Source organism: Sphingomonas sp. P2_B6 (assembly GCF_056404755.1).
Genome location: NZ_JBFUDK010000007.1, coordinates 1 through 112488, shown reverse-complemented (window position 1 = coordinate 112488; position 112488 = coordinate 1). Strand labels below are relative to the sequence as shown.

General features: G+C 63.8%; 113 protein-coding genes, 2 tRNA genes and 1 other RNA gene (1 of these 116 only partly in view). 45 read left to right on the top strand and 71 right to left on the bottom strand.

The genetic code is table 11. From position 1 onward, the window contains the following. Positions 1 to 1084: the beginning of a TonB-dependent receptor gene (locus AC1DX5_RS12130; RefSeq protein ID WP_478015649.1), read on the bottom strand. It extends 1865 nt beyond the left edge of the window; the window shows 1084 of its 2949 coding nt (coding positions 1-1084); it begins with the start codon at positions 1082 to 1084; the stop codon falls past the left edge of the window. A 516-nt stretch (positions 1085 to 1600) separates the two neighbouring features. On the opposite strand from AC1DX5_RS12130, the gene AC1DX5_RS12125 reads away from it, so the two are divergent. Together AC1DX5_RS12125 and AC1DX5_RS12120 are read left to right on the top strand one after the other, a co-directional pair. After that, positions 1601 to 2314, top strand: a complete 714-nt coding sequence (locus tag AC1DX5_RS12125; RefSeq protein ID WP_478015647.1) for a SapC family protein — start codon at positions 1601 to 1603, stop codon at positions 2312 to 2314. 7 nt (positions 2315 to 2321) lie between these two features. Further along, on the top strand, positions 2322 to 3326 hold the full coding sequence (locus AC1DX5_RS12120; RefSeq protein ID WP_478015645.1) for a cupin-like domain-containing protein: 1005 nt from the start codon (positions 2322 to 2324) through the stop codon (positions 3324 to 3326). Between the two features lie 8 nt (positions 3327 to 3334). On the opposite strand, the gene AC1DX5_RS12115 is transcribed toward AC1DX5_RS12120, so the two are convergent. The 4 genes from AC1DX5_RS12115 to pal are packed head-to-tail and all read right to left on the bottom strand — an operon-like array spanning position 3335 to position 5075. After that, positions 3335 to 3811, bottom strand: coding sequence for an SRPBCC domain-containing protein (locus AC1DX5_RS12115; protein ID WP_478015643.1), 477 nt, complete (start codon positions 3809 to 3811; stop codon positions 3335 to 3337). 3 nt (positions 3812 to 3814) lie between these two features. Further along, on the bottom strand, positions 3815 to 4159 hold the full coding sequence (locus tag AC1DX5_RS12110) for an ArsR/SmtB family transcription factor (protein ID WP_478015641.1): 345 nt from the start codon (positions 4157 to 4159) through the stop codon (positions 3815 to 3817). A 60-nt stretch (positions 4160 to 4219) separates the two neighbouring features. Next, positions 4220 to 4576, bottom strand: a complete 357-nt coding sequence (locus AC1DX5_RS12105) for a hypothetical protein (RefSeq protein ID WP_478015639.1) — start codon at positions 4574 to 4576, stop codon at positions 4220 to 4222. Next, complete coding sequence (pal, locus tag AC1DX5_RS12100; RefSeq protein ID WP_478015637.1) at positions 4566 to 5075, bottom strand: peptidoglycan-associated lipoprotein Pal; 510 nt, start codon at positions 5073 to 5075, stop codon at positions 4566 to 4568. The genes AC1DX5_RS12105 and pal overlap by 11 nt, the downstream gene beginning before the upstream one ends. Positions 5076 to 5336: 261 nt before the next feature. Between pal and AC1DX5_RS12095 the strand changes: the two genes are divergently transcribed. Genes AC1DX5_RS12095 through AC1DX5_RS12085 form a run of 3 tightly spaced genes read left to right on the top strand, consistent with a single transcriptional unit; the run spans position 5337 to position 8224 of the window. Then, entirely contained in the window at positions 5337 to 6845 is a 1509-nt protein-coding gene (locus tag AC1DX5_RS12095) for a sensor histidine kinase (protein ID WP_465172442.1), read from the top strand. Then, on the top strand, positions 6842 to 7522 hold the full coding sequence (locus AC1DX5_RS12090; RefSeq protein WP_465172443.1) for a response regulator transcription factor: 681 nt from the start codon (positions 6842 to 6844) through the stop codon (positions 7520 to 7522). The genes AC1DX5_RS12095 and AC1DX5_RS12090 overlap by 4 nt, the downstream gene beginning before the upstream one ends. Before the next feature lie 3 nt (positions 7523 to 7525). Continuing rightward, a complete protein-coding gene (locus AC1DX5_RS12085) occupies positions 7526 to 8224 on the top strand; it encodes a pirin family protein (RefSeq protein WP_465172444.1) in 699 nt (232 codons plus the stop codon). Between the two features lie 20 nt (positions 8225 to 8244). On the opposite strand, the gene AC1DX5_RS12080 is transcribed toward AC1DX5_RS12085, so the two are convergent. From AC1DX5_RS12080 to AC1DX5_RS12070, 3 genes are all read right to left on the bottom strand, one after another. After that, a complete protein-coding gene (locus AC1DX5_RS12080) occupies positions 8245 to 8544 on the bottom strand; it encodes a type II toxin-antitoxin system RelE/ParE family toxin (RefSeq protein ID WP_465172445.1) in 300 nt (99 codons plus the stop codon). Next, positions 8541 to 8807, bottom strand: coding sequence for a type II toxin-antitoxin system ParD family antitoxin (locus AC1DX5_RS12075; RefSeq protein WP_465176101.1), 267 nt, complete (start codon positions 8805 to 8807; stop codon positions 8541 to 8543). The genes AC1DX5_RS12080 and AC1DX5_RS12075 overlap by 4 nt, the downstream gene beginning before the upstream one ends. 328 nt (positions 8808 to 9135) lie before the next feature. Next, positions 9136 to 9813, bottom strand: coding sequence for an arylesterase (locus tag AC1DX5_RS12070; protein WP_465176102.1), 678 nt, complete (start codon positions 9811 to 9813; stop codon positions 9136 to 9138). A gap of 62 nt (positions 9814 to 9875) precedes the next feature. Here AC1DX5_RS12070 and AC1DX5_RS12065 point away from each other — a divergent pair, with 62 nt between their 5' ends. After that, positions 9876 to 10550 (top strand): ABC transporter ATP-binding protein, encoded by a 675-nt coding sequence (locus tag AC1DX5_RS12065; protein WP_465172449.1) that lies wholly within the window; start codon positions 9876 to 9878, stop codon positions 10548 to 10550. Then, positions 10547 to 13042, top strand: coding sequence for an ABC transporter permease (locus tag AC1DX5_RS12060; RefSeq protein ID WP_478015635.1), 2496 nt, complete (start codon positions 10547 to 10549; stop codon positions 13040 to 13042). The genes AC1DX5_RS12065 and AC1DX5_RS12060 overlap by 4 nt, the downstream gene beginning before the upstream one ends. A 28-nt stretch (positions 13043 to 13070) precedes the next feature. On the opposite strand, the gene AC1DX5_RS12055 is transcribed toward AC1DX5_RS12060, so the two are convergent. Next, entirely contained in the window at positions 13071 to 13328 is a 258-nt protein-coding gene (locus tag AC1DX5_RS12055) for a hypothetical protein (protein WP_465176104.1), read from the bottom strand. Positions 13329 to 13681: 353 nt separating this feature from the next. Here AC1DX5_RS12055 and AC1DX5_RS12050 point away from each other — a divergent pair, with 353 nt between their 5' ends. Beyond that, positions 13682 to 15079 (top strand): sugar transferase, encoded by a 1398-nt coding sequence (locus AC1DX5_RS12050; RefSeq protein WP_465172452.1) that lies wholly within the window; start codon positions 13682 to 13684, stop codon positions 15077 to 15079. A 112-nt stretch (positions 15080 to 15191) separates the two neighbouring features. Here the strand turns inward: AC1DX5_RS12050 and rffA are convergent, their stop codons facing one another. From rffA to AC1DX5_RS12015, 7 genes are read right to left on the bottom strand one after another with little or no spacing between them, the layout of a single operon-like run. Then, positions 15192 to 16334 (bottom strand): dTDP-4-amino-4,6-dideoxygalactose transaminase, encoded by a 1143-nt coding sequence (gene rffA, locus AC1DX5_RS12045; RefSeq protein WP_465172453.1) that lies wholly within the window; start codon positions 16332 to 16334, stop codon positions 15192 to 15194. Positions 16335 to 16348: 14 nt separating this feature from the next. Further along, complete coding sequence (locus AC1DX5_RS12040; RefSeq protein ID WP_465176106.1) at positions 16349 to 16726, bottom strand: EamA family transporter; 378 nt, start codon at positions 16724 to 16726, stop codon at positions 16349 to 16351. After that, on the bottom strand, positions 16723 to 17574 hold the full coding sequence (locus AC1DX5_RS12035; RefSeq protein WP_478015633.1) for a hypothetical protein: 852 nt from the start codon (positions 17572 to 17574) through the stop codon (positions 16723 to 16725). Before AC1DX5_RS12035 ends, AC1DX5_RS12040 begins: the two co-directional genes overlap by 4 nt. Before the next feature lie 47 nt (positions 17575 to 17621). Next, positions 17622 to 18281, bottom strand: a complete 660-nt coding sequence (locus AC1DX5_RS12030) for an acetyltransferase (protein ID WP_465172456.1) — start codon at positions 18279 to 18281, stop codon at positions 17622 to 17624. Further along, complete coding sequence (locus AC1DX5_RS12025) at positions 18278 to 18904, bottom strand: class I SAM-dependent methyltransferase (RefSeq protein ID WP_465172457.1); 627 nt, start codon at positions 18902 to 18904, stop codon at positions 18278 to 18280. Before AC1DX5_RS12025 ends, AC1DX5_RS12030 begins: the two co-directional genes overlap by 4 nt. Continuing rightward, positions 18901 to 19836: a glycosyltransferase family 2 protein gene (locus tag AC1DX5_RS12020; RefSeq protein ID WP_465176109.1), complete on the bottom strand. Its 936-nt coding sequence runs from the start codon at positions 19834 to 19836 to the stop codon at positions 18901 to 18903. The genes AC1DX5_RS12025 and AC1DX5_RS12020 overlap by 4 nt, the downstream gene beginning before the upstream one ends. Before the next feature lie 29 nt (positions 19837 to 19865). Next, positions 19866 to 20579 (bottom strand): WbqC family protein, encoded by a 714-nt coding sequence (locus tag AC1DX5_RS12015; RefSeq protein ID WP_478015631.1) that lies wholly within the window; start codon positions 20577 to 20579, stop codon positions 19866 to 19868. Positions 20580 to 20832: 253 nt separating this feature from the next. Between AC1DX5_RS12015 and AC1DX5_RS12010 the strand changes: the two genes are divergently transcribed. Next, a complete protein-coding gene (locus tag AC1DX5_RS12010) occupies positions 20833 to 22464 on the top strand; it encodes a hypothetical protein (RefSeq protein WP_478015629.1) in 1632 nt (543 codons plus the stop codon). A 175-nt stretch (positions 22465 to 22639) separates the two neighbouring features. Here the strand turns inward: AC1DX5_RS12010 and AC1DX5_RS12005 are convergent, their stop codons facing one another. The 13 genes from AC1DX5_RS12005 to AC1DX5_RS11945 all read right to left on the bottom strand — a co-directional run bounded on the left by AC1DX5_RS12005 (position 22640) and on the right by AC1DX5_RS11945 (position 35887). Continuing rightward, entirely contained in the window at positions 22640 to 23887 is a 1248-nt protein-coding gene (locus tag AC1DX5_RS12005) for an acyltransferase family protein (RefSeq protein ID WP_478015627.1), read from the bottom strand. Then, complete coding sequence (locus AC1DX5_RS12000; RefSeq protein ID WP_465172462.1) at positions 23821 to 24222, bottom strand: VOC family protein; 402 nt, start codon at positions 24220 to 24222, stop codon at positions 23821 to 23823. Before AC1DX5_RS12000 ends, AC1DX5_RS12005 begins: the two co-directional genes overlap by 67 nt. Next, complete coding sequence (locus AC1DX5_RS11995; protein WP_465181505.1) at positions 24222 to 25301, bottom strand: hypothetical protein; 1080 nt, start codon at positions 25299 to 25301, stop codon at positions 24222 to 24224. Before AC1DX5_RS11995 ends, AC1DX5_RS12000 begins: the two co-directional genes overlap by 1 nt. A 10-nt stretch (positions 25302 to 25311) precedes the next feature. Continuing rightward, positions 25312 to 26856, bottom strand: coding sequence for an MBOAT family O-acyltransferase (locus AC1DX5_RS11990; RefSeq protein WP_478015625.1), 1545 nt, complete (start codon positions 26854 to 26856; stop codon positions 25312 to 25314). 31 nt (positions 26857 to 26887) lie between these two features. Next, positions 26888 to 27835: a class I SAM-dependent methyltransferase gene (locus tag AC1DX5_RS11985; protein ID WP_465172465.1), complete on the bottom strand. Its 948-nt coding sequence runs from the start codon at positions 27833 to 27835 to the stop codon at positions 26888 to 26890. Between the two features lie 20 nt (positions 27836 to 27855). Next, positions 27856 to 29787 (bottom strand): HAD-IIIC family phosphatase, encoded by a 1932-nt coding sequence (locus AC1DX5_RS11980; protein WP_465172466.1) that lies wholly within the window; start codon positions 29785 to 29787, stop codon positions 27856 to 27858. 34 nt (positions 29788 to 29821) lie between these two features. Next, positions 29822 to 30064, bottom strand: coding sequence for an acyl carrier protein (locus tag AC1DX5_RS11975; RefSeq protein WP_465181504.1), 243 nt, complete (start codon positions 30062 to 30064; stop codon positions 29822 to 29824). A gap of 866 nt (positions 30065 to 30930) precedes the next feature. After that, positions 30931 to 31983, bottom strand: coding sequence for a dTDP-glucose 4,6-dehydratase (gene rfbB, locus AC1DX5_RS11970; RefSeq protein ID WP_465172468.1), 1053 nt, complete (start codon positions 31981 to 31983; stop codon positions 30931 to 30933). Then, positions 31976 to 32833: a dTDP-4-dehydrorhamnose reductase gene (gene rfbD / locus AC1DX5_RS11965; protein WP_465172469.1), complete on the bottom strand. Its 858-nt coding sequence runs from the start codon at positions 32831 to 32833 to the stop codon at positions 31976 to 31978. The genes rfbB and rfbD overlap by 8 nt, the downstream gene beginning before the upstream one ends. Continuing rightward, on the bottom strand, positions 32830 to 33375 hold the full coding sequence (rfbC, locus tag AC1DX5_RS11960) for a dTDP-4-dehydrorhamnose 3,5-epimerase (protein ID WP_478015623.1): 546 nt from the start codon (positions 33373 to 33375) through the stop codon (positions 32830 to 32832). Before rfbC ends, rfbD begins: the two co-directional genes overlap by 4 nt. Beyond that, positions 33372 to 34274, bottom strand: coding sequence for a glucose-1-phosphate thymidylyltransferase RfbA (gene rfbA, locus AC1DX5_RS11955; RefSeq protein ID WP_465172471.1), 903 nt, complete (start codon positions 34272 to 34274; stop codon positions 33372 to 33374). The genes rfbC and rfbA overlap by 4 nt, the downstream gene beginning before the upstream one ends. 187 nt (positions 34275 to 34461) lie before the next feature. After that, positions 34462 to 34932: a hypothetical protein gene (locus AC1DX5_RS11950; RefSeq protein ID WP_465172472.1), complete on the bottom strand. Its 471-nt coding sequence runs from the start codon at positions 34930 to 34932 to the stop codon at positions 34462 to 34464. Between the two features lie 52 nt (positions 34933 to 34984). Further along, positions 34985 to 35887, bottom strand: a complete 903-nt coding sequence (locus AC1DX5_RS11945) for a glycosyltransferase family 2 protein (RefSeq protein ID WP_465176113.1) — start codon at positions 35885 to 35887, stop codon at positions 34985 to 34987. A 112-nt stretch (positions 35888 to 35999) separates the two neighbouring features. Between AC1DX5_RS11945 and AC1DX5_RS11940 the strand changes: the two genes are divergently transcribed. Further along, positions 36000 to 37454: an oligosaccharide flippase family protein gene (locus tag AC1DX5_RS11940; protein WP_478015621.1), complete on the top strand. Its 1455-nt coding sequence runs from the start codon at positions 36000 to 36002 to the stop codon at positions 37452 to 37454. Positions 37455 to 37832: 378 nt separating this feature from the next. On the opposite strand, the gene AC1DX5_RS11935 is transcribed toward AC1DX5_RS11940, so the two are convergent. From AC1DX5_RS11935 to AC1DX5_RS11915, 5 genes are all read right to left on the bottom strand, one after another. Next, the gene (locus tag AC1DX5_RS11935) at positions 37833 to 39014 is read right to left on the bottom strand and encodes an acyltransferase family protein (protein ID WP_478015619.1); all 1182 of its coding nucleotides are present in this window, start codon (positions 39012 to 39014) and stop codon (positions 37833 to 37835) included. A 16-nt stretch (positions 39015 to 39030) separates the two neighbouring features. Next, complete coding sequence (locus tag AC1DX5_RS11930; protein WP_478015617.1) at positions 39031 to 39666, bottom strand: class I SAM-dependent methyltransferase; 636 nt, start codon at positions 39664 to 39666, stop codon at positions 39031 to 39033. Positions 39667 to 39850: 184 nt separating this feature from the next. Further along, positions 39851 to 40624, bottom strand: coding sequence for an O-methyltransferase (locus tag AC1DX5_RS11925; protein WP_478015615.1), 774 nt, complete (start codon positions 40622 to 40624; stop codon positions 39851 to 39853). Positions 40625 to 40782: 158 nt separating this feature from the next. Continuing rightward, positions 40783 to 42114 (bottom strand): lipopolysaccharide biosynthesis protein, encoded by a 1332-nt coding sequence (locus AC1DX5_RS11920; protein WP_478015613.1) that lies wholly within the window; start codon positions 42112 to 42114, stop codon positions 40783 to 40785. Further along, a complete protein-coding gene (locus tag AC1DX5_RS11915; protein WP_478015808.1) occupies positions 42111 to 42977 on the bottom strand; it encodes a glycosyltransferase in 867 nt (288 codons plus the stop codon). The genes AC1DX5_RS11920 and AC1DX5_RS11915 overlap by 4 nt, the downstream gene beginning before the upstream one ends. A gap of 52 nt (positions 42978 to 43029) precedes the next feature. Between AC1DX5_RS11915 and AC1DX5_RS11910 the strand changes: the two genes are divergently transcribed. From AC1DX5_RS11910 to AC1DX5_RS11895, 4 genes are all read left to right on the top strand, one after another. Continuing rightward, entirely contained in the window at positions 43030 to 44160 is a 1131-nt protein-coding gene (locus AC1DX5_RS11910; protein ID WP_478015611.1) for an acyltransferase family protein, read from the top strand. A 131-nt stretch (positions 44161 to 44291) separates the two neighbouring features. Continuing rightward, positions 44292 to 45686: a hypothetical protein gene (locus AC1DX5_RS11905; RefSeq protein ID WP_478015609.1), complete on the top strand. Its 1395-nt coding sequence runs from the start codon at positions 44292 to 44294 to the stop codon at positions 45684 to 45686. Positions 45687 to 45787: 101 nt separating this feature from the next. After that, positions 45788 to 47059, top strand: coding sequence for a nucleotide sugar dehydrogenase (locus tag AC1DX5_RS11900; protein WP_478015607.1), 1272 nt, complete (start codon positions 45788 to 45790; stop codon positions 47057 to 47059). Next, positions 47040 to 48314: a glycosyltransferase family 4 protein gene (locus tag AC1DX5_RS11895; RefSeq protein ID WP_478015605.1), complete on the top strand. Its 1275-nt coding sequence runs from the start codon at positions 47040 to 47042 to the stop codon at positions 48312 to 48314. Before AC1DX5_RS11900 ends, AC1DX5_RS11895 begins: the two co-directional genes overlap by 20 nt. Here the strand turns inward: AC1DX5_RS11895 and AC1DX5_RS11890 are convergent. Next, positions 48296 to 49258, bottom strand: coding sequence for a glycosyltransferase family 2 protein (locus tag AC1DX5_RS11890; protein ID WP_478015603.1), 963 nt, complete (start codon positions 49256 to 49258; stop codon positions 48296 to 48298). The two genes, AC1DX5_RS11895 and AC1DX5_RS11890, sit on opposite strands and share 19 nt — an antisense overlap. Positions 49259 to 49510: 252 nt before the next feature. Here AC1DX5_RS11890 and AC1DX5_RS11885 point away from each other — a divergent pair, with 252 nt between their 5' ends. From AC1DX5_RS11885 to AC1DX5_RS11850, 8 genes are all read left to right on the top strand, one after another. Continuing rightward, positions 49511 to 50785 (top strand): O-antigen ligase family protein, encoded by a 1275-nt coding sequence (locus tag AC1DX5_RS11885; protein ID WP_478015601.1) that lies wholly within the window; start codon positions 49511 to 49513, stop codon positions 50783 to 50785. A 64-nt stretch (positions 50786 to 50849) separates the two neighbouring features. Continuing rightward, the gene (locus AC1DX5_RS11880; protein WP_478015599.1) at positions 50850 to 51530 is read left to right on the top strand and encodes a polysaccharide biosynthesis/export family protein; all 681 of its coding nucleotides are present in this window, start codon (positions 50850 to 50852) and stop codon (positions 51528 to 51530) included. 51 nt (positions 51531 to 51581) lie between these two features. Beyond that, positions 51582 to 53819: a GumC family protein gene (locus AC1DX5_RS11875; protein WP_478015597.1), complete on the top strand. Its 2238-nt coding sequence runs from the start codon at positions 51582 to 51584 to the stop codon at positions 53817 to 53819. A gap of 40 nt (positions 53820 to 53859) precedes the next feature. After that, entirely contained in the window at positions 53860 to 54903 is a 1044-nt protein-coding gene (locus tag AC1DX5_RS11870) for a hypothetical protein (RefSeq protein WP_478015595.1), read from the top strand. Between the two features lie 35 nt (positions 54904 to 54938). Continuing rightward, complete coding sequence (locus AC1DX5_RS11865) at positions 54939 to 55691, top strand: WecB/TagA/CpsF family glycosyltransferase (protein WP_465172489.1); 753 nt, start codon at positions 54939 to 54941, stop codon at positions 55689 to 55691. Positions 55692 to 55749: 58 nt separating this feature from the next. Beyond that, entirely contained in the window at positions 55750 to 55983 is a 234-nt protein-coding gene (locus tag AC1DX5_RS11860) for a hypothetical protein (RefSeq protein ID WP_465176119.1), read from the top strand. Between the two features lie 41 nt (positions 55984 to 56024). Beyond that, on the top strand, positions 56025 to 56873 hold the full coding sequence (locus AC1DX5_RS11855; RefSeq protein ID WP_478015593.1) for a M48 family metalloprotease: 849 nt from the start codon (positions 56025 to 56027) through the stop codon (positions 56871 to 56873). A gap of 60 nt (positions 56874 to 56933) precedes the next feature. Further along, positions 56934 to 57947: a glycosyltransferase family 2 protein gene (locus tag AC1DX5_RS11850; protein WP_465176120.1), complete on the top strand. Its 1014-nt coding sequence runs from the start codon at positions 56934 to 56936 to the stop codon at positions 57945 to 57947. Positions 57948 to 57988: 41 nt separating this feature from the next. Here the strand turns inward: AC1DX5_RS11850 and AC1DX5_RS11845 are convergent, their stop codons facing one another. The 9 genes from AC1DX5_RS11845 to AC1DX5_RS11805 form a co-directional block, all read right to left on the bottom strand. Continuing rightward, positions 57989 to 58855, bottom strand: a complete 867-nt coding sequence (locus AC1DX5_RS11845) for a glycosyltransferase (RefSeq protein ID WP_478015591.1) — start codon at positions 58853 to 58855, stop codon at positions 57989 to 57991. Between the two features lie 389 nt (positions 58856 to 59244). Beyond that, positions 59245 to 60030 carry a metallophosphoesterase gene (locus tag AC1DX5_RS11840; protein ID WP_478015589.1) on the bottom strand — a complete coding sequence of 262 codons (786 nt, stop codon included), beginning with the start codon at positions 60028 to 60030 and terminating at the stop codon, positions 59245 to 59247. A gap of 612 nt (positions 60031 to 60642) precedes the next feature. Beyond that, positions 60643 to 60718 (bottom strand) — tRNA-Glu (locus AC1DX5_RS11835). A gap of 51 nt (positions 60719 to 60769) precedes the next feature. Further along, complete coding sequence (locus AC1DX5_RS11830; RefSeq protein ID WP_465172508.1) at positions 60770 to 61165, bottom strand: VOC family protein; 396 nt, start codon at positions 61163 to 61165, stop codon at positions 60770 to 60772. Positions 61166 to 61178: 13 nt separating this feature from the next. Next, positions 61179 to 62942 carry a single-stranded-DNA-specific exonuclease RecJ gene (recJ, locus tag AC1DX5_RS11825; protein ID WP_478015587.1) on the bottom strand — a complete coding sequence of 588 codons (1764 nt, stop codon included), beginning with the start codon at positions 62940 to 62942 and terminating at the stop codon, positions 61179 to 61181. Between the two features lie 57 nt (positions 62943 to 62999). Then, positions 63000 to 64280, bottom strand: a complete 1281-nt coding sequence (locus tag AC1DX5_RS11820) for a glycosyltransferase (protein ID WP_478015585.1) — start codon at positions 64278 to 64280, stop codon at positions 63000 to 63002. Between the two features lie 32 nt (positions 64281 to 64312). Continuing rightward, entirely contained in the window at positions 64313 to 65011 is a 699-nt protein-coding gene (locus AC1DX5_RS11815) for a prolyl hydroxylase family protein (protein WP_465172511.1), read from the bottom strand. Positions 65012 to 65108: 97 nt separating this feature from the next. Then, on the bottom strand, positions 65109 to 66113 hold the full coding sequence (locus AC1DX5_RS11810; RefSeq protein WP_478015584.1) for an RcnB family protein: 1005 nt from the start codon (positions 66111 to 66113) through the stop codon (positions 65109 to 65111). A gap of 108 nt (positions 66114 to 66221) precedes the next feature. Beyond that, entirely contained in the window at positions 66222 to 66773 is a 552-nt protein-coding gene (locus tag AC1DX5_RS11805; protein WP_465176124.1) for a (2Fe-2S)-binding protein, read from the bottom strand. Positions 66774 to 66865: 92 nt separating this feature from the next. On the opposite strand from AC1DX5_RS11805, the gene AC1DX5_RS11800 reads away from it, so the two are divergent. After that, positions 66866 to 67666 carry a DODA-type extradiol aromatic ring-opening family dioxygenase gene (locus tag AC1DX5_RS11800; protein ID WP_478015582.1) on the top strand — a complete coding sequence of 267 codons (801 nt, stop codon included), beginning with the start codon at positions 66866 to 66868 and terminating at the stop codon, positions 67664 to 67666. Between the two features lie 146 nt (positions 67667 to 67812). On the opposite strand, the gene AC1DX5_RS11795 is transcribed toward AC1DX5_RS11800, so the two are convergent. From AC1DX5_RS11795 to AC1DX5_RS11775, 5 genes are all read right to left on the bottom strand, one after another. After that, on the bottom strand, positions 67813 to 68574 hold the full coding sequence (locus AC1DX5_RS11795) for a class II aldolase/adducin family protein (RefSeq protein WP_478015580.1): 762 nt from the start codon (positions 68572 to 68574) through the stop codon (positions 67813 to 67815). Positions 68575 to 68818: 244 nt separating this feature from the next. Next, complete coding sequence (locus AC1DX5_RS11790) at positions 68819 to 69958, bottom strand: CaiB/BaiF CoA transferase family protein (protein ID WP_478015578.1); 1140 nt, start codon at positions 69956 to 69958, stop codon at positions 68819 to 68821. Continuing rightward, positions 69955 to 71091: a CaiB/BaiF CoA transferase family protein gene (locus tag AC1DX5_RS11785; RefSeq protein WP_478015576.1), complete on the bottom strand. Its 1137-nt coding sequence runs from the start codon at positions 71089 to 71091 to the stop codon at positions 69955 to 69957. The genes AC1DX5_RS11790 and AC1DX5_RS11785 overlap by 4 nt, the downstream gene beginning before the upstream one ends. A 138-nt stretch (positions 71092 to 71229) precedes the next feature. After that, positions 71230 to 72414 carry an acyl-CoA dehydrogenase gene (locus AC1DX5_RS11780; protein ID WP_478015574.1) on the bottom strand — a complete coding sequence of 395 codons (1185 nt, stop codon included), beginning with the start codon at positions 72412 to 72414 and terminating at the stop codon, positions 71230 to 71232. 226 nt (positions 72415 to 72640) lie between these two features. Further along, positions 72641 to 73885, bottom strand: a complete 1245-nt coding sequence (locus tag AC1DX5_RS11775; RefSeq protein ID WP_465176130.1) for a TetR/AcrR family transcriptional regulator — start codon at positions 73883 to 73885, stop codon at positions 72641 to 72643. 142 nt (positions 73886 to 74027) lie between these two features. Between AC1DX5_RS11775 and AC1DX5_RS11770 the strand changes: the two genes are divergently transcribed. The 6 genes from AC1DX5_RS11770 (at position 74028) to AC1DX5_RS11745 (ending at position 79839) form a co-directional block, all read left to right on the top strand. After that, entirely contained in the window at positions 74028 to 75311 is a 1284-nt protein-coding gene (locus AC1DX5_RS11770; protein ID WP_478015572.1) for an acyl-CoA dehydrogenase family protein, read from the top strand. A gap of 94 nt (positions 75312 to 75405) precedes the next feature. Beyond that, positions 75406 to 76491 carry a Zn-dependent alcohol dehydrogenase gene (locus tag AC1DX5_RS11765; protein ID WP_465172521.1) on the top strand — a complete coding sequence of 362 codons (1086 nt, stop codon included), beginning with the start codon at positions 75406 to 75408 and terminating at the stop codon, positions 76489 to 76491. Then, on the top strand, positions 76491 to 77567 hold the full coding sequence (locus AC1DX5_RS11760) for a phosphotransferase family protein (RefSeq protein ID WP_478015570.1): 1077 nt from the start codon (positions 76491 to 76493) through the stop codon (positions 77565 to 77567). Before AC1DX5_RS11765 ends, AC1DX5_RS11760 begins: the two co-directional genes overlap by 1 nt. A gap of 19 nt (positions 77568 to 77586) precedes the next feature. Beyond that, positions 77587 to 78351 carry an SDR family NAD(P)-dependent oxidoreductase gene (locus tag AC1DX5_RS11755; RefSeq protein WP_478015568.1) on the top strand — a complete coding sequence of 255 codons (765 nt, stop codon included), beginning with the start codon at positions 77587 to 77589 and terminating at the stop codon, positions 78349 to 78351. A 94-nt stretch (positions 78352 to 78445) separates the two neighbouring features. Beyond that, complete coding sequence (locus AC1DX5_RS11750; protein ID WP_478015566.1) at positions 78446 to 79246, top strand: SDR family NAD(P)-dependent oxidoreductase; 801 nt, start codon at positions 78446 to 78448, stop codon at positions 79244 to 79246. 287 nt (positions 79247 to 79533) lie between these two features. After that, complete coding sequence (locus AC1DX5_RS11745; protein ID WP_478015564.1) at positions 79534 to 79839, top strand: hypothetical protein; 306 nt, start codon at positions 79534 to 79536, stop codon at positions 79837 to 79839. 16 nt (positions 79840 to 79855) lie between these two features. Here the strand turns inward: AC1DX5_RS11745 and AC1DX5_RS11740 are convergent, their stop codons facing one another. The 5 genes from AC1DX5_RS11740 to AC1DX5_RS11720 all read right to left on the bottom strand — a co-directional run bounded on the left by AC1DX5_RS11740 (position 79856) and on the right by AC1DX5_RS11720 (position 86625). Beyond that, positions 79856 to 80746: an acyl-CoA thioesterase gene (locus AC1DX5_RS11740; RefSeq protein ID WP_478015562.1), complete on the bottom strand. Its 891-nt coding sequence runs from the start codon at positions 80744 to 80746 to the stop codon at positions 79856 to 79858. Between the two features lie 103 nt (positions 80747 to 80849). Continuing rightward, positions 80850 to 81977 (bottom strand): acyl-CoA dehydrogenase family protein, encoded by a 1128-nt coding sequence (locus AC1DX5_RS11735; RefSeq protein WP_478015560.1) that lies wholly within the window; start codon positions 81975 to 81977, stop codon positions 80850 to 80852. 128 nt (positions 81978 to 82105) lie between these two features. Further along, positions 82106 to 83296: an acyl-CoA dehydrogenase family protein gene (locus AC1DX5_RS11730; RefSeq protein WP_478015558.1), complete on the bottom strand. Its 1191-nt coding sequence runs from the start codon at positions 83294 to 83296 to the stop codon at positions 82106 to 82108. Positions 83297 to 83318: 22 nt separating this feature from the next. Beyond that, positions 83319 to 85349 (bottom strand): 3-hydroxyacyl-CoA dehydrogenase NAD-binding domain-containing protein, encoded by a 2031-nt coding sequence (locus AC1DX5_RS11725; RefSeq protein ID WP_478015556.1) that lies wholly within the window; start codon positions 85347 to 85349, stop codon positions 83319 to 83321. Between the two features lie 55 nt (positions 85350 to 85404). Next, positions 85405 to 86625, bottom strand: a complete 1221-nt coding sequence (locus AC1DX5_RS11720) for a serine hydrolase domain-containing protein (protein ID WP_478015554.1) — start codon at positions 86623 to 86625, stop codon at positions 85405 to 85407. Positions 86626 to 86824: 199 nt separating this feature from the next. On the opposite strand from AC1DX5_RS11720, the gene AC1DX5_RS11715 reads away from it, so the two are divergent. Further along, positions 86825 to 88531, top strand: coding sequence for a class I adenylate-forming enzyme family protein (locus tag AC1DX5_RS11715; RefSeq protein ID WP_478015806.1), 1707 nt, complete (start codon positions 86825 to 86827; stop codon positions 88529 to 88531). Between the two features lie 146 nt (positions 88532 to 88677). On the opposite strand, the gene AC1DX5_RS11710 is transcribed toward AC1DX5_RS11715, so the two are convergent. After that, positions 88678 to 89133, bottom strand: a complete 456-nt coding sequence (locus tag AC1DX5_RS11710; protein WP_478015552.1) for a YcxB family protein — start codon at positions 89131 to 89133, stop codon at positions 88678 to 88680. Between the two features lie 194 nt (positions 89134 to 89327). Between AC1DX5_RS11710 and AC1DX5_RS11705 the strand changes: the two genes are divergently transcribed. After that, positions 89328 to 90149, top strand: coding sequence for a class I SAM-dependent methyltransferase (locus AC1DX5_RS11705; RefSeq protein ID WP_478015550.1), 822 nt, complete (start codon positions 89328 to 89330; stop codon positions 90147 to 90149). A gap of 418 nt (positions 90150 to 90567) precedes the next feature. On the opposite strand, the gene AC1DX5_RS11700 is transcribed toward AC1DX5_RS11705, so the two are convergent. From AC1DX5_RS11700 to glpK, 3 genes are all read right to left on the bottom strand, one after another. Continuing rightward, positions 90568 to 91290 carry an SIMPL domain-containing protein gene (locus tag AC1DX5_RS11700; protein ID WP_478015548.1) on the bottom strand — a complete coding sequence of 241 codons (723 nt, stop codon included), beginning with the start codon at positions 91288 to 91290 and terminating at the stop codon, positions 90568 to 90570. Positions 91291 to 91450: 160 nt separating this feature from the next. Then, positions 91451 to 92257: a hypothetical protein gene (locus AC1DX5_RS11695; protein WP_478015546.1), complete on the bottom strand. Its 807-nt coding sequence runs from the start codon at positions 92255 to 92257 to the stop codon at positions 91451 to 91453. After that, positions 92254 to 93744, bottom strand: coding sequence for a glycerol kinase GlpK (gene glpK, locus AC1DX5_RS11690; RefSeq protein ID WP_465172535.1), 1491 nt, complete (start codon positions 93742 to 93744; stop codon positions 92254 to 92256). The genes AC1DX5_RS11695 and glpK overlap by 4 nt, the downstream gene beginning before the upstream one ends. A gap of 137 nt (positions 93745 to 93881) precedes the next feature. Between glpK and AC1DX5_RS11685 the strand changes: the two genes are divergently transcribed. The 3 genes from AC1DX5_RS11685 (at position 93882) to AC1DX5_RS11675 (ending at position 96073) form a co-directional block, all read left to right on the top strand. Beyond that, a complete protein-coding gene (locus AC1DX5_RS11685; protein WP_465173889.1) occupies positions 93882 to 95042 on the top strand; it encodes an AI-2E family transporter in 1161 nt (386 codons plus the stop codon). A gap of 36 nt (positions 95043 to 95078) precedes the next feature. Next, positions 95079 to 95927, top strand: coding sequence for a prolipoprotein diacylglyceryl transferase (gene lgt, locus AC1DX5_RS11680; RefSeq protein ID WP_478015544.1), 849 nt, complete (start codon positions 95079 to 95081; stop codon positions 95925 to 95927). A 69-nt stretch (positions 95928 to 95996) separates the two neighbouring features. Continuing rightward, a tRNA-Asp gene (locus AC1DX5_RS11675) sits at positions 95997 to 96073 on the top strand. A gap of 33 nt (positions 96074 to 96106) precedes the next feature. Here the strand turns inward: AC1DX5_RS11675 and AC1DX5_RS11670 are convergent. From AC1DX5_RS11670 to AC1DX5_RS11650, 5 genes are all read right to left on the bottom strand, one after another. Beyond that, positions 96107 to 96319 carry a DUF2842 domain-containing protein gene (locus AC1DX5_RS11670; RefSeq protein WP_465172537.1) on the bottom strand — a complete coding sequence of 71 codons (213 nt, stop codon included), beginning with the start codon at positions 96317 to 96319 and terminating at the stop codon, positions 96107 to 96109. Next, entirely contained in the window at positions 96316 to 96864 is a 549-nt protein-coding gene (locus tag AC1DX5_RS11665; RefSeq protein ID WP_478015542.1) for a 5-formyltetrahydrofolate cyclo-ligase, read from the bottom strand. The genes AC1DX5_RS11670 and AC1DX5_RS11665 overlap by 4 nt, the downstream gene beginning before the upstream one ends. Positions 96865 to 97013: 149 nt before the next feature. Further along, positions 97014 to 97170, bottom strand: a non-coding RNA gene (ssrS, locus tag AC1DX5_RS11660) — 6S RNA. Between the two features lie 11 nt (positions 97171 to 97181). Next, positions 97182 to 97484, bottom strand: a complete 303-nt coding sequence (locus AC1DX5_RS11655) for a cell division protein ZapA (RefSeq protein WP_465172539.1) — start codon at positions 97482 to 97484, stop codon at positions 97182 to 97184. Next, positions 97484 to 97681, bottom strand: a complete 198-nt coding sequence (locus AC1DX5_RS11650; protein WP_465172540.1) for a hypothetical protein — start codon at positions 97679 to 97681, stop codon at positions 97484 to 97486. Before AC1DX5_RS11650 ends, AC1DX5_RS11655 begins: the two co-directional genes overlap by 1 nt. A gap of 177 nt (positions 97682 to 97858) precedes the next feature. On the opposite strand from AC1DX5_RS11650, the gene gap reads away from it, so the two are divergent. From gap to AC1DX5_RS11635, 3 genes are all read left to right on the top strand, one after another. Further along, on the top strand, positions 97859 to 98869 hold the full coding sequence (gene gap / locus AC1DX5_RS11645) for a type I glyceraldehyde-3-phosphate dehydrogenase (protein WP_465176147.1): 1011 nt from the start codon (positions 97859 to 97861) through the stop codon (positions 98867 to 98869). A gap of 92 nt (positions 98870 to 98961) precedes the next feature. Further along, complete coding sequence (locus tag AC1DX5_RS11640) at positions 98962 to 99441, top strand: MOSC domain-containing protein (protein ID WP_465172542.1); 480 nt, start codon at positions 98962 to 98964, stop codon at positions 99439 to 99441. A gap of 140 nt (positions 99442 to 99581) precedes the next feature. Further along, a complete protein-coding gene (locus AC1DX5_RS11635) occupies positions 99582 to 100751 on the top strand; it encodes a phosphoglycerate kinase (RefSeq protein WP_465173890.1) in 1170 nt (389 codons plus the stop codon). A 26-nt stretch (positions 100752 to 100777) separates the two neighbouring features. On the opposite strand, the gene AC1DX5_RS11630 is transcribed toward AC1DX5_RS11635, so the two are convergent. The 6 genes from AC1DX5_RS11630 to AC1DX5_RS11605 all read right to left on the bottom strand — a co-directional run bounded on the left by AC1DX5_RS11630 (position 100778) and on the right by AC1DX5_RS11605 (position 104439). Beyond that, positions 100778 to 101098: a nuclear transport factor 2 family protein gene (locus AC1DX5_RS11630; protein WP_478015540.1), complete on the bottom strand. Its 321-nt coding sequence runs from the start codon at positions 101096 to 101098 to the stop codon at positions 100778 to 100780. 117 nt (positions 101099 to 101215) lie between these two features. Next, a complete protein-coding gene (gene pstS / locus AC1DX5_RS11625; RefSeq protein WP_478015539.1) occupies positions 101216 to 102292 on the bottom strand; it encodes a phosphate ABC transporter substrate-binding protein PstS in 1077 nt (358 codons plus the stop codon). A gap of 94 nt (positions 102293 to 102386) precedes the next feature. After that, complete coding sequence (locus AC1DX5_RS11620; RefSeq protein ID WP_478015537.1) at positions 102387 to 102950, bottom strand: hypothetical protein; 564 nt, start codon at positions 102948 to 102950, stop codon at positions 102387 to 102389. Between the two features lie 103 nt (positions 102951 to 103053). After that, positions 103054 to 103449, bottom strand: a complete 396-nt coding sequence (locus AC1DX5_RS11615) for a PRC-barrel domain-containing protein (protein ID WP_465172546.1) — start codon at positions 103447 to 103449, stop codon at positions 103054 to 103056. A gap of 107 nt (positions 103450 to 103556) precedes the next feature. Next, positions 103557 to 103919: a hypothetical protein gene (locus AC1DX5_RS11610; protein ID WP_478015535.1), complete on the bottom strand. Its 363-nt coding sequence runs from the start codon at positions 103917 to 103919 to the stop codon at positions 103557 to 103559. A 4-nt stretch (positions 103920 to 103923) separates the two neighbouring features. Beyond that, entirely contained in the window at positions 103924 to 104439 is a 516-nt protein-coding gene (locus AC1DX5_RS11605) for a TlpA family protein disulfide reductase (protein WP_478015533.1), read from the bottom strand. A 170-nt stretch (positions 104440 to 104609) separates the two neighbouring features. Here AC1DX5_RS11605 and AC1DX5_RS11600 point away from each other — a divergent pair, with 170 nt between their 5' ends. From AC1DX5_RS11600 to thiE, 4 genes are read left to right on the top strand one after another with little or no spacing between them, the layout of a single operon-like run. Next, entirely contained in the window at positions 104610 to 105518 is a 909-nt protein-coding gene (locus AC1DX5_RS11600) for a class I fructose-bisphosphate aldolase (RefSeq protein WP_465172548.1), read from the top strand. Between the two features lie 5 nt (positions 105519 to 105523). Continuing rightward, complete coding sequence (locus tag AC1DX5_RS11595; protein WP_465172549.1) at positions 105524 to 105910, top strand: putative quinol monooxygenase; 387 nt, start codon at positions 105524 to 105526, stop codon at positions 105908 to 105910. Next, positions 105907 to 106581 carry an O-methyltransferase gene (locus AC1DX5_RS11590; RefSeq protein WP_478015531.1) on the top strand — a complete coding sequence of 225 codons (675 nt, stop codon included), beginning with the start codon at positions 105907 to 105909 and terminating at the stop codon, positions 106579 to 106581. The genes AC1DX5_RS11595 and AC1DX5_RS11590 overlap by 4 nt, the downstream gene beginning before the upstream one ends. Further along, positions 106578 to 107258 (top strand): thiamine phosphate synthase, encoded by a 681-nt coding sequence (thiE, locus tag AC1DX5_RS11585; RefSeq protein ID WP_478015529.1) that lies wholly within the window; start codon positions 106578 to 106580, stop codon positions 107256 to 107258. The genes AC1DX5_RS11590 and thiE overlap by 4 nt, the downstream gene beginning before the upstream one ends. Before the next feature lie 15 nt (positions 107259 to 107273). On the opposite strand, the gene AC1DX5_RS11580 is transcribed toward thiE, so the two are convergent. Both AC1DX5_RS11580 and mepK read right to left on the bottom strand, forming a co-directional pair. Next, positions 107274 to 108272: a potassium channel family protein gene (locus tag AC1DX5_RS11580; protein ID WP_478015527.1), complete on the bottom strand. Its 999-nt coding sequence runs from the start codon at positions 108270 to 108272 to the stop codon at positions 107274 to 107276. A 235-nt stretch (positions 108273 to 108507) separates the two neighbouring features. Then, positions 108508 to 109095, bottom strand: coding sequence for a peptidoglycan L,D-endopeptidase MepK (gene mepK / locus AC1DX5_RS11575; RefSeq protein ID WP_465172553.1), 588 nt, complete (start codon positions 109093 to 109095; stop codon positions 108508 to 108510). A gap of 128 nt (positions 109096 to 109223) precedes the next feature. Between mepK and AC1DX5_RS11570 the strand changes: the two genes are divergently transcribed. From AC1DX5_RS11570 to AC1DX5_RS11555, 4 genes are all read left to right on the top strand, one after another. Then, positions 109224 to 110147: a L,D-transpeptidase family protein gene (locus tag AC1DX5_RS11570; protein WP_478015525.1), complete on the top strand. Its 924-nt coding sequence runs from the start codon at positions 109224 to 109226 to the stop codon at positions 110145 to 110147. Positions 110148 to 110151: 4 nt separating this feature from the next. Continuing rightward, complete coding sequence (locus AC1DX5_RS11565; RefSeq protein WP_478015523.1) at positions 110152 to 110784, top strand: M23 family metallopeptidase; 633 nt, start codon at positions 110152 to 110154, stop codon at positions 110782 to 110784. A 38-nt stretch (positions 110785 to 110822) separates the two neighbouring features. Beyond that, on the top strand, positions 110823 to 111386 hold the full coding sequence (gene efp / locus AC1DX5_RS11560; protein WP_332716856.1) for an elongation factor P: 564 nt from the start codon (positions 110823 to 110825) through the stop codon (positions 111384 to 111386). A 207-nt stretch (positions 111387 to 111593) separates the two neighbouring features. Next, a complete protein-coding gene (locus tag AC1DX5_RS11555) occupies positions 111594 to 112406 on the top strand; it encodes an inositol monophosphatase family protein (RefSeq protein ID WP_465172555.1) in 813 nt (270 codons plus the stop codon). Positions 112407 to 112488 lie beyond the last annotated feature (82 nt).

Below are 112488 nucleotides of genomic sequence, written 5' to 3'. Positions count from 1 at the left end.
TGTCGAGCGTGACGTTGCGCAGGCTGCCCTGGTTGAACCAGATGCCGAACCCGAACGAATCCTGGTTGATCGACTGGCGTGAGAAATTGCTGTCGAGCGACACCAGGACCTTGTCGGACGGCTGCCATTGCAGGGCGAGGCGTCCGTCGATGCGCTCGTCCTTGGTGTAGATCTGGCTCAGGCCATATTGTTGTTCGAACGCGCCGCGCACGCTGGTCAGGTTGCTGGCGGGCGTGGGGACGCCCTGGGCATTCGCCGTCGCGGAGGTCGGCGCGCAGTTTTGCGCCGTGCTCCCGGCCAACTGGCAGGGGGCGAAATAGGCGAAGCCGAAGCCGTTGATATAGGCCTGGTTCGTCTGGGTATCGTGGCGGGTATAGACGACGTCGGCGAGAATGCCGAAGGTGTCGTCGGCGAAGGTGTCGCTGATCAGGATCCCACCGGTCGGAACGACCTTCTTGGCATATTCCTGGTACGATCCCGATGCGCTGGCGGCCAGCCGGAAGCCGGGATGGTCGAACGGCTTGGGCAGCAGGATGTTGAGCGTCGCGCCGATCGAACTCGCGCCGACCGAGACGTCCGGGGTCTTCATCACGTTCAGCTGACCGACGAAATCGGCGCCGACGGTGCTGAAGTCGACCGAGCGTCCGCCGTTCGTCGTGGGAACGCGGCGGCCGTCATAGAGCGTCTCGTTGAAGTCGCCGCCAAAGCCGCGCACCGTGATGCCCGTGGGCTCGCCGCGCGCGCCGTCGCGCTGGATCGACACGCCCGGCAGGCGCTGCAACGCCGCCGCGACGTTCGAATCCGGGAATTTGCCGATGTCTTCCGCCGAGATCGCATCGAGAACGCCCACGGCATCGCGCTTGATGTCGAGGTTGCGCTGGAGCGACCCGCGAATGCCGGTGACGATGATGTCCTCGTCAGGCGATGCCGCCGCGCCCGCGGCAGGGCTGTCCTGCTCCGCCGCTGCCTGCGCATAGGCCGGCGCCGCCATCATCGTAATTGTCGAGGCGCCGAGGAGCAAAAGGCTGCGTATCGGCAGCGCGCTCCCCTTGCCGGTTCTCGTGCCCACCCTGTTCATGGTCATTCTTCTCTCCTGCCTAACGTCGTTTCTGGTTCGGCGCCGGCACATTTCCGGTCGGCGCGTCCTCGTCGGCGCGGATCACTGCGAACCACGCCCCATGCCGCGCCGGGTCCTTCGGACCCGACGACACATTTCGTCACGATGATGAGTGGAGCCCCATTCATCCTCTCCGTGATGAGGTCGCGCCGTTACGCGCCTCACCGATTTTGATATCCTATATGCGTTTTCGCATATTCTATATCCTATAGTGGTAGCGCGAACATTTTTGTCGGGCAAGCGCCATATTTGCCACATTTCCGCCGTTGTCAGGCTGGCTGCTGATCGGTTGGAGCACGGGAAAGGGGGCATTTATATCGGGAATGGATCTTGTTTGTGCGCGCTATCATCCGTCATTGGCTTCGCGCATGGCGCCAGCTATCATCGCGCAGGGGAGGCGCATGTCGGCTGCGACGGGCCATCTCCAAAACGGATAGGTCAACCGTCAGAGAGCGGTGCGGCCATGGGAAGGCGTCTGACTTGATGAGCAATATCGTGCCATTGGACACGGTCGCCCACCGCGACCTGCGCATCGATACGATCGCTTCCCCGCGCAACGGCGACGGCACGCATCTCGTTCAGGTCATCCTGCGCGAATTCGCCTTGCTCGCGGTCGATTATCCCATCCTGTTCGGCAAGCAGTCGGACACCGGCGCCTTTTTCTGTGCCGCGATGCTCGGTTTCGACGAAGGGGAGAATCTGTTCCTGAAGCCGGGCGGCGGCATGCACGGTTACCGGCCGCTGAACCTGGAGCGCGAACCCTTTTTCGCGACCGAGACGGGCCTCGCGGTCGATCTCGACAGCCCCCGGGTGAGCGCTTTTGGCGGCGAGCGGGTGTTCGACGATGGGGGAGAGCCGACGCCCTATCTGCAGCGCGTCATCGCCACCTTCCGCGAATTGCGCCCGGGCCTGGACGAGACGCGCGCGTTCATCCGGACGATGCTCGACCTCAAGCTGGTCGAACCGATCGATATCGATGTGAGCTTCGACGACGGCACGAAGAGCAGCGTGGCGGGCGCCTATACCATCAATCGCGATGCACTGGCCGATCTGGAGGATGCGCGGGTGGTCGACCTGTTCCGGCGCGGTTATCTCCATGCCGCGTCGCTGATGCTCGGCTCGCTCAATCAGATTCCGTCGCTGGCGCGTCGCCGGAACGACCGGCTGACCGCGCTCGCCCCGGTCGGAGCGTTCTGAACCAGCCATGCCCGCCGTTGCGGAATATCCGGCAGAACTGCTCACCGATGCCGCGGCGTTCCGGCGGGATGTCGTCGAGCCGTGCCGCCCGGTCCTGTTGCGCGGGCTGGTGCGTGACTGGCCGGCGATCGCTGCGGCGGCCGAAGCGCCGGCTGCTTTCGCGCGCTACCTCGCGTCGTTCGATACGGGCCGCGAGATGGAGGCCTTTTTCGGCGCGCCACGCATCGCCGGCAAATATTATTATGACGAGACCCTGCAGGGCTTCAATTTCGAGCGTTGCCGGATGCGCCTCGCCGAGGCACTCGAGGCGATCCTGGCCGGCCTCGATCGGCCCGACGCCGACAGCATCTATGCCGGCTCGCTCTCGATGGACGATTATCTTCCCGGACTCGCTGACCGTAATCCGCTCCCCATGCTGCCCGGCGTCGGGCCGCGCATCTGGATTGGCCACGCCTCCAATGTCGCGGCGCATTACGACACGATGGACAATGTCGCCTGCGTCGTCGCCGGCCGCCGGCGCTTCACGCTGTACGATCCCAGGCTGATCGACAGCCTCTATGTCGGCCCGATCGACCGGACCATGGCGGGCCAGCCGGTCAGCCTCGCCGCTGCCGCGGCACCTGGCGATGCGCGCTATCCGAAGTTCGAAACGGTACGCGATCGGGCCCTGGTGGCCGAGCTCGAACCCGGCGACGCGCTCTATCTGCCCAAGCTCTGGTGGCATCAGGTCGAATCGACCGCGCCGTTCAACGTCCTGGTCAATTACTGGTGGGACGCGTTCGGCGCCGGGCCGGATGCGCCCTATACCACGCTGTTGCTCGCGATGATCGCCATTGCCGAACGGCCCGAGGGCGAACGGGGCGCCTGGAAGGCGCTGTTCGACCATTATGTCTTCCGCGAGAACGGCCATCCGCTCGCGCATCTGCCGCCGGAGCGGCACGGCATCCTCGGGCCGCTCCGCGACAATTACGGCCGCATCCGCGCTTATGTGATGCAGATGCTGCGCGGCTGAGCCTGGCCTCAGGCCCCAGCGACAAAGGCGACGAGATTGTCCAGCGTCCGGTCGGTGCCGAGATGCACGCCGATCTGCATATAGTGGTCGAGATGCTCGCTCGACTGGCACTGGATCTCGACGGTCATGCGAGTCCTGCCGGACGCCTCGACCAGCTTCACCCGCCCGACCGCGCCATTGGCGTCGAACACGATCAGATTGGGCGGCGTGATCTCCCGATACACGCCGGAAAAGGGCCGGTCGGGGTGATGTCGGCTGACGAAGCGGAAGGCGCCGCCGGGGCGCAGGTCGATCTCGCAGGAACTCAGGCGCTCGCCCGTCGGGTCCCACCAGCCGGCTACCTGCTCGGGCTGAGTCCAGGCGTCGAAGACGTGGATGGAGGGTGCGTCGAAAGCGCGCTCGAAACGGATCGTGTTCGTGTCGCGATCGATCGTGAAGCCGGTCGGGTTGACGAGATCGGCATCGGTGTCGGTGGCAGTGAACATCGGTCAGTCCTCCTTTTTCGCGGCCTGGGTGGCGAGGTGATGGTCGAGATTGTCGAAACGGCGCTCCCACAGGCGGCGGAACGGCTCGATCCAGTCGGCCATGTCCTTCATCGCCTCGGCGCGCAGCCGTCGCGGCCGACGCTGCGCATCGCGGCCACCCTCGATCAGGCCGGCATTCTCCAGCACCTTGAGATGCTTCGAGATAGTCGGCTGACTGAGCGAGAAGGGCCGCATGAGCTCGGAGACGGTCGCCTCGCCCAGGCTCAGCCTGGCCAGGATCGCCCGGCGGGTTGGATCGCCGAGAGCGGAAAAGACTGCGTCGAGGCTGGGGTCGGTTTGCATCGCCATTTGGCTATATAGCCAAATGGCGATGCATGAGTCAAGGCATCTGCCGGGCGCTGGTCGACTTCACCTGTCGATGCGGAAGCCGGTTTCAGTGCAGCCCTGGTACGGCCCGTCGCCCGCGCCGATCAGCACGGCGCGATCCTCGTCCTGGGCGAAGGCGACCCGCTTGGATCCATAACGGACGCCCACCGACGACGGGCGCTTCTCCAGCTCGTAGCTATACCCCTTGGTATCGATCCGGACCCTGTCCTTGGAGAAGGCCGCGGAAAAGGATTTGCCCGCGTCGCAGTCATATTGACGCTCGTCGGTCGAGCTATCGTCGCTATATCGCTGGGCGCAGGCGGCAACGGTCCAGCAGGCAAGCGTCGCGGCCAGGATCGCTGTCCCGCGCCGATAGCCACATCCTCGGTCAGCTGCCATTGTTCCCGATCACGATCGATACCGCCCGGCGATTGGCCGCATAGGACCCCTCGTCGGATCCGAGCGCCTCGGGGCGCTCCTTGCCATAGGAGATGGTGCGGATTCGCGTCGGCGCAATCCCTTCGGCGGTCAGGAAGGCCGCGGCGGCGCGGGCGCGGCGGTCGCCCAGCGCGAGATTATAGTCGCGCGTGCCCCGCTCGTCGCAATGGCCTTCGATCGAGAAGCCGATGTCCGGGTGCTGCCGCAGCCATTCGGCCTGCCGCGCCAGTGTCTGGCGGGCCTCGGGTTCGAGCGTGAAGGAATCATAGCCGAAGAGCACCCGGTCGCTCCCTGCCGCGGCAACCAGGCTGGCCTGCAGGCCGGACAGGCTGTCCGGCGCGGTATAGGCCTCGCCGGCGCCCGGCGCATAGCTGTTGCCGTCGACCGGCAGTTTCTTGCTCGCGCAGCCGGCAAGCATCGCGGCGCCGATCGCGGCGGTCAGGACCATCTTGTTCATCATTCTTCCCCCCAAGGGACAGCGTTCGCTCTCTCCCTAGGGCTGCGCGGGCAGGGAGCGTTACTATAGGTTTTTTATGCATGGACGGGTCGGCCGGGCGGCGCCTATCCCGATTGGGCGAGCACCGCCGTGCCCCCCGGCACGGACCCTCCTCCTGAAAGGCGGTGCTCCACCCACCACGGCGGCGGGCGGGCATTCGCTCCCGACAGGCCCGCCTCAGCCGCCGTGGACCAAACCCGGTGATGAGGGCAAACACGCTAGTCGATGACGGAATCTCCCACCTCGCTGCTCGGCACCATGCGCAAGGTGAAGCTGCATCTGAGCAGCGGTCAGTTCCTGCTCACGCTCCTGCTCGTCACCGTGTCCGCCACCGGTTCCTTCGCCGCAGCCCGCTATGGCGAGGTGGCGGCGGCGCTGGTCTTCGTTCTCGGCATTACCGTCACGGGCGCGTTGTGCGGTCTGGCCTCTGCGCTGATCGCCGCGCTGGTCGGCTTCCTGATCTACAATTTCTACCTGACGGAGCCGGTGCTGACCTTCCGGCTGGCGACGGGCAGCGACATCGCGCCGCTGGTCATCTTCAACCTGTGCGCCCTGGTGTCGGGCGTGCTCGCCGGCCGGCTCAAGGATCATGCCGAGGCGGCGCGGTCGAGCAATCTCCAGCTCAACAGTCTGCTCGAGCTGAGCCGCGAACTTCAATCCACCCAGCGCCCGGAGGATGTGGTCGCGACCGTCGACGGGGCGGCCCATGAAATCCTCGGCGCGCGGATTTCGCTGTTCCGCGCCGAGGGACGGACCGCGGTTCCGCTCGACCTGGTGGAGCGCGACGATCGCTGGCAGGCCCTGGCCCAGGCCTTGCTGTCGGGTCCGGCACTGACGCTCAACGACGGAAATCTCATCGGTCGCCGTCTCGAAGGCAGCACCGGCCTCCCCATCCTGATGATCGTCGAGCCGCTCCGCCCACGCGGGATCGAACCCGCATTCGTCGACGCGCTCGGCAACATGGTCGCGCTCGCGCTCGAGCGCGCGGCCCTGTCCGAACGGATGACCGAGCGTCAGGCCTCGGCCCGGGCCGAGGAACTGAAGACGGCGCTGCTTGCGTCGGTCAGCCATGATTTCCGCACCCCGCTGACCGCGATCTGCGCATCGGCCTCCAGCCTGATCACCTATGGCGAGAAGCTCGATCCGGAAACCTCGCTTCGCCTGTTGCAGGGCATCGTGGAGGAAGGCGAGCGGCTCAACCGCTACACCGCCAACCTGCTTGAGATGAGCCGGCTCGAAACGCGTGGAGAGCCTGCCTCGCTCCAGGTGCTCGGCGTGTCCGAGATGGTCGCGACGGCGATCCAGCGAGTCAGGTCGCGGGCCGGCGCGCGGTCGATTGCCCTGGAGGACCGGGCATCCGAGCTTCAGATCGCCGCGAACCCCGCGCTGTTCGAGCTCGTCCTGATCAACATCCTCGACAATGCGATCACCTATAGCGAGGACGGCACCCGCATCCGCATCGGCATATCCGGGGCGGAGGATATTTGCTGCATCGCCATCGCCGATGAAGGCTATGGCATCCCGGAACAGGATGCCGAGCGTGTGTTCGACCGCTTCCACCGCGTCGCGCGCAGCGAGGCGTCGCCGCGCGGCAGCGGTCTGGGCCTCGCCATCGCCAAGGGGTTCGTCGAGGCGCTGGGTGGCACCATCGGCGCGACGATTCCCGGCATCGAGGGACGCGGCACCTGCATCACCATTCGCCTTCCGCTTGCCATGGGGAGCGACCGCTCATGACTCATATCCTGCTTGTCGATGACGAGCCGTCGCTCATCGCCGTGCTTCAGCCCGTCTTGGGCGCCGCGGGCTATAAAGTGCGCGTCGCCTCCGATGGCAGCAGCGCCTCGCGCCTGGCCCTGGACGAGCGGCCGGACGTCGTCCTGCTCGATCTCGGTCTGCCCGACATGGACGGCAAGGAAGTCATCCGGCGGATTCGTGCGGCCAGCGCGGTGCCGATCATCGTGATCTCCGCGCGGCACCAGGAAGCGGAGAAGATCGCCGCGCTCGACAATGGCGCGGACGATTACGTCAACAAGCCGTTCGAGATCGGCGAGCTGATGGCGCGCATCCGCGCCGCGATCCGCCGCGGCAAGAGCCTGGAGAGCGAGCCGGAAACCTATTCGGGCGCTCCGCTCGAAATCAATTTCGCGGCGCGCCAGGTCAGGCTGGACGGCGATGTGGTCAGGCTTTCTCCGAAGGAATTCGATCTTCTGCGCGTGCTCGCGCTCAGCGCCGGCCAGGTGGTGACTCACAAAAGGCTGCTCGCCGCCGGCTGGGGATCGGAGGGTGCCGACAGCCAGTATCTGCGCGTCTATATCGGCCTGCTGCGCCAGAAGATCGAGGAGGATCCCAGCGATCCCCGGCTGCTGCTGACTGAACCCGGCGTCGGCTATCGCCTGACGCCGGGCGTGTGAGCGATGGTCGTGTTGCGCGCGCGTGACGAGCTGGGACGGAGCCGCCTGCCCGGGCTGGAGGCGCTGCATCATTTCTCGTTCGGGCAATATCAGGATTCCGCGCGCGGCCATTGGGGTGCGCTGACCACGCTCAACCACAATATCCTCGAACCGCGTGCCGACATGCCGCCGCACGCCATCGACGGCGTCGATATCCTGACGATCGTGCGCAAGGGCGTGATCGCGCATCACGTCAACATGGATGCCGTCGACCGGACATTGGCGGGGGAAGTGCAATTGCTCTGTCCCGGACGCGGTATCACGCATGCCCAGAGCAATCCTGGCGCCAGGCCCGCGGAATTCGTCGAGATCCGGCTGCGCATGGAAACGGTGCCGGAGCGTGTGCAGCGGCGCATCGTGAAATTCCCCAACCGCGCCCACACCGGCCGCCTCGCGCTCCTCGCCAGCGGCTTTCCGCAGGATCGCCTTGCCATGCCGCTGCAATCGCATGCGCGGGTGTTCGGCGCCCGCCTGCCGGCCAGGGGAGCGATCGATTATGCGCTCACCCGGTCGCGCCATGCCTATGTGATGGCGCTGGCCGGCACGGTGGACGTCAACGGCCAGGCCATCGGCCCGCTCGAAGGCGCCGCGATCACTAACGAAACCGCCATCCGCATCGAATCGCGCAAGTTCGCGGAGATATTGCTGATCGACACGCGCTGAGCGAGGGGTGGCCGGGTCGATCAATCGTCGGGGAACAACAGCGCCTCGTAGTCACGCGCACCATGAAGGACATGGATGACGGTCACGCGGTCCGGCTCCGCTCGATAGAAGATCAGGTAGCTGCCGTGCGCGCGGCGGCGAATGCCAAGATGCGCGTAACGGGGCACCAGTGGAAAGCCTTGAGGAAGGTCACCCAGTTGCCGCGCCTTGTCGAGCAACTCTCGTATGAAACTGCGGGCACGATCCGGATTGTCCTGCGCGATATAGTCGCCGATCCGCTCCAGATCGCCGAGCGCTTCGTCAGTCAGGACAACCTTCACCGCGCCTCGCGCGTTTCCGGCATCGACGCATATTTCGCGTCGAGCATCGCTGCTGCAGCGTCCAGGCTCTGGATTCGCCCGGCGTCAGCGTCGGCAATGCCACGCGTTATGGATGCGTCCAGCGCGGCAAGACGCGTCTCACGCTCGTGAATGAGACGAACCCCTTCGCGCAGGATTTCGCTACGCGAGTTGTAACGGCCCGTTTTGACGAGTTGGCCGACGAAATTTTCGAGATGGTTTCCGAGGTCGACGCTGCTGGCCATGGGGCATTCTCCAGGAACACTATATCGCGGATGGATAATAGTTATCAAGGCTGGGATCGATTCAACTCGGTCGAAATAGCTGCATGATGCTGCCGGCCGCGTGTTCCACAGGCAGCCACCGCGCTCTTTGACATGACCGACCGAAAAGGCGCCCCGTACGCCGCCTGCCCACCCTGCTATCGGCGTGGCGTTACGCTGTTATGGCGAAATTCTACCCTGTTCCGCAGAACAGGGTAGCTTCCAATAAGCATTTGATATTTATGCGAAATAATGCGTCCAAAATCCAACGTGACAGGGGAAAATTTTTCCCTTCCCTGCTTTTTCCCTGTTAACGGGCCGGAACAGGGAAAAGTGGAGCCTTCCGCCGTAGCGCGGCTCCTATGCTCGGCAGCGTCCTGCGCACCACGATCGCGACGCCCTTCGCATTGGGGTGCAGCCCGTCGGCCTGGATCAGGGCCCGGTTGCCCGCCACGCCCTCGAGGAAAAAGGGATAGAGCGGTGCGCCATGGCGCTTCGCAAGGCGCGGATAGATGCTCTCGAACGCGCCGCGATAGTCGGCGCCGAGATTGGGCGCGGCGCGCATGCCCATGACCAGCACCGGGATCTGCCGCCGCTTCAGCTCCGCCAGGATCCGGTCGAGATTGCTTGCAACCTGATCGGTCGGCAGGCCGCGCAGCATGTCGTTCGCGCCAAGCTCCAGCAGCACGAGATCGGGCTTCCGGCCGAGCCCGCGCAGGCCCCACAACAACCGTGCCCGCCCCTGAGCGGCGGTGTCGCCCGACACCCCGCCATTGCGCACCTCGGCATCGACCCCGGCTTGCCGGAGCGCCCGTTGCAGCTGCGGCACATATCCCTGGTCGGGCGGCAGGCCGAGGCCCGCCATCAGGCTGTCGCCGAACGCCCAGACCAGCTTTTTGGGCGGCGCCGGTGCGGCGGCGGTCAGCGCCAGCAACAGGCCGAGTTGGACAAGTCGGCGAAGCACGCCATATCCCGGGAATCGTGGCATCATCATCATCATCTTCCGCATCGGCCGGTATCCCGGATAGCCCCACACCTCCCGAAAGCAACGTGATCGTTGCCGCCGGGGTCACGCTGGCGCTCGGGCAACCGCCCGCCCGGGTCCAGATTCTGCACGGGATCGACCTGTCGGTCGCGACCGGGGACAGCGTCGCGCTGCTCGGGCCGTCGGGGTCGGGCAAGTCGTCGCTGATGGCGATCCTGTCCGGGCTGGAGCGGCCGAGCAGTGGCGCCGTCGGCGTCACCGGGCTGGATTTCGCCACGCTCGACGAGGATGCGCTGGCGGTCGCGCGCCGCGGCCGCATCGGCATCGTGCTTCAGGCCTTCCATCTGCTGCCGACCATGACCGCGCTGGAGAATGTCGCCGTCCCGCTCGAACTGGCCGGGGAGCGCGATGCGTTCGCGCGCGCCGCGGCCGAGCTGGAAGGCGTGGGGCTGGGCCACCGGCTCGACCATTATCCCGCGCAGCTTTCCGGCGGCGAGCAGCAGCGCGTCGCCATCGCCCGCGCGCTCGCCCCTCGCCCGGCCTTGCTGTTCGCCGACGAGCCGACCGGCAATCTCGACACCGCGACCGGCGCCGCGATCATGGATCTGCTCTTTGCGCGCCACCGCGATACCGGTGCGACCCTGTTCGTGATCACGCATGATCCAGCGCTGGCGGCACGCTGCGCCCGGGTGATCGAGCTGGCCGACGGCCGCATCGTCGCTGACCGGCGCCGCGCGTGAGGCTCGCCTGGCGGCTGGCGCTGCGGGACCTGAGACGCGGCGGGCGCGGCCTGATGCTGCTCGCGCTCTGCCTGTTCCTCGGCACCGCGGCGCTCGCCGGGATCGGCAGCCTCTCGGCCAGCATCCTCTCCGCGCTCGAAGGGCAGAGCAGGGCGATGCTCGGCGGCGACCTGCAGATGCGTATCTCGCAGCGCCGGGCAACGGTCGAGGAAAGCGCCGCCTTCGCCGCCCGCGGCCGCATGTCGGAAACGGTCGGCATGCGCGCGATGGTCCAGCCCGAGGACGGCGCGACGCCCACGCTGATCGACCTCAAGGGCGTAGACGATCGCTGGCCGCTCGTCGGCAGCTTCAGGCTCGCGCCCGGCGCCATCGCGCCGCGCCCGCACGGCCGTCAGGCAGCCATCGCGCCCGTGCTCGCTGATCGACTGGGTCTGAAGGTCGGCGACCATATCCGCATCGGCACCGCGCGGCTCGCGGTGATCGGCATCATCGGCGAGGAGCCCGACGCGCTGGGCGACGGCTTCAGCTTCGGCCCGCGCGTGATCGTCGACATGGCCGGGCTCGACGCGACCAATGCGGTGCAGCCGGGCAGCCTTTACGAGAGCCGCTACCGGTTGGCTCTGCCGCCCGGTATCGACGCGGAGGCGCTGGGCAAACGCCTGACTGCGCGCTTCCCGGGCGCCGGCTGGTCGGAACGCACCGCCGACAGCGCCGCCGGCGGGCTCCGGCGCGGCATCGCCCAGCTCGGCCAGTTCCTCCTGCTCGTCGGCCTCGCTGCGTTGGCCATTGCCGGGGTGGGGGTGGGCAGCGGCGTCAGCGCCTATCTCGCCGGCAAGACCCCGATCATCGCGACGCTCAAGGTGCTCGGCGCACGCTCCAGCACCATCGCCTCGATGTTCCTGATCCAGCTTGGCCTGGTCGCGGGTGCCGGCATCGGCAGCGGCTTGATCCTCGGCGCGGCCGTGCCGCCGATCGTCGCGGCCGTTGCCGGCGACGCATTGCCTGTACCGCCACGCCTCGGCCTCTATCCCGTGCCCTTGCTGAGCGCAGCGGCGCTGGGCCTGATCGTCGGCATCCTCTTCGCGCTTCCCGCACTGGCCCGGGCACGGAGTGTCCCGGCAGCGCGATTGCTGCGCGGCGCGGTCGCGCGCCGTCGCCTGCCGTCCTGGCGGGTGATCGGGGCGATGGCCGGGCTGCTCGTCGCGCTCGTCGCGCTCGCCGTGCTGACGGCATCCGATCCGATCCTGGCGCTCGGCTTCGTTGGTGCGATCGCCGTCCTCATCGTCGCGCTCTGGCTGATCGGCCTGGCGCTCCGGCGCGGCATTGCCCGGCTGCCTCGTCCCCGCCGGCCGCTGCTGCGCATGGCGCTGGCCAATCTCCACCGCCCTGGCGCTCAGACCGACCGGCTGGTGGTCGCGCTGGGGCTCGGCTTCTCGCTGTTCGTCGCGCTGGCGGTGATCGACACCAGCCTGTCGAGCGAGATGGCCAATGCCGCCCCGGCCAAGGCGCCGCGCTTCTTCGCGATCGATCTCCAGCCCGAGGATGCGGGCATCTTCCGCGCCGCGGTCAGGCGCGCCGCGCCAGACGCGCGGTTCGAGGCGACGCCGTCGCTGCGCGGCTCGGTCGTGGCGCTCAAGGGCCGGCGCGTGACCGATATGAAGAACCTGCCCGAGGATGCCTGGGTGCTCCGCGGCGATCGCACCATCACCTGGGCGGCGACCCTGCCGGCGCGCAATGCGATCAGCGCAGGAAAATGGTGGCCGGCTGGCTATCGAGGCCCGCCACTCGTCTCGATCGAGGACAAGGCCGCCGCGTCGCTCGGCCTGAAGGTCGGCGACGAGATCACCGTCGCCGTGCTCGGCGTCGACGTGCCGGCCCGCATCGCCGCGCTGCGCACGATCGACTGGAGCGGGCTCGGCCTCAACTTCGCGATCGTTTTCTCGCCCGGCCTTATCGAGGAAGCGCCGCACAGCCTGCTCGCCAGCGTCTATGCCCCGTCCGGCCGCGACGGGCAGATCGCGCGTGAGGTCGGCGCGGTCCTGCCCTCGGTCACCCTGATCCGCGTCGGTGACGTGATCGGCCAGCTCGGCGAACTGCTCGGCCGCATTGCCTTCGCCGTCCGTGCGGCGGCGGCGGTTACCGTCGCCGCCGGCGTGGCGGTGCTGGTCGGCGCGGTCGCCGCCTCGGCTCGCGCCCGGCGGATGGATGCGGTGATCCTCAAGCTGCTCGGCGGCAGCCGGGCTCAGGTGCTGGGCGTCCAGGCGATGGAATATGCGCTGCTCGGGCTGCTCCTCGCCGGCGTGGCGCTGGCGATCGGAACGGGGGCGGGGTGGTATGTCGTCGTCCAGGTCTTCGGCCTGCCCTGGGCGCCCGACTGGGGCGTGGTCGCGTTGACTCTCATGGCATCGGTCCTGGTGACGCTGAGCATCGGGGTCGTCGGCAGCCTGCCGGTGCTCAACGTGCGGCCGGCGCGGGCATTGCGGGAAGATTGAGGCCGATATGCAAGATCAAGGCCCGCGGCTATTTCGACTCATAGAGTGCAGTGTAAGCCATGCGCTCCCAGACATTGGCGGCATCCATCGGCGCGCCGGCCCGATTTCCCTCGAGCAACATTGCTTTCGTCGGTGTTCGGATGACGGTCAGCATCCTGAGCGCCGCGGCATAATAAGGCTCTCGTTCGCCATTCGGCATCGAATCCCATGTCGCATCGGCTTCGATGGAGGCAGCACCGCTGAGACTGGCGTGAATGCCGCGGGCAATCCGTTCAAGCATCGTCATGAAGAATATCCTCGGTTACCTCCTCTCTCTCATCATGACGGATCGACCTCCGCTTTGGCGCAATAAAACACGAGATATCAGCTCAAGGCAATTGGGGCATTTTGGGCGCCCAGGCAGCGCCGCGGCGCCGATCCGATGTCGCGCTCCCTATCTGCGATTGATTTTCCCTTTGCTGCACCGCCGTTGAAAGGGGAGAGCGGGGCCAGCCTGCACGCGGCAATTTTGGCGGCAGATTGCGTAAATATCATGTTAAAGTGAATGCTGCGCTGCAGGACGAGTCTTGAACAGGTAATGATTGCCTGCTTATGCTGCGCTCTCGAAAAGTTGATTCGAGGCCAGGCAGGGGGCCGGCGATGAATGTTGAGCTTGGTCTACGGTTGGAGCCTGCAAAGGTAGAAAACGGTTCCGGCACCGGCGCGCAGGGACTAAAGTCACGCCGCATGGTGAGGCTGCGTCTCCACGCTTTCCTGATCCTCCTCGATATGCTGTGCATCTATGCGAGTTTTGCGTTCGCGCGTCTCGTCTACCCTCCATTCGGCTCGCAATGGAGCGTGATTGGAACCACCATAGCGATCGTCTATCTCGGCAGCGCCGCCAGCGCGGGCGCCTATTCCGCAGACATAACCACGACACCGGAGACCGGGGTAAAGCGCGCGCTACGCGCGTTGGTCCTCGCGGCTGCCACTGTGCTGTTCGTCGCCTTCTATTTCAAATCGAGCCAGGAACTTTCGCGCCTTGCCTTTGCGATCGGCATTGTCGCCAGCGCCGTCAGCCTCGCCGGGACACGCACCTTCTTTCTGCGCCGCGCATTTTCGATACTTGGCGGAAGTCCCTATTCCATCGTCCTGATCGCGGAGGAGGCGCCGCGCCATCTGAATGGAGAGTTTTCCGGTTTCCTGAAATTGTCCGATTTCGATCCGGAGAGCAGTTCTCCCATCATGTATGACAAGCTCGGGACCGCCTTGCGCGGCGCCGACAGGGTCGTGCTGGACTGTGCGCCGGACCTCAGGCTCGCTTGGGCCAATGCCCTTCAGGGCGCCAACATCCATGCCGAGATCATCGTGCCCGAACTGTCCGATATGCGGCCACGAGGGCTGGGTCGTTTCGGCGCCGTGCCGACGATCATCGTCGCTCAGGGCCCGCTCGGGCTGTTCGACCGACTTGTAAAGCGCCTCTTCGATCTGGCAGTTGCGGGCACCGCGCTGATCTTTCTCGCGCCGCTGTTCATGATCGTGGCGATCGCAATAAAGATTGAGAGTGCGGGACCGGTCTTCTTCATTCAGTCGCGTATCGGACGAAGCAACCGGATCATCCGCGTCTTCAAGTTTCGTAGCATGCGCAACGAGGTTTGTGACGGCGATGGTGTTGCCTCCACGCGTCGCGACGATGACCGGATCACGACGGTCGGCCGCTTTATCCGGATGGTCAGCATCGACGAGTTGCCCCAGCTGATCAACGTCCTCCTTGGCAGCATGAGTATCGTCGGGCCGCGGCCGCACGCGCTTGGGTCGCGGGCCGAGGGCCAGTTGTTCTGGGAAATCGACGGTCGATATTGGCATCGCCATGCCGCCAAGCCGGGCCTGACAGGGCTGGCGCAGGTTAGGGGATATCGTGGCGCGACCAACGTCCGCTCGGATCTTACCGATCGGCTGCACGCCGATCTGGAATATCTCGGTGGCTGGTCGATCTGGCGCGACCTGAAAATTATCGCACTGACGTTTCGGGTCCTGGTGCATAGCAACGCATATTGATGGCAATTGCTTCGCTTGCTCCGATCGCCACGCTCACAGCTCGGAAGAAAGCACCGCCGACCTGACCTGACCGGGCGGCGGGCAATATAAAAGCTCTCGGCGAGCACTCGGCTCAGACTGACATCGCCCGGGCAAAGGCCCTTGTAATCCGCTCCGCGTGACTGTGAGTCATGTCTGGCCAGACGGGTAAGCGCAGCAGTCGGCTGGCGCTCGCCTCGGTTACGTCCATGTGATGCGCGGACTTGCCGAAACGACGGCCCGCAGGGGACAAGTGAAGCGGCTCGTAATGCGAGAGCAACTGGATGCCTTCCGCCGCCAGCGACGCCCGCACGCCTGGGCGTTCGGCAGGATCGGACAGTAACACATAATAGATGTGGCCATTATGGCCGCAGTCCGGCGGTATGATAGGGCGGCGTATTCGCCCGGCAGCCTCTAGCGGTTCCAGGGCATCGTGCAGCATTTCCCAGATTTCTACCCGCCGCGCTGTAATCTCGGTGACAGCCTCGAGCTGAGCGAGCAGAAAGGCGGCGGTGAGTTCGCTTGGAAGATAGGAGGAGCCGAGCCCCTGCCATTCGTAGCGGTCGATTTCGCCGCGTACCAATTGGGCGCGATCCGTGCCCTTTTCCCGAATGATCTCGCCGTCCCGAGCCATGGCGTCATCGGCCACAAGCAGTGCCCCGCCTTCACCCGAGACGATGTTTTTGGTCGCATGAAAGCTGAGCGCGCCCAAATCGCCGATTGACCCCAGTGCTTTACCCCGCCAGGTCGCGCCGACACCCTGCGCCGCATCCTCAATCACCATCAGCTTGTGATGTTGGGCAATGGCGATGATGGCTTCCATCTCGCAGGCGACCCCAGCATAATGAACCGGCAGAACCGCGCGTGTTCGAGGGCCTATCGCCGCCTCGATCCGTCGCTCATCGAGATTGAGCGTGTCTGCGCGAATATCGACAAATACTGGCACGGCGCCGCGTAGTGCGACAGCATTGGCCGTAGATGGAAAGGTGAACGAGGGCATGATGACCTCGTCGCCGGGTACGAGTTCGAGCAGCAGGGCCGCCATCTCCAGTGCGGCGGTACAACTATGAGTCAGCAACGCGCGTGGCGAATCGGTCAACGCCTCGATGGTACGCTCGCACCGAGCCGTGAAGGGCCCGTCGCCACAAAGGTGTCCGTCCTCCAGCGCCTGATCGAGATAAGCACGCTCACGTCCCGTCAGGTGCACGCGACTAAGCGGAACGTCGAAGCGGGGCAATCAATGAGCCCGGTTCAACTGCGCGAGACCAGGATCGTGCCGAGCATGATCAGGCAGACCCCGGCCACCCGTCCGCCATTGAGCGGTTCATCGAGAAGCCAGGCGCTCAGAACCATCACGACCACGAAATTGATCGAAAGGAACGGGTAAGCATAGGACAGATCCATACGTGTCATCGCTGCGATCCAGGCAAGCGAGGCTATCACGGCCGCCGCGAGCCCTGAGGCAATAAAGGGGTCGAACAGCGAGCCGACGACAAAACGCAGCTTACCCTCTACGTCTTCGGGCATCGAGCCGAATTGGCTGACACGCCACTTCAGCACGATCTGGCCGTAGGCTGTGAACGCTATTACCGTCAGAATGTAACCGAGATCGTAGATATTCCCCCTCACGCGCCGTCCCACCTTGCCAGTCCGAACCCGCTCCGGCCGAAATCGTTGCCGTTGTACAGCATGTAACGTGACCCGCCATGCTCGAATACAGAGGGGTAACAGACCATCGCCGAGTCCCAGCCTTCGCCCGATGGAAGGAGCGCTGCATCCCTGTCGGCCGTCCAGGTGCGGCCGTCCGGGCTGGCCGCATGGGCAATGTGGTACCGTTCGCCCATGGCGCCCAGCCGGCTGGCCCAGAGATGCCAATGGCCCCCGATGCGCAGGACGCTCGGTCGGGAATAGCCCGTGGTGAGCCCCGTGACGGGGCCGAGCGCCACGCCCATGCGCTGCCATGAGGTGCCGTCCCTTGATGTGGCGGCGTGAAGGGGGTGCGTGCGCGGTTCGCCCGGCTGCGTGCTTTCGTAGAGCATGACGGAAATGCCACCGGCATCTCGAAACGCGCATGGATATGAAAGGCTCAGCGGATCGAGCGCGACACCGGCTTCGAGTAGTTGTTCCACTGAATCCTCAAACCGTCCGTCGGCAGTGATGGCGATCCGTCCGATCGTGCCCCGCCACCGGCCCGCACCAAGCAGCGTCCAGCCCATGAGCAGCAGCCAGCGACCCCCGTCTTGGTCGAACCATCCGCCGATGCTGACGCCGTCGGCGCAGAAGGTGCCTTGTGCTCCCGGCAACAGGAAGGGCTCACGATGAAGGGTCGCGATTTCAAGCCTCGACAAGTCCACATCGACCGCGCCGATCGCTGATCGGTTGGTGGCATCGCGGCCATTGTAGAATATTCGCACCACATTGCGGCCGAGTGGTAGCGCAAGCGGATTGGAGGCGTGAGACGCCAGTGCCGGGTGCAAGGGCGGGTCAGGCGGCGTGAACAACTGCCCCAGGCGGCGCCATCCGCTCACAATCCCCGCAGCCGCGAGCTCGGCACCCGTGCCCGCTCCGTCGCCGGGCCCATGTAAACGCCATCGGACTCGCAGCTCGACAGAATCAGCGCGCCCGCACCGATCACGCAGCGCTCGCCGATGGCAACATTGTCGCGCACCGTCGCGCCGGCGCCGATGAAGCTATAGTCGCCCACAACGACGTTTCCGGCGACGCAGCAGGCCGAGAGGAAGCAATGGTCACCGATCAGGCCATGATGACCGATGTGAGTCCAGCTCCAGACGAACACGTCGGTGCCAAGTGTCGTGAAGGGCTGGATCGTCGAATCCTCAAGGATGAAGCAGTGCTCGCCGATCCGGTCGGGATGCGCCACCGCGGCGCGTGAACTGATATAGCGCGCCAGACGATAGCCGGATCCGCGCGCGGCGGCGACTTTCTCGGCGCGCAGTGCATTGAGCCGACTGTAGCTTAGCGCCACGAACATATGATGATCGGCCGCCGGAAAAGCGCGCGTTACTTCTTCGAACGGACAGACGGGAAGCCCGGCAAACTTGTCCGCCGCCATGTGCGCGCCGTCTACGGTAAAGCCCGTGACCTCGTGATCGCTGTCGTGCGTGAAATAATGATGTGCCAGCTCGGCGATCTGGCCAGTGCCGAAGATCACGAGCTTGCTCATGCGGGCTTCCGGACGATGATGGTGAACTCGTACAGGCCGTAATCGTGCAGCAGCGCGACGTTCCGTGAATAACGCCTCTTGCAGCGATCGAACAACGCCAGTGGGTCGGCGTAGTAGAGGTCGGGTCGGATGAGATTCGCGTCGGAGTAACGCGTCAGGCAGTTGAACGCGAAACCGCGCCGGCTGGTGGCATCGAGCGCGTCGAGCGTCGTCTCCACATAGGCGCGCCACTCTTCCTCCGATGCGTCCAGACGGACATTGAAGATGCCGCTCGCGATACCATAATCCGCCATGTGGTTTGGCTGCGCACCGATGGTGAAGCTAACGCCCGGCATCATGCCGATCCGGTCGCGAGCGGCCATTACCATGGCGTCGGCGATGTCGAAGCCCCGATAGTCGATTTGATGAGGGTGGTGCTCAGCCAGGTAATCGGCAAGCGCGCCATAGCCACAGCCCAGATCATTCACCGAAGCCGGTGCATCCGCATCGATAACTCGGCAAAGCTCGATAAAGCGTCGCTGCTGACCTTCCGAACCGTTCCAGTCAACGCCACGCGCGGTGGCGCCATGCTCGGCAAGGCGTCCAGTATAATAGCTCGCGACCTGATCGAGCGCCGCCGTCATCGCTTCAGTCCCACCTCCTCGTCGATGATGTAGAGCGGTCGTCCCTTCGTCTGGGCGAACACTTTGCCGACATATATGCCGATCACCCCCAGCGACATCAGAATGAACCCCGTACCGATCAAGATCAGGAAGGCGAGGCTCGTCCAGCCGGGAAGCGCCGTCCGGAAGATGGCGCGCCAGGCAACATAGCCGGCGAAGATGAAGCCGCCTGCAGCGAACATCGTGCCAAGCGCCGTGATCCAGTGGAGCAGCCGCGTTGATTGGAAGAACACGCCGTCGAGCGCGTGCGCGATCAGCTTGTGGAGTTTGTAGCTGCTGCGGCCCGCATGGCGCTCCGCATGCGCGTAGTCGAGATAGGCGGTTTCGAAGCCCAGCCAGTGGAGAATAAATTGATAATGCCGCTCCCGCTCGCCGAAGCGCAGATAAGCGTCGACGACCTTGCGCGAAAGCAGACTGAAACTTCCCAGCGAGGGATCGACCCGCGCGCCAGTGACCAGTCCCAGAAAATGGCCATAGCCGGCCGCCAGCATTCGCCGGATGGGCGCGCGACTCTGTGGCGTACGCCTGCATTGGACAATATCGGCGCCTACATCCATTTGCAGCATCATCGCGGGGAGCAGCGCAGGCGGATCCTGCAAATCGCAGTCCATGACGGCGACCCTGGCACCCTGCGCTGCAGCCAAGCCGGCAGTGATGGCGATCTGCTGACCGAAGTTGCGGCTAAATCGTAATGCGCGGAGCTGGGGATAGATGGCCTGGAGTGCGACGATCTGCGCCCAGGACCCATCGGGACTCCGATCGTCGATCAGGAGAATCTCGTATTCGCCCGCCAGGTCAGCCAGCGCCGCCGCGATCTGCCGGCATAATTCGGCGAGGCAGTCGTCACAGCCATAGACTGGCACGACGATGGTCAACGCGATTGGTGTGCTCACGCACGTTGCTCCAGCCGTAACGCCCTCGGTCAAGGCGCGCCGCATTTCATATAGCGCGCCGCGTCGGCCCCGCAGTTCGAAAGGAGGTCGAGTATTGTCACTGCGTGTTCGAACGGACCCCAGAGCTGAGGGTATTCGGCATAGCCGCCATAGTCGAACCATTCAACGCGGATCCCGGCTTCGGCGAAGTGGGCCTCGTCGAGATAGACGCGCGCGCCCGGGCCGCTGACATAGCGGTCGGCTCCGGACTGGACGCAAAGGTCCAGCAACCGCTCGGTCTTTCCTGCCGCAAGCTGGAAATCAGACGAGCTCCGGATGCGGGTGCTGATCCCAAGTTCGGTGCTGATGCGTTCGATCAGCGCGCGATTGAGCGATGACAGATGGCTGTGTCTGCTGCGCAGGATCGGCTCGAACCAGTCGAGTACGGCTGCGGCGTGGGGTGCTCTGGCATAGTTGGCGTCCAATGCGCGCAAATGCCGATCGATCCAGTCCAGCCCATCGACGCGTATCTCCCGAATCGGCGCGTCATAATTTCCTTTGGAAGCGACCGGGACCGTCAACCAGTGCAGCCCGGCCGGTGTCTTGATGCGATTGCGATTGCGCCAGTCGCGCCGGGTATATTGGACGTCGTCGTAAAGGATGAACTCGTCGACGGCTGCGATCAGGTCGAAATAGCCCTTCCACGGGATGTAGTTGGATTGCACGACCGCGATGGTTTTTGCACGCGCCGCCGCCGCGCTCACAAACGAATCCTGCGCATCATGGCGATAGGTGGGAAGACACACCGATTTCGGATGAGACCGGCCGCACGGCGCACCGTCGATAGACGAAATTTGTCGCGTGCTGACACACTAACGCTTTTGCACCAGGTCGTCCGTGTGTCACGATCTATTTCAGGTGGCAGATGCGCGCCGAATAGACGCTGCTGATCGTCTATTGAATTGGTATGCCACGTTGGCGGGAATGTTCTCAAGTGTCGGGAAAGGAAGCCTGGAGGTGATTGCCAAGGCGCGCGCGGCGCTCGGGTGCGGCTCGGGTATGAACTGGTGGCTGGTCGCGGTTACCATGACCGCAGCGGCACTCGTGCGGCTGACGACGCTGCACTACGGAATTGAGCTCTACGACGAGGGGTATCTCTGGTTTGGCGCCGACACCGTGCTTTCCGGTGGCGTACCGATCCGCGACTTCAGCAGTTATGACCCAGCCCGCTATTACTGGCTCGCAGCGCTGATGTGGGCTGGTGGCGGCGAGAGCGTGGTGGCGATGCGGGTCGCGCTCGTACCTTTGGAGGCGGCGGCGGCGTTTCTTGCGCTGCGGCTCCTGGCCGACCGCCTCGACGAACTTGACTGGGGCAGCGTTGAGAAGGGCTGTTATCTCGCCGTCGCGGGGCTCCTGATCGTTATCGTTCCGTTCAAGCTCTACTACGTCGCGGACTCCGCGATCGCATTGCTTGTGCTCTTCGCGGTCTATCGATTCCACAAGGCGCCGGGATCGAGCGGGCAGTGGATGGTAGGCATGGCGATCGGTCTTGCGGGTTGCTGGGGCCGCAACCATGGACTCTATGCTGCGGTTGCGACCTTTTTGTCGCTCGGCTGGCTTTACCTGATCGGCCTACTGGCGCTGCGCCCGGCGGTTCTCGGGCGGATCGCGGGCGGGGTCCTCATCGGCTACGCTCCATTGCTTCTGATGATGCTCCTCGTACCGGGTTTCGCTGCGCCGTTCGTGACCAGTATTTCCGTGCTCTTTGAGCGGGGCGAAACCAATCTGGCGCTGCCGATTGTTTGGCCCTGGACCTTGATCGGTAGCCCGCTCGGCGCGCGTATGCTTGTAGATCGTGCAATATTCTCGGTATTCGAGATGGCGCTACTCGCTTTTCCCATCACCACCATTTGTTGGATGTTGTCACGAAAACACAGGGGCGTTGAAGTGCCGGCGTCGGTGGCGGCGGCCGCGCTGGTCGCATTGCCGTATGCGCATTATGCGCTTTCCCGAGCTGGCGAGTCGCACTTGGCACGGGGCGGCATGCCGATGTTCATCGGTCTTCTCCTGGTGATTGCAGGGACGCCGCGACTGTTGCGCTGGCTGATCACCGGCGCGCTGCTTGCCGGCGCGATGATCGTGCTGGGATCGCGTTCGCCTGCTTGGGAGTGCTTTCGCAATCGCTATTGTCAGCCGGTCCAGGCACGCGGTGCGACGATATGGGTTAATCCATGGTATGCCGAACAGGTCCGGTTCGTTACTGCCGCCAACGCCAGGTTCGCACCCGGCGACGCACCGGTACTTGTGCTTCCCTATCTGCCTGGGGCCTATCCGTTGCTCGGCAAGCCCTCTCCCCTGAAGGACACGTATCCGCTCTGGGTTGCCAAACCGCAGGAAGAAATCGCGGATATCGCCCGGCTCGATCAGGTTCGGCCGCCGCTGGTCCTCTTTGCCGATGCCGCTCTCGATGGCGATCCGGCACGCAGCTTTCGGTACACGCATCCGCTGACCTATCGGTATCTGGGCACCCATTATGTTCGCACACCATATCATTTTCGAGAGTCGATATGGGTGCTCGTGCGTCGCCCCGCTCCAACTCCCCCGGCGCCGCAAGTCGGGCCGTCGACGCCGCAGCGTCGGGGTGGATAGGTGAACGGCATGCGAAACCTCAGCAACGCGGCGTGGACTGTGTCCCACGATCCCCAACGCCATGGGTCCAGCAAGTCGCAATCGCCGATGTCAGCGATACTGCAAAGCGATGAAGATGCCGCCCGGCGGGCGCCCGGAATTTATCGATTGCGCATCCGCGAGGTACGCGCTGCGCTCATCGACCTAGCTCGGCAACGCGCTGTTGCGGCCTGCCTCCGCGCCCGATGGCACTGACTCTGGCGATCATCCAGCGTCGCGTGGGCAACTCGAACCAGCGATGCGAGCAATAGGAGATCAGTGTTACCAGCATGAGCACGCCAACGATGACCGGCGCTGCCATCGCGGGGGTACGAAGCGATGCAGGCAGCACCAAATCGAACATGAGGATGCCCACGCCATAATGAAACATATAGACCGCGTAGCTCACCTCGCCGAGCAATACCGGAAAGCTGTGGGTTAGCACGCCTATCGAAACGTGACGTTCGAGATCAGCGGCGAACAGAATCACCGCGCCTAGCGCGATCACCGCCAGCGTGGTCGGAAGCCCGACCATCAATATCGCAATCGCCGCCATGAGCGATACTATCAGGCCGATCGCGGCGCCGAGTTTGCCAGCTGAGTGCCGGGCGCCGAAGACATACAGCGCGACTCCGAAGAAGAATTCGGGTGCGATCCTCAGAATGCCCAGGTTCCATGTCGTCTTGTAGTAGGGAAAATGCGGCGATGCGACTGCCAGTGTCGCGACACAAAGCAGAATTGCAACGGCAATCGCCAGCCGCCAGCCGGCGTGGCGCACACCAAAACCCGCTGCCGCAGCGAACAACGGAAATACAAGATAGGCGAACCATTCAGCGCTAATCGACCAGGATGGGCTGTTTAAGTAAAGCCCGTTGGTGGCGCCCCAGGAATGGGTCAGCAAAAGATTGGCAAAGATCGTGCGAATCACATCGCCCACAGGTAGTTCGAATATCGCTGCGGGATCAAAGACGCTGAAGTGCCAATGCTGTTTCCTCGCGATGAGAGCGAAGGCGAGCATGAGGGCAAAGGTCAGCAGATGAAGCGGGTAAACACGCGCAATTCGACGGCCCAGGAACTGCCAATAGTCGAAGCGGCCCTCGCGCATTTGGGGAAGGTAGACATGTGCCAGCACGAAGCCGGACAATATGAAGAAGAAATCCACACCAAGCCAGCCGTTCCACAGCAGCGGGTGAACCTTGGCGTCGGCGCCGAAAAAGAAGTAGTGATAATGGAAGGTGACCACCCAGAAGGCCGCCAGATAACGAAGGCTCGTCAGGCTGCGCAAGTCGGCGGGAAAGCCGATGCTGCCAATGTCTCCGGCGTCGGGGTGAACGTCTCTTATTTCCATGGCTGCACAAACTCGATCTGGATCCCGCGGGTCGAGATCGGGTGAATGAAGTTGCACCAGAAGTCTCCGGCACCTTTGACTGGCTTGGGTTCAATCAGCTTGAGGTCACGCTCGGCACACCAGCGTTCGACTGCCTCGAAATCCTCGATCTCGAAAGCGAAATGATGGACGCCGCCGAAACCCTTGTTGAAACGAGTAAGCGGACCCGCTTCCGCGACGACCAGCTCGATCGTCGCGCCGCTCGACGATTTGGTAAAGATGCACCAGCAGGACCATGTCTCAACGAAACCCCGATAGTCCTCGACCAGGCCCATACTGGTCATGAATGTTTCGGCTTCCTCGATCGAAGGCAGGATTATACCAACATGGTGGAGAGTATAGGCAGAGAACATCAGCGATTTCCCGTAACGGCGCCAGCCTGCCCATCGCGCCGCTCAATCAGATTGTGGTCAGCGATGTAGGTGGCGAGCGAGGTGGTCAAGCGATCCGATCCGATGCGGTTGACGTGACCGTAGTCGGAATAGTTTCGGTGATCGGCCGCGAGCATTCGAGCTTCGATCAGCGTGCCTCGGGCACGGTAAAAATCCGCATCGCGAACCGCTCCCTCGTTCGAATAGATGGGCAGATAGAGAAACGCGACCGCCGAGCGGTTCGCCCTGGCAAGCTCAACGATGCGCCGGACATAGGTCCGTTCCACCGCGAATTCATAGTCAGCAGCCCATGGCGGCAGGATAGGGGGTGTGATTTCAGCGATTCGCTTGGCGGCAATGGGCCGCAGTGTCTCTGCTTGGATGACGGAATCCCGGTCGACATGGTTGCCAGTCGGCGTGTCGAAGCTTTGCGTCGTATCATACTCGGACCCGCGATAGCTCGGCTTGTCGAAGTCGCGGTGAACGCCGAACGCGCCGGGAAAGAGAGTTTGCACGAACAACGACATCTGCCGGAACGGAATATATGCCAGGTCGTCGACATAGCCTCGATTGATCAGCAGCGGGGCGGCAACAACATCGACGGAATCCGCGATATTGCGAAAGGCTGGGTGGCCTTCGCGCGGCATCTGCTCGATCGCCGACAGGATGACGAGCTTGACCTCGGGATGGCTCGCAAACAGGTGCTTGGCGATGACATATTGGGCGTTCCGGCCTTCTTGAGGCATGGCTAGATTGGCGACGCGAACGGGGCGGCCGAGCTGCTGGGACAGCGTGCGCGTCAGCAGTGGTGCCGCGACTGCCGCCTGGAGTCGCGAATTCCCCAGAACGGCCACATCGATCGGGGTTTTGTCGAACGCAAGTCGCTCATAACCCCAGATCGCCTGAAACTGAATCGTCGGCGCGAGCTGTTGCATCCGGATGTAAGGATCGTGCGGCAACAGCAGAGTGGCGGCGCACAGGCCGAAAAACGATAGGAGGAAAATCAGGATCAAGCGCCAGGCGGGAGCGGTGGCATCGACCGGATCTGGCATCGCGTTCACCTTCGCCCCCTCAAAAGTTGAAATAGATAAACTGGGTTGTGCCGCGGCTTATGAGCGCGAAACCAAGGAAGAAGACCAACGCGGTCGCGAACATCCATGGTACGGTCATGCGCCAGGTTATCGCCAATGGACCCGCATCCATCTTCTGCCACCTTTCCCATTCCAGAACTGGCTCAAAGCGGCCCATGATCTGTTGCGTATTGGGCACAAGATAAATGGCGGTATAGCCGATCAGCATCACGATGACGGCGCCCGGCAGCCCTATCGGCCAGTCCGGTGGCAACACGATGCCGCCGGATGCACCCGTCATCGCCGCGAACATCCTTCCAGCGCTTGCCAGGTCAGGGGAGCCGAACGGGATGAGCGTCAGCACGAATGCGACAAGCGTCGCAGCACCGGCAAGGGGGCGATGCCATCCCGGCGCCGGGCCGCGCTTCTTTCGGGATTTCTTGCGGACGGCAGCCCAGGTTTCGTTCACGACCATGTAGAGGCCCTGCATCAGGCCGAAGACGACGAACGGCCACCCCGCGCCGTGCCAGACGCCGACGATGAGCATCGAAATCATCGTTGGAACCAGTACAGACGCAACCAGCATGCCGTATTTGCCGGCACCACGAACGGCCGCGAGACGGGCAAGGGGCATCGAGATGGGCTGGAACACATAGCTCTGAACCCATCGGCCAAGCGTGATGTGCCAACGACGCCAGATTTCGACGATGCTTGCCGATCGCAGTGGCGAGTGGAAATTGAGCGGCAGCAGGATGCCGAACATCCGTGCCGTGCCTATCGCCATATCCGAATAACCGGAAAAGTCGAAATAGACCTGACCAGTGTAAGCGAAAGCACCGATCCATGTGTCCAAAAAGCCAATCGCGTGAGCCTCGCGCGCGCTGCGATATACTGGGGACGCATAGAGTGCGAAGGTGTCGGCGATGACGGTTTTCTTGAACAGGCCGATGGAAAGTATCGCAATGCCGATCAGAATATTGGCACCGATGCGGCTGCGCTCGGGTTGCGCTGCGAGTTGCGGAGCGGTCTCCCGGTAGAGTACGATCGGACCCGCGAGAATCTGTGGGAAGAAGAGGACCCATGTCGCATAATCGAGCGGCGAGCCGAGGGTTATGCGTTTGCGGGTGAGGTCGACCAGAAAGCCAATCTGCTGAAAGGTGAAGAACGAGATGCCGAGCGGCAGTATAATCCGCTCGATCATGAAATGAGCATCGAATGCAGCATTCGCGCTGGTCAATATAAAGTTGAAATACTTGAAATAGAACAGGGGCACCACATTCCCTGCGATTCCGATCGCGAGAACCAGCCTTTCCGCCACCGGCCGAGCGGCGAGCCGTGTTATGGTCCAGGCGATGGCATAATTGAACACGACCGACCCGATCAGCAGAGGCACGAAACGCCATCCGCCAAGGCCATAGAAAACCAGTGTTGCGACGATCAGTAGAGGCCGGCGAAGTGGCTGCAGCCGAGTACCTGATACAATGTAATAGGCGACCAGTACCGCCGGCAGAAACGCGAACAGATACAGGGTCGAATTGAACAGCATTTCCTAATGTTTCCCCCCGGAAGCGTAGCGTTCAGGCCGGTTCAGCGATGATTGAACAGGTAACCGCGATCTGCCGCTTCAAGGCGCGGGGCAGGGTCGCGGCCTGGGTCGTATGTGAGGCGATCTCGATCACGCGGAATCCGCCCTTGGTGATCAGATCTACCGCCTCGTCGGGATCGCGCAGCAGAACGAGGTGATCGGGCATCGGCGCATTGAGCGGGATATTGACAAACAGATGGCCGCCCTTGGCCACGGTGTGCCTGAGTTTTTGTAAAGCGTCGATCGGGTCATCCAGATGTTCGAGAAGATGGCTCAGGATGATCAGGTCAAATGTTTCGCCGCCCGGTTCCACTTTGTGCATGTCCTGGATCGCGTACCGTGCCCGATCGGCGGCGCCCAGGAGAGACAGGGCGGCACGGGTCTGCTCGAGCGAGATTGGGCTGATGTCCCACGCGACAGCTTCGGCCATGCCGAGTTCCACAAGCGCGAGATAGATCAACAGGCCATGGCCCGACCCTACTTCCATCACTCGCCCACCCGGAAACACCCGGGCGGCCAAGCGTCCGCGGAAGAAATGCAGGCTGGAAAGATGCATATACCACAATACATGGCTGTACAGCAGGCCGTGCATGTACCGTTCCATGAACACGTCGTCAGAATAGACGTGTGCGTTGGTCTGCTCGAAGCTTGAGTAACGATAAGCGTCGGTGCGCGCGAAGTTGATTTCCTCCTCGCGAATCTGACCGCACAGCCATCGATAGTCGACCGCGACCTGTTCGGCGCGATCGCCAGCAAGGCGTAGCACGACTTCAGCCATCGCCTCGCTGGTGTCCATGAGTGCCGAGGTGCGCGCCGCGTAGCTGGTGGCGAGGTAGTCGGCATGATCAGGCCATGCCCGCAACACCACGTCGGTGAGCCGCCTGAGCGCTGGCCGGCCAGCCACCAGCAAATCGAGCCTGTCTAGTGCAGCGATCGTCATCTTGCCCCCTATGGTGCCGTCTACGGGACGGTTTGCTGCCGTTGGCTAGCCACTTGTTTGTCGACTATCTCGATTCGCATCGGCAGTTCCGGCGGCCGATAGGATTCTAGATCCAGCGCCCACACCGTGCCGCCATCCGTGCGATCAGCGCAATGCGAAAATCCCAGCTTTTCGAAATGCTTTTCGACGATCACGTTCTTGGGTGTCGGAAGATATTCGCCGATAAGGCTGCTTGCCCCTGCAGCGCGGGCAGCTGCGGCGACATGCGCGAGCACTGCTTCCTCGACACGCCGCCCCAGCACCCGGCAGCTCATGAGCCAGGTGTCGCACCGCCACTCCTCGTCCCCGCGATCGAAGATCACGGCGGAGATCATGCCGTTGTCGCCGAACCGGTCCACCAACCGCACCTGGATCGCGAACTTCTCGGCCGCCGCTTCGACTTCCGCCACTTGCGCTTCGGTGTAACGGCGGGTCGTCAGATTGAACTGGTTCGACTTGTTGATGAGCTGGGCTATGCGCCCTCTGCCCAGCCCGTCAAATGGAGTGATAGTGCAGACCATCTCGAGGGATTCGAGATAATCGTCCAGATTACCGACCTTCTGCAGGGCCGAGACGCGCTGGGCGTTGGCCTGATACATGTCGGCGCGCTTTCTATCTTCGTCGCCAAACGTTATCGCTTCGAAATATCCTGCCATGGACAGGAGGCGTACATAGTCTGACGCCTCGTCTCCAATTTCGGGCACCGCTACCTCAGGCATCTCCTGGCGAACGCGTTCGCGCTCGGCTGGATTGTCGTCGAGGAATACGAATGAGTCGGTTCCGATGTTGAGCGTCTTGGCAATTTCCTTGAGGTTGGTCGCCTTGTCGACCCAGTTCGCGACGAACACCGAAATATGATCCTCCTTGAGGAGCATTTCATCATGTTCGCGGAATGGGATGAGAGCAGCCGCTTCTTCGTTCTTCGAGCATATCGCGAGAATGATTCCGCGCCGTCGCAGCTCAAGTGCCAGGGACTGAACGGCCAGATGTGCTTCTCCACGCGCGGAGCCCTGGCCTAGCTTGATCCCGTTGAGACCGTCATCTCCAATCACGCCACCCCACAATGTATTGTCCAGATCGAGCACCAGACATTTGCGGGACAGGCCGCGCGCAGCAGCGAGCAGGCGGCAAAGATGATCAGCGTAAAGCGGCACGGCGTCGAGCGCGAACGGCATCTTTGCGTCGTGCCAGCGAAGCGGGTCGTGCCAAGTCGCGAGTCCGACGGTCTGCGCGATAAAGCCGGCGTCGAGAAGAAGATCGCCTTCGCCCAGGACCTTGTCGACCAGCAACTGATTGAAACGCGCAATCATCCGCGAAACGCTTCCAGGCAGCTGGGCGTCATAGCTGCCGAATAATGTTTCCGGCGGCGGCGCCAGCGTCTGCAGGATAGCGCCGGCGCCGACATTGACATGGGCACCATCGCGAAGCGATCCGACGTAATCTATTGCCGATTGCACTGCCGCCTCGGCATCGTCGGCGTCGAAACGGGCGCGTGCGAGCCCCAGGCTGGGTGCGTCGAGCGCAAGAACCACGAAATCCGGCTTGGCCAGCGCCAGTCCCGATTGCGGGGACAGCAATTCCTGCGCCATCTGGCCGAAAGCGATCTTGTGGACGTCGACGAGTAGGCCGTGGCGCAGACCAGTCGCGGGCAGCGCATCGCCGATCAGGTCGATGGTATGTGTCGAGGCCAGGCAAATCTTGAGCTCGCGAAACATCCCCGACGCAGCAAGATCATGATAGCGCGTAGTAACCAGCTTGGTTAGTTGGCCAAGCTGGGACAGGTCGAGACCATAGCTTGCCAGCACTCTGGCAGCCGTGGAATCGACAGCCTCGGCGTCACGCAACGCCTTGGTCTTGGTCCGGAAATCAGCCGGCGGGTGACGTAGCCACGGTAATTTGAGAAGATCCGTCAACGAAGCCTCCGCCACAAACGCCTTTTGGGCAAAGTCAAGCCAACTTGCGGCCGATCAAATCGACCATTTCGCCAACGTTCTCAAGGCCCTCTATCTCGCTGTTCGTGAAGCGAACGTTGAACTTCCGCTCGGCGGCTACGACGAAGCGGATGTTGGAGAGGCTGTCCCATTCTTCGATGTCGGCAGCGCTCAGGCTATCTCGATATTCCAGATCGTCGAGATCAAATACGTCTTCGATCACTTCGGTCAATTGGGTCACAATGTCTGCGCGGTCCATGGCCGTTCCGTATCCCCATCGAAAGTCTCGCTTGGCCGGTTGCCCATCCACGCGGAGGCGTGCCTGATAAGGGATCTTGATTCCCCCGGGGCGCTTTTTTTCTTATCGAGCCGATTGTCGGTCCGCAACCCTTTTTCGCAGGTGCAGCATGGCTCCAGTCGGCTACGAGGAAAATATTGGGCTCGAGTGAAGTATCCGGCGCGACGGGCTGGCGCAACATGTCATCGAGCGCATTACCGTGTGGCCGGCAATTCGCAGCAGGGGGCGCAAGTGGAGGAGGATATTCTGTCAGAACGCTGACAGATCAGATTGGCGGCCGAACGAGCTCGTCTCAAATTGATAGGGCATGTTCAGCAAGATCACGCTTGCACAACCACCTCACAGTAGCGGTGCCTGGGCATTTAAGCCGCGTTGTCTCAACTCAGCGCCTAGTGATCACTCCAACGGGTCCACCCTGTAGCGAGCGCGATCGCGTTTCTCATTTCTGGCGTTTTTCCGAGGCCAGCTATTACGGCGAACAAGCAGAGCTACTATTATTGCGCCTGCGAACAGAACTATGATGAGCCCGTAGGCTGTTATCAAGCGAGTTTCGACGACACTTCTCCCGGACGCGCGAATTCGCTGAAATCCGATACCATGGATTGCGCGAACCGACCATCGACAATCGCCGTTCGGGTTGCGGCCTGCTGGTTTTGACACGCCGGCCGGCACCGAATCTTGAGCGCCAAATCAGACGACGCATCGACCTGCGAACTTTCCTGTCGCTGCGCGGGGCGTCCTTGTGGCCTGCTACCCGACAGCGGTCGACACCCACACAAACATGCCCCGCCGGCCCCGACTAGTCGGCTACCCCGGCGGGGTATCGATCAACGCTTGAGCAGGGGGCGCCACCAGCTTTCGTTGGCGAGATACCAGGCCAGTGTTTCGGCAAATCCGCCCGGGAAGTCCCGGCTCGGCGTATACCCCAGATCGGCGCGCGCCTTGGCTTCGTCGATCGCATAGCGCCGGTCATGGCCCTTGCGGTCAGTGACAAAGGTCTTGAGGGTTGCGGTCGACGTACCACTGGCCGCCGGCGCGTCGGGAAAGCGCTCGGCAAGTTTGGGGTCGGCCGCAAAGGCTGCATCAACCGTCCGGCAAATCTCCTCGATCACCGTGAGGTTGGGCAATTCCTGCCCGCCGCCGATATTATAGGTCTCACCCGCCACGCCGCGCAGGATGGCAGCCTCGATGCCGCGGCAATGGTCTTCGACGTGCAGCCAGTCGCGCACGTTCATGCCGTCGCCGTAAATCGGGAGGCTGCGCCCTTCGAGTGCATTGAGGAGAAACAGCGGGATCAGCTTCTCGGGATACTGGTAAGGCCCGTAATTGTTGGAGCAATTGCTGGTCGTGACATCGAGTCCGAAAGTGTGATGATAGGCACGTACCAGATGGTCCGATCCAGCCTTCGACGCAGAATAGGGCGAGTTGGGCGCGTATGGCGTCGTTTCGCTGAACGCAGGGTCGTTAGGCCCGAGCGAACCATAGACCTCGTCGGTCGAAACATGGTGAAAGCGGTGCGGCTTTCCGCCGCCGGAAAGCCATTTGGTGCGTGCCGCTTTGAGCAGGCTGTGCGTTCCAAGAATATTGGTGTCGATAAAGGCGTCTGGGCCCTCGATCGAGCGGTCGACATGGCTCTCGGCGGCGAAATGGACGATCGTATCGATGTCGTGCTCGGCGAGCAGCTTCTCGACCAGTGCCGTGTCACGGATGTCGCCAACAACCAATTCGGCATTGGGCACGTCTTCGATCGTTGACCGATTGCCGGCATAGGTCAGTACGTCGAGCACTGTGATCCCGTCGTCCGGATGGCGCTCGCGCCAATAATGGACGAAATTGCCGCCGATGAAACCGGCGCCGCCGGTAATGAGCAGGTTAGCCAAGCGCCGCTTCCTCCTTGAGCATGATTCTGAGGTTAGTCCGCCAATGGACATACGCCTCGCCCAATGCCGCGCGCGTCGCCGAACTATCGAGCAACGAGAAGGTCGGGCGCCTGGCAGGGGTCGGGTAGGCAGAAGAGGGGATCGGCTCGATTGGCACGGCCTTGGCAATTAGCCCCAGCGCCGCAGCTTCCTCGCCGATCGCGACTGCGAAATCGTACCAGCTCGCCACGCCCGCATCGCTGTGATGGAACAAGCCGGTTTCGCCCTTCAGGGCCAAGCCCCACAGGGTATTGGCGAGGCCGGTGGCCCAAGTCGGCGCGCCGATCTGGTCGACCACGACGCGGAGGGACTCGCGTTCCCTCATCAGGCGGATCATCGTCCGCACGAAATTGGCGCCGCCGGCGGCATAGACCCACGCGGTGCGCACGATCAGCGCGTCCGGTCCGGCCGCATCCTCGCCGGCCGCCTTGGTTCGTCCATAGGCAGACAGCGGATTGCGCGGTGCGTCGGGCGCGTATGCGGTGGCCGATTCGCCGTCAAAGACGAAGTCGGTTGAGACATGGATGAACTTTGCGCCTGCGCCACGCGCCGCGGCGGCCAGAAGGGCAACCGCATCGGCATTTACTGCCTGCGCTGTCGCTTCTTCGCCCTCGGCCTTGTCGACCGCGGTATAGGCGGCGGCGTTGAACAGGAAATCGGGTCTCTCAGTCTCCACCCAGGCCTGCACTGCTGCGGGGTCCGTGATGTCGAGCGTGTCGACGTCCGACGCGACACACTCCCAGCCCTTGGGGGCGGTCGCCTGTAACGCCCGCCCAAGCTGGCCATTGGCTCCGGTGATCAGCGCCTTCATACGAATGCCTCGATCTCGCTGAGCGGCTTGCCCAGCTTGTCCTTACCCGACAGCTGTGGCTCCAGCCCTTCGAGTGGCCATTCGATGCCGACCTCCGGATCGTTCCACAGCAGCGAATGCTCGTTCGCTGGTTCGTAGAAGCCTACGCACTTATAGAGGAAGTCGGTCCCGTCCTCGAGCGCGACGAAGCCGTGCGCGAACCCGGGGGGAACCCAGAACATTCGCTTGTTCGCTGCCGACAGCTCGACGCCGACCCATTTGCCGAAGCAGGGTGAGGAGCGGCGGAGGTCGACAGCCACGTCCCAGGCGCGACCGGCGGTCACACGTACCAGCTTGCCCTGTGGATCGGGATTCTGGAAATGAAGCCCGCGCAGCACGCCCGCCGCCGAACGGCTGTGATTGTCCTGCACGAAGTCGAGATCAAGCCCGAGTTCTGCAAACGTTTTGCGATTCCAGCTTTCCAAGAAAAAGCCACGATCGTCACCGAACACACGCGGCTCGATGATCTTGAGGTCCGGGATGGCGGTCTCGACGACGTTCATCCGATCGCTCCTTTGCCCGCGAGCAATCCCATGAGATATTCACCATAACCCGATTTGCGCAACGGCGCTGCAATCCGCTCGAGCTGTTCGTCGTCAATGAAGCCGTTACGCCAGGCGATCTCTTCGGGGCAGCAGATCTTCAGGCCCTGCCGCTCCTCCGTAATTCGGACATACAGGGCTGCGTCGGTCAGCGATCCGTGAGTGCCCGTATCGAGCCAGGCGTAGCCGCGGCCCATAATCTCGACCGCCAGTTCCCCGGCCTCGAGATAGAGTCGGTTGAGATCGGTGATCTCCAGTTCGCCGCGTGGGGAAGGGGCCAGGTCACGGGCCAGCCTCACTGCCTTGTCATCGTAGAAATAGAGGCCCGTTACCGCATAATTGGACTTCGGTTCGGCCGGCTTTTCCTCGATCGTCTCAGCGCGACCGTCGGCATCGAACGAAACGACACCATATGCCTTGGGATCGTTGACATAATAGCCGAACACGGTGGCGCCGCTCGGGCGGCTCGCGGCGCGCGCCAGCAGATCCACCAGGCCATGGCCATAGAAGATATTGTCACCCAGCACGAGCGTGGACGGATTGTCGCCGACGAAATCGGCGCCGATGTGATAGGCCTGCGCCAGCCCCCCCGGATCGGGCTGGACCGCGTACCGAAGATCGATGCCGAGATCAGTACCGTCGCCGAGTAGCGCTTTGAACGCAGCTTGATCGTGCGGTGTCGTGATGATCAGCACGTCGCGGATGCCGGAGAGAAGCAAGGTCGACAGCGGATAATAGATCATCGGCTTGTCGTAGACCGGCATCAACTGCTTCGAGACGCCTTTGGTCAACGGATAGAGACGCGTGCCTGAGCCGCCCGCCAGAATGATGCCGCGCCGGTTCTTCCCACTGTCACTCATTCCGCCACTGCTCCCTGCTCAGTCGATGATATCCGTTGCCGCCGATCCGACGAAAACGGTAACGGCTCATGTCGGCGACGCATTTTACTCTTGCGAAACGGGTGCCCCTTTTCGACCGAGTCCAGTGATGGGAGTTGGAAATTCCGTCAAGCCTATTTGTGTGCGCTGCAGCATATCTTTGGCTCCCTCACTTGGGCCCGCCTTTCCTCGCTTCGTAAAACGCCGCACCGCAAAGTCCCGCAAGCAGCAGTCCCTCGATTGCCCAATTAAGATGCAGTCCCGCTACCGAGGCGTAAAGGATAGAGTCGGTCATGTGCAACGAGAGCAGGCGCACACCATATAGCGCCAGTAGCGCGACGGTCATGCCGAGCGCGGCTTTTCGACTCAACCGCTCCCGCCACCAAACCAGCCACAGCGCGAAAGCACTTCCCGCAATCAGGATGGCGGACACCATCAGTGCCTGCGGCAGCCGACGCTCATCATACACGTCGTTCGCCCTTGCCACGACCCGTGCCTCATTCGGTACGACCTGCTCGAGATTCAGGAAGCGATAGAGTGCGAGCAGCGCAAGAATGGCGACGATGGTCAGCCAGAAGCCACGTCCCGACTTGCCTGATGCCACAGGTAGCAGCGCGACGATTGCACATAAGATCAGCACGCCGACCCCCAGCCATCCGATGAACGACAGCCCGTTAATTGTCTCTCTCCGCCTAGCGCGTCGCGACTGACGCGGACGGGACGGCAACGCGGCTGGTCTCGTCACGGTGCCAGATATGATCGCGTTGTCGTGCCTGGTTCCCGAGCCGGGTGCCGCGCCCAAGAATCTTGATGCCAAAATAGGACAGGAGACCCAGCGGGTCAGACCAGTTTCGTCGCATCGCCACCATAAGGTCCCCGGGACGAAACAGGGCATCGTTGCGGTTGACGATGTCGTCCCGCAGGCGTGCGAGCTGCGCGTCGCCGCTGCGCCACCTGGCCTCGCAGCGCAGGAGGTCGGCGCGCGTACGGGGAGCTTGGATGAGGGGGCCGATTTCGCGGCCAAGCGTAATCCGCGCCTGGCGATGCGACGGAAAACGAGCGCGGACGTAATTGTCGTCAGCCATGATGTCGGGCAGCGTTCCCAACGCGGCGCGACCTTCCGTCGAAACGCCCCAGACCCCTGATCCGCCGACGCCTCTCGTAAGATATGGGTGGCGCTCGTAGACCCGGAAGTAGCGCCGGACCACCGGCGCGCTGGCATCGCACAGGAAATATGGCGACGGCGATACCGCGTCCGCATCGCCTTTCATCAAGGCTTCGGCCATGCGATCGAATCCACTCAAACGCATATGGATGTCGGCGTCCATGACAAAGACGGGGCCGGGCTGAACATGCTCCAGTCCATAATTGATCGCCTTGACCTTGCCTGCGGTGGCGAGTTCGACCACCTTGATCGGCCCGCTTACTTCGCGCGCGCAATCCGCTGTCGTGTCAGTGCATCCGTTGCACACGACTATGATACGCGCGTCGCTCGCTCCGGCCCCGATATCCGCGTCGGCAAGGAGGAATCGCAATGTACCGGCTATCAGCGCAGCTTCGTTGCGTGCGGGAATGATGATGCTGTAAAGTGCCATTTGCCCGATTGCCCGAGTGCCCGCGCCGGCCAGTTAACAGCTTTCACCTGGCCGTGAAAGAGCCCGGCCGTCGCGCCTTGCCAATGCCTGGCATAACGCACAAAGGGCCGCGATGAGCCTCGGTCGCCACGCTGCCTATAACCTTGCGGGTTTTCTGGTGCCGATGGTGCTCGCCGTAGCGACCGTGCCGCTCTACCTGACCGCGATCGGGCCAGCGCGATATGGCGTCCTCGCGCTTGTATGGACGCTGCTCGGATATTTCGGCTTGTTCGATCTGGGGCTGGCGCGCGCGGTGATGCATCGGATCGCATCGGAACGCGAAGCGCTGGCCGCGCGGACTGCGCTTGCGACCGCACTCCGCGCCAGCATGGTGCTTGGATTGGCAGGCGCTCTCGCCCTGGCGCTCGTCGGGCATCTGGTGTTCGGTCGTGCGATTGCGCTCGATTCCGGCTTGCGCGCGGAGATCGCCGCAGCGATGCCGGCGATCGCCGCGATCCTGCCGCTCGCCGTCGTATCGGGCGTGCTCAACGGCGCGCTGATGGGGCGCCAGCGCTTCGCACAGGCGAACGGCATCGTCGTCCTCGTCACGTCCCTGTTCCAACTGATGCCATTATTCGTCGCCTGGATTGCCGGCCCCGCGCTGGTGGGCCTGGTCACGGGCGCATTCGCGGCGCGGCTGGTAGGGGTCGTGCTCGCATGGGGCGCAACCGCGCGTGCCTTTGGCGGGTCGCCGGCCGAGCCTTTCGACCGGGCGCAGTTGCGTCCGCTGCTCGGCTTTGGGGGCTGGGTGACGCTGACCGGAACAGTCGGGCCGTTGCTGGTCCTTTCCGACCGCTTCGTCGTCGGCGCGCTGATGGGTGCCGTGCCAGTGACGATCTATACCGTGCCGTCCGATCTCGCCAATCGCCTGGGTGGCATCTCCGCGGCGCTGGGGAACGCGCTGTTTCCGCGCCTTGCGGCCGCGACCGGAGAGGAAGCGCGCCGGCTGACTGGAGCGTCGGTCGGCGCGCTCTACGCGATCCTGACGCCCCCCGTCGCGGCTGCCCTGTTCCTGATGCACCCAGCGCTGGTGTTGTGGCTCGGCCCGGAGATCGGATCGCAATCTGCGCCGATTGGTCGCTTCCTGCTCGTCGCGACCTGGCTCAACGCCTTTGCGCAGATGCCCTTTGCGCGACTGCAGGCCGGGGGACGCCCCGACCTGGTCGGCAAGACGCATTTGATCGAGTTGCCCTTCTATTTTGTGGGCTTGTGGTTCGCGATCACCCATGCCGGGCTGATGGGTGCGGCGCTCGTCTTCCTGGCACGGGTGGCGATCGATACGTTTATCATGTTCCGCTTGGCCGACCGGCGATTGCCGCATGCCGGTTTTCTGGGCGTGACCTTATTGCTGCTCGTCGCGGCCTCCGCCGTGCTCGCAAACGACGGAGCGGCGCTGGGCTGGGGATGGTCAATCCTCGCTACGCTGGTCGTCGGCCTCGTGGCACTCGTTCCTGCTTGGGCGCTGGCGCCGCACCCGCTACGCGCCATTCTGACGCAACGGTTTGTGCGCCGCGGCATCTTGCATTGACCCCTCTCGAGTCCCCATCGAGTTAGAGCGTCGAATGTGAAAGTCTGAATCGGGGGACTCGCTTAGGAGCCGTGATGTGATTCACGTGAACTGAGGTCATAGGCAGCACGTTCGGTTGGTCTTTGTGAACGGTTTTACGGTCGTTGCGCTGAGTAAGTCGTGCCCTGCACGTGCCGTGCCGCAGCGCTTTGGTGTAGGGGAGCACCATGCGGTTGGCGCAACCCATGGAGAACTTGCGTGGCATACGCAGGCCTGCATTGCGTCCTTCGCCATTACGGGCTGACCGCGCCGCGGATCATTGATGGACCAGCGCCCCCGAAACAGGGCTCAGCCCAAAGGGAATCCTTAGAGTCCACGCAGCCTAATGCCCCACGGTTCTTAATCCGCGACCGTCGCGATTCGCATTCCGGGCTCGCTGACTGAGTCAGCAATCTCGGCAGCCTGCTCGCCTCTCCGTGGAAGCAAAAATTCTCTAAGCCGGTTGCTGAGCGGACGCTCAAGCCAGACGTGCACGAGAATGCCGCCCAAGACAGGAAGCAGGGCGAGTACACCAAGCCCAATTGGCCCAGGCAAATGCTCAGCGATCGGGCGAATGATCGTTTGGATGGGGACATGAACGAGATAGATCGCGTAGCTCGCGGCACCGGCCATAAGTATAAAGCTTGGGATTTTGCGGCTATTCCCCAATTGTAGGACGCCGTAAAGGAGAAGGGCGAAGGCGCTTCCAAGTATTGGTGTCCATATTGTTGCTGCCAGTGACGTGTAGTCGAGAAGGTCAGTGCGATCGATGCCTTGGAAGCGTTCAATCGTAAGGAGAACCGCCACCAGAATTAAGCCCATCCAGAATGGAATCGCGCCAAGGCTTGGACGATGGAACCAGTACGCCACCGCGGCGCCGAAGAGGAAATCAAGCTCATACGACGAGAAGAAGAATGCGGCAATTCCCATAACCGGATTGCCGTTAACGGAAAGTACAATCTGAACAATTACTAATATTGTCCACAACGAGAATAATATCGTGCCCCATTTTCTGCTAAGGATAAGAAAAAGGAACGCAACGTAGAAAAGCACTTCATGTCGCAGCGTCCAAAGGACTACCGGGTCAGGTTTTGCGAGGCTGGGGTAGAGCAGCAGGGAGGTGCCGATAGACTCAGGTGAAATCGGCCGCCCGGTCGCGATTTGAATTAATATCCAACTCCCTGCGACGAGCCAAATTAGCGGCATCAAGCGAATAGCCCGCTTCAGGACATAGGGCCAAGCGGCCACGGGGCGCCCGATGTCGTTGCGATGAACATAAAATATGATGAAGCCCGACAGGACAAAAAACATGTCAACGCCATGACTAAGCACAGCTAACGAAGGATGCCACGGAAGAGACCCGTGTGAAGCCACGGCATTCATGTGAAAAAGGACCACGGCAATGGCGGCAACCCCTCGCATCACCTCGACGTATTCAAGCTTGAGTGGCTTGTCGTGAAGAATCGCGGTGATTCTAAGGTGATTACCTTCGGGATGGTCGGGCTTTATCGCCGAAGCTGTGCCGCTAATTCCTCCTGTCATATGATTTGGCCCCCGCTCACTTCCGCACTCGAACCATATATTGCAGGGTTAGGAAACCATCGAGCAATCCGAGCGTCAGTCGTCCCGCCAGCCTGTCTCGTGCACGCAATCGGGGAATCTTGGCGATACGGTCGAGGGTGAGTCCTGTCGACATCATTAGTTCGATGGCCGTACGGCGCACAAAGAAGCGCAGATGGGTGCGATCGAGCACTTCGGCATCGGCGTAGTCCCACCTGCCACGCAACAGCAGTGGCAACACTACGCTATAGTGGCGAACATTCGGGATCGACGCGACGATGACTCCGCCAGGCTTCAGCATCGCGGTAAGTCGCTCCATCACCGCCCATGGATCGACGAAATGCTCCAATATGTCGAGGCACATAATAGTATCAAATGGTCCCTGATCACTATTAATCTGGTCCAACAGTGCTGGGTCCTCGATGTTGCCCTGATATGCAAAATCGATCGCGCAGGGATTCGCAGGTGGCACCATGTCTACGACCCCGATTCTCGCAACGCGGCCCTCGGCCTTCAGGGTCGCTGCGGTTGCGCCGTCGCCGCCACCGATATCCAGCGCGGTGCCACCGCACGGTATATGGTCGAACACGTCGCGCCGCACATGCGAATGATAGGGAGGAGGTTCGAAGGTCATGCGGCCCCGTGGATCGGATATAGAGCTTGATCGAAAAACACGCAGATTGTCCTACGGCACCCTCGCATCTCCAAGTCGCCTATGCACGAATTGCTGCGGTGCGGCAACCGACAGCAGAGCAAGGTCATGATACGATCGGTCGCTCCCCGAAACCAAGATTTACCCACCTGCGCTTCGCGCTGGCTCAGATTTGCTCGATCACTCCAATCCCGAAATTGCCCTGCTCCAGGTCGTCGACTATCTCCTTCGCGGCCGGACCATGCTTGGCCTTGAGCTCGTTCCACAGTGGCGCGACATTTATCTCGGCGTCGAATCGGTTAACCAGTACATCGTGTAAGACCACCAATCCGCCTTCGGCAGCCAGCGGACTGTATAACTCATAGTCGGTTCTGGCGCCTTCGTAGCTGTGATCGGCGTCAATCATCACTATGTCGAACTTCTCGTTCCCGATGATATTGGTAACTTCGTCGCGAGTCTCGGCGAGGTGCGAATTGGCCCGCACCAGCTTCAGCGTTTGGCCGGACCTGGCGAACTTGCGATAGATGTCGCTCTTCCAGTCGGGATAACCGCCGCCATTAATGCCGAAGGGCAGGTCGACGCTGACAATCACCGCGTCGTCAGCCGCTGCCCGGGTGAGCAAAAACAAGGTGCCGCCCTTGGCCGTTCCGATCTCTAACACACGCCTGGGCTTCCTTTGTTGAATTAGGCGAACCAGTTCGGTGACCTCGTATGGGTTTTGCATCGGGCGCAGGAACCCATCGCCGGCGTTGAACGCGAAATCTACCAGCTCCTCTGGCGCTTCAGCGCGCATATGCTCCAGGGCGTCGACTACTTTGCCACGCCGCGTGTAGTCCCGGGTATCCTTCGCAAGCTGTCGCGCGTTCATCATCACGTTAATGATTCGCGTGCCGCGCCCCTTCGCGCGCTGCCGTCGAAGCCAGACGATCAGAAAATCCATGACACGCCTTTGCTGGCGCGGGTCAATTCTCTGACCCACGCCCTCGGGGTTGAGGCCAAACAGAATTCGCCAGTCTGCTCAAGCCGAATTGGGGGTTCGCACCCGACGATACTCAGTCTGCCTAGACTATCGTACTTCGCTGCCGATGTAGCAAACGTTCATCGAGCGGAGCCGCGTATTGATCGGAGGATAAGTTGGACAGAGATAAAGCCTCCACCATTACGTATGAGCGATGCCAGCAGTGCTGCGGCCGCAGCGCCGATCATTCCATATTTTGGAACTGCCCAAAGCGCGGTAAGGACAGCCAGCGTCGTCGCAGCACTTTCGATTGCCAGCATCAGTTTTTCGCGGTGCATCATCATCAGCGCGGTCCCAACCGGGCCGAAGCCCACACTGAGCAACTGCGCCAGCGCCAACACCCTGAGTGCGCGCCCGCCCTGAACGAACTCCGGCCCGAACAGGCTCAGGATAGGCTCTGCCCATAGAAGGATCAGGATGAACAGCGGAGCGCAGATCAGTAGCCCGGTCCCGGAGGCAGTGCGGATGACACGGATAATGCCGGCCCGGTCCCGCGCCCCCGTCGCCGCCGCGAGATGCGGGCCCATCATCACCGTGAAAGCGGTGTTCACGATCAGGAACAGCATACAGACTTGGAACGCTACGCGATAGACACCGGCTCCATCCGTGCCGAGATGGCGCGTCACGATCAGCAGGCCGATCCAATCGGAAGCCTGTATCGCAAGATAGACCCAGGCCAGGATCGCCCCCGCCCGAATCGAGATGTCAGGAGTGCCGCCCCGCGGCCAGGGCGCCACCTCCCGGCGGGCTACGAGAAGTCCCAGCGCGGCGGCGACCAGCAGTCCGCACAGATATGCAACCGGCACCAGCAACGGCAGTTTCGCCGCGCCGACGGCCCAGGCCACGACCAGGATGAACATGGCCACCGTCGTATAGCCGACCCCGTCCAGCGACTGGGAGAACAGGAGTTTTCCGCGGCTGCGAAGAAGCGCCGCGGCCACACGGATCAGTGCAAAGAGGACGATGCCAGGTGCAAGCACCCGCAGGAAGGTTGCGACCTCGGGACTGCCGAGAAGATTTTTCGAGAAATACGGTGCGCCCGCGAAAACCAGCACAGCCGCGACCCCGGTCGTGACAAGGGTGATCAGAAGCGCGCGGACAAAGGAAGCGAGCGCGTCAGCCAGTCTATTTGTGCCGAGCGCGCGCGCCACGGTCCGGAGCATGATATTGTCCAGTGCGAGGCCAGTGAAGACCGACGTCATGGTGACCGTAAGCAATGCGATCTGGAAACGGCCGATGGTGTCAGCGCCGAAACCCCGCGCGACCAGCCAGGTGAAGACGAAACTCGAGCCCGCCCCTGCGGCCTTCATCCCGAGGCCGAGGAACAGCTCCAGGTGAAGGCTACCGGCAAGCCGCTTCCGCAGCCTGGCGACAAGAAGAGTGCCCGCCGACACCGCGCTTTTTTGTGTCACCCAACGTGCCGGTCGGCTGGAATAAGGCGACGAATCAGCCTGAACGCGTCGTCTCGCCCTTTTCGGATGCGGGCTTCGACCTGATTGTCCCAGAAGAGGCGCGCCGAAGAAGCGTCACCCACGCCAGCAAGCAAGCCGTCGGCGAATCGCCCTCCCTCCGGACGCTGGACTCGATATCCTCGGATCTTGTTTGATACGTTGCCATCGTGGACCAACTGGAGCCAGCCTGGGCCACTCTCGGCCTGCACGATCATGACTCGATCAGGCAGGTCCATGTGCCGGATCGTCTTGGTCGTCGCCAACGAATCGTCGTCCGCCTCGACCAGGTTGGTGAAGGCATTGTATAGATGGCGATGAGCGTAAAGATTGCTTCCGGCCAGCACATAGCCGTCGGGCACATTGACCGCGAAGGTGCTGCCGTTCCAGTTCGCTGCGGCCGTCTCCCGCACGCTCCGCATATAGTTGTTGGCGAGGCCATCGTCGTTGTCGAGATTCGAGGTGATGACGATCCGGTCGGCCTGAGCGGGGCCGATCGCCGCGCGAACGTTACGGGCCCAACCTTCGGCCTCGAACAACTCCGTGAACACGGGCGTGAAAGGGAAGGATTTCTGGCCCGCCTCGATCCGCTCTCGTGCCCAGTCGGGCGTGTGGATGTCGAAGAAGATGAGCCACTGGAAATCGCGACTGTCCTGCGCCGCGATGCTGGGGAGGCAGTAGCGCTCAAAAAGGTCGAACCGGCCAGCTAGCCAGCCTGCGCTCTGGCGGTGCGCGGTCTCCCGGCCTGGAGTCGCCAAATTGAACCTCGTCAACAGAATGTGCGCCGTTCTCACCTGACCGTTCCCCCGGTGCCTTATCGGCAGCATCCCTAGTAGGTTGACGCGCTGCAATAAAGCCTGTTCTTGAAGGCTTCCGGCGATGGCCGGATCGGATTCGCGCTGTCGTGGGGTATATGTCTTGAGCGAGTCGCAAACCCCCTTGCCGAGCGTTCAGGTGCTGCGCGGCTTCGCCGCAATCCTCGTGGCTTTTGGGCACATTCTAGTCGAGATGCCCGACCTCCGAGGTGGCCCGGCGCACAGGATCGCCCCGGAGCTGAGCCACTTCCACTTCGGTGTGGACGTATTTTTCGTGATCAGCGGCTTCATCATGGTCTATACAACCGTCGGTCAGACGCCGTCGCTGGCGACGGGCGCACGCTTTTTGGGGGCTCGTTTCCTACGCATCTCACCACTTTACTGGATTCTGACCTTAAGCGCAGCAGGCTTGGCGCTCGTATTGGGTGACGCGTTTAATCATAGCCGGCCCGACTTGCCTCGCTTGCTGACCTCGCTCCTCTATGTTCCATATCGGAACGAGGATGGCGATATGTTCCCCATTCTGGGTCCGGGCTGGACTTTGAATTATGAGATGATGTTCTACGTCGTCTTTGCGATCGGACTTATTTTCCGAGGTTGGCGTGGCTTATGGCCCACTATAGTCGTTCTGGTCGGAATCGTGGTGCTGGGTTGGACTATTGCTCCGATGCAACCGCAACTTTCGTTCTGGACGAAACCAATACTGTTTGAGTTTGTATATGGGATGCTGCTTGGTGCCTATTTCGTCCGCCCGAAACTTTCGGAGAGTGTGCCAGCGCGCTTGCCCGAAGCCCTTCTAATACTGGGGCTCATCGGCTTCGTCATGTTACATGTCTTCGGCTATGTTAGGAGCGATTCGCGCTTCATCTTCTATGGCGTACCGGCTGCGATGCTCGTCGTCGGGGCGGTGCTTGGTGATGGTCAAAAGCGATTGCCGCGGTTCCGATTTGGCGAGATTCTTGGCGACGCTTCGTACAGCATCTATCTAACGCACCCGTTCGTACTGCGCGCATTGCGGGTGCTTTGGAACAAGCTGCCGTTCCAGTTGCCGATCGCTATTTACGTCATCGTTGCGTTGGTGCTGGTTGTCGCCACCGGGGTTCTTGTCGCCCGCGCCGTGGAGATTCCCGTGCATCGCAGAACGCGCATGTGGATTCGGCGCACCGGCGCAGGAGGGCCGATGACTGTTTCCTAGGCGATCGTTCGCGTCGTCGAAACGAGCCAGGCGATAGGCGCGCGGCAAGCGCCAGCGCTCAAAATAAGCGGTTGACGGCTTTGGCGAAAGCTTGGATTTGACGGTGACGGTTGGGACGGCAAGGGAATCAAATGCAACAACCTGCCCCTGCTTATGGTAGCCGACGGCGGAGTGACTCCGGGTTATCCGCGGCTCCGGAGATCCAGGTTTCTCTCATTCCCATTGTGATCGTGCTTTACGCAACGCTTCTGCCGCGCGAAGTTGCGTTCACGGCAGGCGGTTTGGTTTTTTACTCGGATCGTATAGCGCTGATCTTCGCGCTGCCGTGGGTCCTGTATAAGCTATTCAAAGGAGCGATTCGTTTCGTTGTTCCGGATTTCCTCGTGGTGATCGCCGGCATATGGATGGTCATTGCGCTGTCTGCGAATTACGGTTTGTCGAAAGGGCTGATTAGTGGTGGGTCGCAAGCACTCGATGCGACCGTAGGCTATTACTTGGCGCGTATCAGTTTTCGATCTCTCACGGCGATTCGCCGGGCGCTGATTGTTTTTTCTCCAGGTCTTGCTCTGGTTGGCGCGACCATCATGATAGAGTCGATCTCGCATCAACCGATCGTTCAGCCGCTCGCGGAGGCTATATTCGGCAAACTTCCGGGGTTCCTGACGGCCGGCGACGTGGGAATGGTACTTCAGGAAGGCGGCGGAACGCGCCTCGGGTTGATGCGCGCAAGAGGACCTTTTTCTCATCCCATTCTGGCTGGAGTCCACTTGGCTTCAATGGGCGCACTTTATGGAATGTCGGGCATCCGCGGTTGGCCAGCTTGGTGTGGTCGCTTCGCGTCGCTCTGCAGTATTTTCACGGTAAGTTCGGCGGCCATTGCCGCGTTGGCGATCAATTACATAGGCATGTTCTATGACACGTTGCAGCGTTGGGTTCGTGAACTGAGTTGGCGTCTTGCCTTCATAGCCATCGGAGCGGGGCTGGCCGTCGCGCAAGTCACCACCAATATTGGCGCGATCGGCTTCGTGCAGCGGTATCTGGTGTTCGACCAAACCAACGCCTTTTTTCGCGAACTGATCTGGACCTATGGGTCTGCATCGGTCCGCAAACATCCTTGGTTTGGCATCGGATTCGAAGAATATGAGCGACCTGTCTGGATGTTCACTACCAGCATCGATGCGCATTGGCTTCTGCTTGCGGTCCGTTTCGGCCTTGTTCCGGCCGTAGCGTTGCTTTTTGCAACGGTTATGGCGATGGTCGCTCTAGCCAAGTCCAGCCAACACGTTTCCTATATCGACCAGCGCTTTTATCGCGGGATCGCCATCGCATTGTTCGGCTTTTCCCTAATGATGTTCACCGTGACGCTGTGGGGCTCGGCGCTCTCATGGTTTAACCTGCTACTTGGCACCTGTGTGGCATGCGCCCAAAGGGCATATAGTCTAGGCTACCAGCCGCCGGTGGTCTCGGACGCGAAGCGCGCGATGCTCCGGTCGCGCGAAGGTTCTAATCTCGCTCCTAATATCTGAGGATAACGACATTAGGCGCTTGTGCGACGCAAAAAGATCGGCATTAGTCGTTGTGCGGCGCAACATTCGTTGGCTGGCATGGAATCCGGGGGCAGAGCAGGGTGAAAGTCGCAATCTTCGGGCTGGGTTATGTTGGCTGCACGGCCGCAGGCTGCATCGTGAGCCAGGGACACCAGGTTGTCGGCATCGACGTCAGCCAGGAAAAGGTCGACGCTTTGAATTCGGGTCGCTGCCCGATCGAGGAACCCGACCTTGGCGACCTCATTCGCGACGGCCGTGCTGCCGGCCTGCTCTCGGCGGCAACCGAACCGGGTGACGAGTTGGCCGATGCCGACATCGCTATCGTCTGCGTCGGTACTCCAAGCGGTCCTGATGGTCGCCACGACATGCGCTACATCCTGTCGGTCACGCGCGCGATCGCCGGCGCGCTGCCGGCTGATCGCGCCCGCCCGCTGACGCTTGCCTATCGCTCGACGATGCGGCCCGGAACCATGGCCGACATGATTCGGCCGATGATCGAGGCGCGATTCGGCGATGCCACCGATTCGATGGTGGAACTGGTCTACAACCCCGAATTCTTGCGCGAATCCAGTGCGATCGCGGATTATTTCGCGCCGCCCAAGATCGTGATCGGAACCCGGGATGCAAGCCCGTCCGAGATGATGGACCAGCTCCATCACGGTATCGAGGCGCCGATCTTCCACGTAGAATGGGCGACGGCCGAGATCACCAAATTCGTCGACAATACCTGGCACGCGGTCAAGGTCGCCTACGCCAATGAGATCGGCCGCATCTGCAAGCGGCAAGGCATCGCTCCTGCCGCAGTGCACGCGATCTTCAAGTCCGACACCAAGCTCAACCTGTCGGCCTATTATACCCGTCCAGGCGGAGCATTCGGCGGGTCATGCCTGCCCAAGGATGTGCGTGCGCTCAAGGCGCTTGGTGAGGATCTCGGCGCCGGCATACCCCTTATCGACCATCTGGTGGACAGTAACGAGACGCATAAGGATTTCGTCGCCGCTGCCGTGCTGGAGCGGCTGGGTGAGGGGCGGACGGTGCTTCTTTCCGGCCTCGCGTTCAAGGCGCGTACCGATGATCTGCGCGAGAGCCCTAATGTCCATATCGCCCGCGCGCTGATAGCCGCCGGCAAGGAGATCAGAATCTACGACCCGGCTATCACCGCGGACCGATTGGTAGGGCAAAATCTGGGCTATGCCTTCACTCAGCTGCCCTCGCTCGAGCGGTTGCTCATTGATGGCGTGACTGCCGCGGCGTCTCAATTCGACCTGGCGATTCGCACGAACGCAACCTTTGACGATCTTTCGCTCCCCCCTGGCACGCCAGTGATGGACGTTGAAAGGCTCGCCTTCTGAAATGCAGCTAGCCGAAGCCTCATCAGTCGAGCATTGGCGGGCGACCTACGATGTCTTGAAGGCCCAGCCGCTGGCGGGCAGGCATGTGTTGATGGTGGTTGAAAACCTGCCGGTGCCATTCGATCGTCGTGTTTGGGCCGAGGCCCGCACGCTGGCGGCCGCTGGCGCCAAGGTGTCGGTAATCTGCCCGACCGGCAAGGGCTTCGATTCCGCGTACGAGATGATCGAGGGGATCGAGATTTGGCGTCACCCGCTTCCCCTCGACGCGAATGGGGCCGTCGGCTACCTCCTCGAATATGGCGCAGCCCTGTGGTGGGAAAGCCGGCTTGCGTGGCGTATCTTCCGCAAGAACCGGTTTCATGCGATCCATGGCTGCAATCCGCCTGATCTCATCTTCCTTGTCGCGTTGCTGTTCCGCCCCTGGGGCGTGCGCTACCTGTTCGATCATCACGACATCAATCCGGAGCTCTACGAAGCCAAGTTCGGCCGGCGCGGCTTCTTCTGGCGGTTGATGGTGCTATTCGAGAAGCTGACGTTCCGCGCTGCGCGGGTCAGCATCGCCACCAATCAGAGCTATCGGCAGATCGCCATCGAACGTGGCGGAATGGACCCGGATCAAGTGTTCGTTGTGCGCTCGGGGCCAGACCTCGCCAAGGTGAAGCCGGTACCACCCAATCCGCGCTGGCGTAACGGGCGCCGCTATCTGGTCGGCTATGTCGGCGTGATGGGCGCGCAGGAGGGGATCGACCTGCTGCTCGAAAGCATCCGTCACCTCGTCCACGGTCTCGGACGAGCCGACATTCAGTTCGGGCTGGTTGGTGGTGGGCCCGCACTCGATGAGTTGAAGCAGCTCGCGGTCAAGCTTGATGTGGCGGACTATGTGACCTTTACCGGCCGCGCGCCCGATGCCGATTTGTTCGAACTGCTTTCGACTGCCGACATCTGCGTGAATCCCGACCGCGTTAATACCATGAACGATCTGTCGACCATGAACAAGATCATGGAATATATGGCTTTCTCCAAGGCTATCGTGCAATTCGAAGTACGTGAGGGGCGGGCCAGCGCGGGCGAGGCATCGGTCTATGCTACACCCAATGATCCGGTCGATTTCGCGACCAGGATCGTCGCCCTGCTTGACGATCCGGAACGATGTGAGCGGATGGGCTCGTTCGGCCATGATCGGGTTCATAGCGAGCTTGGCTGGGACAAGCAGATCGCACCGCTGATAAACGCCTATCAGCGATTGTTCGCCTGACGCTTGGGCGCGCTCCATATCCGGCGCCGCGCCCATACTTCACCCCACATCTCCGCCGGCTCACGCAGCCGCCCTATGATGCCTGCAGCTAGTCGATAGAGCAGGGCGCGCACGCCGACACCGATGATCATCAACCCGCATGTGAAACGTGACTTGATCGTGCCCATGGTGCGGCGCGCGAGTTCGACCTTTGCTTCGCAAATCCGCATTCGCGCATCGTAACGGTTGGATGCGCTCGCCTGGCCATGGTGGATGATCGTGGCAGTAGGTGTGGTGCGCGGCAGTGCCCCGAGCCGCCGCGCCCGTCCGCATAATTCGGCTTCCTCGCCATACATGAAGAAGTCCGGCGCAAACCCTCCGAGCTCTTCCCAGAACGAGCGCTCGATGAGGAAGAAACAGCCTGAAACGATATCGACTTCCCGTTCGGTGGACCGATCCCAGCCGCCAAGCCCTTCCGGATTGAAGAGGTTGCTCCGCGGGAACAGCAGCGTGAGGCCGGCTGCGAAGCAGAAGGCGCTCCAGGTGCCGAACGCGCCCCACGCCGAGCCGATGTTGAGGCTGCCGTCGGCGAAGATCGTCCGACCGCCCCAGATCCGCGCTTCGGGCCGTTTGGCGGCAAAAGCCATCAGCCGGTCAACCGCTTGATCGAGAACGACCGTATCGCTGTTGAGCAGCAGCAGGTAGCGTCCGCGTGCTCTCGCGGCGGCAAGGTTGTTTGCGTGCCCGAAGCCGTGATTGATGGGCTCTGCCATCAGCCGGACCTGTGGAAATGTGGCAGCGATCGCATCGGCCGATCCGTCCTGCGATCCATTGTCGACCAGGATTGTCTCGAAAGTGACTTCCCTGGTCTGCGCGTACAGCGATTCGAGACAATCGATCGTCATCGCCCGCGTATTCCAGTTTACGACAAGCACCGAGAGGTCTGGATCGGGGCCTTCAGTCACATCGCCCCCACCATGCCGAGCCCAATTTGTGGCCATTTTCTATATCCGACGGGAGAACTTGCCAATAGCGGCGGGACTTTCTATTGCAGTGCGGCATAGGGGCTGATCAACACAATGCTAGCTGCGTCTCGTCATGATCAGGGCCATTGGAGTCGCGGCGTGGAGTCTCCGTGGGGCGCGTGGTTGGTCGCTGCTTCACTGCTTACGCTCCTGGCCCTGGGCGGCTCGAATCAGCAGAGCGTGGCACCCCGTATGATCAGCATCGGCATAGGGCTGACGCTCTTGGGAGTGGCGCTCTACAGGCTCGACTGGCGACAATTCTATGCAGAAGACCGGTTGCTCTCTTGGGTGCTGATGGGAGTGGGCGCGCTATTCGTGATCCAACTCGTGCCGCTGCCTCCGTCGATCTGGTCCGCATTGCCGGGGCGCGATCTGTTCGTCTACGGCGACCAGTTGATGGTGGGTGTTCTACCGAACCGTCCTGTCAGCCTCGACCCCGACGCGACAATTGCTGACGCTGTCTTCCTTTTCGCGCCACTCGGCGTCTACGCCTTTCTCCGGGCTACCCAGAGAGATAAAAGCATCGAACAATTCTTCGCAATATTCGTCGTTTTTGCGGGTTTGTCGCTGCTTCTGGCCTTGGCGCAGGCATTTTTCGGGTCGGGATTCTATCTCTACGAAACCAGATCGGCGACCCCGACGGGTCTCTTCGCCAACCGCAACCATCAGGCGATCATGTTTGCGTGTGCGATCCCGATCAGCGCTGCATTCATCATACGGCACGGCTTGGGCGATCGCTTCGCTGAGCGCGCGGGCCTGCCTGCCCCGACCGGTCGGTGGATCATTTGCATTATGATCTTCGGCATATTCGCCATCGGTGCCTTGCTCACCGGATCGCGTACCGGCAGCCTATTGCTGGTCCCAGCAATAGGCGCTGCTGCGGTGATTGGTAACGGGTTGCCCGGCGTGTCTAGGCGTGCGTTGCTGATTGTTGCGGGGATCCTGGCGGTGGGGACGATCGCACTGACGATTCTGCCCAATATGGGAGGTCCGCTTGGCCTTGTCTTCTCGCGAGCGATCACGGGGGAGGAGGATCGATTCAGCTACTGGCCGGCGGCCTTTAACGCCGCCATGGTGTATTTCCCGGTCGGGAGTGGAATCGGCACGTTCGATCAGATCTTCCAGGTGCATGAGCCGGTCGGCTTGCTCGCGCCACTGCACCTCTATAACGCCCATAATGACTGGCTTGAGTTAATGCTGGAAACGGGCTTGTTTGGGCCTGCGCTGGGTATCGTTTTTTTGGTGTGGCTGGCGCGGCGGATGTCTCAGGTGTGGCGGCGGCCGGGAATCGATGCGGTGCTGCCCAGGGCGGCGAGCGTCGTTATCCTGCTCCTTCTACTCCATTCTGTTGTCGACTATCCCTTGCGCATGACGGCGCTGGCGACGCTATTCGCAGCCGCGGTCTGCGTGTTGGCGGGCCAAGCGCAGACCGTATCGAGATTGCGGACCGGTGAACTTTGTGGGTAACTGGTTTCGAAGTTGGCTGTCCTTACCCGCGCGTTGCTCGGGCCATGAACGAGGTTGGTTCCAGATGAAAAGATTGATTGGGGCATCCCTTGGCCTGCTTCTCTGCGCGTGCAGCGGCTCGCCGCACCCGCAACAGGGTATTGTACGACCCGCGGGGGACTCCATCGCACCCGAATTGCTCGTCGCCGATCTCACGAACGCGAAGATAGAGAGTGGGGATCAGTTGGCAGTCCAGGTCTATCGCGAGCCCGAACTGTCGCTCGCCGCCGTCACTGTGGATCCTTCGGGCAACATTGAAATGCCGCTGACGGGCACCACCGCCGTGGCTGGGCTGACCGCAGCGCAATTGAGCGCCCGTATCCAGGGGGATATGGCGCGTTTCGTCGTCTCGCCGCGGGTTACGGTGAACATCACCTCCTATAATTCGCGCACCTTCACCGTCGAGGGCGAGGTAAATAATCCTGGTGTGTTCCAGTATCAGAATGGCATGACGCTGCTGTCGGCTGTCGCGGTTGCAAAGAGCCCGACACCGATTGCGAGGACCGCGGAGGTCAGCGTCATCCGCACTACGCCGACAGGTCGGTATCTCGGCGTGTTCGACCTGGAAGCGATCCGCGCCGGCCGAATGTCCGATATTCAGTTGCAGCCCAAAGACTATGTGGTCGTTGGCCGATCCGGACGACGCGAATTCTGGCGCGGCTTCCTGCAGGCCGCGCCGCTGATCGGGCTTTTTACCCGGTTTTGATACCCCCGTTTCTCTGAGCGACGCCCCGAGCGCCAAGGATTGTTGTAACCAATGGCTACTTTCGACCGTTACCTGCCCGTTCCGGATCGCAATGGCGCGGACACGATGTCGCCTTCGTCGGACGTGGGCTCGCATGTCGGTGAGGCTCAGGAGAGTACGGGGTTTGCTATAAGTTTGGCCGATATTCGAGCGATGGCGTGGCGGCAGCGCTGGCCGGCCGCTATCATAGTCGTGGCGGCGGTCCTTGTCGGGATCGTCATCACGCTGCTCATGACACCGATTTATCAGGCTCAGGCGACCGTTCAGATCAAGCAGGAATCTACGAACATCGTGCAGGGCCAGGATGTCAATCCTGCAACAAGTATTGCAGACGCGGGACGATATCTTCAGACGCAACAGGACCTCGTTGCCAGCCGCTCTATGGCGGAACGCGTTGCCGACAAGCTGAAGCTCGACCGCAGTGATAATTTCATAGTAGCAATGAAGGGCAAGCCGCTGGAGGGCGAGGTGCCGGCAAGTCAGCTTCGCAGTGCCCGACACGAGCGTGTGGTCGCATATCTGACCGGGAACGTGTCGACGGCCCTTCCTGCTGGTTCACGTATTCTTGCACTCCATTTTAATAGCCCTTCGCCACGCTTCGCCGCGCTTGTCGCGAACGCCTATGCGGACAGCTTCATCGAACAGAATGTAGAGACTTCATTTAACTCTAGCAAATATGCACGTGACTTCCTCGCGCATCAGATCGAAGCCGCCCGTGCACGGCTGTCCGTGTCAGAGCAGAAGTCGATCGAATATGCTCGCAATACACAACTGATCGATGCCAGCGACGCAGCCGCGTCGCGTAACGAAGAAGGAGGATCTGCAGCTGGCCGGTCACTCACCACGGCCAGCCTGGTGGGACTCAATCAGCGGCTTGGCGAGGTTCGGGCGGATCGGATTGCCGCCGAGAGCCGCTGGAGGCAGGCACAGGCAAGCTCGTTGCTCGAACTGCCCGAGGTTGTGTCGAATGCCAGTGTGTCCACGCTGCAGCAGCAGCGCGCGGAAGTGGCTTCGCAGTTGAACCTGCTGCGTGCACGCTACGAGCCGGATCATCCCGAGGTGAAGCAGGCGCAGGCACGGCTCGCGTCGATCGATCAGGCGATTACGCGAATTGCGACTAACATCCGCCAGTCGCTCCAAAATGCCTATCTTGCCGCCCAACGCCAGGAGGCGGATATCAATACCGGCATCCAATCCGCGCGGGGGGAGGTCCTCGGCGAACAGCAGCGCCGCGTCCAACTGAACCTGCTGGCCCAAGACGTATCCACAAACCGCCAGACTTTGAACGACCTGCTACAGCGCTACAACCAGGTAAACGCGGCATCAGGAATCATTAATAATAACTTGTCATTGGTTGATGAAGCTACGGTACCGGGCGCCCCAATAAAGCCGAATCCGTTTCGCAATATCCTCTCCGCGTTTGCGATCGGAATTGCGCTGGCGATTGCCGCTGGGCTCCTGCGTGAAGGCATAGACGATACTGTGCGGTCGCCGGAGGATGTCGAAAACAAGCTAAGGCTCCCAGTGCTTGGTAGCGTGCCGGTAGCGGGCTCCGGGGAAATCACCGTCGAGAACATCGTCTCGAACCCGAAGCTGGCGATGGCGGAGGCTTATTTCTCCATCCGGGCCGCACTTGACTTCTCGGCAGCTCACGGCCGACCGCGCAGCTTCCTGGTGACGTCGAGTGCTCCCTCGGAAGGCAAGACGACAACCGCGTTCGCGCTCGCAGTCGACTATGCGAGAATGGGGCTGCAGACGCTGTTGATCGACTGCGATCTCCGCCGGCCGGGTGTGCACCGCCTTGCGCAACTTCCCCTGGCCGAGGGGTTGGTCGACGTGTTGTCGGGTGCAATGCCGCTTGAGAAGGCCATCAAGAAGGTGCCGAATTCCGCGCTCAGCATCCTCACCGCAGGCAAGGTTGCCAGTAACTCGGTGCAGATATTCTCGAGCGATGTTTTCGAGAACTTCCTTGAGGCGCAGTCGGAAAAGTTCGACATCATCATCCTCGATACCGCGCCTGTCATGGGCCTCGCCGATACGCCACTGATAGCGCGCTCGGTCGAGGGCATCGTCCTGGTGGTCGAGGCCGGTCGCGCCCATCGTGGCCAGGGTAAGAATACGCTCAAGCGACTGCGCGACACCGGCGGCCGCATTCTCGGTACGGTCATCACCAAGTTCGATGCACGCTCGAGCGGCTATGGCTACAATTATTACCTGTCTTATTACGACTATAAGGGGGAAAGTGCCTGAGATGCGGGTCGGTCGCCTTATAATGGCGGTTGGAGTCCCCGTGGTGCTTGGCTTGGTCAGCTATGTGAGCCTGGCCGGCGCGGCCATGGCGCGCAGCAATCGGCCTGAACTCGGCTGGTCCCTCCCGTTCGGCAGTGGTGAGGCAATGGCCGTGGCTGCGCGCCGGGAGGCGTTGAGAGGCGCGGCGACGCCGCAAATCGTGCAGCTTTCAGTCGCCGCCGTCGCTTCTTCGCCGCTGCATCATGAACCCTTCTTCGCGACGTCGCGCGTGGTGCCACGGCCCGATCTCGCCGAAGCCCTGCTCATGCACGCGCACGCGTTGTCGAGACGCGATCGTCCGATGCTGGAAGTTTACGTCGCCAGTTTGCGGCGGCAGCGCGACATTTCCGGCGCGGTCGCGGTGTTCGACGAACTGTTCGCCCAGACAACCGGGCCCGAACCTTATTTCGCGATACTGGGCGACATGCTTGCCAACCCCACCGCGCGTGCAAGCGTTGCAGCGATCTTTGCACGAAAACATTCGTGGCGCAGTGCCTTCTTCGGGCAGATCGATCCTTCCCCCGGTCAAGTCGAATCGATCAGGCTGCTGCTCGCAGATATGCGGCGCCGCGGTACGCCTCTGCCAGACTCCGTGCTCATTCCATTGGTGCAGCGCCTTTCCTTCGGCGTTACAGGCCACAAGGTCGATGGGTGGCGCATCTGGAGCACGCGGAGCGGCGCGGACCCCCTGAGCTGGCCGGGGAGCGATGCGCCAGAGGCAATGCCTTACTCCTGGTCTGTTCCGGACGAACTCGCCGGGCGGGTGACGTTTGGCAATGGTGCGCTGCGGTACGACATCGAGGGCGCCGCCGGGGCGATCGTGGCGAAGTTGACGACAGCCTTCCCGGCAGGGCAATATCGTGTCGCCATCGCTGCTGCCGACGCGCGCGTGCGGCTGCAAACATCCTGCGGTAGTGGCACTACCTCCTTCGCGAGCGGCGCCGTGATCGCACTCGACACGAACTGTCCTATCCAGGCGCTCGCATTATGGGTACCATCTGGCAGCGAAACAGTGAGCAAGGTCGGCTTGACGCCGCTTCATTGAATGCCCGAGTCTATGCTCTCCGTACGGCTGGTTTGATGGAAGTCATCGAGTTCCTTGGAATCCGTTTCGATAGTCTCAGCTTCGACGAAGCATTGGCGGCGATTCAGGTGCGGCCTTCAAATGGGGCGTTTCGCTATGTCGTCACGCCGAATGTCGACCACATCGTCCGCTTGCACGAGAGCAAGGATCCGGAAGTCAAAATAGCCTATGAGGCTGCAGATCTGTGCTTTTGCGACAGCCAGGTCCTGCGGTTGCTGGCGCAACCTTTTGGCATCCAGTTCAGCACAATCACCGGGAGCGATCTGGTGCTGAGGCTCATCCCAGGTATGATCTTGCCGGGTGAGACGATCAATCTGGTGGGCGGCGACGCTGAGCTCGCTGAGCGGTTGCGGCGAATCCTGCCGGACACGCGGATTACCACGCACTTTCCTCCCATGGGGATGATTGAAAATCCCGCGGCAATGGCGGCGGCGGTCGATTTTATGCGATCGAATGCGGCGAGCTATCATTTGTTATGTTGTGGTTCGCCTCAACAGGAAGTGGTGGCCTATCGCGCAAAGCTCGATGGCAGCATCAGCGGCACTGCGCTGTGTATCGGCGCAGCCGTCGAGTTCCTGGTAGAGCGCAAGCAACGTGCGCCGCTCGTGATGCGGCGCATGGGGCTCGAATGGCTTCATCGGCTGGTGAGTGAGCCGCGGCGACTATGGAGACGGTACCTTATCCGAAGCCCCAAAGTGCTCCCGATCATACTGGGCTGGGCGTTTATGCCGCACCTGCGAAAGAAGTGACTTGCTTTGCTGGCGATTCGAAGGTATCTCCTCACGTAGGAATTAACGGAGACCCACTATGAAAACCATTCAGAAGTTGGTTGCGACGATTGCTGGTGTGGCTCTCGTGGGGTCGCCGGTCGCAGCCCTCGCGGCGCCTGCACCATATTCCGGACCGTCGGTTGTTGAAAGCGTCGACACGGGCAAGGGCGACAGCTTTTTCGGCGTTGCGCCGATTTTCTTCATCCTTGGCTTCGTCGTGATTGGCGGGGTGATTATCGTTGCCGTCGACGATTCGCGTAGCAATCGCTAAGCGGCTGACACCTATTTTTGAAGTGTAATGTGGGCTGGGAAATGCGTTTCCTGGCCCCATTTTTTGTGCTCATATTTGTTGGCTCGGCACAGGCGCCTGCGGTGCTGGGCCCGTCCGGTGGAGATTTTGAGCAACGCGTAACTGCGTACAAGCGTATGGTCTCCGTGCTGTACCGCTTGTCACGGACGGCGGCGAATCAATGTCCTGGCGAATCGATCGCTGGGCTTGTGCTCGATCATCCCGGTATGTACGCGCCCCGCGATCGTCCGTTGGTCGGGTTCTCTGATGGCGTCCCGTTTCCGCGTATCCTTGCCGTAGCCGATTCGTCGCCCGCCGCCGACGCGGGACTCGCTCGAGAAGACGCGATCCGCTTGATTGGCGCGTTGCCCGCCCCGCACCCAGCAACTGATGGCGGCCTCGCTGCTGTTGAAATGACGATTAAGATGATTGCCGAGCAAGGCCGCGATGGGCACCTGGCTTTGCAGGTGGAACGGAATGGGGAGATACGGTCAATCGCATTGTCGCTAGACCCCGGCTGTGACGTGTGGCTCGACTTGACACGAAGCAATAAGGTCTCCGCGCGATCGCGCGGGAGCTGGATACAGCTGTCCGAAGCGACGATCGCGCTCCTGCCTAAGGATGGTGAACTGGCCTTCGTCCTTGGGCATGAACTTGGACATATCGTGCTACGACGGCGAGGCGAGCGAGCGGGTCGTGATGTCGAGCGACGGGTCGACGATCTTGCACTCGGCTGGATGCGAGAGGCGGGTTACGCTCCGCAGGATGCACTGACCGCGATCGAGAAAATGGCGGACGATGCGCCATTGGGCACCTCTTGGGGTGTCCGTACGCGCATCTCGCACTTGCGAGAAGAGATCACGCCACGTTAGAGGCTTTGGGTGGCGATCCCATCAACGCGCGTTGAGCGGTGCCCGAGCCGGAGAATGCCAATGCTCAATCGCGGGAACTCGCCGAGTCTATCGACCGCCGCAGAGCCAAATGCAGCGATGGAGATACCCCTGGTATCGGTCCTGCTCGTCAACTGGAACACGAGGGAGATGACGCTTGAGTGCATCCGCTCGATCTATGCCGAGACGAAGGAGGCGCGGTTCGAAGTTATCGTTGTCGACAACGGTTCGCAGGACGAATCAGCGGAGGCGATCGCCGCAGAATTTCCCGATATCGTGCTGATGGCGGAGCGGGAGAACCACGGCTTTGCGTTCGCTACGAATATCTCGGCCGCGCGGGCGCTGGGGCGGTATCTGTTGCTGCTCAACACCGATACCGTCGTGCTCGATGGCGCGATCGACAAGCTGGTGGCCTTTGCCGAGCGTGTACCCGGCGCGCGCATATGGGGTGGCCGGACGGTGTTTGCCGATGGCAGCCTCAATCCTGGCTCGGTGTGGGGCAAGATCACGCCCTGGAGTATGTTCTGCATGACGAGTGGGTTGACCACTCTCTTTCGTTCAAGCCGCCTCTTCAATCCCGAAGGCTATGGCGGCTGGCGGCGAGATAGCGAGCGCGAAGTCGATGTCGTCCAGGGTTCGTTCTTCCTGATCGAAAAGGCATTCTGGAACGAGCTTGGCGGCTTCGATCCGGCGTTCTTCATGTATGGCGAGGAAGCTGATCTGTGTGCCCGGGCTCGCTCGGTTGGCGCTCGCCCGCGAATGACGCCAGAGGCGACCATCATTCACTACGGGGGGCGCAGCACGCGGGATGCGGCGCAGAAGATCATCTACAAACTTGGATGCCGGGTTGGGTTGATAAATCGGCATTTCAAGCCCGGCTGGCGTGCTTATGGACGTGCGCTGGTACTCCTCTGGGCATGGTGGCGCGCCAGACTCTACAGCTTGTCGGCGAGGGTAAATAAGCGTCACGCCGAAAGTTCCGCGCAATGGCGGGAAGCGTGGAATCGTCGCGTCGAGTGGCGAAATGGACCAGGTATCCGTCGCGTCGGGCGTTAAATCGTGGCGCAGCGAATCTTCACGACGCTCATCCAGAATTCCTATCGTGAACTGGTATCGCGGTGCCACACATTGGCGTGACCGCGCAGGCGATTCCAAAGCGCAAGGCAGCGTCCCAGCGTCTTTATTGACAGGTAAGTGCCGATATCGATTGGCGAGATACCGGCCCGGAAAGCCCGTGTGAGCGATCCGCTGCCCGTCCCAGCCTGTGGCACCGACGCCGGGAAGCCTTCGCGGAGCTGTCGGTCGCCCGCGCGACGGCGGCTCTCTATGCGAATTAACGAGCCAGCATCTCGCGGTGGAAAGACGGTGAAGCTGGCGGGCTTCCCGTTCGCATCGACGGCGACGCTGCGCCGCTCCTCCGATCGGAAGCGGGTCCGGACATAGCCATCATCAGCGATGATGTTAGGGAAGCGCCCAACGCGTGCCATCCCCGCCTCGGACAATCCGAAGATCCCGGATCCGATCATGTTATCCCGAATATATGGCTGGCTTTGCCAAACACGGAAATAAGCACGTACCGCTTTGCCCGAGGCACTGGTATCCACCCGGATCGCTGGAGCGGCGGCGAGCGCTTCGCCCGAGCGGAGCAGCGCTGCCGTGGCGGCGAGCGTCGCGTAGCTAACCATCACATCCGCATCCACGAAAAACCGCGGAAACACGGTCGCAAGCGCGTTGCCTTCATTGAGGGCAAGCGGTTTGGAGCCTTTGGGAAGGTCGAGCACAGTAGCGTGAGGCGCAACTTCACGCGCGATCTCGACTGTCCGGTCGCTGCAACCATTGGCCGCCACGATTATCTCCGGAAGTGCATCGGGAGGTGCGTCGCCTAATATGGCCTCGAGGCAGCGGCGGATCACAGCTTCCTCGTTATGTGCAGGGATTATAACAGAAAAGGGCAATTCGGCCATGTCTTACCCTGCCCAATATGATGCATAGGTCAGCGGCAACGTTTTGTGGGCTTTTACCCTCTAGCGATGCTTGACCCGCTTCCATTAGACATCGTGCTGTTCTGGGGCAACGGCATTCAGGTAGAATAGTTCGCGCTCATAAAATCCCAGACGTCGGGTATTCAACCTGCTGCACGCGCTTCGGGACGAGCCAGAGTTCCAAGCTATATATACCGGTGCGCGGACCACCGAGACAATCCGTCGGGCGATGCGCGGAGGAAGGAACGCGTAAGAGCGCTCGCCAGGCGGCTTCGGCGCCAGTCCGGCGAAGTAGAGCCGCGCAAGCGGGCGCGCGTAACGTCATTCATTGCACCGCCTTCGCGGGACCATGCGGCGTTGAGAGTCCGATCTCAGGCTGGTTTCGGTTCTGCGGGGTTAGTCTGAAGCACCCATCGCTCGGTACCTTCGAAGCCCATCGCTGTCAGGCGGCCCGTCAGATAGGCCCCGGTATCAAGTCCGATACGATTTGAACGCTCGTCTACATCCGGACTGATCGTGTGGCCATGCACAATCATCTTCTCGAATGGTTCGCCGGCTCCGAGGAATTCCCCGCGGATCCAGCGGAGGTCTTCGGGTTTTTGATCCGAAAGGGCGACGCCTGGACGGACCCCTGCGTGCACGAACGAATAGTCGCCGATATTGATCTGATCTTCGAAACTGCTGAGGAACGCGACGTGCGATGGAGGGACCGCACGCTGCAGAAATTCCATGAGATCATCAAAATTGGCGTTGAGATAGTCGGCTTCCTTCATACCATAGCTGGTAATCGTCGTGTCTCCACCTATCCGGTGCAAGAACTTGACCGCTCCAAGGTTGCCGGCGACCGCAGATAGAAACACCTCCTCATGGTTGCCCAGCAGGAACCGTGCCTCTGTATTGGTCTTCGCGAGCAAAAGGAGACGCTGGACGACGTCCGCCGAATCCGGGCCTCGGTCGATTAAATCACCCAAGAAGATCAACCTCGTCCGTGCCGGCCCGCGGTTCGTATCGTCAGTGTCGATCAAGTCCAGTAGTAGGTCGAGCAAATCAGCTCGCCCGTGGATATCTCCAATTGCATACAAGCGTTCGCCTGGCGGCGTTCGAGGAGCCAGCCTTGGCGTGACAGAAGTACTGGGAGAAAAGAATCTTTTTAGCATATTTTGCGGTTAATCTTTGCCGGGTTCAAGTTTCTGACGAGAAATTCAGAATGTTAGCTCATGGTCGTAATGCGTAAGCAAACCTATTCGCGAGAAATTTACGAGTCTCCCGCGCTTCCCGGTCTGTCCGCAATGTCGCGGAATATCCGAAACGACGGATGGCGGTTCGCGCTTCTCGACCACGCCAAATGGCGGAGAAACTCCGTGCCTTTTTCGGTGGGCTTCACGCACTCTCGTTTCGGTACCAAAACTCATCCACACAAATCGCTCCATATGTATCCATTATATCTTTTGTGCGTTGCGGCAAAGTGACGATCAACGCCGATCGCCTCGCAGAGCCGGCTACCTGGCTCTCGGAGATCCCGACATCACCATTTGCCTTCACGAGATCATCGACCGCGCGGGTCGAGATGCCCTGGATATAGGCCTGCTGCGATGTGTCCTCGTTCAAGCTGGATGTGGCCGATTTCGATGACGTGACCGCCGGTAATTGCGATTGGCAAGATATGCCAACGCATCTCATCAAAGCCCGTAAATTGTGGGACGAAATGTGGACGCGGACCTTGCTGCCTCGCCCGGACCGGCGCCAATGCGCCATTTCCCGCCTGACGATGGTGACCCCTACGGGAATCGAACCCGTGTTTCAGCCGTGAAAGGGCCGCGTCCTAGACCGCTAGACGAAGGGGCCATACTCGTTACCGAGCGTGGGCGTGCCGGTTAGGCAAATGCGGCGGGCTGGTCAACCCACTGCGTCATCTTGACGACGATGGCAGACCGCCTGGAGCTTGTTTCCGTCCGGATCGCGGACATAGGCGCCGTAATAATGGGCGTGATAATGCGGCCTCAGGCCAGGGCTGCCTTCATCGGTGCCGCCATGGGATAGTGCCGCCGCATGGAAGGCATCGACCGCGGCGCGATCAGGCGCGAGAAAGGCCGCGTGCGGTCCATTACCGGGATGAGCATCACCGCCATCGAACGGGCTGACGATGAACAGCTTGAGACCCGCCAGTTCGCCGAACACGAGCGTACCCGGCAGTTCAAACGGCTGTTTGACGCCCAGCGTGGCCATCACTGGCTCGTAGAAGCGGCGCGCGCGCTCGATATCATCGGTGCCGAAAGTGATGTGACTGAACATCGCCGTCTCCTCCTCAGTCAGCCCATGCCGCATCGTCGAGGTGCAACTCGGCGGCAGGCTTGGCCCCCCAGTCGTCGATTCGCGCCCGCCCGGCGAGCCATAGCCGGCGATGCGGCGGGGCGCCGAGCAAGGCCGCGCCCAGCGCCGTCTCGGCCTGACGGAACGCGACCGTCTTCAACACCCGTCCGTCATCGCCGCTGACGATCGCGCGGACATGGCCATTGCCGACGATATCCGCCTTCACGATGCGCACTGGCCCCGCAACCACGCGCGGCTGAGGCCAACCCATGCCGTACGGCCCGCCGGCATCCATCGCCTGTACCAGCGCAGGGGTGACGCCGCCCGCGGTCAGCAACGCGTCCAGCAGCAGCGCGCGATCGCCGATTGACCGCGTGACGGCCGCGTCGAGCCTTTCCTCGAGGAAATCGGCAAATGCCTCCAGTTGGTCCTCGGCGATCGTGAGGCCCGCCGCCATCGCATGCCCGCCGCCCGCGACGAGCAGGCCGCTGTCCTTGGCGGCCAGCACTGCCGCGCCGAGATCGACGCCCGGAATCGACCGGCCCGATCCCTTGCCGATGCCCTGTTCGTCGAGCGCGATCACCAGCGAGGGCCGTCCGAATTTTTCCTTCAGCCGTCCGGCGACGATGCCGATCACGCCGGGGTGCCAGCCGCGCCCGGCCACGACCATTACCGCGCGGTTGCCCTTGGCGCTGGCAAGACCCTCGGCGGCATCCTGCACGATCGTCTCGATCGCGCGCCGTTCCTCGTTCAGGCGATCGAGCTCGGCGGCGATGCTCGCGGCTTCGGCTGGATCGCGCGTGGTGAGCAGGCGCACGCCGAGATCGGATTTGCCGACGCGCCCGCCGGCATTGATCCGTGGCCCAAGCGCGAAGCCGAGATCGGTCGCGGTCGGCGCGCGCGTCAGCCGTGAGGCGGAGATCAGCGCGTTCAGGCCGATATTGCGGCGCTGGGCCATCACCTTCAGCCCCTGGCTGACAAAGGCGCGGTTGAGCCCCTTGAGCGAGGCGACATCGGCCACGGTGCCGAGCGCCACGATATCGAGCAGGTCGAGCAGGCGCGGCTCGGTGCGGCCCTCGAAAAAGCCGCGCGTCCTGAGCAGCCGGACCAGCGCCGCGCCGAGCAGAAAGGCAACACCGACCGCGGCGAGATGGCCGAACGCGGTGCCCTCGGCCTCGTCGAGCCGGTTGGGATTCACCAGCGCATGCGCATAAGGCAAGGCGGCCGCGCATTTATGGTGATCCACCACGATCACGTCCACGCCCGCCACGCGCGCCATCTCCAGCGCCTCGAATGCCTGGGCGCCGCAATCGACCGTGACGATCAGGCTCGCGCCTTCCTCCTTCAGCCGGACGAGCGCTTCGCCCGAGGGGCCGTACCCCTCCATCAGCCGGTCGGGGATATAGGCCCGCGCCTCCAGCCCAAGATCGCGCAGCAACAGGATCATGAGCGCGGCGGAGGTCGCGCCGTCCACGTCATAGTCGCCGAAGATCGCCACTTTCTCGCCGGCCTGGATCGCATCGGCGAGTCGCTCGGCCGCACGGTCCATGTCGCGGAAGATGGAAGGGTCCGGCATGAAGCCGCGGATGCTCGGCGCCTTGTGCGCGTCCAGCGCCTCGCGGGGGCATCCGCGCGACAGCAGCAGCTGAGTCACCAGATCGTCGGGCGAAAAGCCCGGATCGCGCGTGTCGGTTTCCAGCGCGCGCCAGCGCCAGGGTTGGCCAAGGATCGAATGCGAGATGTTGAGTACGGTGTTCACCGGCTTGCTCTCGCACATTTTGCCATGGCTGGAACAGGGGGCGAACGATGAGGAGCCTCAGGAAGGTAGCAGCCGCTCGATCGCAATCGCCGCTGCCTCGGCACCGTTTTCGGGACTGATCAGTGCGCCCACGCGTTCCGCCTCGGCGCGATAGGCCGGCCGGTCGAGCAGGGAGGAGATCATTACGGCCGCCCGGCGTGCGTTGAAGCGCCGCGCCTTGAGGACCTGGCCGATACCCATCTTGCGGATGCGATGCGCATTGTCGGCCTGATCGCCCATATGCGGCACGACCAGTTGCGGCTTGCCCGCGCGCAATGCCTGGCCCGTCGTGCCGATGCCGCCATGGTGGATGATCACTGCGGCCCTGGGGAACAGCGTGGAATGCGGCGCATAGGCGCGCACCAGGATGTTGCCCTCCGACTTCAATTTGGTTTTCTCGCCCGTCAGCAGCACCGCGCGGGCGCCGAGCAGCCTGGCCGTGGCGGCGGCCTCCTCGTAGAAATCGCCGGGTGCATAGACCGCAAACGAGCCGAGCGTGAACACCAGGGGTGGCGGGCCGTCGGCCAGAAAGGCCTCGAGCTCCGGATCGGGCGCCTCGGTCTCGCCGCCCTGGCTGTCATAGACCGGGAAGCCGACGATATCGGTATTGGCTGGCGCGTCCTTCTGGGGTGGGCCGAAGATAGGCGAGTAGCAGCACAGGGTCAGCGCGGTTTCGCGACTGATGTCGAACATCGACGGGTCACAGGCCGGGCTCAGGCCATGATGCGCCCGGACCTCGTCGACCCGCCGGCCATAGCGTAGCCGCATGACCTTGCGGATGACGCCATAGGCAAGCCGATTCCACCTGACCCCGATCGGGCTGCCCGGCCGCTGGATCAGCATCCAGAAATCCGAGGTTTTCGGCGGCGTGTGGACCGAAAGGATGGCCATCGGCTGAAGGATCACCGAGACGAGTGGCACGCGGCGTTTCTCGGCGATGATCGGCGCGCCGAACACGAACAGCGATCCGACGAGTATGTCGGCGCCACCAACTATCTCATCGAGCGCGGCGGTGCTCGATTCGAGCCAGGGCAGCAGCACCTGCTCGAGCAGATAGGTCTGGTCGGCCATGACGCGCTTGACCGCATCGTCCTCGCCCAGGCCCATGCGTTCGCGGATCGCGTCAAAGCTCGGCAGCACGGCGACCGCGTCCAGTCCAGCGGCTTGCGTCTTGGCGACATGATCCTCCGGCACTGCCAGGATGGGATGATGTCCGCGCCGTTTGAGCGCAAGGCCGATCGCCAGGAAAGGATGAAGGTCGCCGAGCGTCCCGACGGTCGTAAGCAGGATTGTACCCATGATCGGCTCGACGACATTCGGCTCGCGCCGCCTTACTGCTTCAGCCAGGCTCCCTCGCGGAACCATTTGGTGACGATGTATTTCGTGCCCTTCACCACTGGCATGCCTTCATGCAAGGTGAATTCGTTCGGGCTGCCGTCTTGATTCATGTTATTCCAAGCGAGCAGCAATCCGCGCTTCGGTGCGACGCGGATACCGGCCTGGGGAAACCAGGTCGCGCCGCCCTCCTCGACATTGTTGAGATAGATCATCGCCGTCCAGGTGCGCTGGCCGCCGCTTGCCTTCATCGCCTCCCAATAATGCTGGCCTTCATGGAAGAAATCGTGATGGGCGCGGAATTGCTGACCGGGCGCGTAGCGCTGCCCCTGCATCGTCTCGCCATTCACGGGGGGAAGGCCGAGCAGGTTGGCGATCGATTCGTCGATCGGCTGAACCTCCGGCGACCAGCGATTCATGTCGCAACTCTCGCTGGTGCGGAAGGTCGTGTCGCCGGATTCGGAGAGCAGGGTGGAGGGCCGGCGGTTCGAGTCGATCAGCCGCATCAGCGCGGTGCACTGTGCCGGGTTCAGGAAATCGAGATGGTAGTAGACCTGGGCCTTGTCGATCCTGGCGCGCTTCACCGCCGGATTCGCCTCCAGCCGTTGCGAGACGGTTTCGCCCGCGAGCTTGCGGATCGGGGACGGGCCGCCCGGTTTTTTCGGGACAAGGGGTTTTTTCGAGAACAGGGACATCGCGCCGCAATCTGCCGCTACGCCCCCAAAAAACAAGAGCTCAAAAACAAGGGGTCCGGCGACCATGCCGCCGGACCCCTCGCTTCACCGCATCCTCTTACCAGAAGATGTCGTAGACCGTGTCGACCACCTGGCCGCTATAGACATCGACCAGCAGCGCGTCGTTGTAATAGCGCACCCAGCGATACGGGCCATAGGCCGGCGGCAGGCCGTAATATTCCGGATCGTCGATCCAGTAATTCTGCTCGAACAGGATCGAGTTCAGCGTCAGGCCGATGCTGAAGCGGCGATAGCCATAATCCCAGCCGTAGGGCGCGTAATAGCGCGGCAGATGGTAGTTGTTACGGTACTGGTTGCGGCGCGACTGCCAGTTGTAGCGATTGTCGCTGCGCCAGCCACGGTTCCAGTTGCGGCCGTCATTGCCGTTCCAGCCACCGCCCCGGCCATTGTTGCCACGCCAGTTGCCGTCGTTGCCGCGACCATTGTTGCCACGCCAATCGCCGTTGTTCCGGCCATCATTGCCGCGGCCGTTGTTACCGCGCCAGTTGCCGTCGTTGCGACCGTCGTTGCCGCGGCCGTCATTGCCACGCACATTGCCGTCGCCGCGGCCGCCATTGTTGCGCCAGTCGCGATTGCCATTGCCCTGGCCCTGCTGCCAGTCGCCACGACCACCCGGGCGGCCGCCATTGGCCTGGGGCTGTTGCGGCTGCTGGGGCGGGACGGCCGCGCCGCCGTTCCGCCAGTCGACACGGTTGCCACCACGGAAATCCGGACGGCCGGCGGGGTTGCCGGGGGCTGCCTGGGGGTTGAATTGCGGGCGCTGCGGTTGCGGCTGCGCCTGACCCTGCTGCTGCGGCGCGCGGCCCTGCCAATTGCCACGGCCCCGGTCGCCGCCCCAGCCGCCGCCATTATTGGCGGGCCGTTCGGCGCGGGGCTGCGGCACAGGCTGTTGCTGCGGGCGCTGGAAATCGGGACGTGCCTGGCGCTGCTCGGCGCCCCGGTCCCCACCGCGATCCTGACGGTCCGCGTCGCGCGCATAGGCGGTCGCCGGCACGATGGCCGCCGTCGCCGCCAGAAGCGCGATGATAAAAGAAGTACGCATCTTAGTCCTTCCGGTACGCGGGCGCATGATTGGCCCGAACGATGCATCGCTTTTGCACCATTGGCGATGAGCCATTTCTGAATTGCGGCGACAGCATTGCGAAAGGATTCACCGTTGCTGTCGTCCGCCCGGCGTCAGCGCCGGGACGAGCCTTGCCGCGCTCGCGGGGTCGATTCCGGGCGGGGGGCCGGCATCGATCGTTTCGTCGCCGCGCTGGACGCGCGCAGCCCGCATCACTGCCTCGACGACGCGTGGATAGACGCCGCACCGGCACAGATTGGTGATCGCGCTTTTGATGTCCTCTTCGGACGGATTCCTGTTCTTCTTGATCAGCACCGCGGCGGCCATGACCATGCCGGGAATGCAGAAACCGCATTGCGGCACATTCCCGGCGATCCAGGCGAGCTGCACGGGATGGGTGCGTTCGCGTGACAGGCCTTCGATGGTGGTGACGAAGCTGCCCTCGATCGCGCCGATCGTCGCCTGGCAGGATCGCACCGCCTCACCGTCGATATCCACCGTGCAGGCGCCGCATTCGCCATTGCCGCAGCCATATTTGGTGCCCGTCAGGTTGGAGGCGTCGCGCAGCGCCCAGAGCAGGGGCGTCTTCGGATCCATTTTATATTCGACGGGCTGGTTGTTGACGGTGAAGCGGGTCATGCCAGCAGCTTAGGGCAAAGGCCGGTATTGGGAAACGGCGTGTTTCCGGGCGCGCGATTGCGATGGGACAGGGCAGGGCCGATATCCCGTGCATGACACTTCCCACGCTCTTCGTGCCGCATGGCGGCGGCCCCTGCTTCTTCATGGACCCGGCCGGCGGCCCGCCCGATCCGATGTGGCGGCCGATGCAGGCGTATCTCGCCGGCCTGATCGCGTCACTGCCCGAGCGGCCCAAAGCGATCCTGATGGTCTCCGGTCATTGGGAGGAGCAGGAGGTGACTGTCCATGCCGGCAATGGCCAGCCGTTGCTGTACGATTATTACGGCTTTCCCGAACACACCTACCATCTGCACTGGGATGCGCCCGGCGCGCCCGATGTCGCGCGCCGAGCCGAGGCGCTGCTCGAACATGCCGGCTTCCCGGTGCGCGAGGAGAAGGCGCGGGGCTGGGACCACGGCGTGTTCATCCCGATGATGGTCGCGGTGCCCGGCGCGGATATCCCGCTGGTCCAGCTGTCGCTGCGCAAGGATCTCGATCCCGCAGCGCATATCGCCATCGGCCGTGCCCTGGCCCCGCTGCGCGACGAAGGCGTGCTGATCGTCGGATCGGGCATGAGCTTCCACAACCTGCGCGCCCGCGGCCCGCAGGTTACGCCGGTGGCGGACGAATGGGACGCCGCGCTGACGGCGGCCGTGACCGATCCCGATCCTGCCGCACGCGCGGATCGTGTGGCGCGCTGGGAGGAACTGCCTCACGCGCGGTTCGCGCATCCCGAGGCGGAGCATCTGCTGCCGCTGATGGTGGCGGTTGGTGCCGGCGGTGAGGGGCCGGCGGTACGCGACTATGCCGATCATGTGCTCGGCGGGGCGGTGTCGGGCTACAGGTTCGGCTGAGCATTCCTCCCCGGAACGGGGAGGGGGACCACGAAGTGGTGGAGGGGCTTGGAGCGAGTCCACGTCGCCGTGCTCCAAGCCCCTCCACCACCCGCTGAAGAAGCGGGCGGTCCCCCTCCCCCGGTTCCCGGGGGAGGAATGAAAAGTTAGTTCCGCCAGCTCGTGTCGATCTTGTCGACCAGGCGCACCATTGCCTCGAAATCGGCCTTGCCCGGCCCGCCGGGGATCGAGACCTGGTGCAGGTCGCGCTGGTGCACCGCGACCACTTCGGGCGGCACTTCGATCGGCGTGCCCATGCCGGCGGTCGCGACCTGGATCTCGCAGGCGCGCTGCAGCGACCAGTGCTTGATAAAGGCCTCGGGCAGGGTCCGGCCCATCACCAGGATGCCGTGGTTCTTCAGCAGCATCACGCGCTTGTCGCCGAGATGCTCGAGCAGCCGCTCGCCCTCCTCGTCGCGCACCGTCACGCCCTCGAAGTCATGATAGGCGATCTGGCCGATGAAGTTGCAGGCGTAGAAGTTCGTCGCGCGCAGCCCGCCTTCGACCGAGCTGACCGCCATGCCCGCCGTGGTGTGGGTGTGCATGATGCAATGCGCGTCGGGCAGGTGCCGGTGGAACAGCGCATGCTGGACGAAGCCCGCCCGGTTCACCGGATAGGGATTGTCGTCGAGCTTGTTGCCGTCGATGTCGATCTTGACCAGGGTCGAGGCGGTGACCTCGCTGAAATGCAGCCCGAACGGGTTGATCAGGAACGCGCCTTCCTCGCCCGGGATCTTCAAGGTGATGTGGTTGTAGATCATCTCGGACCAGCCGAGCATCGCGAACACGCGGTAACAGGCGGCGAGCTGCTGGCGCGCCTCCCATTCGGCTTCGCTCATCTGCGAATTGCGAAGGACGGCGGTGGCCATGGCGCTTTCTCCTATGGGTTCTTCTTTGCAACCCATATCGCATGACGGCGCGAGACAGGCAAATCTTTCGGTCCGCCGGGATCGATCCTCGGGAAGATATGGGACACCAGCATGTCCCATATCTGTCGATCATAATTTCAGAATATTATATTGAATATCAATAGTTTGATGAAGTTTTCTCTCATCGTGATCCGTGAAGTCAGGGGGGATCGTTTCGCGCATGATACGATGCGCCATGGCGTCCCTAGGCTGCGCCCATTGCCCCGGCCGCATGCAGCGCGGCGATCTCGTCTTCGGAAAAGCCGTAGTCGGCCAGGATCGTGTCGGACTCGGCCGGACCGGCCATCACCGGGGGCACGGTGTCGCTGACTGAATAGCGTGGGACAGGGGCCGGCTGGAGCACGCCGCCGGCTTCCACGAAAGTGCCGCGCGCGCGATTATGCGGGTGCGCCGCCGCGTCGTCGAAGCCGAGCACCGGCGCGAAACATGCCTCGTGCCCGGCAAAGGCCTCGACCCACTCGGCCTGCGACCGTTCCCGGAACCGGCGCGCCAGGTCGGCCGTCAGCGTCGGCCACAGGGCGGGCGCGAACTGCGCGTCCCATTCCGCGCCGTCGAGGCTCATCACCGCGCGCAACGCCTTGTAGAATTGCGGCTCGATCGCCCCGATCGCCACCCATTTGCCGTCAGCGGTCTCATAGCTGTCGTAGAAATGCGCGCCGCCATCGAGCAGGTTGGTGCCGCGCGCATCGCCCCAGCGGCCCATCGCGCGGAATCCCCACATCATGCTCATCAGCAGCGCGGAGCCGTCGGTCATCGCGCAATCGACCACCTGGCCGCGCCCGGTCGCCTGCGCCTGCAGGATCGCGGCAAGCATGCCGAAGGCGAGCATCATGCCGCCGCCGCCAAAGTCGCCGACCAGGTTGATCGGCGCGACCGGCTTGCCGCCAGCTTCGCCAAAGGCATGGAGCGCGCCCGAGATTGCGATGTAATTGATGTCATGCCCGACATCGGCCGCCATCGGCCCGGTCTGCCCCCATCCGGTCATACGGCCATAGACGAGCCCTGGATTGTCGGCGAGCAGTACCTCGGGGCCCAGACCCAGCCGCTCCATCACGCCGGGCCGGAAGCCCTCGATCAGGCCGTCACAGCCCTGTGCAAGCCGCCGTACGGCAAGCACCGCCTCGGGCTTCTTCATGTCGAGTTGAATCACGCGGCGGGAGCGCAGCAACGGATCCTTCGCCGCCACCGCGAAACCACCGCCGTCGCCCGGCCGCTCGATCCGGATCACTTCGGCACCGTGATCGGCGAGCATCATCGCGCAGAACGGGCCGGGGCCGATCCCCGCCATTTCGAGGATACGCAGGCCGGCCAGAGGTCCGCTCATAAGGGGTCGTCCTGTCCCAGCATCGGCGCGGCGCGCTCGAGCGCGAGCGGTGCGTCGGAAAAGCGGATCGGCGTGCGCAGCCCCGGGATGGCCATGCCGTCCCGGTCGAGCGTCAGCGCCATGCCGCGATGGACGATCTGCGGATCGGCAAAGGCCTGGGCCACCGAGTTGATCGGTCCCGCGGGCACCCCCACGGCTTCGAGCGTCGCCAGCAAGGCGTCGCGTTCGTGCCGCGACGTCGCCTCCCGGATCGCCGCGAACAGCGGCTCGCGACATTCGAGCCGCCCGGCATTGGTCGCGAAGCGCGGATCGGCCCGGAGCGCATCCAGCCCGAGCGCGTCGCAGAAGCGGACGAACTGTCCGTCATTGCCCACCGCGAGGATGAACCATCCGTCGCTGGTCGGGAAAACCGCATAGGGCGAGACGTTGAGATGCGCATTGCCGAGCCGCGGCGGCGTCACGCCGCTGACGAAATAGTTCATCGCCTGGTTGGCGAGCACGCCGACCATGGTGTCGAACAGCGCCATGTCGATCTGCTGCCCGCGCCCGGTCTTTTCGCGCTGGGCGAGCGCGGCCTGAATCGCGATCACCGAATAGAGCCCGGTCATGATGTCGGCGAACGCCACCCCGACCTTTTGCGGCGCGCCGTCCGGTTCGCCGGTCAGGTCCATGATGCCGCTCATGCCCTGGATGATGAAGTCGTAGCCCGCGCGGCTCGCATAGGGCCCGTCCTGGCCGAAGCCGGTGATCGAGCAATAGACCAGCCGCGGGTTGATCGCGCTGAGGCTCGCATAATCGAGGCCGTATTTGGCGAGTCCGCCGACCTTGAAATTCTCGATCAGCACATCGGCATCGGCGATCATGCGCCGCACCTCGGCCTGGCCTTCCGCCGTGCGGAAATCGAGAACGACCGATTTCTTGCCGCGATTGGTCGCATGGAAATAGCCGGCGTCGCGGCTGCCGTCGGGGTTGTCGATAAAGGGCGGTCCCCAGGTGCGGGTATCGTCGCCCTCGGGGCTTTCGACCTTGATCACCTCGGCGCCGAGATCGGCCAAGGTTTGCCCCGCCCAAGGGCCGGCGAGGATGCGGGCGAGTTCGATGACCTTGAGGCCTGTGAGGGGAGGTTCAGCCACCGGCCTCTCCTTCCTGTTCCCCGGCGAAGGCCGGGGCCCAGTTGGAAAGGTTGCTGTAACAGCGCGCAGCACCAGCCAACAAAAGACGTTCCAACTGGGCCCCGGCCTTCGCCGGGGAGCAGGAGGAAACGAACGCGTTCAAAACGCCGCGATCCCCGTGATCGCGCGGCCGAGGATCAGCGCATGGACGTCATGCGCGCCTTCATAGGTGTTGACCGTCTCCAGGTTCATCAGATGGCGCATGACCTGATATTCGCCCGAGATGCCGTTGCCGCCATGCATGTCGCGGCTCATCCGCGCGATATCGAGTGCCTTGCCGACATTGTTGCGCTTCACGATCGAGATCATCTCGGGCGCGAACCGGCCGGCGTCGATCAGCCGCCCGACCCGAAGGCTCGCCTGTAGCCCCAGCGCGATCTCGGTCTCCATGTCGGCCAGCTTCTTCTGGTAAAGCTGGTTCGCCGCCAGCGGCTTGCCGAACTGCGCCCGGTCGAGCCCATATTGCCGCGCCGCATGGAAGCAGAATTCGGCCGCGCCCATCGATCCCCAGCTGATCCCGTAGCGCGCCCGGTTGAGGCAGCCGAACGGGCCCTTCAGCCCCTGCACGTCGGGCAGCAGCGCCTCTTCGCCGACCTCGACATCGTCCATCATCACCATGCCGGTGATCGAGGCGCGCAAGCTCAGCTTGCCCTCGATCTTCGGCGTGCTGAGGCCCTTCATGCCCTTTTCCAGCACGAAGCCGCGAATGCCGCCGCCATGCTCGTCGGACTTGGCCCAGATGATGAAGACGTCGGCGATCGGCGCGTTGGAGATCCAGGTCTTGGAGCCCGACAGGCGATAACCATCCGCGGTCTTCACCGCCCGCGTCTTCATGCCCCCGGGGTCGGAGCCCGCATCGGGCTCGGTCAGGCCGAAACAGCCGATCCACTCACCGCTCGCCAGCTGGGGCAGATATTTGCGCTTCTGCTCCTCGGATCCGTACGCATAGATCGGATACATCACGAGGCTCGACTGGACGCTCATCATCGACCGGTAGCCCGAATCGACTCGCTCCACCTCGCGCGCGACCAGGCCGTACGCCACGTACGATGCGCCGACGCCGCCATATTCCTCCGGCACGGTCGGCCCGAGCAAACCGAGCTCGCCCATCTCGCGGAAGATCGATTCGTCGGTGGTCTCGTTGGCAAAGGCGTCGATGATGCGCGGGGCGAGCTTGTCCTGCGCATAAGCCCGCGCCGAATCGCGGATCATCCGCTCGTCATCTTCGAGCTGATCGTCGAGGAAAAAAGGGTCCGCCCAGTCGAATGCGCCCATGCCGGCCATATAATGTCTCCTTGCGGCCCCGCTGCCAGCAGGGAAATGGGTTTGCAACCACTCCCGTTCGTCCTGAGTAGCCGCTGAGCCTGTCGAAGCCTGTCCTGAGCGCCTGCCTTGGCAGGCAGTCGAAGGGCGGCGTATCGAAGGACAAGCGTTACCCCGCTCCAACCCTGCTTCGATACGGGCCTTCGACTTCGCTCAGTCCCTACTCAGCACGAACGGGTAGAGGATGTCACAAATCGAGCACGCGATCGTCGAACAGCCCGAAGGCCAGGGTCGAGGCGTAGAAGGCGACGGCCTTCTCGCGCGGCATGGTGCTTGCCCATTTGCGCATGTCGAAGGCCGCGTTCTGCAGCGCCATCAGCGCCTGCGACGCGACCAGCGCGTCGACCGGGCGAATCGATCCTTCCGCGATCCCGTCCATCATCGTGCCGGCATAGCGCCGCGCGATCCGGTTGGAGCGCTCGACCATCGCGCGCCGCACGGTGCGCGGCAGGCCCGACAGCGCCGTGGTGCGCAGGAGCGGCCCGCGCTCGGAGAATTGCACGTCGAGCAGGGTCGCGATCGTGCCCGTCAACCGCTGCCAATGGCTCCCGCCGCGCTCGTCGGCGAGCTGCTGGGCATCGGCGATCGTGTCGAAGCTGCGCTTGTAGCAGGCGATGACCAGGTCATCCTTGGCATCGAGATGATGGTAGAAGCTGCCCTTGGTCACGTTCAGCTCGGATGCGATCTTCTGCACCGAGGCGCCGCGATAGCCGAGCTCGTTGATCAGCCGGGTCGCCGCGAGCAGGAAGGCCTCGCGCCCCGGCTCGGGTTCTTCATGCTCGAGGTTGATCAGCGCGGGCGCCCAATTCTGATTCGGGCCCGCGATGCCGTGCTCGAACACATCCATCAGCCGTTCCTCGATCCGGCCGAACTGGTCGAGCTCGTACCGGACGAGCCAGAGCGGCAGCCAGAAGGTGTTCTCCAGCAGGACGTGCGCGCGCGCGCCGTGCAGGTCGGTCTCGGCGCGGTTGGCGGCAGGCCCCCACAGGCTGCGAGTCGTGCGGAACACCCGCTGCCAGCCCGCCAGCAGGCGGCCGCGCACCGGCTCCTCCATCGCGCGCAGATCGGAGAGCACGGCAAAGGCCTGCTCCTCGCCGCGCTCGATCCTGGCGAATCGCTCCATGTTGAGCGCCAGGTAATGCGCGACCCGCGCCTGCGGCGTCGGCTTTTGCTGCGATTCGTCGAGCATCGCCTGAAGCCGGTCGAGCGTATGCTCGAAACAGGCAGCGGCGAGATCTTCCTTGCGCTTGAAATAATAAGTGACGCTGGTGGTGTTGAGCCCCACGCGCCGCGCCACGTCGGCGAAGGTCATGCCCTTCGCGCTCTGTTCGTTGATCGCTTCGGCGGCGGCGGCGAGAATCGCATCCCGCTTGGCGCGGAACCGCTTCGTGCCTGCCTCCTCCTCCCCCTGGACGTCTTCGGCAGCTTGCATGAGTGAAACTGTAACATCTTCTTTTCGAAGAGACAGTGTTTTTTCTGCGCGCCCGTTCGACTGCGATTTCGGCCGCAAAGGCGCTTTACCGAAAACGCGGTACGGTCTAACGCCCCATGGAAAGAGCGATGGAGGATGCACCATGGATTTCACGCTGAGCGAGCGCGAGACCTATTTTCGGGACCGCGTAAAGACCTTCATCGACCAGAATATCCGGCCCCGCCAGGACGAGTATCACCGGCAGGAGCAGGAGGGCGAGCGCTGGAAGGTCATTCCCGTCATCGAGGAGATGAAGGTCAAGGCGCGCGAGGCGGGCCTGTGGAATTTCTTCATGCCGCCGCATTCCGGCCAGAGCCATGTCGACGACAGTTTCGCATTCGAGGGCACGCAGCTCACCAACCTCGAATATGCGCTCTGCGCCGAGGAGATGGGCAAGGTCGGCTGGGCGTCGGAATGCTTCAACTGCTCCGCGCCCGACACCGGCAATATGGAAGTGTTCCATCGCTACGGCACGCGCGAACAGAAGGAGCGGTGGCTCAGGCCCTTGATGAACGGCGAGATTCGCTCCGCCTTCCTGATGACCGAGCCGGCGGTCGCCTCGTCCGATGCGACCAACATCCAGACCTCGATGGTCCGCGATGGCGACGACTATGTGATCAACGGCACGAAATGGTGGTCCTCGGGCGTCGGCGATCCGCGCTGCAAGGTCGCTATCGTCATGGGCAAGACCAACCCGGAGAGCTCGCGCCACAGCCAGCAGAGCCAGGTCCTGGTCCCGCTCGACGCCCCCGGCGTGACGATCAAGCGCATGCTTTCGGTTTACGGGTATGATCACGCGCCGCACGGGCATGGCGAGGTCGAGCTCAAGGACGTGCGCGTTCCGGTGGATAATCTGCTGCTCGGCGAAGGCCGTGGATTCGAGATCGCGCAGGGCCGTCTCGGGCCGGGACGCATCCATCATTGCATGCGCACGATCGGCGTCGCCGAGGTCGCGATCGAGGCGATGGCCAAGCGCCTGCTCAGCCGCGTCGCCTTCGGCAAGCGCATCGCCGACCATTCGATCTGGGAGCAGCGCATCGCCAAGGCGCGCATCGATATCGAGATGACCCGCCTGCTGTGCCTCAAGGCAGCCGATATGATGGACAAGGCGGGCAACAAGTCCGCCCAGCTAGAGATCGCGATGATCAAGGTCGCGGCGCCCACCATGGCGCTGCAGATCCTCGACGATGCGATCCAGGCGCATGGCGGCGGCGGCGTCAGCCAGGATTTCGAGCTCGCCCATGCCTGGGCCGCGATGCGCACCCTGCGCTTCGCCGACGGGCCGGACGAAGTGCACAACCGCGCCATCGCGCGCAACGAGTTCGGGAAATATGCCGAGTTCAAGGCGGACCGGCCGTCGAGCGGCGAACTCGGCGTTTCGCGCTAGGCGTCGCCCCGGCGGAGGCCGGGGCCGCTTCCTTACGAAGCTCGCCCGAAGCACATAGCGGCCCCGGCCTGCGCCGGGGCAACGAAGGAAGAGAATGAAAGCTGCCGTCCTTTTCGAGCCGAAGACCGAGCTGCAGATCGAGGATATCTCGGTCTCCAATCCGGGCCCGCGCGAAGTGCTGATCCGCACGGTGGCGGTCGGTGTCTGCCGGTCGGACCTGCATTTCGTCGACGGCGCCTTTCCGCATCCCGTGCCGACCGTGCCGGGGCATGAGGCGGCCGGCATCATCGAGGCGGTCGGCAGCGACGTCGCGCATCTGAAGGTCGGCGATCATGTCATCACCTTCTTCACCGTGTTCTGCGGCAGCTGCGAGATGTGCGTCACCGGCCGCCCGTCCTTGTGCGTCGATCCCTCGACGCGCCGCGCCAAGGATGCGCCGCCGCGCCTCAGCCTGAAGGACGGCACGCCGCTCGCGCCGTTCCTCAACCTGTCCGCCTTTGCCGAGATGATGCTGGTGCACGAAAATGCGTGCGTCGCGATCTCGAAGGACATGCCGCTCGATCGTGCGGCGCTGCTCGGCTGCGCGGTGATCACCGGGGCGGGATCGATCTTCAACGACAGCCGGCTTCGTCCCGGTGAGACGGTGGCGGTGATCGGCTGTGGCGGCATCGGCCTCGCCGCGGTCAATGCGGCGAAGATCGCGGGCGCCGGCCAGATCATCGCGATCGATCCGGTGCCGGACAAGCGCGCCCTGGCCGAGAAGCTGGGGGCGACTCACGCGCTCGACGCGATGGACCCCGATCTCGCCAAGAAGGTGATCGGCATGACCGGCGGCGGCGTGCATTATGCGATCGAGGCAGTCGGGCGCTCCAACACCGCGGAGCTCGCCTGGACGATCCTGCGCCGCGGCGGCACGGCGACGATCCTCGGCATGATCGCGCCCGGCAACAATGTCAGCATCGCCGGCCCGACCTTCCTCACCGGCAAGAAGCTCCAGGGCTCCTTGCTCGGCTCGACTCGTTTCCCGATCGACATGCCCCGGCTCGTCCAGCTCTACCTCGACGGCAAGCTCGATCTCGACACCATGGTCGCCGAGCGGATCAGGCTGGAGGACATCAACCACGCCTTCGCCAATCTGCGCACCGGCGACACGGTGCGCTCGGTGATCGAGTTCAGCTGATGGTCGAGGCGCCCCAAAATGCTGATGTCACCATGGTCGGCACCATCCCGGTACCGGCCGACGACTCGATCGATGCGGGCGCCGTCCAACGCTGGATGACCGCGCATACGCCGGGCTTTGTCGGCCCGGTGACGCTGTCGAAGTTCAAGGGCGGCCAGTCCAACCCGACCTACCGCGTCGATACGCCGAACAAGAGCTATGTCCTGCGCCGCCAGCCTTTCGGCAAGCTGCTGCCGTCGGCGCATGCGGTCGACCGCGAATATCGTCTGATCGCCGGACTGCACCCGACCGGCTTCCCGGTGCCGGCGCCGTTCGGCCTGTGTGACGATCCCGAGGTGATCGGCTCGATGTTCTACATCATGGAGCTGGTCGAAGGCCGTAACCTGTGGGACGGCTCGCTGCCCGGCATGGCGCCCGAGGGACGGCGCGATATCTACAATGCGATGGTCGATACGCTCGCGGCGCTCCACAACACCGATTATGGCGCGGCCGGCCTGGGCGAATACGGCAAGCCCGGCAATTATTTCGAGCGCCAGGTCGCGCGCTGGACCAAGCAGTACCGCGCGTCCGAGACCGAGCATATGCCCGAGGTCGAGGCGCTGATCGACTGGCTGCCGCGCACCTTGCCGGAGCAGACGCGCACCTCGATCGTGCATGGCGACTATCGCATCGACAACATGATCTTCGCGGGGGGCGAGGCGCGGGTGATCGCGGTGCTCGACTGGGAATTGTCGACCCTGGGCGACCCGCTCGCCGACTTTTCCTATTTCCTGATGAACTGGGTCACGCAGCCCGAAGGCCGCTCGGGCGTGATGGGGCTGGCCGGGCCGGAGACGGGCATCCCGACGATCGAGGACATGGTCGCGCGCTACTGCACCGCGACGAAGCGGGACGGCGTGCCCCAGCTCGACTGGTATTTCGCGTATAATCTGTTCCGGCTGACCGGCATCGTCCAGGGCATCAAGAAACGCATCGTCGACGGCACCGCCTCGAGCGCCCAGGCGGCAAAGACCGCCGAGCGCGTGCCGGGACTGGCGGCCGCGGCCTGGGGGTTCGCCCAGAAGGCGGGGGCCTGACGGAAAGGGAGGATTTAGAATGAGCCAGTTCGATCTGACCGGAAAGGTCGCCATCATCACCGGCTCATCCAAGGGCATCGGCAAGGCCAGCGCGGTCGAGCTGGCCGAGCATGGCGCGAAGATCGTCATCTCCAGCCGCAAGCAGGATGCCTGTGACGACGTTGCGGCGGAGATCAACGCGCGGTACGGCGAGGGCACCGCGATCGCGGTGGCCGCGAACATCTCGGACAAGGCCGGGCTGCAGAACCTGGTCGACGAAACCCGCGCCGCCTTCGGGCAGATCGACGTGCTGGTCTGCAACGCCGCGTCCAACCCCTATTACGGCCCGCAGGAAGGGATCGCGGACGACCAGTTCCGCAAGATTCTCGACAATAATATCGTCTCCAACCACTGGCTGATCTCGATGGTCGCGCCGGAGATGCGCGCGCGGCGGTCGGGATCGATCATCATCATTTCCTCGATCGGCGGCTTGCGCGGATCGCCTGTGATCGGCGCCTATTGCATCTCCAAGGCGGCCGACATGCAGCTCGCCCGCAACCTCGCGGTCGAATATGGTCCGGACAATGTCCGCGTGAACTGCATCGCCCCCGGCCTGATCAAGACCGACTTCGCCCGCGCCTTGTGGGAGGACGAGAAACTGGCCGAGCGCCGCAACGCGACGACGCCGCTGCGCCGTATCGGCAATCCCGAAGAAATTGCCGGCGGCGTGGTGTTCCTGGCCTCAAGCGCGAGCGCCTTCATGACCGGGCAGACGATTGTGATCGACGGCGGCGTGACGGTCTAGCGTCGCCCCGGCGGAGGCCGGGGGCGCTCCGTCATGGAGCGCGCGCCAAGCAGATAGCGGCCCCGGCCTCCGCCGGGGTGACGGAGGAAGAGACATGGCAAGGTTCACCGGCAAATCGATCATCGTCACCGGCGCCGGCTCGGGCATCGGCCGCGCTGCTGCGCTGCTTTTCGCTAGCGAAGGCGGGCGGGTGCTCGCCGCCGACATCACCGACGCGGTCGAAGAGACCGCCGCCATGATCGACAAGGCCGGCGGCACCGGCCACGCCATCCGGATCGATGCGGGCAATGAGGAAGACGTGATCCGTGCCGTCGCGGTCGCCTGCGAATATTATGACGGGCTCGACGTGATGTTCGCCAATGCCGGCATCTCGGGCGGCATGGCCAATATCTTCGACACGGATGTCGCGCTGATCACCGAGGTGCTGCGCGTCAATCTGATCGGGCCCTATCTGGCGATCAAGCACGCCGCGCCGAAGATCGCCGAGCGCGGCGGCGGGGCGATCGTGCTGACCGCGAGCGTCGCCGGCATCCGCTCGGGCGCCGGCAGCCCGGCCTATTCGGCGTCCAAGGCAGGCGTCATCAACCTGGCGATGGTCTCCGCCCAGCAGCTGTCGGGATCGAACGTGCGGGTCAACGCGATCTGCCCCGGCCTCACCGAGACCGGCATGACCAAGCCCACCTTCGATTATGCGCGCGAGGCCGGGAAGATGGACCGGGTCGGCCGCCTCAACCCGCTGCGCCGCGGCGCCCAGCCCGAGGAGCTGGCCAGGGTCGCCGCCTTCCTCGCATCGGACGATGCCAGCTATGTCAACGGCCAGGCACTGGCGGTCGATGGGGGGCTCTCGTCCAGCCACCCGGTGATTCGCCAGGAATATGGCAAGACTGCAGTCTAGACTCATGCGCGGCGTTGGTGCCGCCTCGTTGAAACCTGCCATCTTTGCGCAGTGCAGCAAAAAATGTATAGAGGCGGCGGTTGGTACCGATTCGCGGCCCGCATTTTTCTTGGCCTGATGTCGGGAACCTCCAAGCGTCTCCATTGGTAGATGCCCTAATATCGACTCCGCGACTGGTGTTTAGTGGGCGAATCCCACAGCCGGTACGGTTGCGGTGGGGCGCGCCGACAGTTTGCGCCACCCGGTTTCATGTCCCGTTCATCGCCAAGTGAAGAGATTTGCCAGCCATGATGACAGTGCACGCCAATGATCCCGATCACGGCCCGCTCAGTGCCCCGGAAAGGGATGCGTTGCGCGCGCTGCATGGCGGCTGGTCCTTCGGTGTGGACGCGCAGGCCGAGCGGAGCCTCGAGCAGCGCGGCCTGATCGAGGTCGGCAACTGGCAGGTCGGCGTGCTCGTCTTTCACGAAATGCCTTTCCTCACCGAACATGGCGCGCGGATCGCCGCGCGGCTGGCCGAGGAACAGGAAGTGGTCAGCGGTCGCCGCCGGCTTCCGCCGGGTTTCTCGCTGATCCAGGGTGGCCTGCGCTGAGCTTCAGGGCAGCCGGCTATTCGCGCAGCCGCATCAGTCCTTCCTGCGCCACGCTCGCCACCAGCCGCCCGTCGCGGCTGTAGATACGACCCCGGTTGAAGCCACGGGCATGGCCGGCCCAGGGGCTGTCGCAGGAATAGAGCAGCCAGTCGTCGGCGCGGAATTCCTCGTGCAGCCACAGCGCATGATCGAGGCTGGCGGTCTGCACATTGTGCGTCATCCAGTTGATGCCGTGCGCCAGCATCGAGGTGCCGAGCAGCGACATGTCCGACGCATAGGCCAGGATCGCGCGGTGCATTGCCGCATCGTCGCCGATCGGCGCGACCAGCCGAAACCAGCTATCCTGTTTCGGCTCCTGCTTGACCGGCCTGAACCAGCTGCGCGGCTGCACCGGCTTGATCTCGATCGGGCGTGACCGCAGCATGTGCCGCCGAAACTTCTCCGGGATCTCGTCGATCCGCTCGCGGCGCAGTTCCGCATCGGATTTCAGCTCGTCCGGCCCCGGCACGTCGGGCATCGGGTCCTGATGGTGAAAGCCCTGCTCGGGCACCTGGAAGCTTGCCGCCATGTTGAGGATCGGCTGGCCCTGCTGCATCGCGATCACGCGCCGCGTCGCGAAGCTGCGCCCTTCGAAATCGCGCACCACGCGGAAGATGATCGGGAAATCCTCATTGCCCGGCCGCATGAAATAAGCGTGCAGCGAATGCGCCATCTTGGGCGCATCAGTCGATCGCTGCGCCGCCTGCAGCGCCTGCGCGATCACCTGCCCGCCGAACACGCGCCCCACGCCGCCCGGCTGGCGCTTGCCACGATAGAGATCGGTATCGATCTCCTCGATTTCGAGCAGGTCTACCAGGCCTTGCGCGAGGGCGTCGGGCGGCATGTCGGGCGGGGTGTTGAGGTCCATGGGTCTCACCTAAACCGTTCGCCCTGAGCTTGTCGAAGGGCTGCCCTTTTCCCGGGCGAAAGAAAGAACAGTGCTTCGACAAGCTCAGCACGAACGGAAAGCGTCAATAGCCCGCCGCGCGCGCGAGCTTGTCGGCGTGGAAGTTTGCATCGCCGAACATCTCGGCGAGCACGCGGGCACGCTTCATGTAGAAGCCGATGTCATATTCGTCGGTCATGCCGATGCCTCCATGCATCTGCACGCCTTCCTGCACGCTGAGGGTGGTGGCAAGGGCGGTCATCGCCTTTGCGACTGACACCGCTGCATCCGCCTTTTCGTCGCCGGCGTCGAGCAGCTGCTGCGCCTTGAGCACGGCGGCGCGGGCCACCTCCATCTCCGAGTAGAGATGCGCCGCCCGGTGCTGCAGCGCCTGGAAGCTGCCGATGGTCACGCCGAACTGCTTGCGCTCCTTGAGATAGGAGACGGTCATATCCATCGCGCCGCCACCTACGCCTAGCAGCTCGGCCGACGCACCGGTACGTCCTGCGGCGAGCAGCCGCGCGAGCGGATCGCGGCCGGCATCGACCTCGCCGATCACGGCATCGGCGGTCAGCTCGACGCCGTCGAATTCGAGCCGTGCGGCGATGCTCGAATCCGCCAGCCGCTCCGCTTCGGCGGTCAGCCCCGCCGCGCCCTTCTCGACCGCGAACAGGGTGATGCCGTTCGTATCGTCCGCCGAACCGGCCGTGCGCGCGGCGACGATGATCAGATCGGCGACATGGCCGTGCGTGACGAACTGCTTCCTGCCCGACAGCCGGAAGCCGTTACCCGACCGCTCCGCCTTCAGCGCGACACTGTCGCGATGCTTGGCGCTCTCGTCGATCGCCAGCGCGGCCACGGTCTCGCCGGCGAGGATGCCGGGAAACCAGCGCCCCGCCTGCGCGCTGCCCTTCAACGCCTCGACTGCCGCAATGGCGGTGGAGAGGAACGGGGAGGGGGAGAGGTTGCGGCCGATCTCCTCCAGCACGATCCCGGCATCGACATGGCCGAGCCCGAGCCCGCCATCATCCTCGCCGATCAGGATGCCGGTGAAGCCCATCTCGGCAAAGCTCTTCCACAGGTCGCGCGAGAAGCCCGCCGCGTCCTTGTCGTCGCGCAGCTTGCGCATGTGCGAGACCGGCGCATGCTCCGCCACGAAATCGCGCGCTGTGTCGCGCAGCATCGTCTGTTCGTCGTTCAGATAGAGAGGCATTCAAAACTCCCTCTCCCCTCTGGGGAGAGGGCCGGGGAGAGGGGCAGTCTCTCGCGTCCGGCCCGATTGGTGAAATGTCTGGACTGCCCCTCTCCCAACCCTCTCCCCAGAGGGGAGAGGGCTCTTTGTCAGTTGCTCGGCAGATCCAGGATCCGCTTGGCGATGATGTTGAGCTGAACCTCGCTGGTGCCGCCCTCGATCGAATTCGCCTTGGTCCGCAGCCACGCCCGCGCGCCCGCGCCGCCCGACGACCGTTCGCTCTCCCATTCGAGCGCGTCCGATCCGCCGGCCGCCATCATCAACTCGTGCCGGCTCTTGTTCAGCTCGGTGCCGTAATATTTCATCATGCTCGGCTGTGCCGGATGCGCTCGCCCTGCCTTCAGCTCGTCGATGAACCGCTCGGACATCATGCCGAATGCCTTGGACCGCACCTCGAACAGCGCGATGCTCGCCCGCAGCAGCGGATCGGCGAGCCGCCCGTCATGATCGAGCCCGGCCGTCGCGATCGCGCCGTCGATCAGCGGATTGCCGCCCACCGAGCCGAGCCCCATGCCCGAGATCATCTCGCGCTCATGCCCAAGCAGATATTTAGCGACGTCCCAGCCCTTGTTTTCGTCATGCACGCGCTGCGCCTTGGGCACCTTCACATTGTCGAAAAAGGTCTCGCAGAAGGGGGAGTAGCCGGAGATCAACAGGATCGGCCTGGTCGACACGCCTTCGCTCGCCATGTCGAACAGGACGAAGCTGATGCCGCCCTGCTTGGTCGTCTTGTCGGTGCGGACGAGGCAGAAGATCCAGTCGGCCTTGTCGGCGTAAGAGGTCCACACCTTCTGGCCGTTGACGAGATAATGGTCGCCCTTGTCCTCCGCTGAGGTGGCGAGCGCCGCCAGGTCGGAGCCGGCATTGGGTTCCGAATAGCCCTGGCACCAGCGGATTTCGCCGCGCGCGATCTTGGGCAGGTAATCGAGCTTCTGCTCCTCGGTGCCGTATTTCAGCAGTGCCGGGCCAAGCATCGAAATGCCGAAGCTGTTGAGCGGATTGCGCGCCCGGATGCGCCCCATCTCCTCGCGCAGGATCTTGCTCTCGGCTGCGCTCAGCCCGCCGCCGCCATAGGCCCTGGGCCAGTCGGGCACGGTCCAGCCGCGTGCGCCCATGCGGTCCATCCAGGCCTTTTGCGCCGGGGTCAGCATGCTCTGGTCGCGTCCGCCCCATACGGCATCCTTCTCGGACCGCACCGGCTCGCGCATCTCGGGCGGGCAATTCTCTTCCAGCCAAGCGCGCGTCTCGGCGCGGAAGCTCTCCAGGTCGGTATCGCTCATCGTCTCTCTCCCGTGGCGCGCTTCAGTTGAACCGCCCGCCGCTCTCGGCTTTGTCCTTCAGCAGCGGCGCAACCGCGAAACCGTGCTTCTCCAGCCCGGCGACGATCTTCTTCAGGCCCTCGGTATCGGCCCAGAACATCGGGCCGCCGCGATAGACCGGCCAGCCATAGCCGTAGATCCACACCACATCGATGTCGGACGCACGCTGCGCCATCTTCTCTTCGAGGATCAGTGCGCCCTCATTGACCATCGTGTAGAGCGTCTTCTCGATGATCTCCTCGTCGCTGATGTCGCGCTTGGCGAGGTTCGACTTTGACCGGAACTCCTCGATGATCTCGGCGACGCGCGGCGACGGGGTCGGGTTCCGCTTCTCGTCATAATCATAGAAGCCCTTGCCGGTCTTTTGGCCCCAGCGGCCCTCGGCGGCGAGCGCGTCGCGGATATTCTCGATCCGGGTCGGATCGCGGTGCCAGCCGATATCGACGCCGGCGAGGTCGCTCATCTGGAACGGCCCCATCGGCATGCCGAACTCGACATGGACGCGGTCGATCTGCTCGGGCGTCGCGCCTTCCATCAGCAGCTTGTTGGCCTCGACCTGGCGCGGCATCAGCATGCGGTTGCCGATAAAGCCGTAGCAGACGCCCGCCACGACCGAGACCTTCTTGATCGTCTTGGCCAGCGCCATCACGGTTGCCAGAACGTCAGGCGCGGTCTTCGCGCCGCGCACCACTTCGAGCAGCTTCATCACGTTCGCGGGCGAGAAGAAATGCATGCCCAGCACATCCTCGGGCCGTGACGTGCTCGCCGCGATCTCGTTGATGTTGAGGTAGGAGGTGTTGGAGGCGAGGATCGCGCCCGGCTTGGCGATGGTGTCGAGCCGGCCGAAAATCTCCTTCTTCACGTCCATATTCTCATAGACCGCCTCGATGATCAGGTCGCAGTCCTTGAGCGCGTCGAAATCGAGCGTCGGGTTGAGCGCGCCCATCGCTGCCTCGACCTGTTCCGGCTTCATCCGGCCCTTGGCGGCGCTCGCTTCGTAATTCTTGCGGATCGTGCCGGTGCCGCGGTCGAGTGCTTCCTGCGCCATCTCGACGATCGTCACCGGAATGCCGGCCGAGAGGAAGTTCATCGAGATGCCGCCGCCCATGGTGCCGGCGCCGATCACGCCGACGCGCTTGATCGGGCGGAGCGCGATGTCGGCGGGCACGCCGTCGATCTTGGCCGCCTGGCGCTCGGCGAAGAAGATGTGGCGCTGCGCGGCGGACTGGACGCCCATGATCAGCTTCATGAATTCCTGGCGCTCGAAGGCGACGCCCTCTTCATAGCTCGATCCGTCCGATGCCTTCTCGACACAGGCGATGTTCGCGGCCGGCGCGTCGAAACCGCGGAAGCGCTTGGCGTTCTCCTTCTTGAACGCCGCGACGGCGTCCGGATCGGGCGTCGCGGTCTTCTGGCTGGCGCGGGGCAGGGGCGTCGTGTCAGCGACCTCGCGCGCAAAGGCGATCGCGTCAGCCTCCAGGCTGTCCTCGCCGGCCAGCTTGTCGATCAACCCGGCATCGAGCGCGCGCTTGGCCGAGATCGGATCGCCCTTGGCGGTCATCTCCAGCGCGAGCGGCACCCCGGCGATGCGCGGGATGCGCTGCGTGCCGCCGGCACCGGGGAGCAGGCCGAGCTTCACCTCGGGCGTGCCGATCTTCGCCGAGGGCACGGCGATGCGGTAGTGGCAGGCCAGGGTCACCTCGCAGCCGCCGCCCAGCGCAGTGCCGTGAATCGCCGCGACCACTGGCTTGTCGGATGCTTCGATCATGTCGACCAGAGTCGGCAGGCCCGGCTCCTGCATCGGCTTGCCGAATTCGGTGATGTCGGCGCCGGCAAAAAAGGTCCGGCCGTCGCAGCGGATCACCATCGCCTTGATGCTGGCATCGGCCAGGCCTTCCTTGACGCCCGCCTCGAGCCCCTGGCGGACCGCCGCGCCGAGCGCGTTCACCGGCGGATTGTCCGAGATGATGACCAGCACATCGTCATGGCGTTCGGTACGGATCGGGGAAGTCATGGGTGTCTCCTGCAATCTTGGATATCGTATCACCGTCCCGCGGGACGGCGGGGGATCAGGTCAACGCCGAATAGATCAGCGTCTTCAACTCGCGGCGAATGGGGTAGACATTGGACGGGCTCATCTGAGTCATGAACACCATGGTCAGCCGCTCGACCGGGTCGATGAAGAAGGCGGTCGAGAACATGCCGCCCCAATAATATTCGCCGACCGAGCCGGGGATCATCGACCGGGCGACGTCGATATTGACCGCGAAGCCAAGCCCGAAACCGGTGCCGGCATTGGCCGCCTCGCTGAACAGCGATCTCGACATACGTGACAGGTCCGATCCGCCGGGCAGGTGATTCCGCGTCATCAGGTCGAGCGTCTTGCGGCCGACGATCCGCGCGCCGTCCAGCTCGCCGCCGTTCAGGCACATGCGGCAGAAACGATGATAGTCGAGCGACGTCGACACCAGCCCGCCGCCGCCCGAGACGAGCCTGGGGGCGTGGCTCCACGCGCTCTCGGCGCCGCGGTCGTACATGATGCGGCCCTTGCCGGGCACGAAGGTGTAGCAATCGGTGAGCCGGTCGATCTTGTCCGCCGGCACCTCGAAGAAGGTGTCGTCCATCTTCAGCGGGGCGAAGATGCGGGTCCGGAAGAACTCGGCGAGCGGCTTACCCGAGACGCGCTGGACGACCGCCCCGAGCACATCGGTCGACACCGAATAATTCCACGCTTCCCCCGGCGAGAATTCGAGCGGGATCTGCCCGAGCGCGGCGACGAACTGGTCGAGGTCGAGATTGCCGTGCCAGTTCTCGATCTTGCCGTCGCGGTAGGCGGCATCGACGTTCGAGCGATTCTGGAAGCTGTAGGTCAGGCCCGAGGTGTGGCGCAGCAGATCGACCATGCGCATCGGCTCGGCGGTCGCCTTGGTCTGGAACGGTACGCCCGCACCGCCGCCATTATAGACGCCGAGGTTCTTGAACTCCGGGATGACGTGATGGACCGGCGTGTCCACCGCGACCTTGCCCTCCTCGACCAGCATCATGAACGCGATCGAGGTGACCGGCTTGGTCATCGAGGCGATACGGAACAGCGACGATTCGTCGATCGTCTTGCCGCCTTCGCGCGCGGCACCGAGATGAGCGAAATGCACGATCTCGCCGTTCCGGCCGACGAGCAGCTGGGCATTGGGAAGCTTGCCGGAATCGACATAGCGTTCCTGCAGGAAAGCATCGATCCGGGCGAGCCGAGACGCATCGAAACCCTGCGACTCGGGCTTGGCGATCTTCATGTGTTGCCCATACCCCTCATTCGAAACACTAACTTTCCTATTGCCTTGAGCGGCGCGTGAATCAACACTAACCTTGGAAAAAATGGCGGATAAGCCAAACCCGACATTCAAGTTGAGCCCGAACATGGCTCGGCTCACATGGAGAGAATGCGTCTTGGATACCGAACCGCTCATCGCGCTCGATCCGGCCTGGCCGAAAATGACCCTGCCCGAGGTGGAGGCCGCGCTGACCGGGCCGGGCGGTCGGTTCGAGATGGAGACGGTGACGATCCACGGCGTGCCGACGCGCACCTGGAAGCACGCGCCGCCCTCGCTCGCCTGGCTGGCCCAGGCGTCGCGCGCGCATGGCGATCGGGTCTTCACCATCTATGAGGAGGAGCGCGTCACCTATGACGCGAACTTCCGTGCGGTCGCGACCCTGGCGAACAAGCTGCGGGACATGGGCATCGGCAAGGGCGACCGGGTCGGCCTGGCGATGCGCAATCTGCCCGAATGGCCGGTGATCTTCTTCGCCGTGGTCAGCATCGGCGCGATCGTCGTGCCGCTCAACGCGTGGTGGACGGCCGGCGAGCTGGAATATGGCATCGACGATTCGGGTGCGCGGCTGCTGTTCGTCGACGACGAGCGCTACCAGCGATTGAAGGCGCATGGCGCTGCTGTGCCGGCGCTCGAGCGGATGATCGTCTCGCGCGCCTCGACCGCGCTCGATGATGGCGCGGCGCGGCTCGAGGATCTGATCGGCACGCCTGGCGCCTATGCCATGCTGCCGGACGCGCCGCTGCCGACGGTGGCGATCGCGCCCGACGACGAGGCCACGATCTTCTACACCAGCGGCACCACCGGCCATCCCAAGGGCGCGCTCGGTACGCACCGCAACATGACCACCAACATCATGTCGAGCGGCTATAACGCCGCGCGCTCGCTGCTCCGCCGCGGCGAGGAGATCCCGGCGCCGACGCCGCGGGTGACGCTCACCGTCATCCCGCTCTTCCATGTCACGGCCTGCAGCGCGGGCATGATGGGGTGCATCGCGGCGGGGAGCTCGCTCATCTTCATGCGCAAATGGGACACGGTCCGCGCGATGGAGATCATCGAGCGCGAGAAGGTCAACATCACTGGTGGCGTGCCGACCATCGCCTGGCAGATCCTGGAACATCCCGACCGCAGCAAATACGACCTCTCCTCGCTGGAGGCGATCGCCTATGGTGGTGCGCCGTCCGCGCCCGAGCTGGTCAAGCGCATCCACACCGAGTTCGGCGCACTCCCCGGCAATGGCTGGGGCATGACCGAGACGATGGCGACCGTCACCGGCCATTCGAGCGAGGATTATCTCAACCGCCCGACCAGCGCGGGCCCGCCCGTGCCCGTCGCCGACCTCAAGATCATGGACGAGGAGGGCGTCAACGAACTGCCCGTGGGCGACGTCGGCGAACTCTGGGCGCGCGGGCCGATGATCGTGAAGGGATATTGGAACAAGCCCGAGGCGACCGCGGCGACCTTCATCGACGGATGGGTGCGCACCGGCGATCTCGCGCGGGTCGACGAGGAAGGCTTTGTCTATATCGTCGACCGCGCCAAGGACATGATCATCCGCGGCGGCGAGAATATCTATTCGTCCGAGGTCGAGAACGTCCTCTACGCGCATCCCGCCGTCACCGATTGCGCGCTGATCGGCATCCCGCACCGCACCCTTGGCGAGGAGCCCGCGGCGGTGGTGCATCTCGCGCCGGGCATGGAAGCGAGCGAGGCCGAACTCCAGGCCTGGGTGCGCGAGCGGCTGGCGATCTTCAAGACCCCGGTCGCGATCCGCTTCGTCCACGAAACGCTGCCGCGTAACGCCAACGGCAAGATCCTGAAGAAGGATTTGAAAATACTGTTCGAGGACCGGGTGGGGCAGGCGGCCTAGAGGCGGGATAGCCATCCTGTCACCTGGATCGGAGACCTAACCCCGTTCGGGCTGAGCTTGTCGAAGCCCTGCTCTTCTTGTGCGACGAAGAAAGAACAGCCCTTCGACAAGCTCAGGGCGAACGGGAGAGAGAGGGAGGGCTGTGCCTACTCCGCCGTCGTCATCCGCTCGCGGATCGCCTCCCCAAACCGCGCTCGCCCCTCCGGCGTTTCGAAGGCGCGGGGCGGGATGATGAAGGCGTTCCCGCTGCTGCCCTGGACGACCACATAGCCCCGCTCCTCGGTGACGGACCAAATATTCTTCCACGAGATTTTGCCGCTCTTTCGCCCAACCACCGTCGTGATGCCGGAGGTGCCGATGGTGACGGTGCGGCGCTGCGGCTTGAAGCGCAATTGCGGGTAGAGGATCAGCAGGACGACCGGGATCGCGCCGATCGCCATCGGAACGGCCAGATGAGGCGACGCGGTGCCGAACAGGATCAAATCGGCCAGCACCGCGACAATCAGAAATATCCGCAGGTGCGATTTCCACAGCCGTTGCCGCCACGCGCGCCAGTACCAGGTCCAGATTTCCCCGCGGCGGGAGGCATAGTCGATCGTCACGGCGCAATTCCTCGGGCGGGTTGGCCGGCTTCAAGCATCTCGCTCGCCGCGTTTCAACCGGACGATGAAAAGGGCGGGCGTAACAATCCAGCAATGCTCTAACATTTGCCCCATGCTCGGGCGGCACGCTATGCTCCCCGCCGACACGCCAGATGTCAGCTGCGAGACCATGATCTCGCTTAGGGAGAGTCATCATGCGTTTGCCGTTCATCGCCCTTTCGCTCGCCTGCCTGTCGCTGACGGGTGCCGCCGTCTCGATGCCGCTGCTCCAGTCGGAGCCGGCGCTGACCGCCGCCGTGGCCGGCGCGGCCCGCTCGCCCGCCAATGTCGCGCGCGACCCGCATCGCCATCCGGCCGAAACGCTCGCCTTTTTTGGGGTGAAGCCGACCGATTCCGTGGTCGAGATCTGGCCGGGCGGCGGCTGGTACACCGAGATCCTGGCGCCCTATCTTTCGGCCGGCGGCAAGCTGACCGTGGTATCGCCGCCGGGGCGCCCCTCGGAAGGCATCAACGCCAAGCTCGACAAGGATGCCGCGACCTATGGCAAGGTCGCCCGCGCCAATTTCCCGAGCGCGCTCGGCGGCACCAGCGTCGCGCCGGGCACGGCCGACAAGGTGCTGACCTTCCGCAACGTGCATAACTGGCGGATGGGGTATCTGCGTGCCGACAAGACGGACTATAGCGCCGCCGCCTTCCATGAGATCTACGCGATGCTCAAGCCGGGCGGCGTGCTCGGCATCGAGGATCACCGCCTGCCGGAAGACGCCGACAGCGCGCGGGAGAAGACCAGCGGCTATATCAAGGTTTCGACCGTTCGCGCGCTGGCCGAAGCCGCCGGCTTCCAGTTCGCCGGATCGAGCGAGGTCAATGCGAACCCCAGGGACACCCACGACTGGGCCGAAGGTGTCTGGACGCTGCCGCCAAGCTATCGCCTGGGCGACAAGGACCGCGAGAAATATGCCGCGATCGGCGAGAGCGACCGCATGACGCTGAAGTTCGTCAAGCCGGCGAAATAGCCGGCGCCAATTTTCGACGATCAGGTTTAACCGTCATGCCGGACTTGTTCCGGCATCCACTACCCCGCACAGTCATCGGCGCCCAGGTTTGCGGGACAGTGGACCCCGGAACAAGTCCGGGGTGACGTTCTACCTGGTCGCATGCGACCTTGGCGCTTAAATTTTTTCTTCCGCTGTTATGTTGGATTTTCACGCGAAAATCAGCGTGTGAATTCAGGGGTTTGATACTCGTTTTCCCTATTACGCCATAACAGCGGAAAACAATGCGATAACAGCGCATTTTTCCGCTGTTATCGCGCGCGAGAGAGCGGTGATCTGCAACGATTTTCAACGTGAGAAAGAGCAGGGCAGCGCTCGAAACAGCGCGCTGCCCGACGCCCCGATATCGCGACCGCCAGGATGTTGAATCGAGCCGCCGCTATTTCGGCGCGAGCGCGAAATCGACGCTGACGCTTACCTGGCTGGTATTGGTGCCCGCCATGACGGGCGGCGCCGCGACGGCCTGTGGCGCGACCCGGTCCATCATCCCCATCGATTCATAGCCCATCGGTACGGCAGATGCGCCGCCGTCGCGGATGGTGAGGATTCGGGCGACCTTGAGGTTGGCCGCCTGGGCGTAGGTATCCGCCCGCGCCCGCGCGGCCTTGTAGGCATTGGCATAGGCCGATCGGCTCGCGGCTTCCGGGTCGCCGACGCGCAGGTCGGGGCCGGACAGCACGTTAGCGCCCGCCTGAGTCACCGCCGAGATCGCCGCGCCCGCCTTGTCCACCGCCCGCATGCGCACCGCCACGACGTTGCTCGCCTCGAACTTGTTCTTGTTCGCGCCCCACTCGATTCGCGAGACGGTCAGGCGCTGCGTCTGGATGTCCGCCTTGGCGACGCCGAAACCCTCCAGCGCGGACACGACCTTGTTCATGATATTGTTGTTGGCGGTGGTCGCCGCATCGGCGGTCGCGCCGATCGACGAGACGCCGGCGGAGAAGCGCGCCTCGTTCGGCGCCGTCTCGGCCTGGCCGCTGGCGGTGACCTGGAGCAGCACCTCGTCATGGCGGACACCGCGCGGATCGCGGGGCTCTGGGGAACAGGCGCCAAGTATGAGCGCGCCGCTCATGGCCATCAAGCCGATCGTCGATCCATGCATCCCCATCTCCTTTCGTTGGCATCGCTCGCCCGCAATGACGCTACGTACCGCTTTGTTCCAACCGGTCAGGCGTTGTACCCTGATCCCGGCGACGATCGTCGGCTCGAGCAATGTTGAATCGAGCCGTGCTTTCCCCGTTAAGGTGGGGCGCCGAAAACGCTCATCCCGGAAAGCGAAGCGACGGCCCGAGGATCAGCGCGAACCCTGCAAGCAGGATCGCGCCGCCCATGATGATCGGCCAGTTGCGCGCGATGGTGAAAGGCCGCACCGTCGTTCCATGGGGCGCGGCATAGCCGACCGAGATCATGCCGGCATTGCCGCCGAAGGACGATGCCGCGGCCGACATGATCGTGACGAAAATGCCGACGGGGTTGAGCAGCCCGACAAGCACGGCGGCAACCCCGATCGTCGCATAATAGCCGTGCGCGATAATCCTGCGCGCGGTCGCGGTCGCCCGTGAATCCCCGAGCATCCCGGTGAGGGTGCGGATCGCCGCCCGTACGAGCAGGACATAGGCCGCGATCCCGAATGCGAGCTCGCCCGCACGCCACAGCCAGGGCATCGCCAACGCGCCAAGCCCGCCATCGGCTGTCGGGCCGAGATCGCCGACCCCGCTTGCGCCCGAGAAGCAGAAATAGCCCGCTGCCACGAATCCCTTGGTGACCCAGATCAGCCACAGGATCAGGCGCGCCCGATCGCCCCTCGCTCTCTTCCACAGGGCATAAGCGATACAGGCCAGGATCGTATCGACGAGCACGCCTGCACAGGCGACCAGCAGCCTCGGAGCACCGGTCAGTCCGGCGCAGTCCACATAAAAGGCACCGATCGTCGCCACATGGCCGCCCTGTGCCGCGCAAAAGGCAGCATGCCCGCCAATCTCATGCCACATGGTGAGCGACGGCATCAGCAGCATGCCCAGCCCGATGATGGTGAGAAGATCGATATGTTGCTGCTCGCTGCTCATCACGCCCCTTTCGTTACCGTCTCCCGCGCCGCTCGCACCACGCCGTCGACTGCGTTCTTCCACCCTGTCAGCCGGGCGTCGCGCACCGCGTCCGGCAAGGCCGGCTCGAACATCTCGACCGCGCCGCGCATCACGCTGGCCTCTTCGAGATCCCGGAACAGCCCGCAGCCGACGCCGGCCAGCATCGCGGCACCAAGCGCGGTCGTCTCGGCGAATTTCGGCCGCTCGACGCTGACGCCGAGCATGTCGGCCAGGTCCTGCGCCATCCAGTTATTGGCGACCATGCCGCCGTCGATGCGCAGGCATTGCCAATCGACACCGTCGGCGGCGAACGCCGTCTTCAGGTCGTTCGCCTGATGCGCCATGGATTCGAGCGCCGCGCGCACGATATGCGCCCGCTCGCTGGAAAAGCTGAGGCCGGAGATCGTCCCGCGCGCATCGGGCTCCCACCATGGCGCGCCGAGCCCGGACAAGGCCGGCACGAAATAGACGCCACCGCTCGAGTCGACGCTGCGCGCCAGCTTCTCCGTCTCGGCCGCATTGCCGATCAGGTTGAGCGTATCGCGCAGCCATTTGATCAGGCTGCCCGCGACGAACACCGATCCCTCCAGCGCATAAGCGCGCCGGCCGCCCAGCTGCCATACGATCGTCGAGAGCAGGCGGTTGCGCGAGGTCGGCGGGATCGGCCCCGCCTGAGTCAGCACGAAGGCGCCGGTGCCGAAGGTCGCCTTGGTCTCGCCCGGCTTCAGGCAGGACTGGCCGATCGTCGCGGCCTGCTGGTCGCCGGCGATGCCGCAGATCGGGATCGCCGCGCCGAACAGGGTCGTCTCGCCGAACTGCCCGGCGCAATCGACGATCTCCGGCAGGGCGGCGCGCGGCGCGCCGAACAGGTCGATCAGCCCGTCGTCCCACTGGCCGCTGCCGATGGCCATCAATGCGGTGCGGCTGGCGTTGGTCGCGTCAGTGATGTGCTGCCCGCCGGTCAGTTTCCAGATCAGCCAGCTCTCGATCGTGCCCACGGCAAGCCGGCTGCCGGCCTCCCTGAGCTGCGGCCAGTTGGCCATTGCCCAGCCGATCTTCGAGCCGGAGAAATAGGGATCGAGCAGCAGCCCGGTCTTGGCCTGCACTACCGGCTCGTTCCCCGCCTCACGCAGGTCGCGGCAGATCGCGGCGGTGCGCCGGTCCTGCCAGACGATCGCGGGCGCCAGCGGTTCGCCGGTCTCACGGTCCCAGAACACCACCGTCTCACGCTGGTTGGTGATGCCGATCGCCGCGATTCGTTCGGCACCGCCGCCGCGCTCGATCACGGTGCGGCAGACGGCGAGCGTCTTTTCCCATATTTCGGCGGCATCATGCTCGACGCGCCCGCTTTCCGGATAATGTTGCACCAGTTCGGCGGCTTCGCTGCCAAGGCATTTGCCGTCGGGAGCGAACAGCATCGCCCGCGTCGAGGTGGTGCCTTCGTCGATGACAAGGATCAGATCTGACATGACGGCAAGCTAGCGGGGATTACAGGCGAGGGGAATGCGGCTACGCTGCTCCCGCGGGTGTAACGTGAAGGGGCGTGCAAGTGGCGGACGGTACCGGGCAAGGCGCAGGACAGGCCTCCGGCGAGGGCGCCTTCGGTTTGCCGTTCGACGGCGATGAAGGGGGCGACGAAGCGCGTGTTGGGCAACGCCGCGACAGGCTGCTAGCCGCGCTGACCCTGATCGCCGGTCTCGGCCTCGCGCTCGGCACGCCGTTCGCCTTGAAGGCGGGCGCCGAATTCTTCCTGCCGACCACGGCTGCCCTGGTCATCGCCATCGCGCTGGTGCCGGTGCTCGAATGGCTCGAACGGCACCGCGTGCCCTCGGCGCTTGCCTCGCTCACCTGCGTGCTGCTGTTCCTCGTCGCCGCAAATATCGCGCTGGCGGCGATCATCGTCCCGGCGACCGAGTTCTTCCGCAAGCTGCCCGACCGGATCGACCGGATCCAGATGAACATCGCGCCGGTGCTCGATCTTTATTCGAGCCTCGAAAAATATGTGAACCGCACCGTGCGTCATCTCGCGGCGCCCGGGCCGGTAAATGCGCCGCAGACCGCGGCCGTCGCGCCGCCCAGCTCGATCCTCGAACTCGCCGCCACCTCGGCGCCGACCGCGATCGTCCAGGTCTTTTTCGGCATCCTCGTGGTCTATTTCTTCCTGTCGGGCTGGACCCGGCTGCGGCGGCGGACGATCACCAGCCGGTCGAGCTTCGGCGGCGCCATGGCGACGGCGCGCGTCATCCAGGATGTGGTCGACGACACCTCGGCCTATCTCGGCACGATCACGATCATCAACCTGTCGCTCGGGCTGGTCATCGCCTTCGCGCTGTGGCTGATGGGCATGCCCTATCCGCTGATGTGGGGCGGCATCGTCGCGCTGCTCAACTACATCCCCTATTTCGGGCCGATCGTCGCGGCGATGCTGCTCGCGCTGGGCGGGCTGATGACTTTCCCCGACGTCTGGGTCGCGCTGCTGCCGGCCGCGATCATGATCGGCGCGCATCTGCTCGAGGCGAATGCGATCACGCCGTTCATCGTCGGCCACCGGCTGACGATCAACCCGATCATGATCCTGATCTCGCTGAGCTTCTGGGGATGGGTCTGGGGCACGCCGGGCGCGCTGCTCGCGGTGCCGCTGCTGATCATCATCCAGACGGTGATCGGCGCCGCGGGCAAGCCCGATATCGCCGGCTTCCTGTTCGAGCACGGCACGCTGACTCAGCAGCGTCGCGAGCGGCGGGCCGCGCGGGACGATGCCGACTGATACCGAGACGACTGATACCGGGCCGGGATGGGGGACATGATGAACGACGCGCATGCCCCCTGGCGGTGGCAGGATCTCGGCCTTTCGCCGGTCGCCTTCCATCTCGGCCCGCTCGACATCCGCTGGTACGCCCTGAGCTACCTCGCGATGTTCGTGCTGGGCTGGTGGTATCTGCGCAGGCTGGTCGTGCAACCCGGCGCGCCGATGACCCGGGAGCATGTCGACGATCTCGCTTTCTACCTGATGATCGGGGTGATCGCCGGCGGGCGGCTCGGCTACACCTTGTTCTACAAGCCCGAGATATGGGGCGATCCGCTTCAGGTGCTGAAGCTGTGGGAAGGGGGCATGTCCTTCCATGGCGGCCTGATCGGCGTGCTCGTCGCGCTCGGCCTCTTCACCTGGAAGCACGGGCTGAACATGGTCCGGGTCAGCGATTATGTCGCCTGCGCCACGCCGTTCGGCCTGGTGCTGGTGCGGCTCGCCAACTTCGTCAACGGCGAGCTCTGGGGGCGGCCGACGACTCTTCCCTGGGGCATGGTGTTCCCCGGCGCCGGCGACGATCTGCCCCGGCATCCCAGCCAGCTCTATGAGGCGGGCCTGGAGGGCCTGGTGATGGGGATCGTGCTGTTCTGGCTGTTCTGGTTCACCAATGCCCGCAACCGGCCGGGCCGGCTGCTCGGCACGGGCCTGCTGATTTACGGCGCCGCGCGATTCCCGCTCGAGCTGGTTAGGCAACCCGACAAGGGCCTGGAGCATCTCTGGTGGGGGCTGACGATGGGCCAGACGCTGACCCTGCCGATCATCGCGGCAGGCCTGTATTTCGCGTTCCGGCCGTTGCGCGAGCGGCCGGACCCGTCGACGGGCGCGGTTGCCGGGAATAGTTGAGCGGGCATGAAAACGAGGCGTTGACAGGCTCCGGCACCTCGCCTAGTTGCGCCGCCTCACGCTTTCCAAGCGGGTGTAGCTCAGTTGGTTAGAGCGCCGGCCTGTCACGCCGGAGGTCGCGGGTTCGAGCCCCGTCACTCGCGCCACCCTCCCTGATTTCGGGAGGGAAGGCGCGGATTTCACCGCCAGCGTCCGGTTTCCATCCACAGCAGCATGCGGCGCATCGGCAATATCCACAGCCAGACGATGCCGGTCACCAGATAGAAGGCGAGCTGCAACAGCACGTGCCATTGGCCGACCGTACCGGACAGGCTCGCCACCAGAACCACCCAGACCAGGATCATGCCGAGGATCGCGAGCATGCCGACGGGTTTGCGCCAGGAAGGGGTCATTTCGCCGTGATCCAGTCTCGTTCGGTGATGATGGCGTGGAGCGGGACGTCCCACGGGTCGTGCGGCAGGCTCTCGACCTGTTGCACCGACCAGGCAAGCCCGACGCGCCACGCGTCGGGGAATTGCACAAAGGCGCGGTCATAATAGCCGGCGCCCTGGCCGAGTCGGTTCAGCGCCGAATCGAACGCGAGCAGCGGGGTCAGGATGATGTCGGGCGCCATCGCCGCGGCCTCGTGATGCGGTTGCGACAGGCCGAACGGACCCGCGATCAGCGCAGCGTCGCTGTCCCAGGCGAGGAAGCGCATCGGCGCCGAGCGGACGGTGACATGCGGCAGCACGATCGCGCAGCCCCGCTCCACCGCGGCGCGGGCAAGCGGCGAAGGGTCGATCTCGCTGCCCACGGGCACATAGGAGGCGACGGTCAGGCCGTGCTCGAGCCGGGCGAGGAATTGGGGCGGAGGGGAAATCGCGGGCGGGCCGCCGGCGAAGAACCGGTCGCGCTCGGCGCGGATTCGGGCGCGAAGGGCGGATTTTTCGGGGTTCATCTAGCTTGTTCCCCGGCGAAGGCCGGGGCCCAGTTGGGAAGGCCCCCGTGATGAAGCGTTGCATTCACCCGCAAATGTCCCCCAACTGGGCCCCGGCCTTCGCCGGGGAGCAGAAGGGTAGATGACCGACGCATCGCCGAAATAGCGGTGGCGGGACCGCCATGGCCGTTTGCCTGAATATCCTCTGACGCCGTTAGCATCAGGTGGGGATCGTGTACGACAGGCCAGGGCCAGCGCAGGGACAACCCCCTAGGAAGAATAATCGCCTCAGGGATAATCGGTAAGGCTCGTACCGGGCAGTGCCCGCCACCCCTTATCTAGGCTTTTACGGGCGATTTCTCAAGGGTAGCCGCCAGCTTTTCCAGCCGCTCGGCAACCTGGTCGAGCAGCACCGCTCCGGCACCTTCGGGCGGGCGGCGGCGCGTCTCGTCCAGTTCGTCCGCCAGCATCAGCGCGACGAACAACATGGTCCGCTCGCCATTGAGTCCGCCCGAGGCGCGAGAGGCGGTCGCCCAATGCCTGTCGAGCAATTCCCCGAGCCGGCGGAGCTGCGGCTCCTCGCCGTCTCGGCACGCGACGGTATGGCGGCGATCGCCGATGGTGAGGGTGACGTCCGCCATCAGCCGGTTCCGCCCGCCTCGCCGCGCGCGATGACGTCGTCGAGCGTCGACACCGCCTGCTCGATCCGGGCTCGCAGGACCGCATGGCGGCGCACCGCTGCCTCGGCCACACGGTCCCTCTCAGCGACTGCTGCTTCGATTCTCGCAATCGCGCGATCGATCCGGTCGAGCGCGGGCGGAGGCGTCTCGTCTGCCATCGCTCCCGGATAGCACGGCTTTTCGGGCGGGCAAGATCGATTTGCCCCGCAAAGGCCTCGGCACGGTTGACGGGCGGGTCCGCCCACCGCAAAGACCGCCCGGCTTATCAGACTCGCCGGTCGCCCCTTTGCGCAAGTCCGCGCCGCGCCCGGTTTCACGCGATGGAGGGAATTGCGATGACGGTGAAGGTTGCGATCAATGGTTTCGGGCGGATCGGTCGCCTCGTTGCACGCGCGGTACTGGAGCGGGGCGATACCGGACTTGAGCTCGTCGCGATCAACGACCTTGCCGATGCCAAGTCGAATGCCTGGCTGTTCTCGCGCGATTCGGTCCATGGCAAATATCCGGGCAAGGTCTCGGCCGAGGGCAATGACCTGGTCGTCGATGGCAAGCGCATCCGCGTCACCGCCGAGCGCGACCCCGCCAAGCTGCCGCACGCCGAACTCGGCATCGACATCGTGCTCGAATGCACCGGCTTCTTCACCGATCGCGAAAGCGCGCAGAAGCATATCGACGCAGGCGCCAAGAAGGTGCTGATCTCGGCCCCGGCCAAGGGCGTCGACCTGACCGTGGTGTTCGGCGTCAACAACGACAAGCTCGAGGCCGGCCACAACATCGTGTCCAACGCGTCGTGCACCACCAACTGCCTGGCGCCGGTCGCCAAGGTGCTGAACGATGCGATCGGCATCGAGCGCGGCCTGATGACGACGATCCATGCCTATACCAACGACCAGAAGATCCTCGACCAGATCCACCCCGATCTGCGCCGCGCCCGTGCCGCGGCCATGTCGATGATCCCGACGACCACCGGCGCCGCCCGCGCGGTCGGCGAGGTCCTGCCCGAGCTGAAGGGCAAGCTCGACGGCTCGGCGATCCGCGTGCCGGTGCCGGACGTCTCGCTGGTCGACCTGACCTTCACCCCGAAGCGCGACACGACCAAGGAAGAGGTCAACGCGATCCTCAAGGCGGCATCGGAAAGCGGCCCGCTGGTCGGCATCCTCGATTACACCGACGAGCCGCTGGTCTCGATCGACCTGATGCACACCTCGGCGAGTTCCACGATTGACAGCCTCGAAACCGCGGTGCTCGACGGCAAGCTCGTCCGCGTGGTCAGCTGGTACGACAATGAATGGGGCTTCTCGAACCGCATGGTCGACACCGCCGGCGCAATGGGCGCGTTCCTGTAAAGGCGCGTGACGATGCCTTCCCCGTTCGTGTCGAGCGCAGTCGAGACACATTGCTTCTCGACGACGCTCGAAGCGAACGGGAGGGCAAGGTGATGGGCGTGCTCGCCGGCATTGCCCGTCACGGCCGCCCGCGCGGACCGATCGAGCTGCTCGAGTCGGTCCGCGTAACGGTCGAGGCGGGGCTGGCCGGCGATTTCCGCGGCGCGGTGAAGCCCGGCGCCAGGGCGAGGCGGCAGGTCTCGCTGATCGAGCGGATCGACTGGGAGGCGGCGATGGCCGATTTGGGGGTCGATCATCACTGGTCGGCGCGGCGCGCCAACCTGCTGGTCGACGGGCTCGACCTGCCGCAACGGGCCGGCGCCCTGCTGCGGATCGGCGACGAGGTCGCGCTGGAGATCACGATCGAATGCGATCCCTGCAGCCGCATGGAGCAGATCGAACCCGGTCTCAAGGCGGCACTGACGCCCGACTGGCGTGGCGGCGCACTGGCGCGAGTCATTCGTGGCGGAGAAATCCGCATCGGTGATGTTATCAGGGTTGAAGACCCACCAATCCCCGTTCGTCCTGAGTAGCCATTGAGCTTGTCGAAATGGCGTATCGAAGGACAGGTGCTTCGATACGGGCCTTCGACAAGCTCAGTCCCTACTCAGCACGAACGGTTGAGAAAGAGGACGAAAGACTCGTGACCAATTCCTTCAAGACGCTCGACGATATGGGCGACGTTTCCGGCAAGCGCGTGCTGGTCCGCGAGGATCTGAACGTGCCCATGGCCGATGGCGCGGTCACCGACGACACGCGTTTCCGTGCGACCCTGCCGACCGTGACCGAACTCGCGGATCGCGGCGCGATCGTGCTGATCCTGGCGCATTACGGCCGCCCCAAGGGGACGCGCGATCCGGAGATGTCGCTCGCGCTGGTAACCAAGCCGTACAGCCAGGTGCTCGGCCGCCCGGTGCGCTTCATCGAGGATTGCGTGGGCGAGGGCGCCGCCGAGGCGATCGCGACGCTGAAGGACGGCGACATCGCCGTGCTGGAGAATACCCGCTTCCATGCGGGCGAGGAAAAGAACGATCCCGCGCTGGCCGCCGAGATGGCGAAACTCGGCGATTTCTATGTCAACGATGCCTTCTCGGCTGCGCATCGCGCGCACGCGTCGACCGAAGGCCTCGCGCATCTCCTTCCCGCCTTTGCCGGACGCGCGATGGAAGCGGAGCTGACCGCGCTCGACAAGGCGCTCGGCAATCCCGAGCATCCCGTCGCGGCGGTGGTCGGCGGCGCCAAGGTGTCGACCAAGCTCGACGTGCTCAAGCATCTCGTCGCCAAGGTCGATCACCTGATCATCGGCGGGGGCATGGCCAACACCTTCCTCGCCGCGCGCGGCGTCGATGTCGGCAAATCACTGTGCGAGCATGATCTGACCGGCACCGCCGAAGAGATTTTCGAGGCGGCGGAGCGCGCCAACTGCACCATCCACCTGCCGTACGACGTGGTGGTGGCGAAGGAATTCCGTGCCAACCCGCCAATCCGCACCATCAACGTGCACGAGGTCGCGGCCGACGAGATGATCCTCGATGTCGGCCCCGCCGCGGTCGAGGCGCTGGCCGATGTGCTCAAGAATTGCCGCACTTTGGTGTGGAACGGCCCGCTCGGCGCGTTCGAGACGCCACCGTTCGACACGGCGACTGTCGCGCTCGCCCGTACGGCAGCCGCGCTGACCCGCGATGGTTCGCTCGTCTCGGTCGCGGGCGGCGGCGACACCGTGGCCGCGCTCAACCAGGCGGGGGCAGGCGATGACTTCACCTTCGTCTCGACCGCGGGCGGCGCCTTCCTCGAATGGATGGAAGGCAAGGAACTGCCCGGGGTCGCCGCGCTGACGGCGTAGAGCTCGAGACCGTAGGGCGAACCGGCTCAGGCAGGCGCGTCCACGAAAACATAGAGTGTTGCGATCCTCCCGTCCCTGATCACGGCAATGTCGGTTCCGGTCACAGGGCCGGGAACGCCGCCGGTTTCGGCCCGCCAAAGCAGTTTTCCGACGCCGTGATGGCCGGCCGCCGGGGCAATCGGGACGAACAGGGTATCAGGCGGCAAGCGCGCGAGCAGCGCGCCGATGCTGGCGGAGATCGCCTCCGCACCGGCAATGGTCGCCTCCTTTTCGTGAAGAATCGGATCATCGGTCCAGAGCTCGGCGATCGCCCGCAGCCGCGCGGCGGCGTCCGGTTCGCTGAACACGCGCGCTGCATTCGCCCGGAGAAGGGCGTCATAATCCGTCAGGTCGGCAGGTGACGCGTCCATCGCAGTAGCTCCATGCATGAGATTGACGGTCGCGCCAGCCCTAGCACGGCGCGGTCAGGGCGCGGCAGTATAAACCGGCTTGCCGTTCGCGGTGATGGTCGATGCCCATTGCTGACGCATCCGTTCCTTGATGGACGCGGGCAGTGGCACATAGTCCAGGCGCCCGGCGGCCGCGTCGCCGTTGCGATAGGCCCAGTCGAAGAACTGGAGCACCGCCGCTCGCTTGCCGGCGTCCGCCCTGGTCTTGGGCAGGAGGATGAAGGTCGCCCCGGTGATCGGCCAGCTCGGCGCGCCCGCCTGGTCGAGCAGCAGCAGGTAATTGCCCGGAGCGTGCGCCCAGTCGGCGCCCAGCGCGGCGGCCGCGAACGACCTGGAGGATGGCTGGGGATAGGCCCCGGCGCTGTTCTGCAGCAGCACATGGGTCGCCTTGGTCTGTTTGGCAAAGGCATATTCGACATAGCCGATCGACCCGGGGGCCACCTGCACCGACGACGCGACCCCCTCATTGCCCTGGCCGCTGATGCCGGCAGGCCAGGTGACCGAGTCGCTTGCCCCCGCCTTGGCGCTCCAGGCCGGATTCTTCATCGCCAGATAGGAGGTGAACAGGAAGCTGGTCCCCGACGCGTCGGAGCGGTGCACCGGGGTGATCCGCAGATTGGGCAAGGTCAGGCCGGGGTTGAGCGCGCTGATCTCGGGCGCGTTCCACTTCTCCACCTTGCCGAGATAGATGTCGCCGAGCAGCGCGCCGGTGAGCTTGACCTGGCCCGGCTGGATGCCCGGCAGATTGACCACCGGCACCACGCCGCCGATGACGGTCGGGAATTGGTAAAGGCCGTTCTTGTCCAGCTCTTCCGGTTGCAGCGGCCGGTCCGACGCGCCGAAATCGACCTTGCCCGCTTCGATCTGCTTGATGCCGTCGCCCGAGCCTGTCGGCTGATAGTTGACCGCGACATCGGCCTCGGTGCGATAGCCTTCCGCCCATTTGGCGTAGAGCGGCGCGGGGAAGGTCGCGCCGGCGCCCGATAGGCTTGCCTTGGCCTGCGCCGCGCTGTTGTTCTGTGACGCGTCCTGTCCGCTACAGGCGCTCACCATTGCACATGCCGCGACCGCGGCGACCAGTTTTCCGTTCACGCGAAATCCTCTCTTTTATCGTTGGCATCGCTCCGACAACTTGGCCTGATACGCGGCGTACATTCCTCGCGCCGTCATGCGGTCACCCGCGCGCTCATCCGCTCGCCGGCACGGCGACGGGCACGCTGTTCCAGCTGAAGATCGGCCGGTTTTCCGCTTCAAGGCGTCGCGTGGCGGTTTCCTGCAGGTGGCGGATCAGGCCCGCCAGCCATGCGGCATCGTCGCCGGCACGGTGCCGCCGGCGCGACACTCGGTCCATCATGGCGAGAGCCGAACGGATGTCATCCGAGGTTATATCGAGCTCGTCGAACAGGGTTGCCACATGGTCGATCGGCCATGGCACCGGCTGCATTGCAGCATGGGCGAGCGTCTCCAGCCAGGCGCTGTCGAGCTTGCTGTCCGCCACGATGCGATAGTCGCGGGTGACGCCGATCAGCTCGGCCATGACGTGATCGGCGGGCTTGCCGTGCGAGACAAGGTGATCGAGGGTTAGGCCGTGCAATGCCTGTGCCTCGGCGGTCCATGTCCAGCCCGACCAGGAAGCGTGCGGACGGATAAGCCAGGAGCGCGCAATTCCCCGCGAATCCGCAATACCGACCTCGATCGGGAATGACCGGCCGTGCCGGGGCAGGCATGAGGCCTCGAAGTCGATCGTCATGATGGGCTTCATGGCCAGTGGAGCGCCCCGGAATTGGAGGGCGCACCCGGCGGCGCCGCTCTGAAGCTCGAACTGCCCCGCCGGGTGGGCGATGCGCTGAGGGTCAGGGGTAGGTAAGGCCGTAATAGCCATAGACCTGCTCGCCATAGGCGCGGTCGAAGGTCGGCTCTTCATCGGCACCGTAGCGCGGCGCCTTTTCGAGCATTTCCTTGTCGATATCGACGATGTAGCCGCCCTGATCGGTGTCGTAGGTCAGCGCTTCCCAGGGGAGCGGGTAATAGTCGGCGCCCAGCCCGAACAGGCCGCCGAAGCTGAGCACGGCATATTCGACCTGGCCCGACTGCTTGTCGACCATGAAGTTGTGGATCGTACCGAGCTTGTCGCCGTCTTCATTATAGACGGCGGTGCCTTCGACCTTGTTCGAAGCGATGAGCCAGTCCGACTCGTCGATTTCGATCGTGTCGTTGTCGATGTCATTGTCCGTCGGTGCATCGGTCATGTCGGAGTCTCCATGCGATTCCCCCGCCCGGAGCATCCTGAACCCCGTGCGCGACAATCATGTGACGATGGAGCGCGTCGGCGAGTAGACCGAGTCAAAGGGGCCGCTCAGCCGTTCAGCACCACCACTAGGCGAATCGCGATGAGCGCCGCGGTAAGCGCCCAGATCATCAGCGCCAACCGGCGCGCTTCCCTGCCCGTGACGATCTTGCCGTTCGCAAGCCGAACGGCTTTCCTGTGCCAGACCCACCGCGTGAAGGCGGCATAGGGCAGGGTGGCATAGGCCAGCCCAACGACGTAATCCGCCCAATCCGGCGCGCCGAGAGCGTGCAGGGCGACGATCGTCAGCAACGCCGCCAACAAGGCTGCGATCGCGGCACAACCGAGGATCGGTCCGTAGCTGGCGAACTCGCTTGCATCGACGATCCCGTCCTCGGCCGATCCGTCTTCGTCCGGCGGGTCGATTGTCATGCGCTCAGTTCGCTGCCGTCGCCGGCACTTGTTCCTCGAGCAGCGGCACGATCGTCTCGTTCAGCGCGTCGAGATCGAACGCCCCTGCCCTAGCGTACCGGATATGGCCCGATCGATCGATGATATAGTTGGTCGGTACTCCGGTCAGGATGGGGTAGCCGCCCTTGATCCTCCTCGCCGAGGGGATGTGCATTACCGCGAAGAGTTTCTTCAGCTGGTATAGCGGCACCGAATCCTCGGTCGCGATCGTGAAGACCCTCAGTCCCGCCTTCTGCTGGATCTCATAATGTTTATCCAGCAGCGGCAGTTCCTCCCGGCACGGCACGCACCAGGTCGCCCAGAAATTGAGCACCACCACCTGGCCGCGAAGCTGGTCGAGCGTCACCTTCGATCCGTCGATCATGGTCAGTTCGAAATTGGGCGCGACATCGCCGACCTTGGGCGCTTTGGCCGCAGTCAGCAGGAGAGCGGCCAGGCCCAGGCCGACCAGCTTCAACCCCTGCGAGAAAGACACCCCCATGATATTTTCCCCTTTGTCGCGAACCTGATGCAGGGCTGGGGCTGCGTCAATATGGGCGGCATCTCCCGTGCGCGGTCGAGACGCCGTGCCGCATTGCAGCATCCCCGTTGCCCCTGGCGCAATCGCGAGCTAACAGCCGGGCAACATCTGCAGCAGCAAAGGGGATCACGATGACGCCGACCGTGAAGGCCATTCTCGACAAATACGAGTCCGAAAACGCCGGCGTGAAGGCGAACCTCGCCCGCATCCTGATGCAGGGCAAGCTCGGCGGTACCGGCAAGCTGATCATCCTGCCGGTCGACCAGGGCTTCGAGCATGGCCCGGCGCGCAGCTTCGCGGTCAACCCCGCCGCTTACGATCCCCATTATCACTACCAGATCGCGATCGACGCCGGGCTTTCCGCTTATGCAGCGCCGCTCGGCATGATCGAAGCGGGCGCCGAGACCTTTGCCGGCCAGATCCCGACCATCCTGAAGGTCAACAGCTCGAACAGCTGGGCGCAGGGCGCGAACCAGGCGGTCACCGCCAGTGTCGAGGACGCCGTGCGGCTCGGCTGCTCGGCGATCGGCTTCACCATCTATCCCGGCTCGGACGATTTGTTCGAGATGATCGGCCAGATCCGCGAGCTGTCGGCCGAGGCCAAGTCGGTCGGCATCGCCACCGTCATCTGGTCCTATCCGCGCGGCGGTGCGCTGCCCAAGTCGGGCGAGCTCGCGCTCGATGTCGGTGCTTATGCCGCGCACATGGCGGCGCTGCTTGGCGCGCACATCATCAAGGTGAAGCTGCCCAGCGACCATATCGAGCAGAAGGAAGCCAAGCCGATGTACGAGGGCACCGACTGGTCGAAGCAGTCGGACCGCGTCCGCCACGTCGTGCAGTCGAGCTTTGCCGGCCGCCGCATCGTGGTGTTCTCGGGCGGCGCGGCCAAGGGCGCCGATGCGGTCTATCAGGACGCGCGCGACATTCGCGACGGCGGCGGCAACGGCTCGATCATCGGCCGCAACACCTTCCAGCGGCCGCGCGACGAAGCGCTGGCGATGCTCGACAAGCTGGTGCGCATCTACAAGAACGAGGAATAAGCGACATGCCGGCCATCGGTCGTCGCGAGGTCATCGGCGGTGCCGTTGCCATCGCCATGATCGGCTGGCCGGCGTCCGCCATCGCGGCGGAGAATGAGCGCTACGGCATGATCGGCAAGATCACGGCCAAGCCCGGCCAGCGCGCCGCGCTGGCCGCCGCGCTCGCCGGCGGGTCGGAGGCGATGCCGGGCTGCCTGGCTTATGTCGTGGCCGAAGATGTGGCCGACGCCGACGCGCTCTGGGTCACCGAGATCTGGGAGAGCAAGGCGGCGCACCAAGCGTCGCTGTCGCTCCCGGCGGTGCGCGCGGCGATCGCCGTCGGCCGACCGCTGATCGCGGGTTTCGACACCGTGGCCCAGACCCGCCCGATCAGCGGCGTGGTGACAACATGAGCGACGCCGCCTGGACCGCGGTCGACGACTATATCGTCGGCCATCTGCTCGGCACCGATCCCGCGCTCGACGCGGCGCTGGCGGCGAACGAGGCGGGCGGGCTACCACCGATCGATGTATCCGCGGCGCAGGGCAAGATGCTCCACCTGCTCGCGCGGATGGCCGGCGCCCGGCGCATCCTGGAAGTCGGTACGCTCGGCGGCTATTCGACGATCTGGCTGGCGCGGGCACTGCCCGAGGACGGCGCGCTGGTGACGCTCGAACTCGAACCGCACCATGCCGATGTCGCGCGCGCCAACATCACGGCGGCCGGTTTCGCCGACAGGGTCGATGTGCGCACCGGTCCGGCGGTCGGGACGCTCGAGGCGATGATCGCGGCGGGCGAAGGGCCGTTCGACTTCATCTTCATCGACGCGGACAAGCCGAGCAACGTTGCCTATCTGCGCGCGGCGATCGCGCTGGGGCGGCCGGGCACCACGATCATCGTCGACAATGTCGTGCGGGAGGGCGGGGTGCTCGACGCGAACAGTGACGATGACCGCATCCAGGGCACGCGCGCGCTGTTCGAGGCAGTTGCCGCAGAACCGCGGCTCAGCGCGACGGCAGTCCAGACGGTCGGCGCGAAGAAATGGGACGGGTTCCTGCTGGCCGTGCTAGGCGCCCCCGAATGACTGAAGAAGATCCCCTCGGCCCGCTCGATCCCGATTTCGCCGCCAAGTTCACGCGCGACATCCGCCGGCCGCCCTGCCAGCTCTATCTCGTGTCGCCGCTCGATGTCGGCGGCACGTTTCCCGACCGGCTGGCCCGGGCGCTCGATGCTGGACCGGTCGCGGCGTTCCAGTTTCGCGTGAAGGATGTCGATCAGCACGAAGCGACGCGGCTGGGCGAGCCGCTCCGCGCACTCTGCGCCGAGCGCGACGTCGCCTTCATCGTCAACGACAGCATCTCGCTGGCCAAGCGGCTCGGCGCTGACGGCGTGCATCTCGGCCAGGGCGATGGCGATCCGCGCGAGGCGCGCTCGGTGCTAGGCCCCGCGGCGCAGATCGGCGTCACCTGCCACGATAGCCGCCATCTCGCGATGGAGGCCGGCGAGGCGGGGGCCGACTATGTCGCGTTCGGTGCCTTTTATCCGACCACCACCAAGGAGGTGAGCCATCACCCGGATCCCTCGATCCTGAGCTGGTGGACCACGGTGTTCGAAATCCCCTGTGTCGCGATCGGCGGCATCACGCCGGCCAACGCTCCGGCGCTGGTCGCCGCGGGCGCCGATTTCCTCGCCGTGTCGAACGCGGTGTGGGGCGGGGACGAAGCGGCGGCGATCAAGTCGTTTGCGGCAGTGCGCGGCTGAGCGGGCGCGCCGGTTTCAGAAGATGTTCCGCCCGGCGCGGATTTCCACCTTCGTATTGAACATCTTGCGCGCCGCCGCACCCGCATCCCGAACCAGCACCAGCACTTCGTCGCCCGCCCGGATGACCTCGTCGCTCGGCGGGCGTGCGATGCTGGATTCCCCGCGCCGAATCCGGACGATGAAAAAGGCGCCGCTGCCCCGGCGTTCCGCTTCGCCGACCGTGAGGTTGGTCATCGCGGCGCCATCCTGCGTGATGACCAGTTCGAGATCGACTCCGAGCTCACCGAGATCGTGCTTCGCCCGGGCCAGTTCTTCGTCGGACGCAAAAGCGCCGCTGGCCGGATACAGGATCATTCGCGCAATCCGCTCGGCGCCGATATGGGTCGGCAGCACGACGTGATCGGCGCCCGCGCGGCGCAGCTTGCGCTCCGTCGTCGGCGCTTCGCCGCGCGCGATGATCTCCAGGCCCGCGTTTAAATTGCGCGCGCTCAGCGTGATGAAGACGTTCGCGGCATCGTCGGGCAGCACCGTCGCGAGCACCTTGGCGCGCTCGATCCCGGCGGCATGCAACGTCTCCTCGTCCGTCGCGTCGCCTGCCAGGCAGAGATAACCCGCAGCCTCCGCCTCGGCGAGCCTGGCCGCGCCCCGTTCGATCACGACGAGCGGCATGCCCGCCGCCGCGAGGTCGCGGGCGAGCATCACCCCGATCCGGCCGAAGCCACAGATCACGACATGGCCCGACAGCTTGTCGACGCGGCTCTGCATGCGGTTCGCTCCAAAAAACTGCCTGAGTTGAAGGACGGTAAAGATCTGGACCAGGGCGCTTGTCAGCAGGATCATGCCGGTGCAGCCGAGCACCATCGTGGCCATGGTGACGGCGTGGAGATAGGGCGTGTCGATCGGCCGGATCTCGCCATAGCCGACTGTGTAGACGGTCAGCACCACCATGTAGGAGGCGTCGCTGAAGCTCCAGCCCGCGGCCATATAGGCACAGGTAGCGACCACCACGACCATGGCGACAAAAGCCAGGATCGACAGGAGATTCCGGACGGGGGAGCCAAGGACGCTTTCAGCGTCGGCAAAAATCCTGCGCACGGGCAGGGAGTGTGGCTGAGCTGTCGCGGTCTGTCCAGCAAGCAGGTGAGTGGCTTGGCCTGCCTTGGGCCGTGCATGATATCACGACCTGCGCGGCGGCCGCATCTCGTTGACGGGGTTGGCTATAAAGCGGGTTGCCCCCGCCCGTCGGTCGTTACCAGCGGCGCACGGGGCCGGTATCGACATGGACGAAACCGTCGCGCGGATAATAGCCGACGCCGCCGCCGCCCAGCGCGAGCGCCGCGCCACGAAGGCGATCGAGCGAGACGCCCGGAATCATGATGTCGGTGGCCTTGCCCAGCATGTGCTGGCTCTGGCTGGCGACGCCGGTATGCTCGCCGCCCCGGGCGCGCAGCGACGCGTTGGTCTGGGGTGAGCGATAGCCGGAGATCAGGTCGATCTTGCGGCTGCCGCCCACGTCGAGCTTCTCGCGAAGCTGGACGAGCAGCGCGAGCAGCCTGGGGTCCATCGGGTGGACCTGCCCGGTTCGCCAGTCGCGCAGGCCGTGGTTCAGTTCGGCGAGCCCGTCCGCCACGAAGCTTCCGCCCCGCGCGAAGACGGCATCGACACTTTCATTGGTGTGCACGTTGCGGATCGCCAGCCGCAATTCCGCGCCGGTCGCCATGGCGGGCAGAGGAAAAGCGAGCGCGGCGCCGGCAGCCATCGCGCCGCCAAGCAGCGCGCGTCGCGAAAGGTTTGGGCCGTCAGCTCGTTCCGGGCCGGAAACAAGCCGGCTGTCCATCGTTGATTGCATGAGTGGCAATGTAGGGACCTGAAATGATGAGAAAAATAACGATCGGCGCGGCTTGTCTCGCTTTTGTCTCTTTTTGTCCCGTTAGTGTCTCCGCGCAGGGAACAAAGCTTAAGGAAGTGCAAGCGATCGACCGGTCGATTCTGCATGTTCAGGTGATTCTCGATCATCTCGGATTTTCGCCCGGCATGCTCGATGGCAGGCCCGGCAAGTCGCTCACCGCCGCGCTGAAGGGGTTCCAGGAAAGCCGGGGCCTCGAGATCACCGGGGACATGGACAAGGCGACGCTGTGGGCGCTCCATCCCTATCGCGCTTGGCGCCCGACCCGTACGCTCGCGCTGACGCCGGAGACGCTGGCTGGTCCCTATACCAACCCGCTGCCCAAGGATCCGCAGGAGCAGGCGAAGCTCCCGACGCTCGGCTATCGTGCGCCGATCGAGAAGCTGGCGGAGATGTTCCACACCACGCCCGAGGTGCTGATCGCGCTCAACGACCCGCAGACCCGGCTCGCACCGGGATCGATGATGACCTTCCCCAACGCGCTGCCGCTGTCGCGCGCTTATGATGCGAAGCTGCCGGCTGACTGGCGCAAGACGCTCAACGACCTGAACGTGTCGGCGAGCCAGCCCGAGGGCGCGAAAGTGGTGGTCGACAAGTCGGACGAGGTGCTGCGCGTGCTGGACAAGGACGGCAAGCTCGTCGCCCAGTTCCAGGCGACGATGGGCAGCACGCACGATCCGCTGCCGATCGGCACCTGGAAGATCCAGGGCGCGTCCTATAACCCGCCTTTCCATTATAATCCGGACCTTTTCTGGGACGCGAAGGATAGCGCCAAGGCTGCCCGGCTGCCGCCGGGGCCAAATGGTCCGGTCGGCGTGATCTGGCTCGATCTGTCCAAACCGCATTACGGCATCCACGGCACACCCGAACCGAGCACGGTCGGCCGCGCCGAAAGCCATGGCTGCATCCGCCTCAGCAACTGGGACGCGGCGCGGCTATCGTTGATGGTGAAGCCCGGCACGCCGGCGATCTTCCAGGAGTGAGGCGATGAAAAAGCTCGGTTGCGGCCTGTTGACGGTGATAGGCGGGATCGCCGGCATCTTTGTCGCCCTCGTGCTGTTCGGTCAGGCCCTGCCCGATGCGAAAACGCAGCCCAAGGTCGCGGTGGCAACCACGGTGGCAAGTGCGGCGAGCACGCCCGCAACGGCACCGGCGGTGGCCTTGCCCGACCCGGGCGGACCACTCGCCATTCCCGTCGCGGGCGTGGCGCGAAGCACGATCGCCGACAGCTGGGAAGATCCGCGCGACGGCGGGCAGCGCCAGCACCATGGCACCGACATCATGGCGCCGAGTGGCACGCTGGTGACGGCGGCCGCGCCGGGCACGATCGAGAAGCTGTTCCAGAGCGTGGCGGGCGGGACGACCCTCTATGTTCGCTCGCCCGACCGGCTGTGGGTCTATTATTACGCCCATCTCTCCGGCTACGCGCCGGGAATCCATGAAGGGCAGGTCGTAAAGACAGGCGATCCGCTGGGCTATGTCGGTGATACGGGTAATGCCGGGGCGGGCAATTATCACCTGCACTTCGGGCTCAGCCGCGCGACGCCGGAGCAGCATTGGTATCAGGCGCAGGACATCAATCCCTACCCCTACCTTGCCGGAAAGCCGTCATCCCGTTAAAGGCCCCGCCTTCGCTCTTTCCATCACAGGCATCCCCCATGAAGATCAACGCGGTCGAGATTCGTCCCGGCAACATCCTCGAATATGAAGGCGGCATCTGGCGCGCGGTGAAAATCCAGCACACCCAGCCGGGTAAGGGCGGTGCCTATATGCAGGTCGAGATGAAGAACCTGATCGACGGCCGGAAGAACAATGTCCGCTTCCGTTCGGCCGAATCGCTCGAGAAGGTCCGGCTGGAAACCACCGATTTCCAGTTCCTGTTTCGCGAGGGCGACCAGCTGACCTTCATGGACAAGATCAATTACGAGCAGATCACGCTGCCCGCCGACCTGCTCGGCGACGCCGCCGCGTTCCTGCAGGATGGCATGGACGTGGTGATGGAGCTCTGGGAGGAGCGCCCGATCTCGGTGCAGCTCCCCGACACGATCGAGGCGCTGATCGTCGAGGCCGATGCTGTGGTGAAGGGCCAGACCGCGTCTTCCAGCTACAAGCCCGCCATCCTCGAGAACGGCGTGCGCGTGATGGTGCCGCCGCATATCGGCGCCGGCACGCGGATCGTGGTCGATGTCTACGAGCAGACCTATGTAAGGCGCGCGGACTAAAGTTCCCCTCCCGCTTGCGGGAGGGGCTAGGGGAGGGCCTGTCCAGGGCCTCATGTCCTCCACCGATTGTTGACAGGCCCTCCCCCAGTGTACGTTCGCCGCTGGGTCGATCATGCCCCCGGCATGATCGAGAAATGCCTGGGAGGCATTTCGGACCCAGCGACGAACGTACACTCCTCCCGCAAGCGGGAGGGGAGGAGAATTGCATTGGTATCCCATTCAGGCCTCATCACCGTCATGGATCGCGCCGCGCGCAAGGCCGCGCCGCGGATTCGTCGGGACTTCAACGAGGTCCAGCACCTCCAGGTGAGCCGCAAGGGCCCGGCCGACTTCGTCACCATGGCGGATCAGCGCGCCGAGCAGACCATCTTCGAGGAACTGTCCAAGGCGCGCCCCGACTGGGGGTTCCTGATGGAGGAGCGCGGCGAAATCGCCGGCGACCCCAACAAGCCGCGCTGGATCGTCGACCCGATCGACGGCACCACCAACTTCCTCCACGGCATCCCGCACTTCGCGATCTCGATCGCGGTCGAGGAGCCGCTGGCCAACGGCAAGCGCGAGATCACCACCGGCCTGATCTACAACCCTATCACGGACGACAGTTTCTGGGCCGAAAAGGGCCGGGGCGCCTGGATGCAGGAACAGCGGCTGCGCGTGTCGGCGCGCCGCGACCTGCCCGACGCGCTGATCGCGACCGGCATTCCGTTCCTCGGCCATGGCGATTTCGCCCAGTGGAGCCGCATCTTCGGGGCGATCGCGCCGGAAGTGGCGGGCATCCGCCGGATCGGCGCGGCCGCGCTCGATCTCGCCTGGGTCGCGGCGGGCCGTTTCGACGGGTTCTGGGAATCGGGCCTGAAGCCCTGGGACGTCGCCGCCGGCATATTGCTGGTGCGCGAGGCGGGCGGCTTCGTCACCGATTTCCGCGGCGGCGACCGGATGATGGAACGCGGCGAATTCCTGGCCGCGAACGACGCGCTGCAATCCAAGCTGCACAAGCTGCTGGCGAACGCTTTGCGGTAATCATTCCTCCCCGGAACGGGGAGGGGGACCGCCCGCTTCTTCAGCGGGTGGTGGAGGGGCTTGGAGCGCGGAACGTCTGCCC

What these genes read in the sequence shown, in the direction of transcription:
- AC1DX5_RS11670 (WP_465172537.1), bottom strand. Translation starts at nt 96,319, where the DNA reads ATGACCCCTTCCTGGCGCAAACCCGTCGGCATGCTCGCGATCCTCGGC.
- AC1DX5_RS11600 (WP_465172548.1), top strand. Translation starts at nt 104,610, where the DNA reads ATGACGCCGACCGTGAAGGCCATTCTCGACAAATACGAGTCCGAAAAC.
- pal (WP_478015637.1), bottom strand. Translation starts at nt 5,075, where the DNA reads ATGATGAACAAGATGGTCCTGACCGCCGCGATCGGCGCCGCGATGCTT.
- AC1DX5_RS11715 (WP_478015806.1), top strand. Translation starts at nt 86,825, where the DNA reads ATGACCCTGCCCGAGGTGGAGGCCGCGCTGACCGGGCCGGGCGGTCGG.
- AC1DX5_RS12085 (WP_465172444.1), top strand. Translation starts at nt 7,526, where the DNA reads ATGGTCGTGTTGCGCGCGCGTGACGAGCTGGGACGGAGCCGCCTGCCC.
- AC1DX5_RS11740 (WP_478015562.1), bottom strand. Translation starts at nt 80,746, where the DNA reads ATGGACCTCAACACCCCGCCCGACATGCCGCCCGACGCCCTCGCGCAA.
- AC1DX5_RS11855 (WP_478015593.1), top strand. Translation starts at nt 56,025, where the DNA reads ATGCGTTTCCTGGCCCCATTTTTTGTGCTCATATTTGTTGGCTCGGCA.
- AC1DX5_RS11730 (WP_478015558.1), bottom strand. Translation starts at nt 83,296, where the DNA reads ATGAGCGATACCGACCTGGAGAGCTTCCGCGCCGAGACGCGCGCTTGG.
- AC1DX5_RS11910 (WP_478015611.1), top strand. Translation starts at nt 43,030, where the DNA reads ATGGCCGGATCGGATTCGCGCTGTCGTGGGGTATATGTCTTGAGCGAG.
- AC1DX5_RS11885 (WP_478015601.1), top strand. Translation starts at nt 49,511, where the DNA reads ATGATCAGCATCGGCATAGGGCTGACGCTCTTGGGAGTGGCGCTCTAC.
- AC1DX5_RS11720 (WP_478015554.1), bottom strand. Translation starts at nt 86,625, where the DNA reads ATGAAGATCGCCAAGCCCGAGTCGCAGGGTTTCGATGCGTCTCGGCTC.
- AC1DX5_RS11815 (WP_465172511.1), bottom strand. Translation starts at nt 65,011, where the DNA reads ATGTCCCTGTTCTCGAAAAAACCCCTTGTCCCGAAAAAACCGGGCGGC.
- rfbD (WP_465172469.1), bottom strand. Translation starts at nt 32,833, where the DNA reads ATGAAGGCGCTGATCACCGGAGCCAATGGCCAGCTTGGGCGGGCGTTA.
- AC1DX5_RS11810 (WP_478015584.1), bottom strand. Translation starts at nt 66,113, where the DNA reads ATGCGTACTTCTTTTATCATCGCGCTTCTGGCGGCGACGGCGGCCATC.
- AC1DX5_RS11975 (WP_465181504.1), bottom strand. Translation starts at nt 30,064, where the DNA reads ATGGACCGCGCAGACATTGTGACCCAATTGACCGAAGTGATCGAAGAC.
- AC1DX5_RS11735 (WP_478015560.1), bottom strand. Translation starts at nt 81,977, where the DNA reads ATGCCTCTCTATCTGAACGACGAACAGACGATGCTGCGCGACACAGCG.
- AC1DX5_RS11795 (WP_478015580.1), bottom strand. Translation starts at nt 68,574, where the DNA reads ATGGCCACCGCCGTCCTTCGCAATTCGCAGATGAGCGAAGCCGAATGG.
- AC1DX5_RS11780 (WP_478015574.1), bottom strand. Translation starts at nt 72,414, where the DNA reads ATGGCCGGCATGGGCGCATTCGACTGGGCGGACCCTTTTTTCCTCGAC.
- AC1DX5_RS11655 (WP_465172539.1), bottom strand. Translation starts at nt 97,484, where the DNA reads ATGGCGGACGTCACCCTCACCATCGGCGATCGCCGCCATACCGTCGCG.
- AC1DX5_RS11830 (WP_465172508.1), bottom strand. Translation starts at nt 61,165, where the DNA reads ATGTTCAGTCACATCACTTTCGGCACCGATGATATCGAGCGCGCGCGC.
- AC1DX5_RS12050 (WP_465172452.1), top strand. Translation starts at nt 13,682, where the DNA reads ATGAATGTTGAGCTTGGTCTACGGTTGGAGCCTGCAAAGGTAGAAAAC.
- AC1DX5_RS11845 (WP_478015591.1), bottom strand. Translation starts at nt 58,855, where the DNA reads ATGGCCGAATTGCCCTTTTCTGTTATAATCCCTGCACATAACGAGGAA.
- AC1DX5_RS11620 (WP_478015537.1), bottom strand. Translation starts at nt 102,950, where the DNA reads ATGACGATCGACTTCGAGGCCTCATGCCTGCCCCGGCACGGCCGGTCA.
- AC1DX5_RS12095 (WP_465172442.1), top strand. Translation starts at nt 5,337, where the DNA reads ATGACGGAATCTCCCACCTCGCTGCTCGGCACCATGCGCAAGGTGAAG.
- AC1DX5_RS12115 (WP_478015643.1), bottom strand. Translation starts at nt 3,811, where the DNA reads ATGTTCACTGCCACCGACACCGATGCCGATCTCGTCAACCCGACCGGC.
- glpK (WP_465172535.1), bottom strand. Translation starts at nt 93,744, where the DNA reads ATGTCAGATCTGATCCTTGTCATCGACGAAGGCACCACCTCGACGCGG.
- AC1DX5_RS11930 (WP_478015617.1), bottom strand. Translation starts at nt 39,666, where the DNA reads ATGACCTTCGAACCTCCTCCCTATCATTCGCATGTGCGGCGCGACGTG.
- AC1DX5_RS11805 (WP_465176124.1), bottom strand. Translation starts at nt 66,773, where the DNA reads ATGACCCGCTTCACCGTCAACAACCAGCCCGTCGAATATAAAATGGAT.
- AC1DX5_RS11915 (WP_478015808.1), bottom strand. Translation starts at nt 42,977, where the DNA reads ATGCTGCCGATAAGGCACCGGGGGAACGGTCAGGTGAGAACGGCGCAC.
- AC1DX5_RS11840 (WP_478015589.1), bottom strand. Translation starts at nt 60,030, where the DNA reads ATGCTAAAAAGATTCTTTTCTCCCAGTACTTCTGTCACGCCAAGGCTG.
- AC1DX5_RS11565 (WP_478015523.1), top strand. Translation starts at nt 110,152, where the DNA reads ATGAAAAAGCTCGGTTGCGGCCTGTTGACGGTGATAGGCGGGATCGCC.
- AC1DX5_RS11650 (WP_465172540.1), bottom strand. Translation starts at nt 97,681, where the DNA reads ATGGCAGACGAGACGCCTCCGCCCGCGCTCGACCGGATCGATCGCGCG.
- AC1DX5_RS11775 (WP_465176130.1), bottom strand. Translation starts at nt 73,885, where the DNA reads ATGCAAGCTGCCGAAGACGTCCAGGGGGAGGAGGAGGCAGGCACGAAG.
- AC1DX5_RS11590 (WP_478015531.1), top strand. Translation starts at nt 105,907, where the DNA reads ATGAGCGACGCCGCCTGGACCGCGGTCGACGACTATATCGTCGGCCAT.
- efp (WP_332716856.1), top strand. Translation starts at nt 110,823, where the DNA reads ATGAAGATCAACGCGGTCGAGATTCGTCCCGGCAACATCCTCGAATAT.
- AC1DX5_RS12120 (WP_478015645.1), top strand. Translation starts at nt 2,322, where the DNA reads ATGCCCGCCGTTGCGGAATATCCGGCAGAACTGCTCACCGATGCCGCG.
- AC1DX5_RS11610 (WP_478015535.1), bottom strand. Translation starts at nt 103,919, where the DNA reads ATGACAATCGACCCGCCGGACGAAGACGGATCGGCCGAGGACGGGATC.
- AC1DX5_RS12075 (WP_465176101.1), bottom strand. Translation starts at nt 8,807, where the DNA reads ATGGCCAGCAGCGTCGACCTCGGAAACCATCTCGAAAATTTCGTCGGC.
- AC1DX5_RS11725 (WP_478015556.1), bottom strand. Translation starts at nt 85,349, where the DNA reads ATGACTTCCCCGATCCGTACCGAACGCCATGACGATGTGCTGGTCATC.
- AC1DX5_RS12030 (WP_465172456.1), bottom strand. Translation starts at nt 18,281, where the DNA reads ATGAGCAAGCTCGTGATCTTCGGCACTGGCCAGATCGCCGAGCTGGCA.
- AC1DX5_RS11745 (WP_478015564.1), top strand. Translation starts at nt 79,534, where the DNA reads ATGATGACAGTGCACGCCAATGATCCCGATCACGGCCCGCTCAGTGCC.
- AC1DX5_RS11760 (WP_478015570.1), top strand. Translation starts at nt 76,491, where the DNA reads ATGGTCGAGGCGCCCCAAAATGCTGATGTCACCATGGTCGGCACCATC.
- AC1DX5_RS11800 (WP_478015582.1), top strand. Translation starts at nt 66,866, where the DNA reads ATGACACTTCCCACGCTCTTCGTGCCGCATGGCGGCGGCCCCTGCTTC.
- AC1DX5_RS12105 (WP_478015639.1), bottom strand. Translation starts at nt 4,576, where the DNA reads ATGGCAGCTGACCGAGGATGTGGCTATCGGCGCGGGACAGCGATCCTG.
- AC1DX5_RS11705 (WP_478015550.1), top strand. Translation starts at nt 89,328, where the DNA reads ATGCGTTTGCCGTTCATCGCCCTTTCGCTCGCCTGCCTGTCGCTGACG.
- AC1DX5_RS11865 (WP_465172489.1), top strand. Translation starts at nt 54,939, where the DNA reads ATGGAAGTCATCGAGTTCCTTGGAATCCGTTTCGATAGTCTCAGCTTC.
- AC1DX5_RS12025 (WP_465172457.1), bottom strand. Translation starts at nt 18,904, where the DNA reads ATGACGGCGGCGCTCGATCAGGTCGCGAGCTATTATACTGGACGCCTT.
- AC1DX5_RS12070 (WP_465176102.1), bottom strand. Translation starts at nt 9,813, where the DNA reads ATGCCACGATTCCCGGGATATGGCGTGCTTCGCCGACTTGTCCAACTC.
- AC1DX5_RS11925 (WP_478015615.1), bottom strand. Translation starts at nt 40,624, where the DNA reads ATGGATTTTCTGATCGTCTGGCTTCGACGGCAGCGCGCGAAGGGGCGC.
- AC1DX5_RS11750 (WP_478015566.1), top strand. Translation starts at nt 78,446, where the DNA reads ATGGCAAGGTTCACCGGCAAATCGATCATCGTCACCGGCGCCGGCTCG.
- AC1DX5_RS12110 (WP_478015641.1), bottom strand. Translation starts at nt 4,159, where the DNA reads ATGGCGATGCAAACCGACCCCAGCCTCGACGCAGTCTTTTCCGCTCTC.
- AC1DX5_RS11820 (WP_478015585.1), bottom strand. Translation starts at nt 64,280, where the DNA reads ATGGGTACAATCCTGCTTACGACCGTCGGGACGCTCGGCGACCTTCAT.
- AC1DX5_RS11940 (WP_478015621.1), top strand. Translation starts at nt 36,000, where the DNA reads ATGAGCCTCGGTCGCCACGCTGCCTATAACCTTGCGGGTTTTCTGGTG.
- AC1DX5_RS11790 (WP_478015578.1), bottom strand. Translation starts at nt 69,958, where the DNA reads ATGAGCGGACCTCTGGCCGGCCTGCGTATCCTCGAAATGGCGGGGATC.
- AC1DX5_RS11635 (WP_465173890.1), top strand. Translation starts at nt 99,582, where the DNA reads ATGGGCGACGTTTCCGGCAAGCGCGTGCTGGTCCGCGAGGATCTGAAC.
- AC1DX5_RS11640 (WP_465172542.1), top strand. Translation starts at nt 98,962, where the DNA reads ATGGGCGTGCTCGCCGGCATTGCCCGTCACGGCCGCCCGCGCGGACCG.
- AC1DX5_RS12055 (WP_465176104.1), bottom strand. Translation starts at nt 13,328, where the DNA reads ATGACGATGCTTGAACGGATTGCCCGCGGCATTCACGCCAGTCTCAGC.
- rfbC (WP_478015623.1), bottom strand. Translation starts at nt 33,375, where the DNA reads ATGAACGTCGTCGAGACCGCCATCCCGGACCTCAAGATCATCGAGCCG.
- AC1DX5_RS11615 (WP_465172546.1), bottom strand. Translation starts at nt 103,449, where the DNA reads ATGACCGATGCACCGACGGACAATGACATCGACAACGACACGATCGAA.
- AC1DX5_RS11985 (WP_465172465.1), bottom strand. Translation starts at nt 27,835, where the DNA reads ATGACGATCGCTGCACTAGACAGGCTCGATTTGCTGGTGGCTGGCCGG.
- lgt (WP_478015544.1), top strand. Translation starts at nt 95,079, where the DNA reads ATGATGAACGACGCGCATGCCCCCTGGCGGTGGCAGGATCTCGGCCTT.
- mepK (WP_465172553.1), bottom strand. Translation starts at nt 109,095, where the DNA reads ATGGACAGCCGGCTTGTTTCCGGCCCGGAACGAGCTGACGGCCCAAAC.
- AC1DX5_RS11755 (WP_478015568.1), top strand. Translation starts at nt 77,587, where the DNA reads ATGAGCCAGTTCGATCTGACCGGAAAGGTCGCCATCATCACCGGCTCA.
- AC1DX5_RS11990 (WP_478015625.1), bottom strand. Translation starts at nt 26,856, where the DNA reads ATGCTGTTCAATTCGACCCTGTATCTGTTCGCGTTTCTGCCGGCGGTA.
- AC1DX5_RS11935 (WP_478015619.1), bottom strand. Translation starts at nt 39,014, where the DNA reads ATGACAGGAGGAATTAGCGGCACAGCTTCGGCGATAAAGCCCGACCAT.
- AC1DX5_RS12090 (WP_465172443.1), top strand. Translation starts at nt 6,842, where the DNA reads ATGACTCATATCCTGCTTGTCGATGACGAGCCGTCGCTCATCGCCGTG.
- thiE (WP_478015529.1), top strand. Translation starts at nt 106,578, where the DNA reads ATGACTGAAGAAGATCCCCTCGGCCCGCTCGATCCCGATTTCGCCGCC.
- AC1DX5_RS11700 (WP_478015548.1), bottom strand. Translation starts at nt 91,290, where the DNA reads ATGCATGGATCGACGATCGGCTTGATGGCCATGAGCGGCGCGCTCATA.
- AC1DX5_RS11605 (WP_478015533.1), bottom strand. Translation starts at nt 104,439, where the DNA reads ATGGGGGTGTCTTTCTCGCAGGGGTTGAAGCTGGTCGGCCTGGGCCTG.
- AC1DX5_RS11765 (WP_465172521.1), top strand. Translation starts at nt 75,406, where the DNA reads ATGAAAGCTGCCGTCCTTTTCGAGCCGAAGACCGAGCTGCAGATCGAG.
- AC1DX5_RS12000 (WP_465172462.1), bottom strand. Translation starts at nt 24,222, where the DNA reads ATGTTCTCTGCCTATACTCTCCACCATGTTGGTATAATCCTGCCTTCG.
- AC1DX5_RS11665 (WP_478015542.1), bottom strand. Translation starts at nt 96,864, where the DNA reads ATGAACCCCGAAAAATCCGCCCTTCGCGCCCGAATCCGCGCCGAGCGC.
- AC1DX5_RS11850 (WP_465176120.1), top strand. Translation starts at nt 56,934, where the DNA reads ATGCTCAATCGCGGGAACTCGCCGAGTCTATCGACCGCCGCAGAGCCA.
- AC1DX5_RS11860 (WP_465176119.1), top strand. Translation starts at nt 55,750, where the DNA reads ATGAAAACCATTCAGAAGTTGGTTGCGACGATTGCTGGTGTGGCTCTC.
- AC1DX5_RS11580 (WP_478015527.1), bottom strand. Translation starts at nt 108,272, where the DNA reads ATGGTCGTGGTGGTCGCTACCTGTGCCTATATGGCCGCGGGCTGGAGC.
- AC1DX5_RS11880 (WP_478015599.1), top strand. Translation starts at nt 50,850, where the DNA reads ATGAAAAGATTGATTGGGGCATCCCTTGGCCTGCTTCTCTGCGCGTGC.
- AC1DX5_RS11595 (WP_465172549.1), top strand. Translation starts at nt 105,524, where the DNA reads ATGCCGGCCATCGGTCGTCGCGAGGTCATCGGCGGTGCCGTTGCCATC.
- AC1DX5_RS11945 (WP_465176113.1), bottom strand. Translation starts at nt 35,887, where the DNA reads ATGGCACTTTACAGCATCATCATTCCCGCACGCAACGAAGCTGCGCTG.
- AC1DX5_RS11875 (WP_478015597.1), top strand. Translation starts at nt 51,582, where the DNA reads ATGGCTACTTTCGACCGTTACCTGCCCGTTCCGGATCGCAATGGCGCG.
- gap (WP_465176147.1), top strand. Translation starts at nt 97,859, where the DNA reads ATGACGGTGAAGGTTGCGATCAATGGTTTCGGGCGGATCGGTCGCCTC.
- AC1DX5_RS11905 (WP_478015609.1), top strand. Translation starts at nt 44,292, where the DNA reads ATGCAACAACCTGCCCCTGCTTATGGTAGCCGACGGCGGAGTGACTCC.
- AC1DX5_RS11770 (WP_478015572.1), top strand. Translation starts at nt 74,028, where the DNA reads ATGGATTTCACGCTGAGCGAGCGCGAGACCTATTTTCGGGACCGCGTA.
- rfbA (WP_465172471.1), bottom strand. Translation starts at nt 34,274, where the DNA reads ATGAGTGACAGTGGGAAGAACCGGCGCGGCATCATTCTGGCGGGCGGC.
- AC1DX5_RS12125 (WP_478015647.1), top strand. Translation starts at nt 1,601, where the DNA reads ATGAGCAATATCGTGCCATTGGACACGGTCGCCCACCGCGACCTGCGC.